This window comes from Leucobacter sp. 1207-22 (genome assembly GCF_052850455.1).
Genome location: NZ_VXCR01000005.1, coordinates 1 through 115,343 on the forward strand (window position 1 = coordinate 1; position 115,343 = coordinate 115,343).

General features: G+C 59.9%; 90 protein-coding genes and 4 tRNA genes. 40 read left to right on the plus strand and 54 right to left on the minus strand.

The window, feature by feature from the left end; genetic code table 11:
• Positions 1-213: 213 nt before the first annotated feature.
• The 4 genes from FW756_RS10165 to FW756_RS10180 all read right to left on the minus strand — a co-directional run bounded on the left by FW756_RS10165 (position 214) and on the right by FW756_RS10180 (position 3,907).
• Positions 214-286 (minus strand) — tRNA-Thr (locus FW756_RS10165).
• 155 nt (positions 287-441) lie between these two features.
• Positions 442-2,046, minus strand: coding sequence for an alpha/beta hydrolase (locus FW756_RS10170; RefSeq protein ID WP_446430042.1), 1,605 nt, complete (start codon positions 2,044-2,046; stop codon positions 442-444).
• Positions 2,043-3,227: a DNA polymerase III subunit delta' gene (locus FW756_RS10175; protein WP_446430043.1), complete on the minus strand. Its 1,185-nt coding sequence runs from the start codon at positions 3,225-3,227 to the stop codon at positions 2,043-2,045. The genes FW756_RS10170 and FW756_RS10175 overlap by 4 nt, the downstream gene beginning before the upstream one ends.
• Positions 3,228-3,277: 50 nt before the next feature.
• Positions 3,278-3,907, minus strand: a complete 630-nt coding sequence (locus FW756_RS10180) for a YigZ family protein (RefSeq protein WP_446430044.1) — start codon at positions 3,905-3,907, stop codon at positions 3,278-3,280.
• A gap of 31 nt (positions 3,908-3,938) precedes the next feature.
• On the opposite strand from FW756_RS10180, the gene FW756_RS10185 reads away from it, so the two are divergent.
• Both FW756_RS10185 and FW756_RS10190 read left to right on the plus strand, forming a co-directional pair.
• Entirely contained in the window at positions 3,939-4,370 is a 432-nt protein-coding gene (locus FW756_RS10185; RefSeq protein ID WP_446430045.1) for an RNA-binding S4 domain-containing protein, read from the plus strand.
• Between the two features lie 46 nt (positions 4,371-4,416).
• Positions 4,417-5,409, plus strand: a complete 993-nt coding sequence (locus FW756_RS10190; RefSeq protein ID WP_446430046.1) for a 3-methyladenine DNA glycosylase — start codon at positions 4,417-4,419, stop codon at positions 5,407-5,409.
• Positions 5,410-5,411: 2 nt separating this feature from the next.
• Here the strand turns inward: FW756_RS10190 and FW756_RS10195 are convergent, their stop codons facing one another.
• The 4 genes from FW756_RS10195 to ubiE form a co-directional block, all read right to left on the minus strand.
• Positions 5,412-8,744, minus strand: coding sequence for a hypothetical protein (locus FW756_RS10195; RefSeq protein ID WP_446430047.1), 3,333 nt, complete (start codon positions 8,742-8,744; stop codon positions 5,412-5,414).
• Positions 8,745-9,593: 849 nt separating this feature from the next.
• A complete protein-coding gene (locus FW756_RS10200) occupies positions 9,594-10,970 on the minus strand; it encodes an FAD-dependent oxidoreductase (RefSeq protein WP_446430048.1) in 1,377 nt (458 codons plus the stop codon).
• Between the two features lie 6 nt (positions 10,971-10,976).
• The gene (locus tag FW756_RS10205) at positions 10,977-11,990 is read right to left on the minus strand and encodes a polyprenyl synthetase family protein (protein WP_446430143.1); all 1,014 of its coding nucleotides are present in this window, start codon (positions 11,988-11,990) and stop codon (positions 10,977-10,979) included.
• A 41-nt stretch (positions 11,991-12,031) separates the two neighbouring features.
• Positions 12,032-12,850: a bifunctional demethylmenaquinone methyltransferase/2-methoxy-6-polyprenyl-1,4-benzoquinol methylase UbiE gene (ubiE, locus tag FW756_RS10210; protein ID WP_446430049.1), complete on the minus strand. Its 819-nt coding sequence runs from the start codon at positions 12,848-12,850 to the stop codon at positions 12,032-12,034.
• Positions 12,851-12,949: 99 nt separating this feature from the next.
• Here ubiE and FW756_RS10215 point away from each other — a divergent pair, with 99 nt between their 5' ends.
• Positions 12,950-14,287, plus strand: a complete 1,338-nt coding sequence (locus FW756_RS10215; RefSeq protein ID WP_446430050.1) for an isochorismate synthase — start codon at positions 12,950-12,952, stop codon at positions 14,285-14,287.
• Here the strand turns inward: FW756_RS10215 and menD are convergent.
• Positions 14,284-16,062, minus strand: coding sequence for a 2-succinyl-5-enolpyruvyl-6-hydroxy-3-cyclohexene-1-carboxylic-acid synthase (gene menD, locus FW756_RS10220; RefSeq protein ID WP_446430051.1), 1,779 nt, complete (start codon positions 16,060-16,062; stop codon positions 14,284-14,286). The genes FW756_RS10215 and menD overlap by 4 nt on opposite strands.
• Positions 16,059-16,532, minus strand: a complete 474-nt coding sequence (locus FW756_RS10225) for a PLD nuclease N-terminal domain-containing protein (protein ID WP_446430052.1) — start codon at positions 16,530-16,532, stop codon at positions 16,059-16,061. Before FW756_RS10225 ends, menD begins: the two co-directional genes overlap by 4 nt.
• Positions 16,533-16,661: 129 nt before the next feature.
• On the opposite strand from FW756_RS10225, the gene FW756_RS10230 reads away from it, so the two are divergent.
• Positions 16,662-17,045, plus strand: coding sequence for a DUF4229 domain-containing protein (locus FW756_RS10230; RefSeq protein ID WP_446430053.1), 384 nt, complete (start codon positions 16,662-16,664; stop codon positions 17,043-17,045).
• Positions 17,046-17,200: 155 nt separating this feature from the next.
• Here the strand turns inward: FW756_RS10230 and FW756_RS10235 are convergent, their stop codons facing one another.
• The 3 genes from FW756_RS10235 to FW756_RS10245 all read right to left on the minus strand — a co-directional run bounded on the left by FW756_RS10235 (position 17,201) and on the right by FW756_RS10245 (position 20,618).
• Positions 17,201-18,178 carry a 1,4-dihydroxy-2-naphthoate polyprenyltransferase gene (locus tag FW756_RS10235; protein ID WP_446430054.1) on the minus strand — a complete coding sequence of 326 codons (978 nt, stop codon included), beginning with the start codon at positions 18,176-18,178 and terminating at the stop codon, positions 17,201-17,203.
• Positions 18,175-19,392, minus strand: coding sequence for an AMP-binding protein (locus tag FW756_RS10240; RefSeq protein WP_446430055.1), 1,218 nt, complete (start codon positions 19,390-19,392; stop codon positions 18,175-18,177). The genes FW756_RS10235 and FW756_RS10240 overlap by 4 nt, the downstream gene beginning before the upstream one ends.
• Before the next feature lie 284 nt (positions 19,393-19,676).
• Positions 19,677-20,618 carry a 1,4-dihydroxy-2-naphthoyl-CoA synthase gene (locus FW756_RS10245; protein ID WP_446430056.1) on the minus strand — a complete coding sequence of 314 codons (942 nt, stop codon included), beginning with the start codon at positions 20,616-20,618 and terminating at the stop codon, positions 19,677-19,679.
• A gap of 110 nt (positions 20,619-20,728) precedes the next feature.
• Between FW756_RS10245 and FW756_RS10250 the strand changes: the two genes are divergently transcribed.
• A complete protein-coding gene (locus tag FW756_RS10250; protein ID WP_446430057.1) occupies positions 20,729-21,709 on the plus strand; it encodes an o-succinylbenzoate synthase in 981 nt (326 codons plus the stop codon).
• Between the two features lie 646 nt (positions 21,710-22,355).
• Here FW756_RS10250 and FW756_RS10255 read toward each other — a convergent pair.
• Together FW756_RS10255 and FW756_RS10260 are read right to left on the minus strand one after the other, a co-directional pair.
• Positions 22,356-24,131, minus strand: a complete 1,776-nt coding sequence (locus tag FW756_RS10255; protein WP_446430058.1) for an AMP-binding protein — start codon at positions 24,129-24,131, stop codon at positions 22,356-22,358.
• Between the two features lie 93 nt (positions 24,132-24,224).
• The gene (locus FW756_RS10260) at positions 24,225-24,797 is read right to left on the minus strand and encodes an adenine phosphoribosyltransferase (protein WP_446430144.1); all 573 of its coding nucleotides are present in this window, start codon (positions 24,795-24,797) and stop codon (positions 24,225-24,227) included.
• Positions 24,798-24,991: 194 nt separating this feature from the next.
• Here FW756_RS10260 and FW756_RS10265 point away from each other — a divergent pair.
• A tRNA-Arg gene (locus FW756_RS10265) sits at positions 24,992-25,065 on the plus strand.
• An 81-nt stretch (positions 25,066-25,146) separates the two neighbouring features.
• Positions 25,147-25,223 (plus strand) — tRNA-Arg (locus FW756_RS10270).
• A 53-nt stretch (positions 25,224-25,276) separates the two neighbouring features.
• Here the strand turns inward: FW756_RS10270 and FW756_RS10275 are convergent.
• The 3 genes from FW756_RS10275 to FW756_RS10285 are packed head-to-tail and all read right to left on the minus strand — an operon-like array spanning position 25,277 to position 27,203.
• Entirely contained in the window at positions 25,277-26,011 is a 735-nt protein-coding gene (locus tag FW756_RS10275; RefSeq protein ID WP_446430059.1) for a hypothetical protein, read from the minus strand.
• Positions 26,008-26,577, minus strand: coding sequence for an RNA polymerase sigma factor (locus tag FW756_RS10280; protein WP_446430145.1), 570 nt, complete (start codon positions 26,575-26,577; stop codon positions 26,008-26,010). The genes FW756_RS10275 and FW756_RS10280 overlap by 4 nt, the downstream gene beginning before the upstream one ends.
• A 38-nt stretch (positions 26,578-26,615) precedes the next feature.
• Positions 26,616-27,203 carry a hypothetical protein gene (locus FW756_RS10285; RefSeq protein ID WP_446430060.1) on the minus strand — a complete coding sequence of 196 codons (588 nt, stop codon included), beginning with the start codon at positions 27,201-27,203 and terminating at the stop codon, positions 26,616-26,618.
• A 226-nt stretch (positions 27,204-27,429) separates the two neighbouring features.
• Here FW756_RS10285 and FW756_RS10290 point away from each other — a divergent pair, with 226 nt between their 5' ends.
• Positions 27,430-28,056 (plus strand): trimeric intracellular cation channel family protein, encoded by a 627-nt coding sequence (locus tag FW756_RS10290; protein ID WP_446430061.1) that lies wholly within the window; start codon positions 27,430-27,432, stop codon positions 28,054-28,056.
• On the opposite strand, the gene FW756_RS10295 is transcribed toward FW756_RS10290, so the two are convergent.
• The gene (locus FW756_RS10295; RefSeq protein WP_446430062.1) at positions 28,053-28,493 is read right to left on the minus strand and encodes a hypothetical protein; all 441 of its coding nucleotides are present in this window, start codon (positions 28,491-28,493) and stop codon (positions 28,053-28,055) included. The genes FW756_RS10290 and FW756_RS10295 overlap by 4 nt on opposite strands.
• A 268-nt stretch (positions 28,494-28,761) precedes the next feature.
• Between FW756_RS10295 and FW756_RS10300 the strand changes: the two genes are divergently transcribed.
• Positions 28,762-30,483: a long-chain-fatty-acid--CoA ligase gene (locus FW756_RS10300; protein WP_446430063.1), complete on the plus strand. Its 1,722-nt coding sequence runs from the start codon at positions 28,762-28,764 to the stop codon at positions 30,481-30,483.
• A gap of 50 nt (positions 30,484-30,533) precedes the next feature.
• On the opposite strand, the gene FW756_RS10305 is transcribed toward FW756_RS10300, so the two are convergent.
• Positions 30,534-32,309, minus strand: coding sequence for an alkaline phosphatase family protein (locus FW756_RS10305; protein WP_446430064.1), 1,776 nt, complete (start codon positions 32,307-32,309; stop codon positions 30,534-30,536).
• Between the two features lie 60 nt (positions 32,310-32,369).
• Positions 32,370-33,038 carry a YoaK family protein gene (locus FW756_RS10310; protein ID WP_446430065.1) on the minus strand — a complete coding sequence of 223 codons (669 nt, stop codon included), beginning with the start codon at positions 33,036-33,038 and terminating at the stop codon, positions 32,370-32,372.
• A 94-nt stretch (positions 33,039-33,132) separates the two neighbouring features.
• Here FW756_RS10310 and FW756_RS10315 point away from each other — a divergent pair, with 94 nt between their 5' ends.
• The gene (locus FW756_RS10315; RefSeq protein ID WP_446430066.1) at positions 33,133-33,666 is read left to right on the plus strand and encodes a ClbS/DfsB family four-helix bundle protein; all 534 of its coding nucleotides are present in this window, start codon (positions 33,133-33,135) and stop codon (positions 33,664-33,666) included.
• A 41-nt stretch (positions 33,667-33,707) separates the two neighbouring features.
• The gene (locus FW756_RS10320) at positions 33,708-34,136 is read left to right on the plus strand and encodes an MmcQ/YjbR family DNA-binding protein (protein WP_446430067.1); all 429 of its coding nucleotides are present in this window, start codon (positions 33,708-33,710) and stop codon (positions 34,134-34,136) included.
• A gap of 12 nt (positions 34,137-34,148) precedes the next feature.
• Here the strand turns inward: FW756_RS10320 and FW756_RS10325 are convergent, their stop codons facing one another.
• The 3 genes from FW756_RS10325 to FW756_RS10335 all read right to left on the minus strand — a co-directional run bounded on the left by FW756_RS10325 (position 34,149) and on the right by FW756_RS10335 (position 38,128).
• Complete coding sequence (locus FW756_RS10325) at positions 34,149-35,117, minus strand: LysR family transcriptional regulator (protein WP_446430068.1); 969 nt, start codon at positions 35,115-35,117, stop codon at positions 34,149-34,151.
• 40 nt (positions 35,118-35,157) lie between these two features.
• On the minus strand, positions 35,158-36,495 hold the full coding sequence (locus tag FW756_RS10330; RefSeq protein WP_446430069.1) for an MFS transporter: 1,338 nt from the start codon (positions 36,493-36,495) through the stop codon (positions 35,158-35,160).
• Between the two features lie 94 nt (positions 36,496-36,589).
• Positions 36,590-38,128: an amidohydrolase gene (locus FW756_RS10335; protein WP_446430070.1), complete on the minus strand. Its 1,539-nt coding sequence runs from the start codon at positions 38,126-38,128 to the stop codon at positions 36,590-36,592.
• Positions 38,129-38,472: 344 nt separating this feature from the next.
• On the opposite strand from FW756_RS10335, the gene FW756_RS10340 reads away from it, so the two are divergent.
• The 3 genes from FW756_RS10340 to FW756_RS10350 are packed head-to-tail and all read left to right on the plus strand — an operon-like array spanning position 38,473 to position 40,371.
• On the plus strand, positions 38,473-39,204 hold the full coding sequence (locus tag FW756_RS10340; protein WP_446430071.1) for a GNAT family N-acetyltransferase: 732 nt from the start codon (positions 38,473-38,475) through the stop codon (positions 39,202-39,204).
• A 9-nt stretch (positions 39,205-39,213) separates the two neighbouring features.
• The gene (locus FW756_RS10345) at positions 39,214-39,981 is read left to right on the plus strand and encodes a class I SAM-dependent methyltransferase (RefSeq protein WP_446430072.1); all 768 of its coding nucleotides are present in this window, start codon (positions 39,214-39,216) and stop codon (positions 39,979-39,981) included.
• 3 nt (positions 39,982-39,984) lie between these two features.
• A complete protein-coding gene (locus tag FW756_RS10350) occupies positions 39,985-40,371 on the plus strand; it encodes a hypothetical protein (protein ID WP_446430073.1) in 387 nt (128 codons plus the stop codon).
• A 3-nt stretch (positions 40,372-40,374) separates the two neighbouring features.
• Here FW756_RS10350 and FW756_RS10355 read toward each other — a convergent pair whose 3' ends face one another.
• Together FW756_RS10355 and FW756_RS10360 are read right to left on the minus strand one after the other, a co-directional pair.
• Positions 40,375-43,794 carry a pyruvate carboxylase gene (locus tag FW756_RS10355; RefSeq protein WP_446430146.1) on the minus strand — a complete coding sequence of 1,140 codons (3,420 nt, stop codon included), beginning with the start codon at positions 43,792-43,794 and terminating at the stop codon, positions 40,375-40,377.
• A 110-nt stretch (positions 43,795-43,904) separates the two neighbouring features.
• On the minus strand, positions 43,905-44,444 hold the full coding sequence (locus FW756_RS10360; RefSeq protein WP_446430074.1) for an N-acetyltransferase family protein: 540 nt from the start codon (positions 44,442-44,444) through the stop codon (positions 43,905-43,907).
• A 198-nt stretch (positions 44,445-44,642) separates the two neighbouring features.
• Between FW756_RS10360 and FW756_RS10365 the strand changes: the two genes are divergently transcribed.
• The 6 genes from FW756_RS10365 to FW756_RS10390 all read left to right on the plus strand — a co-directional run bounded on the left by FW756_RS10365 (position 44,643) and on the right by FW756_RS10390 (position 49,675).
• Entirely contained in the window at positions 44,643-45,521 is an 879-nt protein-coding gene (locus tag FW756_RS10365) for an exodeoxyribonuclease III (protein WP_446430075.1), read from the plus strand.
• 5 nt (positions 45,522-45,526) lie between these two features.
• On the plus strand, positions 45,527-46,063 hold the full coding sequence (locus FW756_RS10370) for a hypothetical protein (protein ID WP_446430076.1): 537 nt from the start codon (positions 45,527-45,529) through the stop codon (positions 46,061-46,063).
• 88 nt (positions 46,064-46,151) lie between these two features.
• Positions 46,152-46,787: a DUF4190 domain-containing protein gene (locus tag FW756_RS10375; protein ID WP_446430077.1), complete on the plus strand. Its 636-nt coding sequence runs from the start codon at positions 46,152-46,154 to the stop codon at positions 46,785-46,787.
• A 440-nt stretch (positions 46,788-47,227) separates the two neighbouring features.
• Positions 47,228-48,418, plus strand: a complete 1,191-nt coding sequence (locus FW756_RS10380; protein ID WP_446430078.1) for a CE1758 family FMN-dependent luciferase-like monooxygenase — start codon at positions 47,228-47,230, stop codon at positions 48,416-48,418.
• A gap of 10 nt (positions 48,419-48,428) precedes the next feature.
• Positions 48,429-48,887, plus strand: a complete 459-nt coding sequence (locus tag FW756_RS10385) for a MarR family winged helix-turn-helix transcriptional regulator (RefSeq protein ID WP_446430079.1) — start codon at positions 48,429-48,431, stop codon at positions 48,885-48,887.
• Between the two features lie 35 nt (positions 48,888-48,922).
• On the plus strand, positions 48,923-49,675 hold the full coding sequence (locus tag FW756_RS10390; protein ID WP_446430080.1) for a CE1759 family FMN reductase: 753 nt from the start codon (positions 48,923-48,925) through the stop codon (positions 49,673-49,675).
• A gap of 483 nt (positions 49,676-50,158) precedes the next feature.
• Here FW756_RS10390 and FW756_RS10395 read toward each other — a convergent pair whose 3' ends face one another.
• From FW756_RS10395 to FW756_RS10405, 3 genes are all read right to left on the minus strand, one after another.
• Positions 50,159-51,535 (minus strand): NAD-dependent succinate-semialdehyde dehydrogenase, encoded by a 1,377-nt coding sequence (locus FW756_RS10395; protein ID WP_446430081.1) that lies wholly within the window; start codon positions 51,533-51,535, stop codon positions 50,159-50,161.
• 158 nt (positions 51,536-51,693) lie between these two features.
• A complete protein-coding gene (locus tag FW756_RS10400; protein WP_446430082.1) occupies positions 51,694-53,061 on the minus strand; it encodes an aminotransferase class III-fold pyridoxal phosphate-dependent enzyme in 1,368 nt (455 codons plus the stop codon).
• Between the two features lie 132 nt (positions 53,062-53,193).
• On the minus strand, positions 53,194-54,681 hold the full coding sequence (locus FW756_RS10405; protein ID WP_446430083.1) for a CoA-acylating methylmalonate-semialdehyde dehydrogenase: 1,488 nt from the start codon (positions 54,679-54,681) through the stop codon (positions 53,194-53,196).
• Between the two features lie 198 nt (positions 54,682-54,879).
• Here FW756_RS10405 and FW756_RS10410 point away from each other — a divergent pair, with 198 nt between their 5' ends.
• Positions 54,880-56,631, plus strand: a complete 1,752-nt coding sequence (locus FW756_RS10410; protein ID WP_446430084.1) for a PucR family transcriptional regulator — start codon at positions 54,880-54,882, stop codon at positions 56,629-56,631.
• Positions 56,632-56,738: 107 nt separating this feature from the next.
• Here FW756_RS10410 and FW756_RS10415 read toward each other — a convergent pair whose 3' ends face one another.
• Complete coding sequence (locus FW756_RS10415) at positions 56,739-57,395, minus strand: Maf family protein (protein WP_446430085.1); 657 nt, start codon at positions 57,393-57,395, stop codon at positions 56,739-56,741.
• A gap of 103 nt (positions 57,396-57,498) precedes the next feature.
• On the opposite strand from FW756_RS10415, the gene FW756_RS10420 reads away from it, so the two are divergent.
• Positions 57,499-58,533, plus strand: a complete 1,035-nt coding sequence (locus FW756_RS10420) for an SPFH domain-containing protein (RefSeq protein WP_446430086.1) — start codon at positions 57,499-57,501, stop codon at positions 58,531-58,533.
• A gap of 822 nt (positions 58,534-59,355) precedes the next feature.
• Here FW756_RS10420 and FW756_RS10425 read toward each other — a convergent pair.
• A complete protein-coding gene (locus FW756_RS10425; RefSeq protein ID WP_446430087.1) occupies positions 59,356-61,074 on the minus strand; it encodes a long-chain-fatty-acid--CoA ligase in 1,719 nt (572 codons plus the stop codon).
• Positions 61,075-61,168: 94 nt separating this feature from the next.
• On the opposite strand from FW756_RS10425, the gene FW756_RS10430 reads away from it, so the two are divergent.
• Positions 61,169-62,533 carry a class I SAM-dependent RNA methyltransferase gene (locus tag FW756_RS10430; RefSeq protein WP_446430088.1) on the plus strand — a complete coding sequence of 455 codons (1,365 nt, stop codon included), beginning with the start codon at positions 61,169-61,171 and terminating at the stop codon, positions 62,531-62,533.
• A 121-nt stretch (positions 62,534-62,654) separates the two neighbouring features.
• Here FW756_RS10430 and FW756_RS10435 read toward each other — a convergent pair whose 3' ends face one another.
• Entirely contained in the window at positions 62,655-63,368 is a 714-nt protein-coding gene (locus FW756_RS10435; RefSeq protein WP_446430089.1) for a DUF1361 domain-containing protein, read from the minus strand.
• Between the two features lie 71 nt (positions 63,369-63,439).
• On the opposite strand from FW756_RS10435, the gene FW756_RS10440 reads away from it, so the two are divergent.
• The gene (locus FW756_RS10440) at positions 63,440-63,907 is read left to right on the plus strand and encodes an SRPBCC family protein (RefSeq protein WP_446430090.1); all 468 of its coding nucleotides are present in this window, start codon (positions 63,440-63,442) and stop codon (positions 63,905-63,907) included.
• A gap of 89 nt (positions 63,908-63,996) precedes the next feature.
• On the opposite strand, the gene FW756_RS10445 is transcribed toward FW756_RS10440, so the two are convergent.
• Positions 63,997-65,043, minus strand: coding sequence for an LAETG motif-containing sortase-dependent surface protein (locus FW756_RS10445; protein ID WP_446430091.1), 1,047 nt, complete (start codon positions 65,041-65,043; stop codon positions 63,997-63,999).
• A gap of 325 nt (positions 65,044-65,368) precedes the next feature.
• Here FW756_RS10445 and FW756_RS10450 point away from each other — a divergent pair, with 325 nt between their 5' ends.
• Positions 65,369-66,577 (plus strand): multidrug effflux MFS transporter, encoded by a 1,209-nt coding sequence (locus tag FW756_RS10450; protein WP_446430092.1) that lies wholly within the window; start codon positions 65,369-65,371, stop codon positions 66,575-66,577.
• A 157-nt stretch (positions 66,578-66,734) separates the two neighbouring features.
• Complete coding sequence (locus FW756_RS10455) at positions 66,735-67,301, plus strand: TetR/AcrR family transcriptional regulator (protein ID WP_446430093.1); 567 nt, start codon at positions 66,735-66,737, stop codon at positions 67,299-67,301.
• Between the two features lie 62 nt (positions 67,302-67,363).
• Here the strand turns inward: FW756_RS10455 and FW756_RS10460 are convergent, their stop codons facing one another.
• Positions 67,364-69,532: an RCC1 domain-containing protein gene (locus FW756_RS10460; RefSeq protein ID WP_446430094.1), complete on the minus strand. Its 2,169-nt coding sequence runs from the start codon at positions 69,530-69,532 to the stop codon at positions 67,364-67,366.
• Positions 69,533-69,626: 94 nt separating this feature from the next.
• Positions 69,627-69,974 carry a winged helix-turn-helix transcriptional regulator gene (locus tag FW756_RS10465; RefSeq protein ID WP_446430095.1) on the minus strand — a complete coding sequence of 116 codons (348 nt, stop codon included), beginning with the start codon at positions 69,972-69,974 and terminating at the stop codon, positions 69,627-69,629.
• Positions 69,975-70,051: 77 nt separating this feature from the next.
• Between FW756_RS10465 and FW756_RS10470 the strand changes: the two genes are divergently transcribed.
• Entirely contained in the window at positions 70,052-70,852 is an 801-nt protein-coding gene (locus FW756_RS10470; protein ID WP_446430096.1) for an NAD(P)H-dependent oxidoreductase, read from the plus strand.
• Between the two features lie 57 nt (positions 70,853-70,909).
• Here FW756_RS10470 and FW756_RS10475 read toward each other — a convergent pair whose 3' ends face one another.
• Genes FW756_RS10475 through FW756_RS10500 form a run of 6 tightly spaced genes read right to left on the minus strand, consistent with a single transcriptional unit; the run spans position 70,910 to position 78,779 of the window.
• On the minus strand, positions 70,910-71,728 hold the full coding sequence (locus tag FW756_RS10475; RefSeq protein ID WP_446430097.1) for a lytic transglycosylase domain-containing protein: 819 nt from the start codon (positions 71,726-71,728) through the stop codon (positions 70,910-70,912).
• Positions 71,725-74,721 (minus strand): hypothetical protein, encoded by a 2,997-nt coding sequence (locus tag FW756_RS10480; protein ID WP_446430098.1) that lies wholly within the window; start codon positions 74,719-74,721, stop codon positions 71,725-71,727. The genes FW756_RS10475 and FW756_RS10480 overlap by 4 nt, the downstream gene beginning before the upstream one ends.
• Positions 74,718-75,701 (minus strand): hypothetical protein, encoded by a 984-nt coding sequence (locus FW756_RS10485; RefSeq protein ID WP_446430099.1) that lies wholly within the window; start codon positions 75,699-75,701, stop codon positions 74,718-74,720. Before FW756_RS10485 ends, FW756_RS10480 begins: the two co-directional genes overlap by 4 nt.
• Positions 75,698-76,552: a heme ABC transporter ATP-binding protein gene (locus tag FW756_RS10490; protein WP_446430100.1), complete on the minus strand. Its 855-nt coding sequence runs from the start codon at positions 76,550-76,552 to the stop codon at positions 75,698-75,700. Before FW756_RS10490 ends, FW756_RS10485 begins: the two co-directional genes overlap by 4 nt.
• Positions 76,552-77,634, minus strand: coding sequence for a FecCD family ABC transporter permease (locus FW756_RS10495; protein WP_446430101.1), 1,083 nt, complete (start codon positions 77,632-77,634; stop codon positions 76,552-76,554). The genes FW756_RS10490 and FW756_RS10495 overlap by 1 nt, the downstream gene beginning before the upstream one ends.
• On the minus strand, positions 77,631-78,779 hold the full coding sequence (locus FW756_RS10500; protein ID WP_446430102.1) for a heme/hemin ABC transporter substrate-binding protein: 1,149 nt from the start codon (positions 78,777-78,779) through the stop codon (positions 77,631-77,633). Before FW756_RS10500 ends, FW756_RS10495 begins: the two co-directional genes overlap by 4 nt.
• A 270-nt stretch (positions 78,780-79,049) precedes the next feature.
• Here FW756_RS10500 and FW756_RS10505 point away from each other — a divergent pair, with 270 nt between their 5' ends.
• Positions 79,050-82,580: a fibronectin type III domain-containing protein gene (locus FW756_RS10505; protein WP_446430103.1), complete on the plus strand. Its 3,531-nt coding sequence runs from the start codon at positions 79,050-79,052 to the stop codon at positions 82,578-82,580.
• 415 nt (positions 82,581-82,995) lie between these two features.
• Here the strand turns inward: FW756_RS10505 and FW756_RS10510 are convergent, their stop codons facing one another.
• The gene (locus FW756_RS10510; RefSeq protein WP_446430104.1) at positions 82,996-85,425 is read right to left on the minus strand and encodes an LPXTG cell wall anchor domain-containing protein; all 2,430 of its coding nucleotides are present in this window, start codon (positions 85,423-85,425) and stop codon (positions 82,996-82,998) included.
• 216 nt (positions 85,426-85,641) lie between these two features.
• On the opposite strand from FW756_RS10510, the gene FW756_RS10515 reads away from it, so the two are divergent.
• Together FW756_RS10515 and FW756_RS10520 are read left to right on the plus strand one after the other, a co-directional pair.
• Positions 85,642-86,277 (plus strand): NAD(P)-dependent oxidoreductase, encoded by a 636-nt coding sequence (locus FW756_RS10515; protein WP_446430105.1) that lies wholly within the window; start codon positions 85,642-85,644, stop codon positions 86,275-86,277.
• Between the two features lie 85 nt (positions 86,278-86,362).
• Positions 86,363-86,734: a winged helix-turn-helix transcriptional regulator gene (locus FW756_RS10520; RefSeq protein WP_446430106.1), complete on the plus strand. Its 372-nt coding sequence runs from the start codon at positions 86,363-86,365 to the stop codon at positions 86,732-86,734.
• Between the two features lie 6 nt (positions 86,735-86,740).
• On the opposite strand, the gene ctaF is transcribed toward FW756_RS10520, so the two are convergent.
• Positions 86,741-87,157 carry an aa3-type cytochrome oxidase subunit IV gene (gene ctaF / locus FW756_RS10525; protein WP_446430107.1) on the minus strand — a complete coding sequence of 139 codons (417 nt, stop codon included), beginning with the start codon at positions 87,155-87,157 and terminating at the stop codon, positions 86,741-86,743.
• 154 nt (positions 87,158-87,311) lie between these two features.
• On the opposite strand from ctaF, the gene FW756_RS10530 reads away from it, so the two are divergent.
• Positions 87,312-87,773, plus strand: a complete 462-nt coding sequence (locus FW756_RS10530; protein ID WP_446430108.1) for a MarR family winged helix-turn-helix transcriptional regulator — start codon at positions 87,312-87,314, stop codon at positions 87,771-87,773.
• A gap of 142 nt (positions 87,774-87,915) precedes the next feature.
• On the opposite strand, the gene FW756_RS10535 is transcribed toward FW756_RS10530, so the two are convergent.
• Complete coding sequence (locus FW756_RS10535) at positions 87,916-91,035, minus strand: hypothetical protein (protein ID WP_446430109.1); 3,120 nt, start codon at positions 91,033-91,035, stop codon at positions 87,916-87,918.
• Between the two features lie 387 nt (positions 91,036-91,422).
• Here FW756_RS10535 and FW756_RS10540 point away from each other — a divergent pair, with 387 nt between their 5' ends.
• The gene (locus FW756_RS10540) at positions 91,423-93,429 is read left to right on the plus strand and encodes a sigma-70 family RNA polymerase sigma factor (protein WP_446430110.1); all 2,007 of its coding nucleotides are present in this window, start codon (positions 91,423-91,425) and stop codon (positions 93,427-93,429) included.
• A gap of 99 nt (positions 93,430-93,528) precedes the next feature.
• Here FW756_RS10540 and FW756_RS10545 read toward each other — a convergent pair whose 3' ends face one another.
• From FW756_RS10545 to FW756_RS10555, 3 genes are all read right to left on the minus strand, one after another.
• Entirely contained in the window at positions 93,529-93,972 is a 444-nt protein-coding gene (locus FW756_RS10545) for a DUF2871 domain-containing protein (protein ID WP_446430111.1), read from the minus strand.
• Between the two features lie 285 nt (positions 93,973-94,257).
• On the minus strand, positions 94,258-96,483 hold the full coding sequence (locus FW756_RS10550; protein ID WP_446430112.1) for a BspA family leucine-rich repeat surface protein: 2,226 nt from the start codon (positions 96,481-96,483) through the stop codon (positions 94,258-94,260).
• 107 nt (positions 96,484-96,590) lie between these two features.
• Positions 96,591-97,571: an EamA family transporter gene (locus tag FW756_RS10555; RefSeq protein ID WP_446430113.1), complete on the minus strand. Its 981-nt coding sequence runs from the start codon at positions 97,569-97,571 to the stop codon at positions 96,591-96,593.
• A 166-nt stretch (positions 97,572-97,737) separates the two neighbouring features.
• Here FW756_RS10555 and FW756_RS10560 point away from each other — a divergent pair, with 166 nt between their 5' ends.
• The 3 genes from FW756_RS10560 (at position 97,738) to FW756_RS10570 (ending at position 100,019) form a co-directional block, all read left to right on the plus strand.
• Complete coding sequence (locus tag FW756_RS10560) at positions 97,738-98,166, plus strand: Lrp/AsnC family transcriptional regulator (RefSeq protein WP_446430114.1); 429 nt, start codon at positions 97,738-97,740, stop codon at positions 98,164-98,166.
• A 149-nt stretch (positions 98,167-98,315) separates the two neighbouring features.
• Positions 98,316-99,260, plus strand: coding sequence for an alpha/beta fold hydrolase (locus tag FW756_RS10565; RefSeq protein ID WP_446430115.1), 945 nt, complete (start codon positions 98,316-98,318; stop codon positions 99,258-99,260).
• A 213-nt stretch (positions 99,261-99,473) separates the two neighbouring features.
• Complete coding sequence (locus FW756_RS10570; protein ID WP_446430116.1) at positions 99,474-100,019, plus strand: GNAT family N-acetyltransferase; 546 nt, start codon at positions 99,474-99,476, stop codon at positions 100,017-100,019.
• 83 nt (positions 100,020-100,102) lie between these two features.
• Here FW756_RS10570 and FW756_RS10575 read toward each other — a convergent pair whose 3' ends face one another.
• Positions 100,103-100,549, minus strand: a complete 447-nt coding sequence (locus tag FW756_RS10575) for a MarR family winged helix-turn-helix transcriptional regulator (protein WP_446430117.1) — start codon at positions 100,547-100,549, stop codon at positions 100,103-100,105.
• Between the two features lie 123 nt (positions 100,550-100,672).
• Here FW756_RS10575 and FW756_RS10580 point away from each other — a divergent pair, with 123 nt between their 5' ends.
• The 4 genes from FW756_RS10580 to FW756_RS10595 all read left to right on the plus strand — a co-directional run bounded on the left by FW756_RS10580 (position 100,673) and on the right by FW756_RS10595 (position 104,491).
• Positions 100,673-101,851: an MFS transporter gene (locus tag FW756_RS10580; RefSeq protein WP_446430118.1), complete on the plus strand. Its 1,179-nt coding sequence runs from the start codon at positions 100,673-100,675 to the stop codon at positions 101,849-101,851.
• Positions 101,852-101,895: 44 nt separating this feature from the next.
• On the plus strand, positions 101,896-102,729 hold the full coding sequence (locus FW756_RS10585) for an aldo/keto reductase (RefSeq protein WP_446430119.1): 834 nt from the start codon (positions 101,896-101,898) through the stop codon (positions 102,727-102,729).
• Positions 102,730-102,933: 204 nt separating this feature from the next.
• Entirely contained in the window at positions 102,934-103,572 is a 639-nt protein-coding gene (locus FW756_RS10590; protein WP_446430120.1) for a YbhB/YbcL family Raf kinase inhibitor-like protein, read from the plus strand.
• 55 nt (positions 103,573-103,627) lie between these two features.
• Positions 103,628-104,491, plus strand: coding sequence for a helix-turn-helix transcriptional regulator (locus FW756_RS10595; RefSeq protein ID WP_446430121.1), 864 nt, complete (start codon positions 103,628-103,630; stop codon positions 104,489-104,491).
• Between the two features lie 24 nt (positions 104,492-104,515).
• Here the strand turns inward: FW756_RS10595 and FW756_RS10600 are convergent, their stop codons facing one another.
• Complete coding sequence (locus tag FW756_RS10600) at positions 104,516-105,109, minus strand: TetR/AcrR family transcriptional regulator (RefSeq protein WP_446430122.1); 594 nt, start codon at positions 105,107-105,109, stop codon at positions 104,516-104,518.
• Between the two features lie 36 nt (positions 105,110-105,145).
• On the opposite strand from FW756_RS10600, the gene FW756_RS10605 reads away from it, so the two are divergent.
• Entirely contained in the window at positions 105,146-105,544 is a 399-nt protein-coding gene (locus FW756_RS10605) for a hypothetical protein (protein ID WP_446430123.1), read from the plus strand.
• A gap of 56 nt (positions 105,545-105,600) precedes the next feature.
• Here FW756_RS10605 and FW756_RS10610 read toward each other — a convergent pair whose 3' ends face one another.
• From FW756_RS10610 to FW756_RS10630, 5 genes are all read right to left on the minus strand, one after another.
• Positions 105,601-107,619 carry a putative Ig domain-containing protein gene (locus FW756_RS10610; RefSeq protein ID WP_446430124.1) on the minus strand — a complete coding sequence of 673 codons (2,019 nt, stop codon included), beginning with the start codon at positions 107,617-107,619 and terminating at the stop codon, positions 105,601-105,603.
• A 177-nt stretch (positions 107,620-107,796) separates the two neighbouring features.
• On the minus strand, positions 107,797-109,965 hold the full coding sequence (locus FW756_RS10615) for a Calx-beta domain-containing protein (RefSeq protein WP_446430125.1): 2,169 nt from the start codon (positions 109,963-109,965) through the stop codon (positions 107,797-107,799).
• 173 nt (positions 109,966-110,138) lie between these two features.
• Positions 110,139-111,356: an LCP family protein gene (locus tag FW756_RS10620; protein ID WP_446430126.1), complete on the minus strand. Its 1,218-nt coding sequence runs from the start codon at positions 111,354-111,356 to the stop codon at positions 110,139-110,141.
• 689 nt (positions 111,357-112,045) lie between these two features.
• Positions 112,046-112,119, minus strand: a tRNA-Met gene (locus FW756_RS10625).
• A 922-nt stretch (positions 112,120-113,041) separates the two neighbouring features.
• Complete coding sequence (locus FW756_RS10630; RefSeq protein WP_446430127.1) at positions 113,042-114,865, minus strand: DUF7507 domain-containing protein; 1,824 nt, start codon at positions 114,863-114,865, stop codon at positions 113,042-113,044.
• Positions 114,866-115,343: the final 478 nt, after the last annotated feature.

Consider the following 115,343-nt stretch of genomic DNA (forward strand, 5'->3'; position numbering starts at 1 on the left):
CTGCTGCCCGGCTACGTTGCGGCGACAAGGGAATACATTACGCCGAACCCCGACCGAACGCAAACCCAAACAGAAACGCGGGAGTGTCGTGTGGCCAGGTTCACACATCGACGTAAACCACAGTTGAATCACGCTGGAGCACCTACTACTCACCGCTTGTGGTGTGACGTAGAAACGAAAAGGGCCTCGACGTTAACGTCGAGGCCCTCACGGAGCCGCCTACCAGAATCGAACTGGTGACCTATTCTTTACGAGGGAATCGCTCTACCGACTGAGCTAAGGCGGCTTGGTACGAATTGCTCCGTACACAAGCGATAACTATAGCAGGTATCGCACTCCTCCTAAGACAGGGCCCACAACCTCACAACCTGATTTCAAACGATCAGGCGCGACACGCCATGATGCATTCTTTACCGAGCTGATGGCATCGGGCAAGTCAATTCACTGCGTACACTGTGGGTCTTCGTTTGGCACCGTTCCATCGACGAGGAAGGAATCAATTACCTTCGAAGCGCATGAGCTTGTTCCGTAGGCGGTGTGTCCCTCTCCCTTATAGGTGACGAGCACGCCGCTCTCGAGCTGGTCTGCCAAAGCTTCTGCCCAGAGGTACGGTGTCGCAGGGTCACCAGTGGTTCCGATTACGAGAATCGGATTTGCACCCTCTGCTTTGACCGCGCCACGATTCTCAACAGCATCGCCCGGCCACTCCGCGCAGAATGTGCCGCCATAGGTTTGGAAACGACCGATCGTCGGCGCGAGCTTTTCGAGTTCGGCTGCTTCAGCTCGCATTTCCTCGACGTTCGCATCAGATGGGTAGTCAAGGCAGTTGATCGCCCATGATGCCTCGGTGGAGTTGTCAGAGTAGCTGCCGTCGGTATCGCGGCTGTAATACGAATCAGAGAGCGCCAGGGCGATGTCGGCGTCGCCCGCGGGGATGCTCTCGAAGAGCATGTTGAGGTACTCCCAGTTGTCTTCGTTGTACAGCGGCGTGATGATCGCCGTCAACAGTGTTCCAGACGAGACATATCGTCCATCGCTTCCACGGAGCGGCTTGGCATCGACCTGATCGAGCATGTCGCTGATCTGCTTCATCGCTTCATCAACGGTGCCGGTAAGCGGGCAATCATTGCTCGCCAAGCAGTCCGTCACGTAAGCACGCAGCGCAAGCTCGAATCCAATGGTTTGTTCACGGACCATTTCGCGCTCTGTGACGCGTGGATCGATGGCTCCGTCAAGAACAAGCCGGCCAGCGTTCTCAGGGAATCGGTCAGCATAACGCGCACCAATGTAGGTCCCGTATGAGAACCCCAAGTAGTTCAGCTGTTTGTCTCCCACGATTGCGCGCATCATATCGAGGTCTTGCACGGTTGACTCCGTGTCTACATGCGAGACCAAGGCACCTGAGTTCTCGGCGCACGCATCTCCGATTTCACGCGCGTTGTCGGTTGAGGCTTCAAGCCACTCGGCTGATCCGCGTGTGAGATCGAGTGAGTCGTCGAGTCCGTATAGCTGTTCATCAAGTTCAGCGTCTGTAAAGCACTCGATTGGACTGGAATTACCCACGCCACGTGGGTCCCAACCAAGGATGTCGTAGTTCTTCAGCAGGACTGCATCCAAACCATCAGTTCCCGCGTAGCGTGCATACTCGATCCCGGATGCACCCGGTCCACCTGGGTTAATGAATAGGCTGCCAAGCGGCTGAGCCCCTGTTGCAGGCTTGCGAATCATGGCAAGCCCAATCTGTTCGCTCGTCAGATCTGACCAGTCAAGCGGCGCCAACACTGTCGCACACTCAAACCCGTCACCGCAGTCTTTCCAGTCCGGCACCTGCGTTTGATAGCCCTCGAGTGTCTTCTCAACCTTTGCGGAGGGTGCAGGGAAGTCATCGCTCGAACTCTTGGGCTGCGCAACTGGTCCTCCGAAGCCACCACTAATCAGCAGGGCAATCAGCCCGATAATTACCAGCCCAACGACCGCCGTAACGATCGTGCGAAAGCGTCGACTCTTCTGCCGTACAATTTCTTCGGCGTTGTTGAGTTCACTCACATCTGCACCTTTCGATGGGCGTCAATGACGCGGTTGTGGATCATGACGACTCGAGCAAACAAGGCCTCCATGACGAGCCCCGGCGTGATCTGACGCATAAGTCGCCCGCGAGCATCGCTGATCGCGTCTAGCGCTTGCAACGCCTGCTCAGGCACCCATCGCTCTGCGAGGTCAGCGATTGCACGGCTAAATTCGATGTTGATCAGATCTTGCTCTTCTGCTGTCGAAAGCGCCGCCATCAACACGTCGCGATACACCGAAGAAACGTCCGTCAGTACGCGATCGAGTCCGTCCCGCAGGCTTCGCTTTCGTCGTCGTTCTTGCTCTTCTTCCAACGCTTTTACTTGTGAGCGCAGTCGTGGCGGTATGGCTGCACCAGGAGCCAGGCCGAGCCCGCGCATAGCTTCCTCACGTTCACGGGCGTCGAGTCTGTCCATCAAAGCGTCGGCATCAGTCTGGGCAATCTTTGCGAGTGACGCTGCAACGGCCATCGCATCTCCGAGCGTGTGTACGCTCAGCGCGGCTTTGATCGAGTCTTGTCGTCGAGCGAGCGCCTCATCATCTGTTGCGAGCCGTCTGGCCATGCCTACGTGGCTTTGTGCAAGTCGCGCAGCTTGAATAGCCCGTTCGGGGGAAATACCGTCCCGATTTTGCAACAACTGGGCCACATCTTCAATGCTCGGCGTCACTAGCCGCAAGAGCCTCGTGCGTGAGCGGATCGTGGGGAGTAAGTCTGCCTCGCTTGGTGCGCACAAGACCCAAATGGTTCGCTCGGGGGGTTCTTCAATGGCCTTCAGCAGCACATTTGATGTGTGCTCAGGCATACGATCCGCGTCTTCAATAACGATCACGCGGTATCGCCCATCGCTCGGCGCATAGTGTGCAGTGGTGACCACTTCGCGCGCGGCGTCAATCTTAATAATTGCCGCTTGTGTGGTGAGTACGCCTAGATCTGGGTGTGTTTGCGCCTTCACTTGAGCAAAGACCCGGTCTCGATCAGATTCAGAACGCGCAATCAGTGCGGCGGCGAAGCGATATGCGAGATTCGAGCGACCAGATCCTGCTGGTCCCGTAATGAGCCATGCGTGTGCAGGTGCTGCGGCCCCTGGCTCATACGATGCTGCGCGGTCAAGCATTTCAACGGCCACGGGCTGACCGACGATTTCAGACCAGAATCCCATGTCCGCAAGGCTACCGGTCGCCTCTGACATTGTGCGCCTCTCTGAACTAATTAGTGAAGATCGACGTATCCTGACTCACCACGCTCACAGCGGGCTGCGCCCGCGCTGACCTCTGCTGCCAGTGTCTCAAGTGCATCGATTTCGTGCGCTGCTACGGCAAACTGCTGTGCAACTTCCGCGCCATAGGTGGCTTCTCCAACGGTGAACCCACGGCGCCGGGCTTCTGACTCGATTTGTGCGGCCACGTCGTATCCTGAGGTCACTGTTATTTGATGCCGTAGTCCCCGGCGAACGCGTTTCGCCTCCAGCACTGCGTCTGCGACAGAGGCTCGGTATGCCCGGGTAAGACCTCCCGCCCCAAGCAAGATACCGCCAAAGTATCTGGTAACGACAGCAACAACATCACTCAGCCCGGCGGATGTGAGTGCATCGAGCATAGGTGCGCCTGCCGTGCCACTCGGTTCTCCGTCATCATTTGACCGTTGTACTCTGCCGTCATGCCCGAGCACGAATGCGGAGCAATGGTGTCGAGCCCGAGGATGCTCTGCACGCACTGCAGCAATGACATCACGGGCGGCGGTCTCATTTTCTACACGTTCGAGTCTGGTGAGGAATCGGGATCGAGAAATCTCGATCTCCGTGTCGACGCGTCCTGAGATCGTCTCGTATTCCTCTGCCATATGACTATTCTGCCCGCTACGATCAGGAGTCATGGAACCACAGCATCAAGACTCCATTCGCGGAGTTCTCTCAGGACCGTCCTCGGTACGTACTGATGCGTGGATCTGGGCAGCCCGCCTAGCCAAGACCAGAAGCCAGGCCACATCTGCCTGCAAAGCAGGGCATGTGCGTGTGAACGGTGTCTCAGCTAAGCCTGCGCAGGCCATCAAGATTGGTGATACCGTCCGCGTCAGGCTTCACGGCTTTGAGAAGGTGTACCTTGTGCGTGGTTTGGGCGTTCGTCGCGGCAGCGTGAGTGATGCGGCTGCACTTTTTGAGGACCAGTCACCGCCACCGCCTCCCCGCACCGAACGTCCAGCAACGGTGGTCCGTGATCGTGGCGCAGGTCGTCCAACGAAGCGTGACCGACGTGAGATTGACCGTTTACGCGGCCGTGACGTTGACCCATTCTCGCTTTCCTGAAGTATGAGATCGTAGTCGCTCTCAACGATCCAGGTACCCTTAGTGCGTGAGTATTCCGGCGTTTGATGGTCCAGAGGTGACGAGGTCGAACTTGTTGACACATGACGAGTGGTCTGCTCTAGAACATGACCATGAAACGCGTGCGGATACGCTGTCGTCGGCACATCGTGAACGTCGACGAGCTGGGGTCAAGCACCCCATTGAAGATTTTCTTTGGACCTATTACTCCTTTAAGCCAGCGGATCTTCGTCGCTGGCATCCCGGAGCTGGCGTCACACTTGCAGATGCGGCCCTTGTCTCAGATGAAGAACCAAGGGCAGCGTTGAAGCCGTCGAGTGGGCAAGCTTCTCCGGATTCAACGGTGCCCCGTTCTCAGTGGCGCTATTACCGCAGCCAGGGTGGGAACACTTTGGAGGTCGACACAACCGGGTTCTTTGCGAAGCGTGAGGAAACTGTGAATTTTGTGGCGAACCTCCTCGAGCAGACGATCGTTAGACCACCACACTTTGCGTGCTTTGGCTTGCACGAGTGGGCGATGGTCTACCGATCGACTCCGGAGGAGATCCGTCACACGGGACTTCCATTGAGGATTGGTCATGAAGCAACCAACAGTGTTGTGGAAAGTCATCCGATTTCTTGTACTCACTTCGACGCGTTTCGCTTCTTCACTCCCGAAGCGCGCCCGCTCAACCGGCAGGTTCTCTCACGAGATAGTCAGCTTGCCGACGAACAAGCTGGCTGTTTACACGCTGGCATGGACATTTACAAATGGGCAACCAAGCTTGGGCCAATCATTCCGGGTGACCTGCTGCTTGATGCATTTGAACTCGCCCGCGACATTCGCACTGTAGATATGCAGGCTTCACCGTACGACGTCAGTCAATTTGATCTACCTGCGATTGCGATTGAGTCATCTTCGGGCAAGCGGGAATATGCTCAGCGCCAACGTGGGTTCACGGATCGTGGCAATGCACTCCGCGTTCGCGTGCTCGAAGCAATAGCCGTTGCTCGGGAAGTGCGGGAACGCAACCTTCGCTAGCCCTACTCATTCTCTTGTTTTTCTGCCGATGAGGAGAATCTGCGTCGGAGACGTGTAGTTCTTGTCATAACTGCTCCTGCTGACAGAGCAATCAAGGTAAGGATCATTCCCCACGGCGTAAAGGTCGAGGCGGTGTTCGCCTCAGACTTATCAAGTTCAATGTTTCGAAGCGTCGCGACCTTTTTGTCATCTGGTTGCTTGACGTCGGCTGTCTTCGGCAAGTCCATTTTGCTCTCAAGGTGAACTTGGTTGTTTTCAGTTCGCCCAATTTGCTGAATGGCTTCTTGCACCTGAGGCCTAGTAACCCTTCTTTGAACTGCGTTCCGTTGAGTTAGGTTACCCAGATCCACGGTTGGTTCGACAATTAACTGGTTCTCTAGATGTTCTCCGTTTTCGTGGGGTAGGTTCGCCTCAGGCACGGTAGGAGGTTTAGGTCCGGTCTCAGGCTCACCAGGAACCTCGGGCCCAGTCGGGACCTCTGGTTCGGTCGGCACTTCCGGCTCGGTCGGCACCTGCGGAACTACAGGAACCTCGGGCTCTGTCGGCACCTCAGGCTCAGCCGGAATTTCTGGCTCAGCTGGCACCTCAGGAACGACAGGAACCTCAGGCTCTGTCGGTACCTCAGGCTCAGCCGGCAGCTCAGGCTCAACCGGAACCTCCGGCTCAGTCGGGACTTCCGGCTCGGTCGGCACCTGCGGAACTACAGGCACCTCAGGCTCAATCGGCACCTCAGGCTCAGCCGCAATATCCGGCTCAACCGGCACCTCAGGATCTACAGGAACCTCGGGCTCAGCCGGAACCTCAGGAACTACAGGAATCTCCGGCTCGGTCGGCACTTCCGGTTCGGTCGGCACCTCAGGAACTACAGGAACCTCAGGCTCAATCGGAACCTCAGGCTCAGCCGGAACCTCCGGCTCGGTCGGCACCTGCGGAACTACAGGAACCTCAGGCTCAACCGGCACCTCAGGATCTACAGGAACCTCGGGTTCAGCCGGAACCTCAGGAACTACAGGAATCTCCGGCTCGGTCGGCATTTCCGGTTCGGTCGACACCTCAGGAACTACAGGAACCTCAGGCTCAATCGGAACCTCAGGCTCAGCCGGAATTTCCGGCTCAGCTGGCACCTCAGGAACGACAGGAACCTCAGGCTCAGCCGGCACCTCCGGCTCGGTCGGCGCTTCCGGCTCGGTCGGCACCTCAGGAACTACAGGAACCTCGGGCTCAGTCGGTACCTCAGGCTCAGCCGGAATTTCCGGCTCAGCTGGCTCCTCCGGACCTACAGGAACCTCCGGCTCGGTCGGCACCTCCGGCTCGGTCGGCACCTGCGGAACTACAGGAACCTCAGGCTCTGTCGGTACCTCAGGCTCAGCCGGAACCTCAGGCCCAGTCGGAACCTCCAGTTCGGTCGGCACCTCAGGCTCAGCCGGAACCTCCGGACCTACAGGAATATCCGGCTCGGTCGGCATTTCCGGTTCGGTCGGCACCTGCGGAACTACAGGAACCTCGGGCTCTGTCGGCACCTCAGGCTCAGCCGGAATTTCCGGCTCAGCTGGCACCTCAGGAACGACAGGAACCTCAGGCTCAGTCGGGACCTCAGGCTCAACCGGAACCTCCGGATCTACAGGAACCTCAGGCTCAGCCGGAATATCCGGCTCAACCGGCACCTCAGGAGCTACAGGAACCTCAGGCTCAGTCGGAATTTCCGGCTCAGTCGGCACCTCCGGCTCGGCCGGCACCTCAGGAACGACAGGTGCTTCAGGCTCCGCGGGTATCTGGGGATCTAGAGGATCTTCTGGGGGATTTGAATCGCCAGGTGCCGAAGTTCCTTCTTCACCTGCTTGATTCTGTTCTTCCTCGCGTCCCGCTGAGCCTGTTCCGAACCCAGTACCAAATCCAGTTCCGAAGCCAACTCCTCCTGCAAGACCACCGGCGAGACCTGCTCCTGTTCCGCCTCCAGCAATGGAGCCACCACCGCCTGCGGCACTGCCAGCACCCGCCCCGTCAATTATTTCTGTAGGGGGAGGCCCCGGCTCGATTTCTCCCGCGCCAGATGAGGTTTCATTGCCCGTTTCAGCAGGCGGCGCAGTGCCTTCGTTTGACTTATCGACGATTCCTACAGCCGGCCAAGGATACCCACCGTCCTCGCCTTTCTCTGAAGTTTCAGCCTCAGGCGATTGTTTCTCGTCTCTACCGCATTGTTCCTCTGTGATGGATTGAGTCTCTTCACCGTTGTCCTCATGTGTTAGAGATGATTCCTTGTTTCCATCAGTCCCCTCCCCGCGAGTGCCCTGAGAGTACTCTTCAGACTCACGTTTCGCTTGCTCGGCTAGGCGAATCTCTTCAGCTTTGCGAGCGTCTTCAGCAATGCGGGCTTCCTCAACGAGTTGCGCCTCTCTTGCTTTTCGCTGGGCCTCTGCTTCTGCTTCCAAACGTGCTTCTTCTTCTAGACGAGCAAGTTCGGCTTCAGCTTCTAACCGTGCTTTTTCTGCTTCACGAGCGACCTCAAGGACACGTTCAGCTTCGGCTTCCTCCTCAGCCTTGACGCGAGCTTCTTCTTTGACCCGGGCTTCTTCAAGTAGCCGTGCCTGTTCAGCCTGTCGTGCTGCCTCGGCCTCGCCCCGCACGCGTTCCTCCTCAGCAAGACGCGCTTTCTCTGCCTCAACACGCAAGCGTTCCGCTTCTGCAAGACGTGCGCGTTCTGCTTCTGCTTCTGCCGCAAGGCGAGCCTCCTCAGCAAGTCGAGCCTCCTCAGCAATTCGTACTCGCTCGGCCTCAGCAAGACGCGCCTTCTCAGCTTCTGCCGCAACACGCACTCGTTCGGCTTCCGCAGCGATACGCGCCTTCTCGGCTACCTCTCGCTGTCGCGCTTCCTCAGCCTTTTGAGCAGCTTCTTGTTCTGCTTTGCGTTTTGCTTCGAGCACCGCGGGATCGGGGACTTCAAACTGAACCTTTGCTGGCCCATCAGGGTTCACGACTTCTTCAGCATCAATGTGCTGCTCAATGAAGAATTCTTGCGAGCCATAGTTCAAGTTCTTCAGCTCTATTGGCTTCCAGTTGCCATTTTCATCAACGATACGTCGCGCAATGAAAGATCGATTTGCGTCGTAGATGCCGATCAGCGCGCCCGGTGTGGCTCGGCCACTCACCATCGCACTGCGGGATTTTGGGTCGACAGAGTCGACGCTAATAGTTGCAAGATCGGCGATCTTAAAGCGGTAGCTCGCGACTGACCTATCGCCGGGAATAGCTTGCACTGCAACGACATCAACTGTCTCACCCCAAGCGAACGGCTTCTCTGGTCGGAAAAACCAATACCCATCGCGCTCGACCCACACCGAACCGATCGGCTGTCGGGTAGTGGCATTGGTGAGGTGTAACCTTTTTTGGCCAACACCTCGCCCAGCGAGGAGTGGTGTCCTGGTGACACTAATCCCCTGCGGAGCCAGAATCGATACTGCCGTCACTGGAAATGGGGTTTGAATTCTGTGGTAGCTGCGTCGTTGCCACGCAATGTCACCTGTCTCGGGGTTTGGCCCCAAGTAGCGACCACGAAATGGACCGTCCTTTGCGACAAAGCCGAATTGTGTCCAGCCTCCTCCTGCTCGCACAGTAGTTACTTGCTGGCAGTTTCCTTCTTCAACCGGTGCCCAATACAAGGCCTTCTCTGGATGCGGTTGGTTCGTTGACAAACACCTTTGTGCGCCTTGAGTCGCCTGAAAGAGAATCTCACCCGTGTTCCCAAGATTAGGAATTCGAAAGAGGGCCAACGCATTTCTCATGTTTGCGTTGACAATCAGTCCAGGGACATAGCCTTCAGTGACAGCCCAACCGTCAATCGTCGTATAGAGATAACCATCCCAAGCATGCGCTGGAGAGGCCTCTTGAACACTCACAGAGGCAGCCAGCACGGTGGCACTCAACAGCAGTGCGGACAGTCTGGGAAGCGAACAGCGTCTCGACCCGTCGTGAGAGGTTGTATCGGATTTTTTCAAGGCGTTCACCGTTTCTCAATCGATGTGAATGCCCCCCTGCGGTAAACCCTAAAACCACAGGGAAAAGAAGTCTAGTTTTCTGTGACCGATGACTAGATTCGAACTATTGTTGCCCCTCAAATGTTGATGGAGAGAAAACAAAAGTGCTCAGCTTCGCCGAAGCAAAGCTGAGCACTTGTGAAAGACGAGTTGCTACTCGGCGCGCGAGATGTCAGTCATCTCGTCACGGGGCACAACCTTGATTCGTGTACGTCCAGCAGCTTCACCGAGTGCGAGCTCGTGAGCATCGAGACGGTGCCAGCCATCAATTGTCGTGTAGGGAACGTTGCGCGACTCAAGCAAGGCCGGAATCGCTTCTGCAGCAGTTTCCTCGGGTGACCACAGCTTGTCCTGATCCGCGATCAGGCACTCAAGGGTCTCCATCGCGTCAGACTTCGTGTGTCCGATAAGCCCGATCGGGCCACGCTTGATCCAACCGGTCGCGTAAACACCAGGGATCTGCTCGCCAGTGATATCCAGCACACGACCCTTGTCGTTCGGAATTACACCGCGCTCTTCGCTGAAAGGGATCTCTTCAAGCGGTGAGCCGAAGTAGCCGATGGCACGGTACAACGACTGCATGGGGATCGTTTCGAACTCACCAGTGTCGATGACCCCGCCGTTTCCATCAGGGGCAGTGCGCTCGATCTTCAGACCGGTGACGCGGCCTTCCTCAGTCACGACCGCAACAGGCTTTGACCAGAAGTGCATGTGCAGACGACGCGATGCGGGAGCAATTTCCCCTGCCTCGCGCTCTTTCTGCTCCGCGCGCCACTTGTCCATGATGCGGGTCATGACAACGACCTGCTTATTCTTCATGAGCGTCTCATCAGCGTAGGCATCGTCACGATCGAAGTCTGCCTCGTTAATCACCATGTCAACGTCACGAACCTCGCCGAGCTCGCGAAGCTCAAGCGGTGTGAACTTGACATACTTCGGCCCACGGCGGCCGAACAGGTGCAGCTCCTGAATGGGGTTCGCTTTGAGGCCCTCGTAGACGTTCTCAGGGATCTCAGTCGGAAGCAAGTCATCAGCGTGCTTAATGAGCATGCGCGAGATGTCGAGTGCAACGTTGCCATTACCAATAACGCCAACGCTCCGTGCTTCAAGCGGCCAGGTACGGGGAACATCAGGGTGACCGTCGAACCAGCTGACGAAGTCAGCCGCGCCATACGAGCCTTCCGCGTCAACGCCGGGGATGCTGAGGTTTGCATCGCGGATCGCACCGGTCGAGAAGATCACCGCGTTGTAGTGCTTCTTCAGGTCATCAAGCGTGACGTCTACGCCATATCGAACGTTACCGAAGTAGCGGATCGCACCAGAATCGAGCACGTCACGCAACGCCGTGATGATGCCCTTGATACGAGGATGATCAGGCGAGACACCGTAGCGCACAAGTCCATAGGGAGCTGGGAGCTGTTCAAACAGATCCACCTCAACGTCGAAGTCACGTTCGGCTTTCAGCAACAGATCGGCCGCGTAGATTCCCGCGGGACCGGCGCCGACAATAGCAACACGCATCTTTTCCATAGGTACTTATCCTTCTCGGGTCACGATCGAATCGGCAAGCTCAACGAGGGCCTGCTTCACAGCAGACTTCGGGAGCACGTCGAGCGCTGTGACGGCATCGTTCGCCCATTTGCGGGCGGTAGCTTCGGTTTCCAGCGTGACCTCGTGGTTGCGGAGTGCGTCAACCTCGGGGTCCAGAACTGCGGGATCCGCGCCACCAGCGATTGCTTCGACACCTGCGTCGATGCGCTGCAAGAGAGCCGCGTCAGCTTCGTTCCCCTTGGCTGCACGCTCGCGAAGGAGCAGCACCGGCAGGGTCACCACGCCCGCACGGAGGTCAGTGCCGGCGCGCTTGCCGGTCTGTTCCTTCTTCGGGGAGAGATCAATAACGTCGTCGATTAGCTGGAAAGCGACACCGATCCGCTCACCATATTCAGTGACTGCCTCGACGATCTCGTCGCTAGCTCCACCGAACATTGCGCCCATGCGTGCAGCAGTCGAGATGAGGGCACCCGTCTTATCGGCAAGTACCTGAATGTAGTGTGCGATCTCGTCGTCTTCGGGCTGCGGGCCAACAGTTTCATGCAACTGGCCAAGGCAGAGACGCTCAAAGGTACGAGCCTGCAGCAAGATTGCAGCTTCACCCATGCCAGACACCAAGGTTGAAGCGCGGGCAAACAACAAGTCACCCGCGAGAATCGCAACCGAGTTCGACCAGACAATTTGAGCAGCAGGGACGCCGCGGCGAAGCTTCGCGTCATCCATGACATCGTCATGGTAGAGCGAGGCAAGGTGCGTCATCTCAACGGCCTGTGCTGCGCGGCGAACGAGCTCGTTTGGTCCGTCGCCCAGCTGGCTCGCGAGCACGGTGAGCACAGGGCGGATCCGCTTGCCCCCGGCTTCGGAAAGGTAGCGTGCTGGTGCATCAGCAACCGGTGACGCGAAGGTGAGGTGCTCGTTCAGGCCGTCCTCGATGAGGTCGAGCTGCTCGCGCATCTTCTTCTCAAAGCGGCGCTCGTGCGCGCTGCGGAACATGCGCATCGGCAACGCCTGCGTAGTCGTATCAGCGACGATCGGATCGTTCACTCTGCATCTCCAGATTCGGGGCGCTCAGCGGGCGCCGATGCTGTCGTGTCTGCTTCGGTTTTCGCGGTGTCTGAGGTGACCGGTGTCTCAGTAACCGAGGGGACGTCGTTGGGCACGAACCCACGGTGCAATGCAACGATGCCGAACGTGAGGTTTCGATACCCGACGCGTTCAAGGCCCGCTTCACGAAGCCACTTCGCAAGGTCTTCCTGTGCAGGCCACTGCTCGATTGACTCGTTGAGGTACTCGTACGCAGCTGCTGCGCTGCGGTTAATGAGCCCGGCAACGCGTGGCAACACCTGGCGGCCATAGAAACCGTAGCCGAGACGAACGAGGCCGTTGGTCGGACGCGAGAACTCCGCAATCACGATGCGGCCACCCGGCTTCACTACGCGAGTCATCTCAGCAATAGCTTTCTTCGGGTTCTGTACGTTGCGGAGTCCGTATGAAATCGTTGCCGCGTCGAACGAATTGTCTTCAAACGGAAGATCAGTCGCATCTGCCCACTGGAACTCAATGCGTTCGTTTCCAGCCTGACGACGACGCCCCTCAGCGAGCATGCCCTCAGAGAAGTCAGCCGCAACAACGTGTGCGCCACGGGCAGCAAACGAAGCAGATGAGGTACCGGTACCAGCAGCAAGATCAAGCAATCGCATACCCGTATGCGGCGCAACAGCTTCAGTCGTCATATGGCGCCAATAACGGTCACTACCAAAAGTCAACACATCATTGATGAGGTCATACTTTGGCGAAACGTCATCGAACATGGCAGAGACGTCTGCAGCGGCCTTGGTCGCGGTATCTGGGCGAGTCACCCCACCATGCTAGCCCGTTCGACTGACTTGAACTCCCATATACGTGCGCACTTCGCGCGCGCCACATGCATTCCCAGTCGACCGCGCTAGATTAGTTACGTGTTTGAGTCGTCTGTTCCGCAGCTTCGCTCGGTGACGCGACTGTTACCAACAGGCGATCAGCTGCCTGATTTGTTGGCGTTTGCTGATCCGCAGCAACCGCTGTACTGGAACCGCGATGATCGCGGGGCAACGGGAATTGGCGAGGTGCTCCGCCTCGAATTCACTGGTGCGCACAGATTCTCCGATGCGTCTCGCATGTGGCGGCGGATCGCAGCCGCTGCTGCTGTGGAAAATGCTGTTGGCTTGCCCGGCACCGGTCTCGTCGCGTTTGGTGCGTTCACATTCGATGCCCGAAGTGAGCATGTCAGCGTACTCATTGTGCCGCGCACGATCATCGGGCGATCCGGCAACACCGTTTGGATCACCGAGATCACCGAGATGGACGAGACTCGCACGTCAGATTCAGCGAACCTCGCGGTGCACAACGCTGCACTTCCCACCAGCACGCCCTTCGCAGCATGGGAGGCAATCAGCCTCGACTCCCCCGAGGTCTTTGCGGCGGAGAGTGGTTCGAGCGCTGTGTCTCCCGGGACTGTCGCGGCGTACACGGCTGGCGTCATCGAGTCAGTCCGTCGTATCGACGCTGGCGAGCTCGAGAAGGTGGTTCTGTCACGGCAGTTGGAGGGGCGGATCGCTGCAGACGCCGATATCCGCACGCCATTGGCGCGGCTGAGCGCAGAGTACTTGGACTGCTGGACATTCGCGATAGACGGCATGGTTGGCGCAAGCCCCGAAACCCTGGCGCGCGTGATTGACGGACAGTTTGCGGCTCGAGTGCTCGCTGGCACTCGTCCGCGAACCGGCCTGCAAGGATGTGCCGACGATGCAGTTCGGGAAGAACTGCTCGCAAGTGACAAGGATCACCACGAACACGCATTCGCGGTGCAGAGTGTTGAGTCAGCGCTGAGCCCACACCTCACCAACCTCACCAAGAGCGAGCACCCGTTTGCATTACAACTTCCGAACGTATGGCACCTCGCTACTGATGTGCACGCTCAGCTTGCTGAAGATGTCACGACGCTCGAGCTCGTGTCGGCGATGCACCCGACCGCGGCGATTGGCGGGACCCCTACGGCTGAGGCCGTCGAGGTGATACACGAGCTCGAACCCTTCGACCGTGGCCGCTACTCCGGCGCAGTTGGCTGGATCGACGGCGACGGCGACGGCGAGTGGGTCATCGCTCTGCGTTGCGCACAGCTCGGTAAGCCAAGCGACGGGCTACGCTCAGTCGTCGCAAGTGCAGGCGGAGGACTCGTGACCGGGTCAGACCCCGAGCACGAGCTCATTGAGACGGTCTCAAAGTTCCGCCCGATCGCTACTGCTTTCGGGGGTTAGCGGGCAAGCACGACTTCAAGCAGCACACTCTCGGCGACGGGCGCAGAAAGTTCTGTTTCGAGTTGCTGCTGCGTCTCAACTCGCACGTGCTTCCACCCCGCTGCGAGAGCGAGAGCACCGAAATCGACGGTTTGCGGCGTGAACATCACGCGTTCGTAGGCCTCACGGTCTGCTGTGCCCGCGACTTCAAGGCCGTCAAAGATTGTGCCACCGCCGTCATTGCCCAGTACAACCTGCATGCGCGGTGCCATTTCACCCGCCGGGGCGAACATCGATGTCGCATCGTGAAGCAAGGTCACATCGCCAATCAACACACGCGTCACGCTCTCGGGGACGGCAGCCTGGCTCGCAACCGCAATGCCCGAGGCTGTTGCAATGGTGCCATCGATGCCGCCGAGGCCACGATTCGAGCGCACATCGACAACGCGAGCCTCTGCGGTCCCATCGAGCACACGCACCAGCCGGGAGGCAGCAACCATGAGACGGTCAGTTGGTGCAGTTGCCTGCCAGAGCGCAGCGACGAGTGAGCTGCGAGATGGCTCAGCTTCAGGCTCAACTACCTGATGGGTAGCGGACTGCTCCTGATCGGCTGCCTGCCAGTCCGCAAGCCAATCTGCGTTCGCTCCCCGGTCATAGCCAGCGGCGACTCTTGCGTAGCGTACGACTCGCGCGTCAGGCGATGGCATGAAGTGATCGGTGTCAATATGCGGATCAACGATGATCGCTTCAACTCCCGCGCGGCTTAGCAACGCTGGAATCTGGCGCGTCAGCGTAGGGTGTCCGAAAACGATGGCGCGATCCACCTCCCCGCCAAGTGCAGGCATGCCGAGCAGCGTCGCGTAGGCAGTAATCGCCTCAGTGCTTTCGCGAGATCCACTCACGACCTCAGCAAGCAGGGGCAGCCCAGCAGCACGTGCAAAATCTGTGGCTTCGTGCCCAGCGCCCGCGCCTGCAATGACCACTGTGCGCAGTTCGGGTTCGTTGTCAGAGCCGTGTTCAAGCACGAATGTATTCAGCGTTTCAGCGCCAAAAGCCGTCACCGCACTGTTGCTCACATCAATTGCATGTCGCGTACGAGCTCCAGCGCCTTCTTCGGCAGCGGCCGCAAAGCCTTCGGCGATCATGGCTTCGAAGCCACGAGTGCCCGAAAGCGGCTCCCTGAACTGCAGGTTGAGCTGCACCGGGCCCGCGGGCTTCCCTCCTGCGCGGCCGAGCGCTGCCGCAACCGCATCGTGTGCGAGCGCGTCTGAATCTTCACTGCCAGACGCGTCGGGCGCTGAGACGTCACGTGAGAGGCGCGCTGCAGGGCCAAACATGTCGTATTGCAGCGTTGTCTGAGTCGCACGGGTGCCACGCTTGTCTGCAGGACGATCCGCGCTCAGTGCGATGAATGGAACCCGACCTTCGTGTGCCTCAAACGCGGCAGGTACGAGGTTCGCCACGGCTGTGCCACTCGTGACGATGACGGGTGCGGGAAGGCCGGTTTCACGAGCGATACCAAGCGCGAAGAATGCTGCGGCTCGCTCATCGTGACGAACATGCAGGCGGATCGCGCCAGCCTGCTCAGCCGCGGCTGCCGCAAGCGCGAGCGCCTGCGACCGGGAGCCAGGGCACACAACAACGTCTTGCACCCCGCGGCGGATCATCCCAGCAAGCAGCTCAATCGCGAAGATCGAAGCAGGTGCTGGCGCAGTCGTTAGTGCTGGCGCTGGTGCAGGTGCTGGCGAGTGGTTGCGGCGACCAGAATTATCTGTTTGAGCGCCTTCTGCGCTCATGAACGACGGGTGCCGTTCTCTGGATCAGATGTACCTGTCGAATCTGTCGAATCTGTTGACTCGTCGGCCTGCGAGTCTGGTTTCGACTGCACCTCTGGACCCGAGCTTGTACGCGCATCTTGCGAGTGATCGCCTGCTGCTACAGACCCTTCACCAGGGAAGACTTCGTCATCGAGCGCGCGAAGCTGAGCTTCGAGATCGTTCAGCACGCTCTTCTCTTGCTCAGACAACGTGGGCCCGGTAAAACGTGGATCGTCGTCAGGCGCGACAACCTGAGCAGGAGCAGTCTTGGCTTTACCCACCATGAACCACAGCGCTGCGCCAATCACGGGAAGCAGCACAATCAGCACGATCCAGATGGGCTTTGCCACACCACGTGAACGATTGGCATCGGTCATCGCCGCATCGACCAACGCGAAGAGAGTGAAAGCAACGGCGACAACGATGCCGACGATCAAAAACCGAACCATGACCCCATGCTACTCGTGAGCGCTGAGCGATGTCCGTGCGAACCACGTCCCCTGTGGAAAGCGTCACAACGAGGTTCATCACGGCCTCCTCACAGCGGCACTCAGCGTCCCCCGGTACACTTGCCGTTCGTGACCGAAAACCGTAGCAATCGCAAAGCCTGGCTGACGTACTCACTCCTGCGTCTGGCGTTCTTCTTCGTACCGCTGGTTGTGCTGTACCTCATTGGTCTTGGCCCCTGGTGGTCTGCCGGATTCGCGACGCTTATCGGCATCTCGTTGTCGGTGCTCCTCTTGTCAAAGCCGCGTGAGCAGGCCTCTGAGAGCATCTATGACTGGCGCAACCGGGATCGCACCGCAGACGACATTGTCGAAGACGAAATCCTCGACGAACCTGCAGATCAGGTTTCTGATGTTCCTGAGGCACCTGCAGCAGCTGACGCTTCCGCACCAGCCAGCGATGCCGACCCCGCCGAGTCACCCAAGGATTCTGAAGCTCCCGAAGCACGCGCATAAGCGCTTCAACGTGAGGGGCGGTCGGTAGGAGTTCACTACCGACCGCCCCTCACGTTTATCGGCAGCGGATCAGCTCACGCTCCCCGACACCACACAGCACTCACAAACAGGAAGAGGGGTGGCGCTTGGCGCCACCCCTCTTCCTGTTTGTGAGGTTAGAAACCGAACGCGTACCCGAGCGCGACGCCATAGAACAGCGCAGCGAAGCTTGTCAGCTGCAGCACAAGAATGAGCTCCTTTGGCGTCTTCGCGGTCAGCACGATGAGGATCGCAGGACCAACCAAGACGAACACGAAAAGCACAAAGACCATGCCGGGGTAGAACAGCAAGAAAATCAGCGGCACAGCAAGGGGCAGCACAACGCACGTGATGAAGAGTGCCTTTGACCAGCCTGCGCCGATCCGCACCGAGAGCGTGTTCTTGCCGGCAAGACGGTCAGTCGGAATGTCGCGAAGGTTGTTCACAATCAACACAGCCACCGCAAAGAGGCCAATGCCGACACCCGCGAACCAGGCCTCCTGCGGAATGATGTCGCTCTGGAGCCACACCGTTCCCACCGTTGCTACCAGGCCAAAGAAGATAAAGACCATGATTTCGCCGAGGCCCATGTAGCCATAAGGCTTCTTACCACCGGTGTAGAACCAGGCGGCAATGATCGCAACGACTCCGACCGCGAGAAACCACCAGCGTCCGCTCAACACAACCGCAGCAAAACCGGCGGCAGCCGCAAGTCCGAAGAACACGAGCGCCGTAACGAGCACATGCTTGGGGTTTACGAGTCCCGAGCCGGTAAGTCGAGCAGGACCAACTCGGAACTCATCTGTCCCACGCACGCCATCGGAGTAGTCGTTTGCGTAATTCACGCCAATCTGCAGGAAGACAGCAACCGCGAGCGCCAAGATCGAAAGCGGCCAGGAGAAGGACTGCAGCATCTGTGCGATTCCGGCACCTGCAACCACCGGGGCAACAGCGAGTGGCAAGGTGCGTAGGCGCGCGCCGCCTACCCAGTTGCGCCACGTGATGCGGGGCGGAGCACCCGCAGCGACCTGCCGTTCCGCTGCTGCACGGGTTGCCGGGTTACCGGACTTGAGCTTGTTTGGCGCGTGGTGCTGCGCTTCGCGAGCCTGGTTCATCGAGCGTCTCCTGGGTTCGATTCGAGATGTTGAGCAGCAAGCCACTCGGTGATGGCGCGCAAGTTCGGCTTGCCACCAGAAAGTCGAGGCATGGCCTCAATGCCGACTGCCCATTCCGGCACCGCTGCCGGTCCGAGCGCGCTGTGCACAGTGGCGCGGATCACCTCAAAGTCTTCGCGGTCAGTGCCTGCAGGTGCCTCCACAACGAGCACTGGACGGTCACCCCACTCATTCGAGGGAACCCCGATCGAGCCTGTGGACAACGCAACCGCGCTCCCCCAGCCTGCGTGTTCTCGGACCACTCGCTCGACTTCGTCAAGCGACACATTAATGCCCCCAGAAATGAGGACGCGGTCGATGCGGCCTGTGACCGTCAACATGCCGCCCAGCAATTCACCAGCATCACCGGTGCGATACCAACGTACGAGCTCACCATCGCGATTGAGTTCTTCGATGAAGCGGTCGGCAGTGAGATCGAGGTCTCCGACGTAACCGAGAGCGAGGCACGAACCAGAGATCTGTACTTCGCCTTGACGGATCCGCACCCCGGTGTCACCAATCTCGACGCCGTCGTAGACGCATCCGCCGCTGGTTTCGGTCATGCCGTAACTGCGGCGGATCTTCACTCCGAGGTTGTAGGCCCGCGTGCGTAGATCGAGCGAAAGCGCTTGGCCGCCCACCAAGACGGTGTCGAAGCGGCGAAGGGTGTCAGCCGCGTCTTCGTCGTTCTCGGCGAGGTCGAGCAGACGTTCAAGCTGGACTGGCACGACCGAGACATATCGTCGATCGTGCTCCATGCTCTCGGCCGCGGCGAGGAGCGCGGCAGGGTCGCCAGGTTCGTCGCAGAACACCGGATCGATCCCAGCGGCAGCGCTGCGGACCAGCATCTGCAGACCAGAAATGAGGTGGCCCGGAAGCGTGATGAGCCACTGGCCCGGTCCACCGAAGACGGCGTGGGTAGCTTTGGCGCTCGCGAGCAACGAAGCGGCGGAGAGCGCGACAGCCTTCGGCACACCGCTTGATCCAGAGGTACGCACGACCACTGCGGTTCCCTCGGGAAGGTCGGCTGCGCGAAGCTGTTCGACAGCCTGTTCGTCAACGCCCGGGCCGACGGGGAGCACGGGGGCTCCACCGTGTAGGGCGTCACCGAGCGCGGCGATCAGCCAAGCTCGGTCATCTACGGGAATCGCGCGAAGCGTCTGCGAAGAAGTCACCCATTCATCGTACCCGCGGTCGCTTATTGCTGGTTTCAGGTCTGGTGGCCGGGTCCCATGCCGATGAGCGGCTGCGGCTCAGGGGGGCAGCGGGTCAGCAGGTCAGCAGGTCAGCTTGGCAGCTCAGCCTCGATAGCTCGGCAGCTGAGCTCGGCAGCCCAGCCCCGCGAAACTGGGGGTTTCTGCCCAAACGAGGCCTTTCCTGCGCATGAAAGGGCCCCGCTCGCATGAACGGGGCCCTTTCGACGAGTTAGGTGAAGGCCTCGGCCTCGGCGCGGCCTAACTCAGTAGTGGTACGGGAACGCCGACCAATCTGGGTCGCGCTTTTCGAGGAACGAGTCGCGACCCTCAACTGCCTCATCAGTGCCGTACGCAAGGCGCGTGGTTTCGCCTGCGAAGAGCTGCTGGCCCACGATGCCATCATCAACGGCATTCATCGCGTACTTGAGCATGCGGATCGCGGTCGGAGACTTCCCCAGAATGGTGCGCGCCCATTCGATGCCCTTGGTTTCAAGCTCTGCATGCGGCACGACCTCATTGACCGCACCGATTTCCCGGGCGCGCTCTGCGTCGTAAGTCTCGGCAAGGAAGAAAATCTCGCGCGCGAACTTCTGACCCACCTGACGTGCGAAGTACGCACTGCCGTAGCCCGCGTCAAACGACCCGACGTCAGCGTCAGTCTGCTTAAACTTTGCGTGCTCACGGCTCGCAATCGTGAGGTCGCACACAACGTTGAGTGAGTGACCGCCGCCGGCTGCCCAACCTGGAACCAGCGCAATGACCACCTTCGGCATAAAGCGGATCAGGCGCTGCACTTCAAGAATGTGCAACCGCCCCGCACGAGCCGATGCCTCTGGGCCGACAGCTGTCTCGTCTTCCGAGTACTTGTAGCCGTCGCGACCGCGGATCCGCTGATCGCCGCCTGAGCAGAATGACCAGCCGCCGTCTTTCGCGCTCGGGCCGTTGCCTGTGAGCAACACCACTCCGACGCGCGGGTTCACACGCACACGATCCAATGCGTCGTACAGCTCATCTACTGTGCGCGGACGAAACGCATTACGCACTTCAGGGCGGTCAAACGCAATACGCGCAATTCGACCGTCAAGGCTCAGGTGGGCGGTGATATCGGTGTAGCGCTCGGCACCGGGCGCGACCTCCCACACCTCGGGGTCGAAGATGTCAGAAACCTTGCGCGCCTGGGTGGGCTGTGAATCCTGCGTCGTCATGTGCCCAGCCTACTTCGCCGGGTCACCCCCGAGCCGGTTCTCCACAGCATCCGATGTTTTCCCACCACGAGAGATCCTCCTTCGGCGTCCAGGCGTGGGAAGATCGCAGTATGGCCAATCCGTCACTCGAAACGTTGCTCACATCTGCGCACGTGGTTGCGATTCCGACGCGCACACGGTTCCGCGGGATCACCGTTCGCGAGGCCGTCATCTTCGATGCTCCCAATGGTGCGAGTGAGTTTTCACCGTTCCCCGAGTATGCAGACGCCGAGGCTTCACGCTGGCTCGCGGCCGCAGTCGAGTACGGCTGGGATCAAATTCCCGCAGCGTTGCGCACATCAATACCCGTGAATGCGACGGTGCCAGCGGTCCCCGCCGACAGCGTTGCTCACATTCTTGACCGTTTCCCCGGCTGCACAACGGCAAAGGTCAAAGTTGCCGAGCGCGGTCAGACCCTTGCCGACGACGTTGCTCGCGTTGCCGCAGTGCGAGCGATTATGGGCGATGAGGCGCGGATCCGCATCGATGCAAACTGCGGCTGGTCCGTGAGCGAGGCGTTCGAGGCAATCACTCAGCTTGCGCCCTACGGCCTTGAATATGCGGAACAACCGTGTGCGAGTGTGCCCGAGTTAGTGCAGCTGCGCAAGATGTTGGACGGAGCAGTGCGCATCGCGGCAGATGAGAGCGTGCGCAAGGCGGAGGATCCGCTCGCGGTAGCCCGAGCGGGAGCCGCGGATCTTCTCATCGTCAAGGCTCAGCCACTCGGCGGCATCGCGTCGGCGCTTGACATCGTCGGTGAAGCCGGGCTTCCGGTGGTGATTTCAAGCGCGCTCGATACGTCGGTCGGTATTTCGATGGGCTTGCATCTTGCCGCGGCGCTCCCCGAGAAACTCCTTGCTGGCGCCTGTGGCCTTGCCACCGTCGCGCTGCTTGAGGGTGATGTGGCGGCGGATCCGCTGCTACCCGTAAGTGGTGAGCTTCCGGTGCGCCGCCCCGAGATCGACCCAGAGGCGCTTGAGCGGTTCAGGGCTACGCCCGATCGGGAAGCCTGGTGGCTCGAACGCGTGCAGCGTTGCTTCGCGATGCTCTAGCCTCCCGCGGACGCTGCAGAGTTCCAACATCTCCAACGCCTTCACCACATTCAACGCGGTGCATCAATTGGTGGTCCCGTAATTGGTGGCACCTCAATTAATGAGGCCGCAATGCGCTTGCTACAACCCGCAACGCACAGCTCGGCCACACCAAGCAAACGGCTAAGCCGTGAAGCTTATCCCCACACGCCCGGGACGTCGGTGCACAACCTGTGCATAACTGTGCATAACTGGGCAAAAGTCTCCCAGGTTTCTCACATCTATCACGAAAAGTCTCCGCGCAACAGTGCGTAAAATCCTTACGTGACCAGGCGTAACGGAACTATTGGAATTACACACATGTGGTTATCCACATGTGGATAATTACATGTGTGTAATTCAGTCATAGGTCTGTTTTACTCCCGACTTTTGGGCCATAATTCCGCTTTACACTCGGCGCGCATCGAGACTCGGTGAGCGCCGAGCGCAACTGAACGGGACCTGGTACAAAGCGCCAGGCACGCGAAAAGGGCCCGTTCTCACAAAAACCAGGGTTTCATGCGCATGAAACTGCCGATTTCGGGAGAACGGACCCTTTTCGCGAGGTCGAGCGCTCACGGGGTCCAGCCTTCGCAGGGCCGAGCACTCGCGGATCCAGCGAGGGCGATTACCGCTTCAGGTCTGGGAAATTCTCCTCGCGCCACTCGGTCTCGATACGCGTGCCAGCCTCGAACGCCTCAACCTCGCGCTTGCGCAGCTCAACGCGGCGAATCTTGCCCGAAATCGTCTTCGGCAGCTCAAAGAACTCAACTCGACGAACGCGCATGTACGGCGGCAACGCCACGCGTGCGTGCGCCAGGATCGCACGCGCGGCTTCAGGTCCAGCTTCAACCCCTGGCGCCAGCCCGACGTATGCCTTGGTCACGTTGAGTCGGGTGTCATCTGGTGCGCCAACAACTGCCGCCTCAGTGACGTATTCGTGCTCGATCAACGCGCTTTCGACTTCGAATGGCGAGACCTTGAAGTCGCTGGACTTAAAGATGTCGTCGGTGCGGCCGATGAACGTGAGCACGCCGGACTCGTCTGCCTCAGCAACATCGCCGGTGTGGAAGTATCCGCCAGCCGTTGCTTTGGCGGTTGCCTCTGGGTTGCCGAAGTATCCGGGCATAAGGTTCACGGGTCGACGGGTCGCCGATCCGCCCTCTTCTGCGCCGAGCCGCAAGCACACTTCGCCCTCGGATGCAGGTTCACCGGTCATCGGGTCAACGAGCACCACGTCGACACCGGGTAGCGGACGACCCATCGCGCCAGCCACAACGCTGTCGCCTGGCATCGTCGCAATGAGGGCGGTAGTTTCGGTCTGACCGTATCCGTCGCGGATCGTCAGCCCCCACCACTCTTCGATTCGCGCAATGACCTCAGGGTTCAGCGGTTCACCAGCTGACACGACCTCTCGCAGCGCAGCGGGCTTCGTCTTGAGCTTGTGCTGAATGAGCATGCGCCACACGGTCGGCGGGGCGCAGAACGTATTCACGCCAACGCGGTCAAGCTCTGAGGCAAGATGATCCGCGTCAAATCGCGCATAGTTCGCCACGAAGATCGTCGCGCCGACGTGCCAGGGACCGTAGAAGCTCGACCATGCGTGCTTGCCCCAACCGGGCGCGCTGATGACCGAGTGGATGTCGCCTGGGCGCACACCAATCCACGACATCGTCGAGAGGTGCCCGAGTGGATAGCTCGTGTGCGAGTGCACGACGATCTTGGGCAGACTCGTCGTTCCCGAGGTGAAGTAGATCAGTGCGGGATCTTCGCTCACGGTCGTTCGCGAGATAGGAGCGAGTGACGCGGATCGCGACTCGTCATATGGCGACCACTCCCAGAGCGCTGCCCGCTGGTTCTTGTCTGCTGCTTCGAAGCCAACGCAGACGCCACGGTACGAACCGGGAACGGTGCTGAACTTCACTGCATCCTCGGGTGCAGCGAAGACCCACTTGACCTGGCCGCGGGCAACACGATCTTCGAGTTCGTGTGACCCGAGCACGACTGAGGTCGGCAGAATGACCGCGCCGATCTTCATCGAGGCAAGCATGATTTCCCACAACTCAAGGCGGTTGCCGAGCATAAGCATTGCAACATCGCCCTTGCGTACGCCGAGTCCACGCATCCAGTTCGCGACCTGGTCGGAGCGGCGCTTCATCTCAGCGAAGGAGATCTTCTGTTCGGTGCCATCCTCTTCAGCGATCCACAGCGCGATCGCGTCGCCACCGACAGATGCCGGGTCATCACCCGCAGCGATCACATCGAAGACATCGAGTGCCCAGTTGAAGTCCGACCCGACATCGGGCCATACGAACTCCTCACGAGCGCGCGCGGGTTCGCCCGCGAGAGAGAGCAGCTGGTCGCGTCCCGCGAAGAACGCAGCGGAGGCAGGAGTATGTGACATGGAGTTCATTCTCTACTAGAGGGGATCACACGGGAAGCATGACGCCCGCGACCGGTCGGGCGCGGGCGTCATGACACGTCGGGTGCGAAAGTGTTACTGCGCTTCGTGCGCGTTATGGAAGACCGTGTGCAGATCGGGATCGCCGATCACGTCACGGCCGCCAAGCCCGTCAATTTCAAACAGCACGGTGGTGCCTGCGACGACGTAACCAAGCTCAGTCATGAGCTCGCGAGCTGCGGCAAGGGTTCCGCCGGTTGCAAGCACGTCGTCAAGAAGCAGCACACGGGTGCCGCGCGGGAAGTCGCTGTGTGCCTCGATCGTTGCGGTGCCGTATTCGAGGGCGTAATCGGCCTTTGCCGCCGGGCGCGGGAGCTTGCCAGCTTTGCGGATCGGCATCACGCCGACCCCTGCAGCGTACGCGGCGGCCGACGCAAGCAAGAAACCACGAGCTTCAAGTCCTGCGATGACGTCGTACTTGCCCGCAAAGGGAGCAATCATGGCGTCGACAGTCGCACGCAGTGCGTCACCGTCTGCCAGCAGCGGCATGATGTCACGGAAGAGAATGCCCGGAGCCGGGTAATCAGGCAGCTCAGCAATGAGCCCCTCAGCACGGACGAGTGCTGCGGTGGGCTCAGAAGTGGACAATTGTTCGCTCGCAGTGTTCATAGGCACAACGTCCAGGGTACCCGCAGTTTCTGAGGAAAATTGCGCTTCAACGGGACAACTATGCGGAATTCCTGGCATTCGACACTCGCGGGATGCGAAATCTGAGTGGCCGGATTTTTGTTTCATCGACTCCCGGTGTAAAGTTTTCTTTTGTTGAGAGATCAACGGTATAGCGACTGAGAAATCAGTAGCATGCGCCCCTAGCTCAGCTGGATAGAGCATCTGACTACGGATCAGAAGGTCAGGGGTTCGAATCCCTTGGGGCGCACCGCTAAAAATACCCGGTCACGAAAGTGGCCGGGTATTTTGTTGAGAGATCAACAGCTAGCGGCCGAGAATTCGGCAGCATGCGCCCCTAGCTCAGCTGGATAGAGCATCTGACTACGGATCAGAAGGTCAGGGGTTCGAATCCCTTGGGGCGCACCAGAACAAAGACCCGGTCACGGAATGTGACCGGGTCTTTTGGTTTATGTTGGGGGCTAGTCCCCCAACTGCCTTACTGCTTCATATGGAGTCTCTGCACTCGAACCGTCAGCAAAGTGCACAATGTATCGCTGACCGAAGTCTTCACGGGAGTTAAAGTCCGACCCGTCCCAGGCGGCAATGAACCAACCGTTCAGTACGGTTCCCTTCACCGTCCTCCCATCTTTGGTGACAACGTCGATTCCGGTCACACTGCTGCCAGCTTGACCGTATGTAGATGCGATCCCCGAACGTCCCGCATCGGGAGAGTTGCCAGCTGCAACCGTAAAATCATCAGGCGCTATGTCGGCATCCACCGTGAGAAGTGACCAGCCGGAGAGGACTCCATTCACTGCTTCGCCGACGGCAGTCGCACCATCTGGATTCTCGGCGATCACCAACGTGGTGTCGCCCGCTTGGAAGCGCACCTTAATCAGGCTGCCATCCTTCGTCGTGCTTCCCACCGTCAAGGTTTCTCGCTCATTGCTGAGCGTTCCAATCCTTGGGACCGGCGCATCAGACAACATCGGTGGCAGCAGTATTCCGGCTGAGAGCAGGCCGGCCCCAACAAGCACAGCTTGAATCACGTAGCGCCGTCTGCGTGTCGGAACTCGCGACCCCTGCTCAGCATCAATACGTTCGAGAACGCTGTTGAGATGCCGTATCTGCTGGTGGGAGGGCACACGATCAGCCGCCGGGTCGATCTGTATCAGGAGTTCCCGCTCCGGAAATTCATCATTCTCTTGATTCATGAGGCTTCCAATGGCTCGACTCTAGTTCCGGTAAGGGGTGTTCCATCTACGTTCTCGAGTAAAGAACGAAGATGTTTCCGCGCTCTGAGCAGTCGCATCGCTGCGCCCGAGCGGCTGATGTTCAACACAGCTGCTGCTTCCTCTGACGAAAGACCTTCCCACCCTGTGAGAGCCAGAATCTCTTGATCGCGGTAACCGAGCTTGTTCCATGCGCGCTGGAGATCCACCCGAATTGCGATCTCTGCGCTGTGAGAAGAAAGTCCCGGGACTGGTGGAGTTGTTTTGCTGGGATGATCGTTCGGGCCTGCTATTGGAACGTCAAGACTTTGCATTCGCGCGTGCTTTCGTCGCGCGTTACTCAGTACCTTCTTGGCAACTCCGAATAGCCATGGGCGAGGGTTCTCAAGTGCGTGAGGAAGCTTCTTCCAAGCGATGATGAACACCTCAGATGTCAGGTCATCAGCAAGATCCTGTGCACCGCGGCGCTGAAAGAATCGATAGAGATCTGCATAGTGGGCGTGATGCAGCTCCGTCACTGCCTGTTCTGTGAGTACGGGCGAACTCATTCCCACAGCGCTACTCCTTGCCGGGATCGACGTTCGACTTAACTGACAAGTTCGTCCATCTCTTCACTGGTGAGCTTCCGCTGGTTCCCATCTGCGAGGTGCAAGATGTATTCCTGGTCAAGATACGCGCGATCGACATAGTCTTTTCCATCCCATGCCGCAACAAACCATCCTTCACCAATTTCTGCGACGTGTTTGTGGCCTGCGTGGTCAACGATGGTAACTCCCGTCACGTCTGACCCAAGCTGACCATATGCCGAAGCAATACCGTTCCTTCCGCTGTCGGGTGAATTACCTGCAGAGAAGGTGATCTCATCAGCTGCCAATGCGGGGTCGGCATCGAACGCCATCCACCCAGCCAGCTCTTGTCCGACAAATTCACCAATCTTGGCCTCGCCAGCTTTCTCAGAGCCAATCACCAGCGTGGTATCACCCACAGTGGTTGTCGCGAGAATCTTGGCCCCATCGTTCGTCACCGTTCCCACCTGAATTGTCGATGGGCTTTCATCGGCGTTACTTGGTTGTGCTGATGACACAGATCGTTCAGCGACTCCACACGCAGCAACCCCCAGCAGCAGAGTCCCGCTCAGTGCAAACGTTGCAAACACAGCAGCAGTTTTCTTCATGATCGAGTTCCTTCTTTCACGTCATATGGGCGACGCGGAAACGTCGCACCTACTTACGACATGTCGGCAAAACCGCGAACTGTCACACAGTGAGCAATTATTTTTCGAAGTGGCGCACAACACCTGAAGTGAGAGGCGTTACAGCGAACATGGACGGGAAGTGCAACTCCGCCAAACAGCTCTCCACCAGTCACTCATTTTCACCGCTCGATATAGAATTTTTTGCATGGTTGAAATTGGGGCGTGGGTCATCGAGGGCCTATGGATTACTGGCATCGTTGCCTTTGCTATCTCCGGCGCGCTCGTCGGCGTTCGCCACAATCTCGACCTCCTCGGCGTCCTCGTTGTCGGACTGGCTACCGGTATCGGTGGCGGCGTGATCCGCGACATGATCTTGGGCGTTCACCCGCCAGTCTCGTTCACGCATTGGCCGTATTGGAGCGCTGCCCTCATCGGCTCACTTGCGGTGTTTTTCTTTCACCCGAGTCTGTCGAAGATCCGCACCTTCGAGATCGTATTTGACGCATTGGGTCTCGGTATTTTCTCCGCCTACGGCGCAGCCATTTCGGCTGAGCGAGACTTCGGGTTCATCACTGCGGTGTTCGTAGGCACCGTTGTCGCGGTCGGCGGTGGTGTGATTCGCGATGTGCTGGTGAATGAAGTGCCAGGTGTCTTGACCCGAGAGCTCTACGCTGTCTCGGCAATAGTTGGCGCCACGGTCGCGACACTCATTACTCAGCTGACCGGGCATCTGCTCATCGCCACGGCAGTCGGCGGGGTGCTTGCAACCGCGCTCAGGCTGACGTCATACGCTCGCGGGTGGCACTTACCAAAACCTCGCAGCGCAAGTTAGCGTTTTGTCTCGCGAGGGGTTCTGCGACCCTGCTTTTTCACGTAGGCAAAGACTCCTACGCAAAGCATGAACGGCAGCACAATCAATGCTGCAGCACACAATATGTAAAAGCGGATCTCAAGACTCAGCACCTGCCCGATAGAGCCAGCTGTCCAAACAATCAGCAAAGACCAGCCGAATACTGCGAGCTGCTTACCTACGCCATCAAGTGTGATGAGCTGAGGTGAGTTGTGCGCCATCGCCATGCACATGAGCCCCAAGCCGCTAAACGCTACGCCACTCAGCGCAACGATGCCTTGGGCTACAAGCAGGTGCTCACCAACTCCCATCACGAGGTAGGTCAGAATCAATGCCAAGGCTGAAGCCACAATTCCAGCGAAATAGGCGATGCACGTGCCCAAGATCCATCGGTTTTTGATCGAAGGGGTAACACTCATGATGGGACCGTTCTCTTCGCAGTATCAGGCGTCGGCTGCGAGCTAAGCTGCATCCAGCTGTTCTTCCACAAAGTGTGGTGGTTCGGTGCCTCTGTTGTCCAGTCAGTACCCCGGCTTGCGTTGTGTTGACGGGGCGGGATAACCGCCTGCCGCTCTTTCCTAGCCCGACATCTCGCTGTACACCTGCTCAACGGTTGAGATAGATACTCGTCAACGAATACAACACTCAATAGGCTGGCCTCACACCAAGTGGCAGGGAGGCCAGCACATGACTGCAGCAATCGAACAGGCTCAGCCAGACCAGGCACGACCGTGGGTCGCTTCCTACGCCGAAGGCGTGCGACCTGAGATTGACGAGGTCACGCAGACTCTCCCAGAAGCTCTCAAAGCAAGTTCCAAGCGCTTCGCGCACCACGTCGCTCTTGAATTCTTTGGTCGTACCACGACCTACAAGGATCTCTACGAACAGGTCGAACGTGCGGCCGCAGGACTGCGGAAGCTTGGCGTGCGCGCGGGCGATCGGGTTGCCCTCGTGCTTCCAAGCTGCCCCCAGCATGTTGTTGCGTTCTACGCGGTACTGCGTCTCGGCGCTGTCGTTGTCGAGCACAACCCGCTGTACACCGAGCGCGAGCTGCGTCACCAGTTCGAAGATCATGAAGCAACCGTCGCGATCGTCTGGGACGTTGCAAGCGGAAAGGTCGACCGCCTCCCAGCTGATGTGCGGCCAGCACACATCATCACGGTCAACATGACGAAGGCAATGCCAGGACTCCAGCAGTTCGCGCTTCGTCTGCCGATCGCACAGGCACGAGCGGCTCGCACGAAGCTCACAGCGAAGCCAGCATCAAAGGACATGCGTCCCTGGGAGTCACTGTTCGGGAGCCGACTTTCGAAGCGAGTTGCTGGCCCAAAGCTCGACGATATTGCAGTGCTTCAGTACACGAGTGGCACGACCGGTCGACCGAAGGGCGCGATTCTCACCCACGCAAACCTGCGCGCGAATGCGATGCAAGGACGGGAGTGGCTGCCCGGGCTGCACGAGGGCGATGAGGTCTTTTATGGAGTCCTCCCTCTCTTCCACGCCTACGGGCTCACACTCTGCCTCACCTTCGCGATGAGCATCGGCGCAAAGCTGGTGCTCTTCCCGACCTTCGATGTTGACCTCGTGAAGAAGGCCGCGAAGAAGTCTCCCCCGACTTTCCTGCCAGGGGTGCCACCGATGTACGACCGGCTCGCGCGCGCAGCGATCCACGGCGAAATCGACCTTTCGACGATTCGGTTCGCCATCTCGGGAGCAATGCCGCTCCCTGTTTCGACCGTGCAGCGCTGGGAAGAGGTCACCGGCGGCTTGCTCGTCGAAGGCTACGGCATGACTGAGGCCTCGCCGGTGGCGCTCGGCAACCCGGCAGGTCCTGCACGACGTCCCGGTTCGGTTGGCGTTCCATTCCCCAGCACCGAGATTCGCGTGATCAACCCGGATGACCCAGCCGTCGATGTCGAGCCTGGCCAGCCCGGCGAACTCTTGCTTCGCGGACCGCAGGTATTTCAGGGGTATTGGAAGCGCCCTGAAGAGACCGCTGAGACGCTCTTGCAGAACGGTTGGTTGCGCACAGGCGATATCGTGACCGTGTCTGCAGATGGGTTCGTGACGGTCGTTGACCGTAAGAAGGAACTCATCATCACCGGCGGCTTCAACGTCTCACCTTCTGAGGTCGAAGAGGTGCTGCTGTCACATCCCGACATCGAAGACGCTGCGGTTGTCGCGATGCCGCGCGGTGACGGAGCAGAGATGGTGGCGGCGGCAATCGTCGTGCGCGAAGGTGCCGATGTTGAGCCAGAGGCCGTTCGGAGTTTTTGCCGCAGCCGACTTGCCGCATACAAGGTACCGAAGCGCGTTGACGTGTTGAACGAGCTCCCTCGGTCACTCATCGGCAAGGTGTTGCGACGCGAGGTACGGGAGCTGCTGCTCGCCTCGGGCAAGAAGCAGTAAGCTCCCCAGGCCGACCGACTGGTTCACCAACTGATGTTGTCTCGCGCGGATCACACACCGAAGAGACCCTGGCCATACTTTTGCAGCACCGCATACGCCTCAGCAAACGTCTGGGGTGGGTGAGCTTTTTCTGCTGCATCACCATACTTTGCGAGCAGCAGTCCAAGCAGGCCTTTCGCTGGTGGGCTCAACGGACGATCAGGGTCAGCATCAGCGGGGTGAGCGGTGTCCTCAGGGTTTGGCGGTACAAACGCGGGAACGGGTTGCGGCCAGTCCGAAACGTGACGCGGCACCTTTCGGTTGAAGCTGTCTGCGAGTGAGCGAGCATTTTTGTCACGTACCGTCAGCGGTTCAAACGAGAATCGTTCGCTGAGCGTTGCCGCAAGCGAACCGTGATGCATCACCTCTGAAAACACGCTGCCGCGTTCCACGTGTGCGGACACCAAAATCGACGGAACCCTGGCTCCAAGCCTGTCAAACGTGAACCCCATTTCGCCTGACTCCGAATCTGGAGACTCAGCTGCTGGTGGAACCACGTGATCGTAGGTGCCTCCGTGCTCGTCAAAAGTGAACAGCATGGCCGTATTGAGATAATTTGAGCCGTGTTCTGACATTGAAGTACGGATCGCGTTGTACACCCGGTGCACAAGCGCATCGCCCGCACGAACGTCAGAAAGCGCACCGTTGTACACGTCGATCTTGTCGGCTTCGCTCTCGCGCAGCACACCCACGGGAGGGTGAAAGTCGTTATGGTTAAAAGTCATCCGCGGTTCAACGAACGCGTAAGCAGGCAATGTGCCGTTCTTTGCGTCTTCTTCGAACTGTTCCATCGTGGCGAACCGGTCAGTCTTCCAGTACTTTTCAAGCACCGGAGCGTGAATGACACCGGTGAACGAGACAAGCTGCAACTTGTCAAAGTAGATCCGCCAGCTTTCCCCTGCTTCTTCAAGCCGGTTAAACACCGTCGGTGTTGCGGCAGCGTTCAGCCACTTTTCGTAACCGCCACCGTGCTGGTTAGTGACGTACCCGTGTGATGTCGAGGCGTGAAAGAAACTTCGATTGCAGAACGTCTGGCTGGGCACCGCACAGAACCAGTGGTCAAATACCCCAAACTCTCGAGCGAGCGTCGAAACGACTGGCAACATGGTTGGGTCAAACGAACCCATGATCTGGTTTCGTTCCGCAACCGACGGTGCACGCCCAGCAATGCGAAGAAATTCTGACTCGTAGTCACGCACGAAACCGCTCATCGATCCGCGCGCTCCATGTGCGGGTGCGTTATACGGTGGAGTCATCTCGCCGACATCGCGCCCTCGATTGCCGGCGTTCTGTTCGCCAAAGATCTGAGTATTCACATGCGGATACTCTTCGCCAGGGTCCGGGTCTGGCTGTCGCATGATTTTGTCTGTCGGTCCGGAATATCGATGCGCTGGCACTGCGGTGCCGTCCTCTGCCAAGTTCGCGTATGTGCCAAACGCCAACCCCTCGAACTTGCCACCCGGAGGAGGGTTGTCTGGGGTGTAGAGGTAGCCAAGCACGTTGTCGAACGAGCGGTTTTCGCCCATCAGAACAACGAGGTGGTCGAACCCTGGATTTTTGCGTGGCCGCGGCACCGAGAACTCGTGCGGAATATACGGGTCTCCCGGATGCGCACGGGATTCTGCTGAGCGCCAAGCCGCAAAACCTGCGGCCCCGACTGCTGCACCAGCAGCGATCAGTCCCCCGCTACGCAGTACCGAGCGCCGGGTAAAACCGGACGATGTTGTCCCGTCAGGATCTGCGCTGGGGAGTTCCGATGCGTCCTGTGGTTCGCTCGCTGCTTCCATGGGGTCAGATTACTCTGGCGCACACACGAAACATAGAGCGATATTTCAAACGGTTCCTGGCTAAAGGCTGCCCCCACGAGCTCGCGACGGCGCTCGCGAACGCACCGCATGGGTGACCCCCACAACACCAAGCACGCCAGCCGCAATCATGAGCGACCACACGTCGAGCGCACGCCAACACAGGGTTCCCACGATTGCCCCGAGTGTGATCGATGCCCAGAGCAGGAACGGGCGGATCCACGTGTTGCGGTTGATGCCTGCGACCTGATCCGCCACCCCGATACCGACGCTCACCAGTGTGCCGGTGGCATAGGTGATCGCTACCTGCGCACGGCCGTCTGCAATGAACAGCGTGTTCATTGCGCCCATCACCGCGGCAAGAGCGGCAAGCGCATATCCCGGCTCAGGCCAGAGTGCGACCGTGAGGGCGGCTGCGGCGAGCGCGATGCCGAGTCCGATAACGCGGATCCCGGTTTGTACGCGCGGAGTTCGCAAGCCTGCGATGCGGCCTGCGACGACGCCAACGACGAATGCGCCGACGAGTGACATTGCGACGAGCGCGGTCGGGGCCGATCCCGTGCTCACTTCTACGCCTGCCTGTGTGGAGTTTCCGCTCATGAACGAGACGAAGAGGCCACCAGACAAGATAAAACCGACGGCATCGACGAAGCCAGCTACCCCGGCAAGCGCGAGTGAACCGGCGAATGAGGACCTGGAGATGCTCTTCATTGCGGTTCCTTTCGCCTCATGATGTGCTCGCTCATGCGTGTCAGTGCGGTGAGACCCACTTACGGTGATCGGATGATCAGCTGTAGCGGGAAACATGGCCAGACCACAGTCGCGAGCGGAACTGCTGACCGCCGCAGAGGCGCAGTACCTCAAGCTTATGACGCTCGTTTCTGAAATGAGCGAAGCCGATCGCACCGGGTCGCTGTACTACGGAGCCGATTTCGCCAAGCCAGAGGCGCACTGGGCTCGTGACAAGAACCTCCGGGACGTCATCGTTCATCTCACCGAGTGGCATCAGCTTCTCTTAGTGTGGGTTGCATCCAATCAAGAAGGTGTCGCTCGCCCGTTTCTTCCCGAGCCATACAACTGGAAGACCTACGGCGAGTTGAATGAGGCGATCTGGCGCAAACACCAGGACACATCGCTCGACACCGCACTCGCGCTTCTCGAAACAAGTCACCGTGAGGTCATCGCCCTCATCTCACAGTTCACCAACGAGGAGCTTTTCACCAAGGCGTTCTTCACCTGGACTGGCACGACAAGTCTCGGCTCGTACGGCGTCTCTGCCACGTCAAGTCACTATGCCTGGGCGACACAGAAGATCCGGGCGCATCTCAGAGCAAGTTAAGGTCGAACCTGAGCACTAACTTCAGTACGTCAGGAGCGCGCATGGAACCCACCCAGATCCAGCAGTGGGCACGTGAGCGGATCGAGGAACTTCCAGGCGCAGTGCTCACTCGACCCTTTGGTGATGAGCATGAAGTGTACCGCGTCTCCGACAAGATCTTCATGATGCTCACGGAGAAGCCTGGGCGTCCAATCGTCACGCTCAAGGCTCGGGTGGCAGACTCAGCACTGTTGCGGGAGGCCTTCACCCAGATCATTCCGGGCTGGCATATGAACAAGCGGCACTGGATCACCCTCGACCCTGGCCCCGAACTCGATCGCGGAATGGTGCGGGATCTCGTCACCGAGTCGTACCTGTTGATCGTCGAGAATCTGCCTGCTCGACTCCGGCCTGTTGATCCAGAGCGGTTTGGGCAGGCGGCATCTGGCGAGTCGCGCCAGCGTCCACCACAGAGTGACGGCACGGAGTAGACCGACGGCCAGCTATTCTGGGCGCGGTGCTTGCCACGCAGCCTCTGGCGGATCGAGATTCACACTCGTGCTGATCTGTGTCACGACATGTCGAATTTGTGGCGCCAGCGCAGAATCCGGTGACCACACCGCGTGCAGGGGAAGGCGCAACACCCGCCCACCCCAGCTCACGGGCATGCTGCGCAGCTCAAAAAGTGCTGGCTCCCCACTCATGAGGCAGAGTCCTCCGTGCTGCGATGTGAACGCTTGTGCTACTTCGGGGAGGGTGAATGCTCGAGCGCGCTTGATCACAGTCCCGGCAGCAGTGCAGGCATCATCGACGGTTCGCCGTACGCCACGATAATGGGCGACTTCGATGACATCGACGTCAGCGAGCGATTTCACATCAAGGGTGACGCCCGCAGTTGCTCCGGGTAACGCCATCTCTGCGTTCTCACCAGCCAAATTCGAGCGGGCCTTTGCTTCGACCCAAGCGGCGTCCTCAGCACGGTACTGCACGGTGATCGGAATCGTGCCGACCACCTCGTGTGCGAGTGTGTGCGGCGGCACCCCAGTACCAATCGCGATGTCACACTCGCCCGAATGAAGAAGTCGCAGCACTTCGTCGGCTGGAGCCGTCACAATGCGAGCAGTCGCAATCTGTCCGGCTGCGATCAACGGCGCGATAATGTGTCGTGCAGTCTCTGACGGGCAAGCGATCACCAGCTGCGACTCAGGGCTTGCACCCTGCGTACGTACGATCTCATCGAGTTGCGCTGCTGCGAGCAATACCTTGCGCGAGTGCGGAAGAAAGTCTCGGCCGGCTCGAGTCAACGTGAGACGGTAACCCCCGCGATCAAACAGCGCAAAACCTGTTGTGCGTTCAAGATCTTTAAGCTGTCGCGACAGTGCTGGCTGAGTCACATGCAGCTCGGCCGAGGCAGCAGCGAGCGACCCCAGCCGAGCAACAGCTTCGAAGCACCGGAGCAATCTGATCTGCACCTGTCCTCCTACAGCCTCACTTGCGTATGTCTGCGCGAGTTTACTCGACCAGCTCACCCACCACCGCGATGCCAGCGGTTTCAGCACCGGTTCGCAGGTTGCGCGAACGTGAAGCGATCCACACACTGAGCACAGTGAGCGCTGTCAGTAGCATGAAGAAAGCCGTCAGCGGCCAGTACGATCCGCCGCTTGCGTTCCACAGGGCAAAACCAATCGTTGGCACAAAACCAGCGATAACACTGGTGAGATTCGTTGAGAGCGCGAGCCCGCTGTATTGCAGGCGAGTGGGGAACAGGTCGCTCAGGAGCGCACCTGCCGGTGCGTATAGCGTCGCAACAAACATCGGTGCGAGCGCCAACCCCAGCAGGATGAGCGCGGGCACACCGGTATCCACCAGCGCGAAGAGCACAGGCGCGTAAGCAAGCGTCGCAAACCCACCGACAATCATGACGCGAGCTGACCCAAACCGGTCAGCCAGTTTGCCGTACAAGGGTGTCACGACCAGCTGGATAAGCGCACCAATAATCGAGCTTCCGATCACTGGGGCAGGGTCTTGCCCCTTGGAAGTCACCCAAGCAATCATGAATGTGGTGAGGAAGAAGTAACCAGCCATGCCAATGAGGTAGACCCCTGCGCCCAGCAGCACACGGCCGGGAACCTCACGGAAGATCTTCAGCGCCGGATAGCTTTCAACCTCAGCCTCTGAGACGAGCTCTCGGAATTCAGGAGTCTCCTCAATACGCAACCTGATCCAGATGCCGATCGCGACGAGTACGAATGCCGCGAGGAACGGGATACGCCAGCCCCAAGCAAGGAACTGCTCGTGTGGGAGCAACATGACCAGCATGAACGCGCCAGAGGAGGCGATCGTTCCGGCAGGCGAGCCGAGCTGCACAATCGACGCATAGAAGCTGCGACGGTGCGGTGGGGCATACTCAATCGCAAGCAGGGTTGCCCCGGTCCACTCTCCCGACGCCGAGAGTCCTTGCCCGACGCGGAAGAGCAACAGCATGATGGGAGCAGCGATGCCAATCGCTGCGTAGCCTGGCAGGAGCCCGATACCACCGGTGCAGATGCCCATGAGGATGAGGGTGATGAGCAGTGCAGTGCGTCGCCCATACCGGTCTCCAACGTGCGAAAACACGATTGCGCCAAGCGGACGCGACAAGAAGCCCGCCGCAAACGTCAGCAGTGACAACACGGTGGCTTGTGCCATGTCGTCAGAGGAGAAGAAGACCTGCTGGAACACTGCCGCCGCAGCGGTACCGTACAAGAAGAAGTCGTACCATTCAAGTGCGTTGCCTACGAAGGCCGCCCACGCAATGCGTCTGATACTCGCCTCAGCAACGGGTGCTGAGGTGGTGGGTGAGGATGACATCGTTGTCCCTTTCAATGGATGAGTTGTGTGCGCTTGTGTGGCGCGCATGTGAAGTAAGCAGTGTGGTGTGTTGCGGTGTTGTTGTACGAGGTGGCTACACAGCGCGCTCGTATACCACTGATCCGCCCACCACGGTGGCAAGCACTCGGGTGTCGCGGATCGCGGGGGCAGGCACCTGCAGCACATCTTGATCAAGCACAGTGAAATCAGCTACGTGGCCAGGGATCAGGCGTCCCTTCCAAGCCTCTGTGCCCTCGGCGTACGCACTCCCGCGCGTGTAAGCGAGGAGTGCCTGCTCAACTGTGACCCGTTCATTTGGCGCAACAACGGATCCATCGGGCGCAATGCGCTGCACCATGTCAGCAATTCCTTGCACCGGATCGCCATCGCTAATTGGTGCGTCCGAACTCCCGGCGACGACCATGCCAAGGTCAAGCAGAGAGCGAATCGGAAAGACCTTGTCAATGCGATGCTCGCCTAAGCACCTGCGGTAACCGTGCCCAAACTGACCGATGAACCGGCTCTGTGGCACAGGCACGACACCCAACGCCGCAGCACGCCGAACCAGGTTTGGATCCACCAACGAAAAATGCTCGATTCGTGGCCGAAACACTGCGTCTTGCCGCTGTTCCGCGATCTCTTCGAGCATCTCAATGACGAGTTCAGAGGTTGCATCGCCCATCGCATGAATGGCAAGCTGCCAGCCGCCTCGGTCAGCCTCGACCAGAAGACTACGTAACGCCTCAGGATTGTGCTGCAGCAGCCCCCGGTTTCCCGGCTCATGCATGTAATCAGCATGCAAGAACGCTGATCGCCCGGACAACGAACCGTCTGCAATGACTTTGACTGGGCCGAATCGAAGAAATTCATCGCCAAACCCGGTCGCTGCACCCAGCGCCGCACTGCGTACCCATTCGCCTGACCCGCGCTCGGTGCGATCGAGACCGTCACCGAGGGGCATGATGGTTGCGCGGATCCGCAAAAGGTCACGCTGCCGAGCAACCTGGAACGCACGCGCATCGTCATATCGTGACCCGGGCAGAATTCCAGGTGCACAAATGCCGGGTTCTGTCACGCTTGTGAGCCCCATCTCAGCCGCGGCGTTGCTTGCCGCGCCGATCGCGTTCACCTGTTCTTCGAAGGTGACCTCAGGCAGCACATGGGAAATGAGTTCGCGTGCAGTCTCAATAAGGAGCCCCGAAGCAGTGCCGTCAGCTGCTCGCGCGATTTCTCCGCCGGTTGGTGCCATTGGTAGTCGCTCAGGATCCACTCCCGCCGCGACAAACGCAGCCGTATTGGCAACAGCGAGATGTCCACACTGGTGAGAGAGATATACGGGCCGCCCACCAGCACGACGATCAAGCTCATGACGGTCAGGGTGCGCACCCAAATCAAGTGAGTAGTAGCCGTGGCCCAAGACCCACGCGTCAGTAGGCAGCGTCTGCGCTCGCGCCTCAACTGCTTGATACAGTTCCTCAAGTGTCGCAACGCGGGCGGGACTCAGATCAAGCGAGGCAAGCTGGCGACCGTAGTAGCTCAGGTGGAAGTGCGCATCGTTGAGCCCGGGGACGACAGTCGCACCGGCAAGATCCACTCGCTCGCGAGGTTGCAATTCAGCTGCTGCTTCCCCCACCGCCACGATCCGTCCGTCGGTGACGGCTATTTGGGCGGCAGATGGGTCACCACCTAACCCCACAAAACGGGCGTTCTCCCAACGGACATCGCAGCGCATTTCAGCCTCAGTTTCTACTTTGGAACAAGACGGTTTTACGCTACTGAGCCGTCACGAAAATTGACATTGCCAAGGTCGAGAGAACTCCTTGCCGATTCGGCCATGAGTTTCTGAAGCCCCTTACGTACACCGCAACATCAACGTGACTCATCCCTCTCACGCGCAGAAACGTGTCTGGGCTGACGGATTCCACCTACACTGAGCCATTGACCCCACCGCCTTTACCCTCGAAGTAGGAACCCACCATGACTTCCACGTCCGCTCTCGATCTGTTCGTGCGCACCCATGTCGTTCGTGCTCCTGAGTCAGTGCACGAACGTGATCTTGCGTGGTACCTGACGAGTGCCCCACATGACGAGCTCAATGGTGTGCTCGCGGTCGCTCCATCCCGCGTCGCTGCGGCGAGCGCTGCCATCGGGGCGGTTCCTGCGCTCTGGCATTCGTGGCCTGAGCATCCAGCACTAGATGTAGAAGCTGCGCTGACTTCGCGGGGATTCGTGTTCGTCGAAGAAGAACCGGTGATGGTGCGCAGCGAGTTAGAAGGCTCTCCGACAGCGGAGTCAGTTTCTGGCATCAATATTCGTGAGGCTGAGTCGCTGATTGATCTCGCATCCTGGGTTGAGGTGTGGACAGGAGGCGAGCAGGCCGATCCGCGCATCATCGACGCGCTCCGCTCGGTGCCGAACCGATCAGACGCTGTCTACCTGCTTGCCGAGAGCGAGGGTCGACCGGTGGGGTGTGCTGCGGCAATCATCGCTGGAGACGCAGTGGCCGTCGAACACGTGGTGACGCACGCCGACTATCGACGGCGAGGAATCGGTACCCTGCTCACCGCGCGCACCGTGCAGATTGGCTGGGAACGAGGCGCGCATACCGCTGTGCTCACCGCATCACCTGATGGTGCAGCGCTCTACGAACGGCTCGGCTTCGTCGTCCGTGACCGCGTCAGACGCTTTCTCGCTCCCGACGTTTGCTAACCTCACGATGTGCACCTTTCTCACGCAGATACCAACGCCTACCGCAGCCTCGCTGCACGTGTCTACGAGGCCGACAAGCCCGTAGGACGCTCGTTTGGTGATGTCGAGTTCTATGCTGACCTGCTTTCAGGCACGACCGGCACCATCTTTGAACCGGCGGCGGGAAACGGGCGCGTGTTGATTCCGCTCGCTTTGCGCGGACTCTCTGTCGCAGGTGACGAGCCCTCCTCCGATATGCGGGCACTGTGTGCGCAGGCCGCAGCAGCAGCCGGTGTTGAGATTCCCCTCGGCAGCGGGCGCTTCACCGACATCAACGTGCAAGACGCTTACGCCGCGATCATCATCCCAGCGGGATCGCTGCAACTGGTGACTTCACCGAGTGAGGTGCGTGCGGCGATCTCAGGTATGTACCGGGCGCTCCGCCCTGGCGGGCGGCTCATCCTCGATCTCGATTCACTTGCTGGGCTCTATGAGACCGCGGCGAGTGCTCGCTCGTGGCAGGACGGCGACGAGCTCCTCACCCTCACTGAAATCGTCGAGCAGGTAGACCCGATGGCGCTCACTCGTACCTCGCAGCTGCGTTACGAGTTGTGGCAGAATGGCGCACTCGTCGCATCAGAACTTGAGCGCTTCGCACTTCGTTTCTGGGGTCCGCACGAGATGGCGACGCTGCTTGAACTCTGCGGGTTCAGCGATGTCAGTGTGCACGCAGACTACACGCTCGATGTCTCACCCACGGCGGCTACCGAGGTCGTCACTCTCGTGGCGACGAAGTAACGCATGCTCAGTGTGCTTGGCCCGGTCATGCTCGCGGTTCTGGGGGTATGTGTCATAGTCGCGGGCTGGCGCGTGCGCTCACTCATACCGGCACATTTTGCACAGTGTTCTGGGGTGTGGATCGATCCGCGCCTGCAGTTTTCTGCTGAGCGCTACACCTACGAGGTCGACAAGGTTTCGTATGTGGGCGCGACGCGGGTGAAGGTATCATTTCGTCGTTCGCTTGGTCGCGCGGTCGAGGTTGCGTTTGACCCCGCGGATCCAGCTACTTCGTATCCCGCGCAGCTGCGCATCCAAGGTACGGTGCTGATCGTCACAGGTGGGTGCTCGCTGCTTGCAGCGGCAGCACTTCCGGTGTTCGTGTCGGTCGTGCTGCCGCTGTTCGGCTAGTCGTCAGTGCTCGTCAATCACCACGATGAGGTCGCCTGACTCGACAGAGCGGGCTCCCGCGAAGACCGCGCGGGCGACGCGACCAGCAACAGGAGAAGTGATCGCCGCTTCCATCTTCATCGCCTCGATGGTGGCGACTGGCTGGCCTGCCTCAATTTCTTCTCCGATACCGACGTGGAGCGTCACTGTTCCTGAGAAGGGCGCAGCGATTTGGCCCGCAACCGTTCGGTCTGCCTTTTCTGCGACCGGAGCAGTCACCGCGACATTTTCGTCTTTCACGAAGACCTGACGCAGCTGTCCGTTCACCTTCAGCATCACGGTCCGGACACCCTTGTCATCTGGCTCGCCAATGGCTTCAAGCACGACATACAGTCGCACACCCTTCGCGAGGTCGATTGCGTGTTCAGTACCGGGTTCGAGCCCATAGAGGTAATCCCCCGTGCTCAACACAGACAGGTCGCCAAACTGTTCACGAGTCGCGGCAAACTGCTTGGTCGGCCCGGCAAACAGGAGCCGGTTGAGAGTAGAACGACGATCCGCGCCTGACTGGGTGAGCGCGGTCTGGTCAGCAGGATCAATGGTTCCCAGCGCCCCTGCTCCCGTGCCAGCCCCAGTGCGTCGACCGGCAAGCACCTTTGAGCGGAATGGCTCTGGCCAACCACCAGGAATCTCACCGAGTTCACCAGCGAGGAACCCGACAACCGAATCAGGGATGTCATAGTTTGCAGGATGCTGCTCGAAATCGACCGGATCGGCGTCTACCGCTGCGAGGTGCAGTGCAAGATCACCAACAACCTTTGATGACGGCGTGACCTTTGGAATGCGACCGAGGATGCGATCCGCTGCCGCATACATGTCTTCGATCTTCTCGAAGTTTTCGGCAAGGCCGAGTGCAATCGCCTGCTGCCGCAGGTTCGACAGCTGGCCGCCAGGGATCTCGTGCGCGTAGACGCGGCCTGTCGGTGAGGGAAGTCCTGACTCAAAGGGGCGGTACAGCGTGCGCACCGCATCCCAATAAGGTTCGAGCGCATACACCGACTGCTCGTCGATGCCAGTATCGCGTTCGGTGTCAGCAAGACTTGCAACGAGGGCCGACAACGAGGGCTGCGAGGTCGTACCTGACATCGGCGCAGAGGCTGCGTCTACAGCGTCGACTCCAGCATTAGCCGCCGCGAGCAAGGTTGCGAGCTGACCGCCCGGGGTATCGTGCGTGTGCAGGTGCACCGGCAGATCGAAGCGCTCGCGCAACGCGCGCACAAGCTTCGCTGCGGCTGCTGGGCGCAAGAGTCCGGCCATGTCTTTGATCGCGAGCACGTGAGCACCGGCGTCAACGATCGACTCTGCGAGGTTGAGGTAGTAGTCGAGCGTGTACTTGTCTTCCGCTGGCGAAAGGAGATTACCCGTGTACGCCATTGCCACTTCTGCGACGGCGGATCCGGTTTCGCGAACCGCATCGATCGCAACACGCATCTGGTTGACGTCGTTGAGCGCATCGAAGATTCGGAATACGTCAACGCCGGTCGAAGCCGCCTCACCCACAAACGCCTTCGCTACCGCTGCTGGGTAGGGCGTGTAACCAACGGTGTTCTGCCCCCGGAGCAGCATCTGAATCGGCACATTCGGCAGGGCTTCTCGCAGTGCCGCAAGTCGCTCCCACGGGTCTTCACCGAGGAACCGGAGCGCAACGTCGTACGTCGCACCTCCCCAGGCTTCAACTGACCACAGTTCGGGGGTGAGCCGGGCAACGTATGGCGCAACCAACGCGAGGTCTTTCGTGCGAACACGAGTCGCAAGCAGCGACTGGTGCGCATCGCGGAACGTCGTGTCGGTGACGGCGAGCGCGGTCTGCGTTCGGAGCGCCTGCGCGTATCGCTCTGGCCCGAGTTCGAGCAGCCGCTTACGTGCGCCGTCTGGTGCGGCCTGTGACAGGTCGAGCGCGGGCAATTTGTCAGCAGGATCAAGAACAACGGGCTTTGCGCCGTTGGGCTGGTTCACCGTCACATTTGCGACGTACTGCAGCAAACGCGTTGCGCGGTCTCTCGGCTTATTCATGTTCAGCAGGTGCGGGCGCTCTTCAATAAATGAAGTAGCCACATCGCCAGCCTGGAAGTCAGGGTCTGCCAATACGGCCTGCAGGAAGGGGATGTTTGTCGCAACGCCACGAATTCGGAATTCAGCCAACGCCCGGAGCGCACGAACCACGGCGTCGTCGAATGACCGACCGCGGCAAGTGAGCTTTGCGAGCATCGAATCAAAGTGCGGGCTGATCTGCGCACCGGCGTCGATGGTGCCGCCGTCGAGGCGCACACCACCCCCGCCCGGTGAACGGTACGCCGTGATACGACCGAGGTCGGGGCGGAACCCATTGGCGGGATCTTCAGTCGTGATGCGGCACTGAAGCGCAGCTCCCTTGAGTTCGATCTTGTCTTGTGTAAGACCAAGCTCAGCGAGGGTCGAACCGGCGGCAATGAGCATCTGTGCACGCACGAGGTCGACGTCTGTGACCTCCTCAGTCACGGTGTGCTCGACCTGGATACGCGGGTTCATCTCGATAAACACATGCTCACCGGCACGGTCACCCTCAGTGTCGAGCAGGAATTCGACGGTGCCCGCGTTCTCGTAACCAATCGACTCAGCGAAAGCGATCGCATCACGGGTGAGCGCATCACGTTTCTCTTGCGAGAGGTTGGGAGCTGGCGCGATCTCAACAACCTTCTGATGGCGGCGCTGCACCGAACAATCACGTTCAAAGAGGTGCACCGTGGCTCCAGTGCAATCAGCAAGCACCTGAACCTCAATATGCCGAGGGCGCAAGACCGCCTGTTCAATGAACATCGTTGAATCGCCGAAAGCTGACCCGGCTTCCCGCATGGCCGAGTTGAGTGCATCTCTGAGATCGGCCTCACGTTCGACCCGGCGCATGCCTCGACCGCCGCCTCCAGCAACCGCCTTTGCAAACACGGGGAAGCCGATTTCACGGGCGCCCGCAATCAGGTCGTCGACATCGGTCGATGGGGGCGTGGATCGCAGCACGGGAACGCCAGCCGCAATCGCGTGTTCTTTCGCCGCAACCTTGTTACCGGCCATTTCGAGCGCAAGTTTGCCCGGTCCGATGAAGCGGATTCCAGCTGCATCGGCAGCCGCAGCAAGTTCAGGATTCTCTGACAGAAAACCATAGCCCGGATAGATTGCGTCAGCGCCTGATTCAACCGCGACGCGCACAATCTCGGAAACGTCGAGATAAGCTCGCACCGGATGACCAACCTCACCAATGAGGTAGGCCTCGTCAGCCTTCAAACGGTGCAACGAATTGCGATCTTCGTAGGGGAACACCGCAACGGTCTTCGCGCCAAGCTCGTGCGCCGCGCGGAACGCACGAATCGCAATCTCACCACGGTTTGCAACCAGAATCTTCGTGAACATCGGCACCGACGGTCCTTTCAGGCGTTCAGCGGAGTGGGATCCGCTCTGTGCATCGTATCTGCGAATTTTTCAACACGTCACCCCCGGATGGAGGGAATCGCGTGTGAGTTTCAGTTGGCGCGGGCCATCTCAGGCCCCTCTCCAGGATCCGCGCTTGGCTCGAGTGTCAGTTGCATACAGGTGAGATCAAGCCACCGCCCAAATTTGGTACCTACCTCTGGAAACGTTCCAATGATCTCGAAGCCGAGCTTTTCATGGAGGCGGATCGAGCCGTAGTTGCTCGCTTCAATACTCGCGATCATCGCATGTTTTCCCGCTGCGCGAGCTCGGACAATGAGCTCGTGCATAAGTTGCATTCCGAGCCCACCACGTTGCTGATCTGTGTGTACGTAGATCGAGTGCTCAACGGTGTGCTTGTAGCCGTCCCAGGCACGCCAGTCACCAAAGGTGGCGTACGCAATCACTGCGTCAGACTCGTTGACCGCGACGATCACCGGGAAGTCAGCTGCCTTGCGCGCATCAAACCATGCGGACCGGTTTGCAGTGTCGACAGTTTCATCGTTCCAGATCGCGGTCGAGTGGATGACCGCATCGTTGTAAATATCGGTGATCGCCCCGATGTCTGAGTGAACCGCATCGCGAATGTGCATGCCGCGCCTTCCTGCCGTGTGTGCACCATTTTTTCACGGCACGTATGCCTGGGCTTGGCTCTCCACAAGAATGGGATTGATTCTCGTGGAATGTGTGTGACGGGGAATTGATCCGCGCCCTGTGAGCAACACTGCAGAAACAAACCACCATCGCCACGACCACCCCCGATGTCAGTGGTCGCCGGTAGTGTGGAACGCATGAAGATCGCCACTTGGAACGTCAACTCGATCCGCACTCGCGTCGGCCGCGTCGTCGACTGGCTCGTGCGCGAAGACATTGATGTGCTCGCTATGCAAGAGATCAAGTGCAAGCCAGAGCAGTTTCCGCTCGAAGCGTTCGAACAGGCTGGCTATCAGGTAGAGGTTTTTGGCCTGAACCAGTGGAACGGTGTTGCAATCGCGAGCCGTCACGAGATGACTGATGTCGCGCGTGAATTCCCGAACATCCCTGGTTTCGGCAATCCGATCAAGGGTCAAGAAGGTGTCCAGACGACCGGCGTGAATGGCCTGCCGGTCGAGGCGCGGGCACTTGGCGTCACCGTTGGCGATCTGCGGTTGTGGAGCTTGTACGTGCCGAATGGCCGTGGGCTCGATGATCCGCACTTTGAGTACAAGCTCAACTGGCTGCGCGCGTTGCGTGCCAATACCGAGGCCTGGCTCGGCGAAGATCCCGATTTGCCACTCGCGCTCATGGGTGATTGGAACATTGCTCCGCTCGACTCCGACATGGCAGACCCGAGCTTTACTGTAGGTCAGTCAACGCATGTTTCAGCTGACGAGCGTGAAGTGTTTAATTCCTTCCTGCCGCTCGTGAGTGATGTCGTACGCCCGATCGCCCCTGAGGGATACACGTTCTGGGATTACAAGGCTGGTCGTTTCCAGAAAGATGAAGGCATGCGGATCGACTTCATCATGGCGTCCGAGACGTTCGCCGATACCGTCATCGATGCTCACATCGCCCGCGACGAACGCAAGGGTGACGGCCCGAGTGATCATGTGCCCGTCGTCGTAGAAATCGATCCCTCACTTCTCGGTGGCACGTTCGAAGACGAATACGACCGCCCAATGGTGTTCTAAGACATATGGAAGCACCCTCCTCGAACTGGCGCTTCGGCCCGTTGCACCACGCTGCGGGCGAAGTGCTACTCGGCGACCCACTTGGAAACCATGCTGTGGTGTCGTCAAGCGGAATCTGCGGTGTTCAGGTTGATGAGTTCGACGAGTTTGTTCCGTGGGACTCAATCTCACAGATCGATTTCTCATGCGATACAACGGGCTCGCGGATCGTGTCGCGTGCGCGTGATGGACTCGCGTTCGTATTGGCCGCTGCGCTTGGTGACGGAACGCCGTTTGACCCGTACGATCCGGGCAGTCTTCACCTGACCACGATCACCGGGAATACAAGCACTTGGCAGATTGACTCGATGGAGAGCGGTAAATACTGGCGACCCCAAGTGGAAGCTGCCAAAGTGTTTTTGGAAATGATGCGAACGAAGCATAGTTTTCGTGCCATTGCCGAAGACTCTGCCGAACTACACCCATGGCTGAGTTCGGCTGTTTCACACGCCCAAAGAAACGCCCAGAATCCAGCTGACCCAACTGGCGATTCACAGTTTTAGACCCCCAAAGTGAACGGGCGACTACGCTCGAATAACACACATCATGCGTGTTCTGCAGTTCTAGGAGTGCGCGCGAGAAGGAGTAGCAATGTCAGATCCCACGCCCTCTTCAGAGCCCCAGGTACCTCAGACGCCTCAGGTACCCCAGTCACCCGAGACGCAGGCTGCACCGGTCGAAGCCGCTGCGCCCACGGCTCCCACCGTACCTGCGGCGCCAGCGGCCCCGGCGGCGCCATCAGCACCTGCGGCCCCGCAGTACTACGCGCCGGCACCTGGCCAGCCCGGCCAGCCCGGCCAGGCAGCACGGCCAGCACGGCCAGCACAGCCAGCACAGCCAGCACAGCCAGCACAGCCAGCACAGCCAGCTGCGCCGCAGTACTACGCACCGCAGCAGCCCGGCTACCAGCAGCAGCCCGGCTACACTCAGCAGCCAGGATACGTGCCCGGCCCCGGCATGATGCCTCAGGCAGCTCCTTCAACCGGCAAAGCCACCGCGAGTATGGTGCTTGGCATCTGCTCGATTGTTCTTGCCTGGGTGTTCGCGCTCCTTGGCTGGGCATCGAGTATCACCGCACTCGTGCTTGGCATCATCGCGCTGAAGCGCGGCAACGCAAACGGCAAGGCAATCACTGGCATTGTCACGGGCGGCGTCGGTCTGCTCTTCTCGATTATCAGTTCCGCCATCGGCGCGTACATGATGTCGAACATGTATTACTACTACTAAGCAGTAGTCACCTGCGGGCGGAGCACGCCTCGCGCGAAGCCCGCAACGCAGAAGGGGTGTTGGTTCAGTAACCCGCTGAACCAACACCCCTTCTGCGTAAATGGATATCGTGGCCCCTCTGCACCACCGCGAGAACGCCCCTTTCTCCCGAAACGAGGGGCTTCTTGCGCATGAAAGTGTCTGTTTCGCAGGCAAGGCCCGTTTTCGCGGGGTTCGCGGGGCCCGGGGTGCCCGGGGTGCGCGGGTCTCGCAACACTCGCAACGAAGACCCCTGCCAAAAACTTTCATCGATGCGGGAATACCCAGCAACCTTTCACGTTATATTTACATGCAAGCGCATATAATTTAACTATCAGCCCCTCGGGCGCAATCTCGGAGCAGTACCGGCCAACGATCTGGCCCGAGTCACCCAGCGGATCCGAGCAGAAACGGAGCACATCATGGAATTCGGCATCATGTCAGTCAGTGACATCACTCGCGACCCGATCTCGGGTGAGACCCCAAGTGAGGCGGAGCGCATTAAGGCGACCGTCCGCATCGCGAAGCATGCAGAAGACGCAGGACTCGATGTCTTCGCAGTCGGCGAGCACCACAACCCGCCGTTCTTCTCGTCGTCACCCACCACGCTGCTCTCGCACATCGCAGCACTGACCGAGCGCATCAAGCTTTCGACGAGCACCACGCTCATCACCACGAACGACCCCGTTCGCATCGCCGAAGAGTACGCGATGCTCCAGCACCTCGCAGACGGCCGCATGGATCTCATGCTTGGTCGCGGAAACACTGCTCCCGTGTACCCATGGTTCGGCAAGGACATTCGCAGCGGGCTCCCCCTCGCACTCGAGCACTACAACTTGCTCCACCGCCTGTGGCGTGAGGATGTCGTTGACTTCGAAGGCAAGTTCCGCACTTCACTGCAGGGCTTTACGTCAACGCCGCGTCCGCTCGATGACGTGCCTCCCTTTGTATGGCACGGCTCGATCCGCACCCCCGAGATCGCAGAGCAGGCCGCGTACTACGGTGACGGCTTCTTTGCGAACCACATCTTCTGGCCGTCCGAGCACTCGCTGCGCCTCATCAACTTCTACCGTCAGCGCTTCGAGCACTACGGTCACGGCAAGGCAGAGCAGGCAATCGTCGGCCTCGGCGGGCAGGCATTCATCTCGAAGAACTCGCAGGATGCGCACGATCGCTTCCGCCCGTACTTCGATGCAGCGCCCGTCTACGGCAACGGTCCTCGCATGGAAGACTTCGCGCAGCAGACCCCACTCTCGGTGGGTAGCCCGCAGGAGGTCATCGACAAGACGCTGACCTTCCGCGAGACTTTCGGCGACTACCAGCGTCAGCTCTTCTTGATCGACCATGCTGGCCTCCCCGAGAAGATGGTGCTCGAGCAGATCGACTTGCTCGGCGAGTACGTGGTGCCCGTGGTCCGCGCCGAACTCGAAGCAAAGCGCGTCGAGGGTGTACCCGCTACCGCACCGACCCACGCACAGCTGGTCAAGGCGAAGTACGGTGATGCAGAACCTCGCCAGCCGCGCCCCAACGCAAACCGTGGCGACAACGTCACCGGCGGATCCCCCTACCAGGACTCACCGGGCGCGCGCGGCTCAGCATTCGGCCTGAACTAAAATTAGTGCCATGACCCCCGACAATGTTGCTGGAAGCTCACGTGCCGATGTTCGTCTCGCCAATGAAACTTGGGAGTCGTTCATCACCGTGTACTCACGCTTCATGGGCGGGTTTGGTGCTGAGCCAATCTGGCAGAACGCCAGCATGCGAGAGTACGACGTGCTCTACACCCTCGCAAAGGCCTCGACGCCATTGCGCTTGAACGATCTGTGTGAGGGCGTGCTCCTGAGCCAGCCCGCCCTCTCACGGCTCGTCGACCGCCTCGTAGGTCGCGGCCTGGTGGCTCGCGAACCGGACCCTGAGGACGGCCGTGCGGTGCGGATCCGCCTCACAGAAACCGGCACCGAGGTACAGCGCGAGATCGGTCGTGCGCATGGACGCAGCGTCAACCGTGAACTCACCAGCCGACTGACGTCCGACGAGCTTGAAGAACTGCAGGCACTCTGCCGCAAGCTCCTCGATCAGTAGCAACACCCACACAGACTTCTTTGGAGAAACACCTCATGAACGTACCGTTCGATGGGGTTGGCAGCGCCGACCCTGAAAGCCCCACGACCGCCGAGTCCACTGCGCACGACGAGACTCCTGATCAGGCGCCTGCCGTGAAGAAAATCGTCGTCGTCAATGCCGGCACCGGCGAACCCTCATCGACCGGCATGCTCGCCGACCGCACGGTCGCCCGCGTGCTCACTCTCGCTGACAAGCGCGGCGTCGCGGTCGAAGCACGCACCATCAACCTGCGTAACATCGCAAGCGACATCATGGTCGCGATCACGACCCAGCACGTCTCTCCCGACCTGCAGCAGGCGAGCGATCTCATGCGCGACGCCGACGGCATCATCGCGGCGACCCCGATCTACAAGGCCGGAGCGAGCGGGCTCTTTACCGCGTTCTTCCAGGTGCTCGACAACGATCTGCTCATTGGCACGCCTGTCGTGCTCGGCGCGACCGCGGGAAGCGCGCGTCACTCACTCGTGGTCGACGACCAGCTGCGCGGACTCTTCTCGTACCTGCGCACGATCACCGTTCCGACCTCACTCGTGAGTTCGCCCGATGACTACAACACGGGCGACTTTGGCAAGCGCGTGGATCGCGCCGCGACCGAGCTGCTTGCGCTGATTGAAGCGGGCTTCCGGGAGACCGTGCGTGGAGATTCCTGGAACAGTTACCAGCACAGCTTTGGCAGCGCTGGCGGATCTGAGTTCGGCATCGACTTCGACTCGGATCTCATGCGAATGGCGACCGGCGGGAAGTAGCGCTTCGCAGCGTCTTCGTTCTTCTCGGCGGGCGGCGTGTGCTTGCCAAGCGGACGGCGTACGTTCACCGTGAGGATGATGTGTGCCCGGGAAGCGGGTGGTGTACATGCGGGATGCGCCAGATGTGCGGGCCGTACGCGGCGCCCAATCCTCAGCACCTCATATGCGCCGCCACGGCGTAAGAACGGGCCGGCCTGTGGCCGGGCGGCCATATTCACTCACCAGCGCGCCAGAATGGCTCAGCATAGCCGGTGTGCGTCTCCAAAAGGGGTCCCGTCAACAAGTCAACACCTCGAAACGAGGCGTTTCTCTCGAGATGGGGCCCTTCATGCGTATGGAGGGCCCCATCTCGGCGGAAAGTGCCTGTTTCGAGGGGTTGACGGGTTGGGGGGGTTGGGGCTTGGGGGCTTGGGGCTGGGGTCCCGGCGCCAAGCCCCCAGGCTAAGCCCAAAGACCTCAGCCCCAAGGACTCAGCCGCCGCGACTACGCAGCGACGAAGTACAACCGCTTATTCGCGAACTCACCAATGCCGAGCGGGCCCATCTCGCGGCCGTAGCCCGAGCGCTTGACGCCACCGAACGGGATCTCTGCAGCCTCAGCAGCGATCGTGTTCACGTGCGCCATGCCAACTTCGAGGCGCGATGCGACGCGTGCAGCGCGTGCTTCGTCGGTCGAGAAGACCGATCCACCAAGACCGAGGTCGCAGTCATTTGCGAGCTCAAGCGCCTCTTCGTCGCTCGAGACGCGGTAGACGGTCGCGACCGGGCCGAAGATCTCTTCGCGGTACGAGTCGGAGTCGCGGGGCACCCCAGTAAGGACGGTCGGCGAGTAGTACGCCGAGGGCCCCTCGGAGAGCACGCCGCCTGCTTCGATCGTTGCACCCGCCGCGACCGCACGCTGCACCTGCTCGTTCACGGTCTCTGCTGCTGCGCGGCTCGAGAGCGGAGCGTACTCGCCCTCACCCAAGTTGAGCTGGTCACCCGGCTTCAGACCAGCCGCGAGCTTCTTGAGTTCTGCGACGAACTCGTCGTAGATGTCGTCCATGACGATGAGGCGTTTGTTCGAGTTGCACACCTGGCCACCGTTGTAGACGCGGAAGTTCCACGCCTCAGCAGCGACCGCAGCAACGTCATCAGAGTCGAGCACCACCATGGGGTCGATGCCGCCGAGCTCAAGCACACACTTCTTCAGGTGGGTGCCAGCCTGCGCGCCAATGATCGCGCCTGCACGCTCGGAACCGGTGAGCGAGACGCCCTGTACGCGCTTGTCGGCGATGATCGTCGAGATCTGCGAGTGCGACGCGAAGATGTTCTGGTAGCCGCCGACGGGAACGCCAGCCTGCTCGAAGATCTCCTGCATCGTGAGCGCCGAGCGTGCGCAGATGTCTGCGTGCTTCAGCAGGATGGTGTTGCCAAGCAGCAGGTTCGGAGCTGCGAAGCGAGCCACCTGGTAGTACGGGAAGTTCCACGGCATGACGCCGAGCAGCACACCGAGCGACTTGTGCTCAACGTATGCCTTGCCAGGGACGGTGCTGGGAATCTCGTAGTCGGTGATGAGGCCGGGGCCGTACACCGCGTAGTACTCGATGATGTCGGTAGCGAACTGCACCTCGTCGAGGCTCTCCTCGTAGGTCTTGCCCATTTCGACTGCGATGATTCGGGCGAGCTCGTCCTTGCGCTCCCCAAAGATCTCAGCCACGCGCTTGATGACCCCTGCGCGCTCCTGCACGCTGCGTTCGCGCCACTCACGGTATACGTCGTCTGCTGCGGTAATCGCAGCGTCAATCTGTGCGTCGGTCGCTGCTTCGAACGTCTCGACGATCTCTCCGGTTGCAGGGTTCTGCACGCGGTACTTGGACATTGAAACTCCTTTGTCCTGGGTTGGGTGCTCCGGTCGCGCAACGAGTCGTGTCGCGCGCGGATGGATGCGGTTGGGGTTTCCCCGTAGCCAGTCTGTCGTGGCGGATCGGGAAAACCAAGAGCCGGGGATCAGGCTCACACCCAATCCCCGGCTAAGGGTTACTTACCTACGTAAGCTGCATCTGCAGTGTCGAGCGCTGCATCGATGATGTCGAGGCCCTGCACGAGATCCGCTTCGCTCGTGATGAGCGGCGGCGCAATCTGCAGGCGGTTGCCAGCTGCGAAGGGCCAGAGGCCCGCGCTCTTGCACGCTGCGACAACGTTGTTGTACGCCTCTGCGCCGAGCGGCTCGCGGGTCTCGCGGTCAGCGACGAGCTCGAGCGCCCAGAAGAAGCCCTTGCCGCGTACCTCACCGATTGACTTGTGCTTTGCAGCCATCTCGTTGAGGCGGGGCTCAATCACCCGTGCCGCGAGGTCGCGCACGCGCTCAAGAATCTGCTCTTCTTCGAAGATGTCGTACGTTGCGACGCCTGCCGCACATGCGAGCGGGTGACCCGAGTAGGTGAGGCCACCGGGGAACGAGGTCTCCTCGAACGCCTGGTGGATCTTCTCGCTGATGACCACGCCACCGAGGGGGACGTAGCCCGAGTTGACGCCCTTTGCAAAGGTGACAAGGTCGGGAGTGACGTCGAAGCCCTGGAACGCGAACCACTCACCGGTACGACCGAAGCCAGCCATGACCTCGTCACAGATGAGCAGGATGCCGTAGCGATCACAGATCTCGCGGACACCTGGCAGGTAGCCTGCGGGCGGCACGAAGATGCCGTTGGTGCCGGTCACGGTCTCAAGAATGATTGCCGCGATGGTATCGGGGCCTTCAAGTTGGATCGTGTGCTCGAGGTGACGGAGCGCGCGCTCCGACTCCTGCGCTTCGTTCTCTGCGTGGAATTCCGAGCGGTATGCGTACGGACCCATGAAGTGGACGACGCCAGCATCGGGGGTGCCGTTTGCCCAGCGACGCGATTCGCCGGTCAGCGTGATCGCCGTCGAGGTCGAGCCGTGGTACGAGCGGTAGCGTGCCATGATCTTCTGGCGACCGGTCGACTGACGAGCCATGCGTACTGCGTACTCGTTTGCGTCTGCGCCACCGTTGGTGAAGAAGACCGAGCGTGCGCCCTCGAACGAGTGCTCAACGATGCGCTTTGCGAGCTCGCCGCGCACGTCGTTTGCCATTGCGGGCTGGATGGTCGCGAGGCGACCAGCCTGCTCCTGGATCGCGCGTACGAGACCTGGGTGCTGGTGACCAAGGTTCAGGTTCACGAGCTGCGACGAGAAGTCAAGGTATTCCTTGCCGTCGTAGTCCCAGAAGCGTGCGCCCTCACCCTTGGCGATGGGAAGCGGGTTGATCTTGCCCTGCGCCGACCACGAGTGGAAGACGTAGTCGCGATCATTCGAACGAACCTCGCGCTGTGCGTCGGTATCGCCGAACGCCTGCTCGGTGCCGTTGAGGTCTACATAATCAGACATGTTGTGTGGGAGTTCCTTCTGCGCTGAAAGTACGAATTCCGAGGACCAAAGCCCCGGGACGGTTCGCGCGCTGCCACGCTGGGGACGCAGCCTTCACGAACCGCCCTCGGGGCGTTGGAAAAGTGGGGCTAATTAGCCGTTGCTCGGGAAGCCGAGGTCAATCTTCGACTGCTCAGGGTTCGGCCAGCGAGTGGTGACGACCTTCGAGCGGGTGTAGAAGTTGATCGACTCGGGGCCGTAGATGTGGGTGTCGCCGAAGAGCGAGTTCTTCCAGCCACCGAACGAGAACGAACCGACGGGTACGGGGATCGGCACGTTGATGCCAACCATGCCAGCTTCAACCTCGAACTCGAACTGGCGTGCGACGCCACCGTCACGGGTGAAGATCGCCGTGCCGTTGCCGTACTGGTGCTCGTTGATGATACGCAGACCCTCTTCGTAGCTGTCAACGCGGACAACAGCGAGGACGGGGCCGAAGATCTCGTCACGGTACACGGCGCTGTCAGTCTTGACGTTGTCAAGCAGGGTTGCGCCGGTGAAGAAGCCGTTGCCCTCGAACTTGAAGTCGCGGCCGTCAACCACGATGGTTGCGCCCTCTGCTTCTGCGCCTGCAACGTAGCCCTCGACGCGAGCCTTCGCCTCAGGGGTGATGAGCGGGCCCATGTCGGTGCCGGGAGCTGCGCCATCGCCGATCTTGAGGTCTGCAATGCGCTTTGCGATCTCGGGGATCAGGCGATCCGCGACCTCGTCACCAACAGCAACGACAACCGAAACTGCCATGCAACGCTCGCCAGCTGCGCCGTAGCCTGCCGAAACAGCTGCGTCAGCGGTGACCTTGATGTCTGCGTCGGGCATGACGAGCATGTGGTTCTTCGCGCCGCCGAGTGCCTGAACGCGCTTGCCGTTCTCTGCCGCACGCGAGTAGATGTACTTCGCGATGGGAGTCGAACCGACGAACGAGATCGCCTTAACCTCAGGAGCATCGAGCAGGGTGTCAACAGCGGTCTTGTCGCCGTGAACAACGTTGAGCACGCCGTCGGGCAGGCCAGCCTCGCGGAAGAGGTCAGCGATGAAGACCGAAGCCGAAGGGTCGCGCTCCGAAGGCTTGAGCACAACAGTGTTGCCGCAAGCGATTGCCGAAGCGATCATCCAGAGCGGAACCATGATGGGGAAGTTGAAGGGGGTGATTGCCGCGACAACGCCGACGGGCTGCTTCACCGAGTGAACGTCAACGCCGGTCGAAACCTGCTCGTCACGCTCACCCTTGAGGAGGTTCATGAGGCCGGCAGCGAACTCTACGTTCTCCAGACCACGCGCAACCTCGCCCGCTGCATCGTCGAGGACCTTGCCGTGCTCTGCAGTCACGATTGCCGAGATCTCGGGGGTACGTGCCTTGAGGAGCTGGCGGAGGCGGAAGAACACATCTGCGCGCTTGGTCAGGCTGGTCTTGCGCCATGCGGGCAGTGCGGCCTGTGCTGCAGCAATCGCCTGCTCGACAGTCTCAACGCCTGCGATGGGGACCTCGTGGATCTGCTCACCGGTTGCGGGGTTGTAGACAGCCTGCTTGCGTGCTGCTGCTTCGACCTTTTCGCCGCCGATAACGTGAGGAATGAGCGCCATGCGTGCTCGTCCTTTCTCGTGATTACTGGTGAAACCTGGGGTTTGCGAGGCCCTTCACTGGGATCCTCGGTGAACTTCAGGCAGAGTGTTCGGGGCAGTTTCCCCGTGCAGATCTAGCTTGTCACCAAGATTCGATGCCCGCGACCAGCAAAACATCCCCAATGCACGCATCTTTCGGACACTTTGTATGATCGAGGTATGGAGACCGCAATGCAGCAGGAGAACGCCCCGCTTCCCACCGTGCGCGATGTGCTGAGCCTCACCGAGATTTCGGCGGGTTCTCCCGAGCTCGTTACTGGTGATCTCGGCCTCGCGCGCCCGGTCCGCTGGGCACACGTTGTCGCTGGCGCAGGCGCTGCCGCACTCCTCGACGGTGGCGAGCTTGTACTCACTACCGGCGCGGGTTGGCCAAGTGACGATGCCTCGCTCGCCGCGCTCGCTGAGACGCTCACCGACGCAGACCCAGCTGCTGTCATCTTCGAGCTTGGTGCCGGATTCGAGACCGCACCTCCCCCACTCGTCGCACGCTGCATCGAGCGCGAGATTCCGCTCATCGCGCTGCACAACGAGGTGCGATTCGTACAGATTACGCAGCGCGTGCACCAGCGAGTGCTTGCCGCACAAAACGAGGCGCTTGAAGCACGCGAAGCCGTGCACCGCATGCTCACCGAACTCGGCCTCAATCGCAGCCCGGTCGACTATGTCGTGGCGCGGATCGCCGATGTGCTCGGCTCCCCCGTCGTGCTCGAAGATGCGGGGCACCGCGTCATCGCGTGGGCGCAGGCAGGTCCGCAGGTTGGCACCGACCCTGCAGCTGACGACGAGTTGCTCGCGGTGTGGGCTGCGGCGCAGCACAGTGGTGCGGATCCGCGCCCACCTGCGGGCTCTACCAGGGTCGCGGTCGAAGCCCGCGGGCAGCGCTGGGGATTCTTGACCGCGTTGCCGGGGGCGCCCCACCCTGCTGGCCGCGCAACCGTGCTCGAGCTTGGCGCGTTCGCCCTCGCGCTCGGTCGCCTCGCAGACGCCGACGGTGAGCAGTGGCTCGAACTCGGTTCGAAGCGGCTCTTCGACGCCGTACTTGAAGGCCGGTACCGCGGCGAGCGCGATCTCACCCTGCAATTGGAGTCTGCTGGTTTGCCGGTCGCTGGCCGCGTGCTCTTTGGCGCGACGCTCACCGGCACTGGCGACTTCGGCGGCCATGAGGGCCTTGAGCTTGCGACACTGCGCACCGCGTTGCACCGTGCCGTTGCGCCGGAGGGCAGGGTGCTGCTCGCGGCAAGCCCCCGATCAGCGCGCGGGCTGGTGGCGCTGCTGTCGTTCCCCGAGGGAGATCCGCGCACTGGCGACAGCCGCGCACTCACGGGTGCGGATCTGCGTCATGACGCCCCGCATCCACTCGCGGCTCGGCTCGCGAAGGAGCTCGAGATGATGCTCCCTGCGACGCTTCCCGCTTCGTGGCGGGCACGCCTGTCGCTCGGCGTGACCGCCCGCCGCCCCAAGGCACTGATCGCTTCGCTCGAGCGGATCGCTCACGAGGTCGTTGCTTCTGGTCGAACGCAGGATGGCTCCGACCCGGTTGCGCGCTCTGTTGCTCGCACGGTGCGCGGATCGGGGCGCGTCGAGGTGCTCCTCGCAGAGCGACAGCCCCTCGCCTATCTCGTGCGCGGCCTCGCGTCGACGCCGGAGGTGCAGGACTTTTCACGCACCATGCTTGAGCCACTCATCACGCACGATAGCGCTCGCGGCGCCGGGCACAGTGGCGATCTGATTGTCGTGCTCGCGGCGTACCTTGCGCACCCGACGAACCGCTCACTCGCGGCTCAGGAGGCGAGGCTCTCACGGTCGGTGTTCTACCAGCGGATCGCGCTCATCGAGGAACTGCTCGATGTTGACCTCGCCGAGGGCGCGACGATCGCCGCGCTGACCGTGGCGCTGCTGGCACGGGAGTGAGTTGGCGCGTTTGTGGGTTGGTCTCTGTAGGTGGGCGCCTGCGTCGCGGGGGTCTGCGTCGCGGGCGTGCTGACGAGCCTCGGGCACGGATGTCGTGATGGGCGGCGTTAGGCCGCTGGCAGGTTCCACAGCGCTGTGTAGTCGTGTCCGAGATCCCGAACCAGACGGCGAAGCGCAGGCAGCGAAAGCCCAATCACGCAGCTCGGCGCACCCTCGATCTTTTCGATGAAGGCACCCGCGAGGCCGTCGATCGCGAACCCGCCGGCGAGCTGCAGCGGCTCACCCGTTGCAACGTAAGCGGCAAGCTCATCGTCGGTGACATCGGCTGCGAGGGTGACGGTTGCGGTGTCGACGGATCCGCGCCCACCATGCACTTTGCCGCCAGTCACATCAACGAGCCAGTGACCCGAGTGCAGGACGCCGGTCTTTCCGCGGTGCTGCTTGGAACGATCGAGCGCGACGTCAGGCACGTGCGGCTTGCCGAGAATCTCGCCATCGAGCAAGAACATCGAGTCGCCACCGAGCACAACACCGTCGATCTCGTTGGTGCCCTCTGGCCCAAAGCGACGCACAACATCTTCGGCTTTCAGGCGGCCAAGGTACTCCGTGAGTTCTGGGGCCGTGAGCTTGCGACCGATCTCGGCCTCGCGCTTCAGCACCTCCGTGTCCTCGTCGACGTTGGGTGAGAAACAGATTGGCTCAATGCCGGCTCCGCGAAGAACAGCAAGCCGGGCGGGAGACGTTGAGGCGAGGTACAGGCGCATGTTCCAAGCCTAGGTGGCATCGACAAGTGTCGGTGGTACCTGGGAGAATTATCGGACTGAACGCGACGCGCACCGAAAGCGCGCGCAAGAGAGGCGAACTCAGATGTCCGACTCAGCAATTCTTGGAGTGGTGCTCGCCGTCGTGGCGCTCGTCATCATTGTCATCATCTTGGCGGCTTCGCTCTACATCGTGAAGACCAATCAGGTGGCGGTGATCGAGCGATTCGGCAAGTTCCATCGTATGGCGAAGGCTGGCATTAACGTCCGCATTCCCATTGTTGACACCATTGCGAACCGCATGAGCCTGCGTATCCAGCAGATGGATCGCGTGATCTCAACGATCACAAACGACAAGGTGACCGTCGATCTCGACGTTTCGGTGCAGTACCGCGTCGCTACTTCGGAACGCATCCCTTCTCGTTCTGACGGCAGCGCAGACAACCGTGAAGACAGCAACCTGTATCGCGCAAACTATGCGCTGACCGATGTCGATGAGCAGATCGCCAGCTACATCTTTGACGCCGTACGTTCGACCGTGCCAAGCAAAACGCTTGACGATGTCTTCGCAGAGAAGGATCGCATCGCTTCAGAGGTGAACGAGCAACTCAGCACCACCATGCAAGAGTACGGCTACGAGATCGTGCGTACCCTCGTCACGGGTGTTCGCCCCGACGGCGAGGTCGAAGCAGCGATGAACCGTATCAATGCGGCAGAGCGCATGCGTGATGCCGCGACTGCCGAGGCTGAGGCGTACAAGATCGGCGTCATCGGCAAGGCACAGGGCGACAGCGAGGCAAAGCGTCTCTCGGGTGAGGGCATCGCGATGCAGCGCCGCGCAATCGCCGAGGGCCTCGCTGAGCAGCGCCGTGTGCTGCAAGAGGCTGGCGTGGTCAACGCCGAAGAGGTCATGCTCGCGAACCAGTACTTCGACACCATGCTTGGTGTCGCTGGTGCAGGCAATACGACCACGGTCTTCCTGCCGGGTGGCGCCGACGGCGTCGGCCTCATTGGTGAGCAGATTCGCACGTCGATTCTCACCGCGAAGGCAGCTGATGGGTCGGTTGGTGTCGCTGGCGCTGCCGGCCCTGCTGGCTCGATCCGCACGGACTCCAGCGCTGGGATTACTCCGAAGCACTAGTGCTGGGCGCGAGGGGCTCAGCACTAGTGCTCAGCAATACCAGCGCAAGGGTCTGAGCGCGAAAAGTTCGGGCGCGCGAAAGTCTGGGCTGTCACTTGTTGGGTGGCAGCCCAGACTTTTGTCATTCGTGGGGTGGGTCGGTGCGGTCGCAACCTCGTGTGCAGGGCGCTCAACCCGGTGAGCAGGGTTCTCAATCCGGTGAGCGAGCGCTCAACCACTCGAAAACACCCGTTCCCTGCGAGAAGGGCCCTTACTGACGCAAATAACTGCCTGCTGTGTTGGAAAGGGGTGTTTTCGCGGGGTTGAGCGCTCGGCGGAGGGCGATCCGTGAAGATACTCGCCATGTTTTGAGGCTCCCGCGCCATCGCCTCGGAAAGACTCATGCCCTGCCAATCACATTTGCCAGGACGAGCTGGCCAAAGGCTTGGCACCTCTCCAAAAGGCTTCGCCTCATTGGAAAAGGCCGCCCGGCCATGGGCCGGCCCGTTCTTTATTCATTGGCGGCAGCGATACATGCGGAGCTTTGAACGCCAGTTCACCTCAGGCCGGGCTGCGAGACAAGCTCTGTGCCTGGTTCTGCACCGTTGACGGTTTTTACCCGCCACAAGCAGCGCTCAACCCCTCGAAACCACCCGTTCCCTGCGAGAAGGGGTGCTTCTTCCGGCAGAAGCGCCCTGTTTCGGCAGAAAGGGGTGGTTTCGAGGGGTTGAGCGACAAAAGCGCGGGGGCACGAGGGGCGCGACGGACGGGAAGGCAAGGCGCGGGGCCCGCCGAGCCCGCCGGGCGCGACGCGCGGGAGCCGAAGCCCCGCACGCGCGCTCGCTAGTCCTCGTCGAGGTTCGCCCGAACTGCCTTGCGGTCAGCGATCAGCGCATCACGCACGTGGCGGCGAATGACCTTGCCGATGAGCGTCTTCGGCAGTTCTTCCCAAATAAGGTAGCTGCTCGGACGCTTGTACTCGGCGAGATGCTCGCGGGCCGCAGCACGAGCTGCTTCCTCATCGAACTCTGCACCGGGCTCCATGATGATCGCTGCGGTGACCACCTCGGTGCCACTACCACGGGGAACACCAACAACGGCGCACTCTGCCACACCTGGCAGCGCGTTCACTACGGCTTCGACCTCACTCGGCGAAACGTTAAAGCCGCCAGTGATGATGAGTTCCTTCTTGCGGTCAACGACGGTGACAAATCCGTCTTCGTCCTGCATGACCAGGTCTCCAGTGCGCAGCCAGCGACCGTCAAAGATGGCAGCAGCCGATTCTTCTGGTCGGTTCCAGTAGCCCTGGAACACCTGCGGGCCAGCAATAAGCAGCTCGCCGACCTCACCCTGCTCAACCTCACGTGCTGGGTTCTCCGGATCAACCACGCGAATGTCGGTTGATGGGAACGGCAGGCCGATTGCGCCAATCTTTCGAGAGTCGTTGAACGGGTTCGCGAGCGCAATGGGGCTCGTCTCGGTCAGCCCGTAGCCCTCGTTGAGCATGCTTCCCGCGAGTTCTTCCCAGCGGTTCACAATCGCTGGGGTCAGCGTCATCGCACCAGAGATCGCGTACACCACGTTCTTCAGGTCGAGCGAGCCATCCCGCGCGACGCGCGACAAACGGTCGAACATCGGCGGCACCGCCGGAATGAAGGTCGGCGGGAACTTCTTCGACGCCTCCACGACAAGAGCCGGATCAAACGTCGGGAACAGCACCGCACACGAGCCGGTTTCCACCGAGTAGATGACTGAAAGCAGCAGACCAAACGAATGGAACATCGGCAAGAGGCCGTAAATGTTGCCGGTGCCATGCTCGAAGTCAGGCATCCATGCAGCGCCCATACGCGCGTTCGCCCACAGGTTCTCGTGCGAAATCATCGCACCCTTTGGGGCGCCAGTGGTGCCAGACGTGTACTGCAGGCAGGCGATGTCTGACTTCACGGGGCGAGGGTGATCCGCCGCAATGGGAGCCAACTGTGCCAGCTTCGCGAACGGAACGGTTCCCGTGGTGGATGCTGTGAGGTTGGCGCGTGACTCACGCGCCTTCGCGATCGGCAAGCGCAAGAGCGCACGCATCTTCAGTGGCATCGCGCGGGTGACATCGACGGCAATGATGGTCTGGATGCCGAGCTCAGCGGGCAGCTGCTGTAGCGTCTCGACCTTCTTGTCCCAAGAAATGACGATCTGAGCGCCGTGATCTCGGAACTGCGTCTCAAGCTCATCACGAGTGTAGAGCGGGTTGTGCTCAACGACAACTGCTCCGAGGCGCAGCACCGCATAGAACGCGACGACGTGCTGTGGGGCGTTCGGCATGATGAGCGCGACCCTGTCGCCAGCGCGAACGCCGAGGTCGTGCAGGCCCTGCGCCACACGAGCGACACTGTCACCAAGCTCGCGGTAAGTCGTGGTGGCTCCGAAGAAGGAGGCTGCCGGACGATCCGCGTACTGTGAGCAACGCTCATCAAGGAGGTCCACGAGCGAACCAGTCACCGGCTCAATGTCGATCGGGGTGCCCTTGGCGTAGAACTTGTTCCACGCACGAGTTTCATTCAGGTGCATACTAGTGAGTTTACGTACCGACTCAGTAATACTCCCAGCCCGGGGGCAGAATCGGGTTCTTCGCATCGACGCAGGTCATGGGAGAATAGAAGGTATGTCTGAGCGTAACGCTACTTCCCCGCAGGCCGGAGCTCTCTCCGTCGGCGATGAGATTGAACTTGAGATCACCGGCATCGCCCACGGCGGTGTCTGTGTTGCACGCCACGAAGGCCGCGTGGTGTTCGTCGCTGATGCGATTCCCGGCGAGCGCGTTGTCGCACGCGTCACCGATGCAAAGAAGAAGTCGTTCGCACGCGCAATCGTGCTCGAGGTTCTTGAAGCATCACCTGACCGCCGCCCCCACGTATGGGCAGAGGCATCGATCGACCGGGATCCCGAAGACCGCGCCGGTGGCGCAGAGTTCGGCCACATCGCGCTTGAGCGCCAGCGCCGCCTGAAGGCAGAAGTGCTGGTTGACTCGATGCAGCGTTTCGGCGGCATCGAGCTCGCAGCCGGCGAAGAAGACGATGAAGAGACCAAGGCAGAGTTCGACGCGCTCCTCGACGAGCTCGTCGAGGGCGTGCCAGGCGACGACGAGCGCAACGGCCTCGGCTACCGCACTCGTGTGCGTCTGCACGTCGATCCCGAGACCGGTGCAGTCGGCCCGTACGCTGCGCGTAGCCGCCGTGTGATCCCGGTCGAGTCGCTTCCGCTCGCGACCGATTCGCTGAACCAGCTCGCTCCGCTTGAAGAGTCGATGCTCGGTGTCGACGCGATTGACCTCGTTGACCCAGCTGGCGATGACTCGCGCATGCTGATCACTGCTGAGGGCAAGCGCAACGGCGAGGGCGACGCCATGCAGGAGCTCGTCGAAGACCGCGGTTTCACCGTGCGCGCTGGCGGTTTCTGGCAGGTGCACGATCTCGCTCCCGTTGTGCTGTTCAACGCAGTCCGCGACACGATCGCGGAGCTCGCAGAAGACGGCCTCGTCGACGCGACCGCAACCAACCTCGACCTCTACGGTGGCGCGGGCCTGCTCGCCGCTGCGATGGCAGAGGCAGTCGGACCGAACATCAAGGTCACGACCGTCGAGGCCGAGAGCGCTGCCACCGATGACGCAGCTGAGAACCTTTCTGAGCTCGTCGGTGCACTTGCAATTACGGCAAAGGTCGACAAGTACCTTGCTGAGCTGCTTGAGGCTGCTCCGACCGTTCGTGAGCGGATCACCCGCGGCACCGTCGTGCTCGATCCGCCCCGTTCGGGTGCTGGTGGACACGTCTCAGAGCAGCTCGTGAAGCTCTCACCACGCAACATCATTTACGTTGCGTGCGACCCTGTCGCACTCGCACGCGATACCCGTACGCTCACAGATTCGGGCTACGACCTGATCGAGCTGCGCGGCTTCGACATCTTCCCGCACACTCACCACTTCGAGACCATGGCAGTGTTTACGCGCCAGGAAGAAGAAGCTGGCGAGTAACTCGGCGGTGTCTGCGGCTGAGCCGCTACACAGAAGGGGGCTGGGAGAGCGTTGCTTTTCCAGCCCCCTTCTGTGTGTAAGACATTGTGCGGATCCGCGCCCAAATTTCAGCGCCCGACAGTCACCCGAAGTTGCGCATTTGCTCAACCATCATGAGTCCTTCGATCACCGCACCGACGACCATGTAGTAGATGAGGCCGAGAAACAGCGCATACGTCACCGTGAATCCCAGCGCTGTAAGCACATTACTGCGCTCGGAAAAGTGCCCGACAAGCTTGCGCACGAATCCGATGGGATGTTTGAGGTCCCAGCTATTAAACCGGGGATACCTGCCGAGGTACATGCCGAATGACACCAGCAGCATGATCACAATGACAAACGCGATTGATGCCCCGCGGGTGAGCGCTTGGGCCGCATCACCGAAGAGCGTGATGGCAAAGACCATATGCGCGATGAAGACATTTACCACGGCATTCGCAACCCCGGACATCGCAAGGCTGATGACCAGGATGATGTCATACCAGAGCGGTGTTCTGTCGTCATCACGACGGTGTGAAAAGTTGAGCTCGGTAATGAGGTAACTCGCGTTCGGGAGCAACAACAACCAAACCATCGCAGTGACCGCGAGTACGGCGATGGCAGCTGGCCGAGAGATCAAAAGCAAAACGAGTCCGCTCACACCGCCAACCGTGAGCACGATGACGGGCAGTACAGACAGCCAAATATTCCACAGCATCGGGCGGTACAACTTCGTATGAAACAGTGGCGCTCGCAACAGCACCAGTAGTGCCGCATAGACGTTCAGCAGAACTGCTGCAGTGAAGATGCTCGACATGGCTCTACGGTAGCGCGGGCGCACGACATCTTTTTGCCCACACTGCAGCAAGTCGTGTACATAATGACTGCATGCATACGACTCGCTCTTTCTCAGATTCGATCTTCATCGCTGCCTCCCCGGAAGAGGTGTACGCCGCAGTTTCAGACGTCACCCGCACGGGCGAGTGGTCGCCGGTCTGCCGCGAGTGTTGGTGGGAGTCAGGGGATGGTCCTGCCGTCGGTGCAGTCTTCACTGGCCGTAATGACGACGGAACCCGTGTCTGGGAGACCCAGAGCACGGTCATCACAGCTGCCCCGGGTGTCGAGTTCGGGTGGAGCGTCGGCCCCGGTCGCACGAATTGGATCTATCGAATGCAGCCAGTTGATGGTGGCACCGAACTCACCGAGGCATGGGAATGGTTGCCGGAAGGTCAGGAGTACGTCGTCAACCGCTTCCCCGATGATGTTGAGGAGCAGATTGCGAATCGCGAGTCGGCCGCGCGAACCGGTATCCCTGAAACGCTTGCAGCAATCAAGCGCGTCATCGAGGCCGCGTAAGTACTGACGCCCATCACCTCACGCTGAAACAGCAAGGAGCCCCTGGGAGATGCTTTTCCCAGGGGCTCGGTGCTGTCGCCGTAGGTCAGTTATGCGCGAGCGCTGTGCTGTCGCTTTCGCAGCACCAGCAGGCAGGCTGCGCCCGCTGCGACCAGCGCCGCAGCGATACTCATCCCGATGACGGGAGTGAGCGAGTCGCTACCAGTGGTCGCGAGCTGCGGGTTCGCAGCCTGCGAAGTTGGCTCGGCCGTCTCTGTTGGCGCATTCGGCTGTGCAGGATTCGGCCCCATCGGTTCAGAGGTGATGATGCAGCCTTCTTCCATAACCTCACCACGTCCGTCAGCGGCCTCGACCTTGGTGTAGTTCTCGCACACCGTGCCGGTGCCTGGCTCTGGCTCTGGCTTCGGTTCGGGCTTGGGCTCAGGTTTCGGTTCCGGCTTGGGTTCAGGATCAGGATCAGGCTCCGAGGTTTTCGGGAGCTCGTCTACGACCGCGGAAGCAAAGATCATCGAACCAGTCGAGTGACCTGCCCAACCGTTCGCATCTGCCAGGACTGTCGAGTAGCCATCGCCATAGCGGAATGGGTTCCACACGACTGAAATCATCTCATCGTGTTCATTGGTTTCTTCGAGCGTCAACGTCAGGGCATACTGACCACCCTCAAGTACCTCTGCAGGCTTGGCGAAGTGCAGGACGACCCATTCGTAATCTTCGCCTGCATCTTCGAAGCTGATTGTTGCTTCGGCGAGCACATTTCCAGGAAGCGTTGCTGCGCTAATGTCCCCGCCTGGTAGCTCAGAGAGCGTCCCAGCGACAACGTTTCGCGGCTTCGCCGTGTACGCCTTCACGCGCATCTCCGTGACGTAACCCGCTTCATCGGGAGCGACAGTGAATACCTGTCCCATGTTTGTTACGCCGGGACCGGGACTCCACGAATTCAGGCCGAATTGCCCCTCGCCCAAATAACTCGGGCCGGCCTTCGCAGTTGTCACCGCAGTGTCTGCCGCAGCAGGCTCCTCAGCATGTGCTGCAGTCGCCTGCAGTCCAAACAGAGAACACACACTCACCAGCAGCACGAACACGCCGAGTAGACGTGCCCACCTGCTCTTCGAAGCCCCACCCCGAGCTTCGGACATAGCAATAGTCACAAGAGCAAGAACTTACCTCACACGTGTAAAAGATTTCAAACACGCCCCGAATTCCTATGGATTACGTACGCATGGCACACGAATTTGCATCACCATTTGCAGATAGTCACAAATCTTGCATCTTGACGTCACGATCCTCACCACCCTCAAAGACCACTTGACCCGGGCAGCGAACGCGACGCGAATCCTCAAGGATCAACACGCGCACACCGCAGAGCCCCCTCCACCGCCAGCACGAATTTGCCCCCCTCGCAGCCCATGAAGTAATCTGCATGCTGACCTACCGGCCGGTAGGTAGATCGGAGAAATCTGTATGACTGCGCGCACCAATGCCCGCACCGTTGGCGTCTGGTTCGCCATTTCACTCGCACTCGTCACATTGCTCGGCCCCTCTGGAACCGACATGTACCTGGCCTCACTGCCAGATATTGTGCGCGACCTCGACAGCACTGCCACCCAGGGACAGCTCACGCTGAGTCTGTATCTGCTCGCCATGGGAGCAGGCCAACTCATCTTTGGGCCAATCACCGACGCCTACGGTCGCCGCGGCCCGCTCCTCATCGCACTCATCGCGTTCTTCGCGGCCTCACTCGGCGCAGCGTTTACCCCGACGATGGGAGTGCTTCTCGTCGCACGCGTGGTGCAAGGACTTGCTGCTTCCATGACACTCGTTGTCGCACTCAGTTCCGTTCGCGATAGAGCAGAGGGTGCACGAGCCGCTCAGCTGTTCGCACTCCTCATGACGATCGAGGGCCTCATTCCTGTGCTCGCACCCACACTTGGCGGCTTCATTGATTCCGCATTTGGTTGGCGTGCTGTACTCCTGACGCTGGCCGGCATCACAGCAATAGCACTCGCAAACACCACATTCTCACTTCCCGAGAGTTTGCCTGCAGCACGACGATCCTCGCTACATTTGCCCGACGTCGTTCGCGCATATGGGCGGATCGCAAAGGACCCCGCTTTCCTTCTGCCCACACTTGGCCTGTCAGCAGTCTTCTTCTTCCTGTTCGCTTACATCGGTGGCGCGACGTTTGTCTATCAAGAGTCGTTCGGCCTCAGCGCGAGCACCTTCGGTCTCGTTTTTGGCTGCACCGGACTCGCAGTGATGTTTGGGGCGATCATCGCGGGGCGCAGTGTCACGCGTTGGGGCGCCTACCCTCTCGCGTTGATGGGCAGCGCGCTCGTTGCAGCGGGCGCTGCGCTTGCCGTTGGCCTCACACTGGCAGGATGTGGCCTGTGGGGCATTGTGGCAGGCATGTTCATTTCGCTCCTCGGTCTCGGTCTCGCCGAGTCCACCCTGATGGCTCTCGCTATGGACTCACAGACCGCCGCGCTCGGTTCAACCGCCGCGCTACTCGGCGCATTCCAGCTCATCATTTCGTCAGCGGCTACGCCAATTGTTGGCACGCTTGTGGCACTTGATCCGCTGGTCTGGCTCCTTTTCCTCCTTGCAACCGGAGCGGTGAGCCTCGTGATTGTTTGGGTCGGCGCCCGCCGAGCAACACGTCACGCTCGATAGCCCTCAGTCCCCCTGAACCGACCACCTGCCGTGACGTCACGCGCTCAGCGCACTACAATCGGCAGGTGGCCGAAGACCAGTGGCGCTCAACATGTGACCGCTGAGCGCCACCCAAGAAACATCATCTGACATCCTGCTTCGCGAAATGGAGTGCACGTTGGAACTCTCACCATCTGCCCAGCGCATCCGCGCGATCGCGGTCGAGCATTTTGCCGAGCATGGGTACGAAGGCGCCTCGCTCAACCTCATTGCCACGGCAGCGGGGATGAAGAAGGCTTCCCTATATTTCCACTTCGCGAACAAGGACCAGCTGTTTCTCACTGCACTGGAACACGCGCTTGCCACCGAAACCGAGCACGCCACACACACATTCGAAGCTGAGGCAGCGACACTGCCCGGGCTTGATTACCTCACCGCAATCGGCGCCCGGTACGACGAGCACGCATCACTGCGTTTTCTCCTGCGGGCCGCATATGCACCGCCCGCTGCCTTGCGCGATACCGTCGCTCAGGGCCACGGGCAGTTTCTCGAGCACATTGGCGAGACATTGCGCGCACGACTTCCACAGCCGAATGCTTCACGCACGAACACGCTTGTTGAGGCCTATCTTGGGGCGGTAGACAGCCTGCACGTCGAAGTACTCTTCGGCAACGACGAACATCTCGACCGACGTAGAACGGCACTGTGGAGCGTGCTCACTGGCTTCTGGGAAGCCGGGAACTAGCTCGTTCACAGTGCCGTTCGTCACAACGGTGGTCGTGCCACCACACAGTCAGACAAGACGCGTTACCGCGATCCGCCGCTGCGCGTTCGCCTTCCCCACAACACGAGCCCACCAGCGGCACTGAGCGCGATGGCAACCGCGGCCAGCAACGGCGTGAGCACATCACCCGTCACAGATAGCCCTGCTGCGGCGTTGGACCCATGCCCGTTGCCAGGGGATGGCTTGCCCGTGCCTGGCACCAGCGGACCGGTGGGTGTTTCAGTACCACCGTCACCCGGACCAACATTTTTCTTCCAGTGCGCTTCGAGCTTCACGTCATGCAAAATGGGCGTTGTGAAGTCGAAAACGGTGCCGCTCGCGTCTTGCCAGCCCTGGAACGTATACCCCTTGCGAGATGGTGCAGTCGGCTCTTCCGCTAGTGCCCCTGCAAGCACAGCCTGCGTCGATGACTCACCGGCGCGTGAGTCAAATTCGACCCTATACTCGGCGATCTGAATGGCGGCAGGCTCACTCACTATCTCACCGTGTTCATTTGTCGCGATCACGCGGTACTGCGCATGTTGATGCAGAGCATTGACGAGCACCTGCACCTCGGCCCCACCCGCAGATACTGTTGCGTCAGCGTCGGCTGTCAGTGGTTGCCACTCGTCAGAATCTGCAAACTGCACCTCCCAACGCAGCGTCGGCGGTGGCCCGCCCGTCGTCTCAGTCGTGAACGTAGCGACGTCACCGAGCACTCCAGATACATTCACGAGCGGGGTCAGTGTCGGCGGATCGCCGTAGACGAAACCGTCCTCAATCGTCACTGGCGTCTGCGCTTCGTCGTAGGCGTTCCATGAGAGCACCAGGTCCACCGCACCATAGGTGTCAGCCGGTGGGGCAGTCACCGAGATGGTGCCATCACCGTTATCAACAAGGTTGGTCCCTGACACGCCACCAAACGTCACGTCAGTCACGGTCACCGGAACCACAGGCGGGAGCACTGGCGTGGGCACCGAGGTGCTCTCGTAGGTTCCATCCCCTAGCTGTCCATAAGTATTCTGACCCCAGCTGTAGGTCACGCCGTTGTCAGCGAGCGCGAACGATGTGCCAATACCAGCGGCGATACTGATAAATTTCGTTCCCTCGGGAGCCTCCACGCGAACCGGAGTCGATTCGCCATCTGGGTTTAGGCTGCCATTTCCAAGCTCGCCATAGGTATTGCCTCCCCAGCCCCAGATGTCACCATCAGTGGTCAGAGCGATCGTGTGTTTGCCACCAGAGATCACATCAGTGAACTGCACCCCAGCCGGGGTTTTCACAAGAGCTGGCGTACGGCGAGAAGACACTGTTGTGCCTTGCCCGAGTGCACCCAAGTAGTTGCCACCCCAGGAATACAGTTTCCCGTTATCACCGAGGCCAACAGAGAAGTCCCACCCACCAGCGACCTTGCGGTATTTCACACCGGACGGAAGTGTGACACGTTTTGGCGTACTCGATGAATTCGAGCCACTCGAGCTGCCGAGCAGGCCTGAGCTATTGTCGCCCCACGCGTAGGTGTTCCCATCGCTTCCTACCGCGAGCGTATGATCTCCAAGCGAGCTCAGCTCGGTAAACGTCACACCAACAGGCATCGTGACAGGCTTTGGCTCATTGACGATATAGGCATAGCCGCCGTTGCCTAACTGCCCGTAAATGTTGTAGCCCCACCCATACGCATTGCCGGCAGCGTCTAACCCAAATGCGTACTCAGTCGAAGCGACAATTCTTGAGAATTCAACTCCTTCGGGCACCTTGATCGGGCCAGGAATTGACCGTGAAGCGGAGGTACCGTCTCCCAATAGCCCCGTCGCCCCACTACCCCAGGAGTAGGACTTGCCGTCATCTCCCACTGCATATGAGGTGAAGGTTCCGACCGCGAGAGATGAGAATTTCACCCCTTCGGGAAGCAACGTGCGCTCTGGCACCAGAATGCGACCAGTTTCGCCAGTTCCGCCTTCACCGCTGCCATTCGCACCCCACGCGTACACATACCCATCAGCTCCAAGACCCAGCGAACTGAGATCTCCTGCGCCGATCTTCTCAAACGTCGTCCCGGTGGGAGCTTCGGGTTTCGGCAGCGTGATCGTGGTGCCACCGGCGACAGGGCCGACAGGCGCAGCCTCAGCCGTTGCAGGGGTCAAACTTGGCGCGAGCACGAGGGCCAGCGACATCGTCGCCACCCCAACGGATCGTCGCAGAGTGCGAGTCACGAGAGTTCCTTCATATTCACGGGATGGGAACACCTGCGTGCCTCCATCGGTATCTGTTCAGTGCGCATCAGTCTATTTCGAGACACGGAGTCTGCTAAACCCGTGATTCTTCTCCCTGTGCGCGAAGCCATTCTTCACCCCACCGGCCCATCGTTTCGGTCAGGCCACGAAGCGACGCACCGAGCGGCGTCAGTGAGTACTCAACTTTTGGCGGCACCTGCGGGTACACCTCACGGTGCACTATTCCGTCAGCCTCAAGCTCGCGAAGCTGACGAGTGAGCACTCGATCAGTGATATCGCCAACCGCGGTTCGCAGTTCACCAAAACGCAGCGTGCCCGTCAAAAGCTTTTCGACGATCGTGAGCTTCCAGCTGCCACCGATCACACTGACCGTCACTTCAACAGGACAAATGGACTGGGCATGACGGGTCGCATCGCGCATGACACTATCCTAACCGTCGGTATAGGACAGAATTGTGCCTACTTACCAAAACGGCAATTTACTGCTCTGATAAGTGCATGACTGATCCGCTCCCCAACGTGCTCTATGTATTCGCTCACCCTGACGCATACTCATTCAATGCTCAGCTCTTCGCCGCAGGCTACCGTGCACTTTCTACTCACTCCAACGTCGAAGTAAGCAACCTCTACGCCATGGGCTTTGATCCAGTGCTCAGTCTGCGCGATCTCGGGCGAGATGGCACCGACACCGAACCCGCAGGCAGCTCGACATTTCTCGAGCAGTGGAGAAAGCGCACCCTGGACGATGCGCTCCCAGCAGACGTCACACGTGAGCAAAAGAAGTTGCGGCGGGCGGATCTTGTCATCTTCCATTTCCCGCTCTGGTGGTATTCACTCCCCGCACTACTCAAGGGGTGGATCGACCGCGTGTTGAGCGCGGGATTCGGGTTTGATGTGATCGATCCGACCACCGGACGCACACGCAAATACGGCGACGGACTTCTGCGAGGCAAACGCGCGCTCATCACTGTCTCGTATGGCGAGACCGAGGCCGCACTCGGCCCCCGTGGCATCGCTGGCGATCTTGACACGCTCCTCTTTGGGTTCACCCACGGCACGCTGTTCTACACCGGCATGGAGGTGCTCCCAACACACGCAATTGCGTCAGCCGACGGCCTCGATGCCGACCGGGTTCACGCAGAGATTTCCCGCTACGAGGGCAGACTGCTCAATGTGCATGCTGAGGCACCGATCCGCTACCGTACGCAGCACAGTGGCGACTATCACCCCGGCCGCAGATTGCAAGATCAGTTTGCCCCTGGCCGAACAGACATGGGCATTCACCGCGCGGATCGTTAGTCGGCAATCAGCGCTTCGGCCACCGCCTGAGCGGAAGCTTACGCTGAATCGAAGCGCTCATCTCGTTGCAAGCGCATATTGCTGCGTTGCCGTTGAGACGCGCACTGCATAATCGTGGCTGTCGTTGTACCCAGCAATCGCCCGCTCCCAATTCGCTTGATTCGTGAGGGAGCCGCCTCCCATGCTGCACAAGTAGCGCCCTGCGGCGAGCGCAGCATCGTCAATTTGGTGTGGATCTTTCTTCCCGTCCCCGGTCCCATCGGCTCCCCAGAGCGCCCAGGTGCTCGGAATGAATTGCATCGGTCCGAGTGCGCGGTCCCACTGCGTGTCCCCGTCGAGGCGTCCCCCATCGGTATCTGGGATTGCCGCGACTCCGTTTCCGTCAAGGGCTACACCGATGATGTGTGGAAGGGTGTCGCCGTTTGCGCGCACCGATCCGCCGCCAAGGGTGCCGTGGTGCGATTCGACCTCGCCGACTCCTGCGAGGGTGTTCCACCCAATGCCGCAGGTCGGTTGTTCGGTTGCGAGGGTAATTGCGGCGCCAGCGTAGGCGGTGAGGGCTCGCTCGGGAATACCGGTTGCCTGTGCTGCACGGCTCACCCAGTCCGCATCTGCAAGTGCTGCAATGCCGCCGCTCTCAACGGTGGTGCCGGGAGCGGCCTGCGCCTCGGAGACAGTCTGAGGCCGCACGCCAGTCGCTGCTCGTGCGCCTTTCGGTTTCGCGGCCGCCGTTGCTTCGGCAGGAGCTGTGGGCCACGAAGTCTGTAACGCAGCAACGATATCGTTGCCCCATACGAGACCGACTCCGACGAGCAGCACCGCACCGAGCGCGCCAGCAGCTCGCAGTGTGACGCGTAGCTTCCCTGCATCGCTCATAGCGCGATCACACCGCGCATGATGAGCCCGCCACCCGTTGCGGTCACGACGGTGACCGTTCCCAGACCCGCCAAGAGTACGAGGAGGAGCAGCACTGTCGTGCGGGAATCGAGCGGCTCCTCTGGGTGCACTCGAGTGGTCACAATGATCCGCTTCGTGGCCTGCGCGCCCGCGAGGGGTGCCCCAACTTGGCTCACCGGAACAATTGATTGGCGTGGGGGTGCCACCGTTCGCTGTGGCGGAAGTAGTGCCCGCTGCGTGACATTGGGAACGTCAGGTTTCACAGGGGGTTTCTGACTTCCCGCGCAGTTCGCGCTGTCGGCGCACACCGAAATCTGTTTTGGCAGTTTCGCACGGTCGCGTGCTCCATCAGAGGTGTACCAGTACGACGACTGCCCCGTCAGAATCTGAAAGTCGATGAAGTTTCGTGGGAAGGAGCCCCAGAACGCACTGTTCTTGGCGGTCTTTGCTGGTTGTGCATTGCGGCCACCGGGCAGGTCACCCACTGAAACCCCGAGGTAGTCGGGTGCAATGGTGAAGTTGGCGGCATTCACATTGACGCCTGAGAAGGTCGCGAGTGTGATGCGCTGTGGGGTGAGTTCTTTCCACACGCTGGTGTCGTCCATCTCAGCCCCGAAGCCGCTCCCTGTCGCGGTAAGCGTGCCAACGCCGTTGCGTACGGTGAGCTCAGGGTTCGACGCCGTCCAGTAAGTCATTCCGCCGTAGAAGGCCACGGTGAATGACCCCTGCCAGCGCAACTTGGCCGAGTTTGTTGCGGGGTCGATGCTTCCCGATCCACCGGTCAACACAATCTCTGCACCTGAGCTGCTTTCAGTCGAGCTGCTCGTGACGGTCGAACCAAAGGGGTCGGTGCACTTGTTCTCCCAGGTCACCGGCTCCCACCGCCCCGCACTTGTCGGCTTTTCAATGCGCACATTCCCGCTTGACGTCGCACTCGAGAAGAACCCATCGCGCTTGGTCCACACTCGTGCCGAACCTGAGTCGCCCGCCGCTCCAGCGGACAGGAAGTTGCAGCCACCGAAGTAGGCACCGCCCGTTGACTCAGCGTTGATACCCCATCTCAGTCCAGCATTCGTCAGCTCGCTCGGTCCGGTCCCTGTGCTACCAGCAGCAGTGAATGACACGTGCGTGAGCGGATCATCGTGTGTGAAGAACAGCATCGAATACTGCTGACCTGCTTGCAACGTACCCAGTACGCTGGTGCCCTCAGTATCGTTGCCTGGGCGAAGCGTTATGGTCGCGGTACGCTGTTCGGGATCCGCCACCCACGTGCCGAGGTAACGCTGGCCTGGGTAGAGCCAGGCCTCTCCTGCGTCTGCGGTGCCCGTCCATGGCACGGTGATGCTGCGGGCCGTGCTTGCTCCGAGCGGAGTAGTGACGCCGGTGGTCTTTGCGGTCACGTCACGCACTGTGCCATCGGCAATACGCGCTTTGATGTCGGCAATCGTTCGCAGGCTCGTCGCGTCACTGATCTCGCGTCCGGTTCTTGGCACGATCGATCCCGGTTTCTTCGCGAGAACCTGCAGGCGTGTGGGCTCTGATGTCGCTGCGCCGAATGCCGTTGTCACGCGGACGCGGTACTCGGTGCCCTGCTCGGCAAGCGCAGGAATGACCGACAACGCGGCATCCTTTTGCGTCGCAACGGTCTGCCACTCCCCTGCAGGATCACGCGACTCCCAGACGAACTCACGTTCGGCCGCAGAGCCGCCGACCTCAGGAACAATCGCGGTCTCAGTCCACTCAACCGCCGAGGTTTCTGGTGCGAGGTCTACGGTGGGCGGCTGTTCGTCAACCGCAGCACGAGTGACTTCGATAGGAAGCGCGACCTTGCGTGGCTGAATACTATTTGCGCCGCCGTCAGTGGTGTACCAATACGACGACTGCCCGGTCAGCACGTGATAGTCGATGAAGTCTTTCGGGAACGAGCCCCACCACGCACGGTTCCCAGCGGTGAGGGCCGCCTGCGGGTTACGTCCGGCTGCACTGGCTTTCACGCCAAGGAAGTCTGGCGTCACGGTCAACCCGTCTGCAGACACCTTTACGCCTGAAAGCACGGCAAGCGTCACCGTGCGCTCTGGCAAGACGCTCCACGCCTCAGGGTCATCCATATCGGCGCCGAAGCCAGACAGTCGGGCAGTGAGGGTGCCGGCGCCTGTCGAATCGACGCGCAGCACGGGGTCAGTTGCGCTCCAGTACGTCATTCCGCCGTAGTACGCGACAGTGAAACTTCCCTTCCACTGGAGTTGCGCGGTGTTGGCCTCTGGATCAAGCGTTCCCGTACCGCCAGTGATGTACACCTCTGACCCGGTCGTACTCTGTGCGCCGTTATTCGTCTGGCCGTTGACCGATTTGCCGTCCGAGGTCTGGCACCGGTTCTCCCACGTCTGCATGACGCGGGCCGATCCGTCGGCGCTCGGTCGCTGCACGCTGACATTGCCGACCTCGCTGCTGTAGAACTGGTCGTCCTTTTTCCAAATCCGCGATCCGCCTGCATCACCGGCGATACCTGCGCTGAGGAAGTTACATCCTCCGTAGTAGGCGCCACCCGTGCTCTCACGGTTCAGCCCCCACGACAGGGCCGCATCATCAACCGTAACCGGGGCTGCCCGCACGCTCTCGGTTCCCGTTGGATTCCGGAGCTGTTCTGTTGCGTCCGTTGGGATGGTCGCGGTCTCGCCGGAGCCCTCCGGCTCAGCTGCCTCGCTGATCTCAGGGTCTTCGGTCACCTCGGTTTTTTCGTCGGCGGATCCGGCATCTGTGTCAGCTGAACTCCCCGACGGAAGTGCTGTCGTTTCACCGTCGGTCGTTGGCGTATCAGCGACACGACCCGCCCCACTCGCATCATCACTCTCGACGGTTGCTGCCCATTGCCCGGCCCGGGCAGTCTCGGCGGCTTCCGCTGCCGTCGAACCAAGACCTAGCAACGCGACGAGCACCGCCGCGCAGGCAGTGCGAGTGAGGCTCGAATTCATCGTTCTGACCCGAGGGAATGAGCTGCCGCTTCTGGCACTTCGGCTGGCGCCGGTGCTGCAGCTGCAGCTGCAGCGGCCTCGCGCGTTCGCTTACGCCCGGACAGCACTGCCCAGACCAAGAAGCCAACCGATCCCACCGCGATGACACCGATACCGACGACTGCCCACATCAAGATGGTCAGCAGGCGATCCTCATCGCTCGTATCTTTCGCTGCGGCAACAACCGTTTCGGTGCGCTCTTCGATGATTTCCTTTGGCGAGGTCTGCGCCGGAGCGGCAGCCGCCATCGTGCCAGTGCCACCCTCAGGCGCGGCCGCAGGGGCTGCCTCGGAAGTTCCAGCAGCACCCGCAAGGTCTGTAAACGTGATTGGCGTGAACGACTCGTTATTCGCGTTCACCACTCCGTGCGCACCAATGGTGATGATGCCGCACTGCACTTCAAGGCAATTCACTTCACTCGGGTTGCCCGCACGATCAATCGCAGTGAACTGCGCGCCAGGAATCGTTGCAACAGCTGACCATGTGCCATCCGCTGAGACCTCGCCACCGTTCGCAGCGTACGAGGTCGAGCTCCCAGGGAACGTCACAAAGTTCGCGTATCCAACGGGGTTCGCCTCGTCATCTGGCACGTACATGTAGTTTTCGCCGGTGACTCCGCCACTACTCGGTGCCCAGCCAGGCCCGTCAACCCACCCGAACAGCACATAAATGCCACCAAAGCCGTTTTGGATTGACTGGAAACCAGAACCGTTGAGCCGCAGCTGCGTTTGGTAGACCGGATCCGCCACGAATGTCAGCTCAGGCGAGCCCTCGACCGACACATTGACTCCGCCCGATGCGTACGCCGGAGCCGCACTCCCTGCCGCCACGCTAAGGGTCGAGCCGCAGAGTAACGCGGCTCCCAGCAGCGCAAGCGCACGAACGGATCGCCAAGCTCTGTTCGGCCGCGCATCCGCCACCGCACGAGACTTCACACTCACGGGGTTCCCTCTTCTCTCGAACTCATTCTGATTTCACGGACGGGCACGATCATCGGCGCCCCTGTTGTGGGGTGTTGGAAGACTTCGACCGGATGCTCGTACACGCGTCCGATCTGTTCTGCCGTCAACACCTCGGCAGGGGTGCCGCACGCGACGATGCGCCCCTGGCTGAGCATTGCGATGGTGTCGGCGTATGCTGCAGCAAGGTTGAGGTCATGCAGCACCACAATCACTGCATCTCCACGATCAGCACGCTCTGCAGCGAGTCGGAGGACAGCCTCCTGATGCTTCAGATCAAGTGCCGCAGTCGGTTCATCGAGCAGCAGAATGCCAGTGCGTTGCGCGAGCACACGCGCCAACGCGGTACGGGCACGTTCACCGCCAGAGAGCGTGGGAACCCTGCGCTCGACAAACCGCTCAATGTCAGTACTGCGTAGTGCATCTGCAACTGCCTCAGTATCTTCGTCTTCGCGTTCGGTGCGCTGCCAGGGCCTGCGGCCCATCTCAACCACCTGTTCGACAGTGAATGGGAAGAAGACACCGTTCTCTTGCGGAAGCACTGCGCGACGACGCGATAGCTCACGAAGCGTCCACTCGTGCAACCGCTTCCCTGCGATCCGTACCTCGCCAGAACGCAAGGCACGATCACCCGAAATTGCCGCGAGCAACGTCGATTTCCCCGCACCATTTGGGCCGATGAGCGCGAGCACTTCGCCAGCGCGCACACTGAGATCGACATCAGCAAGCAGCGTTCGGTCACCAATGACACAGGTCGCGCCGATGACTTCAATTGCGAGCGTTCCGCGCGCAAGCACCTCGGGGAGCACCTGCCCTCGTGTACTCAGACGCATTATGCCCACCCTCCCGCGCGCTTACGGGCGCGACGCAATAGCCAGAGGAAGAAGGGACCGCCAACGATAGAGGTCAGCATGCCAATTGGCAGATCAGCCATCGGTACCGCAGTCCGAGCAACAAGATCTGCGGTGAGGAGCAGCACGGATCCGCCCAGCACGCTGGCGATCAGCAGCGGGAAGTGCGCCGGCCCCAAGATCATGCGCATGAGGTGAGGCACCACGAGTCCAACGAACGCGATGATGCCTGCGAACGCGACCGCAGCACCCACGAGCAGAGCGGTCACCACGATCACGACCACACGCAAGAGCTCAACATTCACGCCCAGGTGACGTGCGCTCTTCTCACCGAGCGAAAGCAAGTCGAGTCGCTTCGCAAGTGCGAACGAGACGACAAGGCCAACGGCAACGAGTGGGAGCACAATGCTCACTTGTTCCCAACGCGAACCGTTCAAACTGCCCAACTGCCAGAACACGATCTGCTCACGCGCCTGCTGGTCGCCCAAGAAGGTCATGAAGGCGAGTCCCGCCCCGGTGAACGCGTTGATCGCGATGCCGGTGAGCACGAGCGTGACGACTTCGGTCTTGCCTCCCGCGCGACTCAACGCGTAGACCACCAGCACCGACATGAGGCCAGTGCTGAACGCGACAACAGCCGTAGTCCACTCCCCAAACATGGACAGGTTGAAAACGATCGTTGCTGCCGCACCGAGCGCGGCGCCCGATGAGACACCGACAACGCCAGGCTCGGCGAGCGGGTTGCCAAAGATCGCCTGCATGAGCAGACCAGCGGCTGAAAGCGCAGCGCCAATCAGCACCGCCATAGCAATGCGCGGGAACCTGATATTCCAGAGCGCGCTCTCGCCGTGCGTGTGACTTGGCGCTGGGAGCCAGTCGATGCCCATGCGGTGCAGCACCGAACCAAGCACTTCGACAGGAGCGACGGACAGCTGTCCCACCCCCGCAGAAACGAAGATGAGTATGACAAGCAACACGGCAAGGACCGTGAACAAGATCGCCTGTCGCAGTCGGCGCTTGGCTTTCGTAGCAGGCTCGGCCCGCGCGATGACTACTGCGCTCACTTCCAACCACTCGATTCTGGTGCGTAGATCGCACGGGCAAGCGACTCAACAACCGCAGCGCTACGCGGGCCGAAGCTCAAGATTTCGAAGTCACTCATGTCTACGATGCGCCGGTTCACGCCAGCGCTTGTCTCGGCAACCGCAGGAATACGCTCGAGCAGACCGTCAACACCGCCTACCGATTCGAGCCCCTTCGTCATCATGAGGATGAGATCAGGGTCGGCGTCGACAAGCGCTTCGGCGGTCATTGGGCGCATGCCCTTCCAACCAATTTCTGAAGCGACATCGACACCACCGAGGCTTTCGATCAACGAATCTGCGCCAGATCCCTCGCCAAAGATGTAGTAGATACCTGCGTTTCCACGGACATACAGGAACAACATGCGCGGCCGATCAGCGGGGTCCTTCGGCGCGATTTCCTGGATGTCTGCCATCACCTGATCGAGTTCGCCGCGCACTTGCTGCGCGAGCGCTGCGCCACGTTCGGGCACCCCGAGCGCTTCAGCCACCGACATGATGAGTTCTTCGGTGGTCTCGAGGCTACGTTCGGGAGTGACAACGACAACAGGAATTCCTGAGTCGCGCAGCTGCAGGACCACATCCCACGGACCAATCGAAGAGTCAGTGATGATGACAGTCGGGGCAAGGTCGAGGATTCCCTCACCGTTCAACTCATGACCGTTTTGGGTCACAATCGGCAGATCCGCAGCCTCGGCGAACCCCGTCGAGGTGTCACGGCCCACCACTTGATCGCCAAGACCCAGTCCAAACACCGTGGCCGCAAGCGTACCGTTCAGGTCGAGCGCAAGAATGCGGCTCGTGTCAGTGATCGTCACTTCGGTGCCCTGGTTGTCGGTGACCGTCACAGGCAGCTGCGATTCGCTCTGCTCAGAAACTGCCACGACACTGTCGGTGACGAGGCAGGCAGTTGACTCCCCCTGCCACTCGTTGGGGTGCTCGAGTGTCTGCAATTCGCTCAGGGGGATGTCGGAGTTCAAGCAAGCATCGTTCGCCGACGCAGTCTTCGCAGGGTCAGTGCAACCGGCGCTGAACAGCACGGCGGTAGCGACCGCGAGCGCAACAAGGCCGCGGCGAACAGAAACGGAGGGAGGCATAAGGGTCTTCTCAGAGGGGGTCTTCGACACAGCGTCGACAGTGGGTGAGGGCGCCTTCCCATGCTCATCTCACTCGCATGCCGGTCAGCAGGCGAGTGAAACTTGCGAACGATTCATACATGATTTCTCTCACATGAAGAAATAATCCGATGTTGGTTAGGGAAGCCTCACCTAAGCTAGCATAGACTTCGTCCCATCAAGATAAGGTTTACCTTACCTGGGATCTGTGGTGATCTTTTGTTCGCCGCCACTTCGGTGCCGATGCTCGACGTTCGGCCCCTCGATTCATCGGAGATATGCATGCTCAATACGCCACCCGTACCACCTCTCAGACGGAAGGGACGGCCGCTTTCACTCGCACTCGCCGCTGCGGTAGCCCTCAGCGGTTTCGCGCTGGCGCCGACAGCCGCGTTCGCAGCCTCGACAGGCGAACGCACCATTTCAGATGCCACCTTCCTCTGGGGCATCAATAACGAATCCAATGGCGGCGCATACTTTGGTGGCTGCAACTTCCTTTCGGCAGGCAAGGCAGGCAACACCGGCTCTGCACGTGTCTGGAAAGAGGCAGATGGCTTCTACTCAGCACATGCTGGCAACGTCACCATTGAGAAGCCCAACGCTGACGGAGCCTTCGCAGCGCCAAGCTGGAGCACGAAGTGCCAGAACAGTGCGGGCAAGCCCGTCAACGGCAAAACCAATAATCAGCCTGACTCAGTCACCGACACCCGTGTACGAATCGAGAACGGCACAGGCACCGTCGATCCGAGTGCTGGCACCGCAGAAATCACTTGGAATGGTGACTTCACCGTTGCCTACTACGGCGGCATGACCTACTGGTCGGCCTCTGATCCGAAGCTGACCGTCGCAGCCGACGGCACCGGTACGCTCACCGCATCACTCAGCGGCTATGGCACCGATATGGATAATCAAGAGCTATGGGAGCCCATCACGCCCCGCGACGTGACCATCGGCACACTCACCGGCGTCCAGGTCACCGATGCCGGTTTCACCGTCACCCCTGATTACCTTGGCGTCTCCTTCGATGACGGCGGCAAGGGCCGCAACGCACAGGCCGAACTCACTGACGACAATCGGTCATGGTGGGGCGCGTTCCCGCAGGAGTTCAACGACTTCCACATGCTGACGGGACAGTCCTCCTACTGGTACACCACTGACGGCACCGCGAACAGCATCCAGCCACGCAAGGCAACGTTGCCGCTCCAGGTGCAGTACAGCGAGCCAGCTGCACCTGAGGCTCCCGCAGCCCCCGCAGCACCGACAGTTCACGGCACGGCCACTGGCGCGCTGACTGCAACGTGGAAGGCACCGAAGGATGGCGGATCCGCCATCACCGGATACAAGGTCACAGCAACCGCTTCTTCAGGCACGGTCACCGAGGCAACCGCACCCGCAGACGCGACGGCATTCACCACCGGCGTACTCGCACCAGGCGAGGCCTACACCGTCACCGTCACCGCACAGAACGCGGTCGGCGAGACGACGTCGCAGCCCTCGGCAGCCGTCGTTGCGAACCCAAACCCGACCCCACAGGTGACCGTCACCCCAGCAGCTGGGCTCAATCCGAATGCCGAACAGAAAGTGACCGTCAAGGGCACCGGCTTCACCGGCCCCGCAGCGCAGTACGGCGCATACCTCAGCATCTTTGACGCGTCTGTCTGGCAGCCAGGCACGACGCCACCAGCTGCAGATACCTGGCTCGGTCGTCCCGCCTGGGTACGTGCCGACATGATTGTTGACGGTGCATTCACGAGCGAATTCACGATCCCCGCTGGCACCATGCAGCAGGGTGCCTCATACGGCATCACCACCATGGCAGCCCACGGCCTCGTGTTCTCAGACCGTCGTCTTGATACGTTCTCTGCGGTGAGCGCGGTGTACCCCATTGCGGTCCCAGCAGCCCCCGCACAGCCCACCGCGCAGGTTTCTGACGAGACCGGCGTGCGCGTCGCTTGGGATACACCGTCGAACGAAGGCGGCGCCCCCATCTCCGGGTACCGCGTCACGCTCACCGGTTCTGATGACACCACCGCAACACAGCAGGTCGGGGCGAACGACCGCGCAGTCGTGTTCGCCGATCTTGCACGCGGCGTTTCGTACACCGCGACCGTCGCAGCCCAGAACGCAGGCGGCTTCTCAGACGAATCTGCAGCTTCTGCAGCAGCAGAGATTGCCGCGACCGCACCAGAGACTCCCGCAGCTCCGGTCATTGCTGCGGCAGGCGTCACCGACGCCACGGTGACCTGGTCGGCGCCAGCGAATGGCGGATCAGCAATCACGGGCTACACCGTCACTCTCTTGGCCGGCGACTCTGAGATCGAGTCAAAGACCGTGTCGGCAGACACGTTCTCGACATCCTTCTCCGGGCTCACACGAGCAACTGACTATACCGTCATGGTTCAGGCAACCAATGCGATCGGCACCAGTGCAGCTTCAGCAGCGACCGAACTGCGCACCCTCGCGACAGCACCTGACGCACTCGCAGCGCCAACGGCGACCCCGGTTTCTGGCACTGATGTGCTCGTCGGCTGGGTTGCCCCGGTTTCCGATGGCGGATCCGCTGTCACCGGCTACATCGTCACCGTGCAGCACGCAGGCACCACGGTTGCTGAAGTTGCAGCAGACGCTGCTGCGCAGTCAGCGACGGTTACGGGACTCACCGCGGGCACCGAGTACTCGGTGACTGTTCGCGCATCGAACGCCACCGGCTCGTCAGCAGCTTCGCCTGCTACGACCGTTCGCACCTTCGCGACGCCAGAGAAGCCAGCTGTTCGCGCGTCTCTTGAGGGCACAGCCGGTGTCTCGGTCGCCTGGGATGCCCCGGCAAACGGCGGCACTGCACTCACCGGCTACCGCGTTGAGCTGCTCGTCGATGGCAAACTCGTCAGCACCCAGCAGTTGAGTGCGGATCGCACCCAGGCGGTCTTCCCGAATCTCACGCCGGGCACCACTTACACCGCACAGGTTCGGGCTTTGAACGCTGTCGGTTCCTCAGAATCTGGCGTAAGCGCTACGGTCACCGTCCCCGCAATCGCACCAGCCGCACCCGCTGCCCCAAGCATCACGGGCACAGGCGATGCAGCAACCGTGCGCTGGGTAGCACCCGGTTCAACCGGCGGCGCGACGATCTCTGGCTACACTGTGACCCTCCAGTCGCACGACGGCAAGGCCGTTGAGCAGAACGTTGCGGGCGATGTCACGCAGGCCACCTTCAAGGGCCTTGCAGAGGGCACGTACACCGCAAGTGTCACCGCACAGAATGCAGCGGGCACTTCGCCCGCATCGGCAGCATCCGACGCTGTTGCGCTCGCAGGCCCACAGCCTGAAGGCACACCTGACATGCTTGGCGAAGGCGACTTCACTGAGACCTCATCGGGAGTTGGTATGACGGTTTCAGCAGACGGCCGTGCGGTCACGATTCGTGCGGGCGCTGACCACGCGAACCGCTGGGTAGGCGTTTCTGTGCACTCTGAGGCTGAGTTCGTTGGCTGGTACCTTGCAGATGCAACGGGCACCGTCACCGCACAGCTGCCCAAGCGCGTTGGAGCTCACCATGTTGCCGCATACGCTCAAGATGGCACCGCGATTGGCTACCTTGCGTACTCGGTCACTGAAGATGGTGTCGCAGTTCCTGGCGACGGCAAGACTCCGGGCACTGGCACGGGTCAGACCGGCAAGACCGACGCCAAGGGCGCTGGTCTCGCACGCACCGGCGGTCAGGCACCGATTGCATTCGGCGTTCTGGCACTCAGCCTCGTCGCGCTCGGTGGCACACTGATCGTACGTCGCCGCCGCGAAACTGCTGCAGAGTAACTTCGCGTCCATCTCAAACGGCCGGTTCTCCTTCGGGAGGGCCGGCCGTTTGCGTCTGTACTGGACTGCCTGCTTGCGTCCGATCCGCTCCCACTCCCCTGTTGATCCTGTGTGCCTTGCGACCGGTGCGCTTCGTCAGGATCCGCGCCCGACCGATTCCCGTGACCCCTCATGACAGTCCCAGTTCGACCGACGGGCGCGACCGCGAACACAATCGCGCAGCGCGGACAGGCATACAGCGGGCACCGGCTACGCCCCGTGCGCATCCCGCTGACCATCATCGCTATACGCCCGAGTAGGTACACAACGCTTGCCCACGATGCGAACGCACAGACACATCGAGACGGCAGGCAAAACGGCACTGCCCCCGCGAATACACGCATGTGACTCGCGGGGGCAGTGCCGTTTTGGTGAGTTAGGCCTGCTTTCGACGGCGCAGTACCAATACGCCGGATCCGAGTACGAGCGCGGCGGCTCCGCCGATGAGCAGCCCCAGCGCAGGGTCGCTACCGGTGTTGGCGAGGCCTCGGTCAGGATCGGCACCACGAGCGGCACCCTCCTGAGCGGTTCCGTTCTCGGTCGGATTTGTCGGCTCGGTCGGTACAACGGGCTTCGTTGGCTCAGTCGGCTTCGTTGGGCCGGTCGGCTCTGTCGGCCCAGTGGGTTCGGTCGGCTTCGTCACCTCGGCAAGCTCGAACGGTGCCCAGCCCAGCAGCTCGCCTGACACACTCTGCACGGCAACCCGGTGCTTGCCGGGAGCAAAGCCGTCTGGCAGCTTCGTCGTGACCGCGAGGTCCGCGTTCAGTCGATGCCACCCGAGCGCCTGGGCCTCCGAGTAAGCAGTGAGGAAGACGTTTGAGTCGGCCAACTCACCTGGCACGGTTGCAGTAATGGTGCCATCTGCGTTCACCGTGACACTCACGTCGCCGCGGTTCTCCTCTGTCAGCTCTTCGGCCGATACTGCCGCAGGAGCGGTTGCGGGAGCATTCAGTGCGAGGCGAGTATAGCTGTCGCCGCGACGATCATCGTAGGTAGACATCCACCACAGGTTTGTGTGGCGCAAGAGCGTGGCAACGCCGTAGGACCGCTCAGGGTCAAGCGTGTCAGCGTCTACGTGCATGCGCACTGTGAACGCCCCTCCTGCAGACTTCACGGTGCCCTGACTGAGCTGGCCCCAGCTCGTGTCGGGCGAGGTGGTCACCCACGTTGGCGTTGCATCCCGGCCTGGCTGCCAGTCTTCGTCATCAAAGAGCGCAACGTCGAGCGCAAAGTAGCCATTGCGATCGTTGTCAGGCACTGAGAAGTTTGCACCGACGACTGTGACGTCGCCACCCGCTTCGGCATCGAGGCCGCCCGAAGGGCTTAGAGCAATCTGCGGCTTGCCTGTTGCCGCAACAATGCGATAGTCAGCAGCCTCAGTGACAATGCTCTGACCGAGACGATTCTTGACGACGACTCGCACCTTGCTCGTGCCTGCGGTGTCGGCAACGGGCAGCGTCAGTCGGTGTGTGTAACCGTTGTCGCCGCGTGCGGTCTTCACGCCAGCGAGGGCAGACCAGTCTCCGCCGTCGACCGAGCGTTCGACGATGAGCTCAGTTGGAGCAGGAGTACCAGCAACTGAGAGGTCAAGGACCGGCTGCATGCCTTCAATGGCGAGCACGGTTCCTGGCTGCCTGACGACCTGCAGGTCGCTTGGAGTTTCGGTGCCCAGCTGGATCTCGCCCGAGTAGCTCTTGCCGCCACGGTTTTCGGCGACCATGCGTACGTAAACGCCGTTCCAGTCTGCGGTGATGCGCTCGATGCGCAGTGTTGCATCGGTTGCTCCATCGATCTTCTGCCACTCACCACTGCGCGTGTTCTTACGCTCCCAGCTGTAGGCGGTCGCACCCGATGCTGCCGCAGTGATCTCAAGATCATTGCCTTCGAGCACTGGGAATTCGAGATTCGCCTTGGGGTTGTCGGTAATGAGGGGTCGTTCGACCGGCGCCTCGACCTGCGCAGTGACGCGCATGGGAAGCGGAGACTTATGCGGATCCGCGCTGCCACCACTCGTGTGCCAGTAGGAGGCGAGTCCGCTCTCGTAGTGGAAGTCGACGAGCGACTCAGGCCAGGCTCCCCAGCCGTCCTTTGACTTCAAGACGGCTGATTCTGCGCTGCGCCCTGCATCAGGATTTCCTGTCTCGTTCAGCGGGAAGTAGTCGCGCTCAAAGAAGTCAGGGGTGAATTCGACGGCCCCCGCTGCAACGTCAACAGACGAGAAGGTTGCAAGCGTGACTGAGCGTGACGTCAAGGGGAAGGTGCCCTCAGGGTTTTCCTCATTCGCACCGTACCCACCTGCGATTCCACGCAGTTCACCGGACCCGTCGGCCTCGATAGTCAAGACCGGGTCAGTGAAGGTCCACGGCACGAGCCCGCCGTATGCGTTTGCGGTGAACGCACCGCTCCAGTGCACTTCGCCCGCGCCAGTGACCGGATCAAGTGTGCCTTCACCATGTGAGAAGCGTGCACGCTGATTGATGCTCTGCCCTGACATCGGGAGACAGATGTTCGCTCGCGACGCACGCTGCGCGGACCCATCATCTGTGAGCTTGACGATCGAGACATCACCCACCTGCTCACGGAAGACTCCCCCTTCATCGCCGGTGCCCGCCGAGAAGAAGTTGCAGATCCCACCGCGCGAGTCAGGGTTTTGATACTCCTGGTTCAATGCAATGTCGAGTTGCAGGTTGGTGAGCTGTGCGGGGTCCGACACTGCGTGCGCCGGAATCACCCCCGTGGTCAGCAGAGCGGCAAGGGCCGCGCCTGCCGTGACAGAGACGCGTAGGCGCCCAGGCATAGATGACATGGTTCTCCTGAAGAATGTGTTTCTCACTGCGCAAGCCGGGTCGTCTCACCCAAACTATCGCGCCTTAGGTAAGGCTACCCTTATTAACAACATATGTATTGCTCGCAAAGGACAACTTCTCGTCAATTGGTAACGCAATATAGACATTCGCCTGATTTTGTGCTTAAGTACCTTTTGTATAGTAACTATAGAAAAGGTACTTTTAAGGAGCGCAACATGTCACAGGTCGTCGTCTTTGGATACACCGGCTACGCAGGCGGAGCAATCACCACCGAACTCATCGCGCGCGGCCACCAGGTCATCGGTGTCGCGCGCACCGCACACTCCGGCACCGAACAGATTGACGCACGGTCGGGTTCGATCTTTGATGCAGACTTCGTGCGCCAGACAGTCGCGGGTGCCGACCACATCGTCGTAGCACTACACGCAGCAACTGAACCGGCGCTGATCTCTGCGCTCCCAACCCTCACTTCCGCCGCCATTGCAGCTGGCGCGCGACTGAGCTTCGTTGGCGGAGCAGGCTCGCTCACGGTCGCCCCCGGCGGTCCCCAGCTCTTCAATACCCCAGATTTCCCCGCCGACTACCTGCCCGAAGCTCGCGCCCACGGCGCGATTCTTGACGCCCTTCGCGCAAGCTCACCCGAACTGGACTGGTTCTACGTCAGCCCCGCAGCAAGCTTCGGCGCCTGGAATGCTGGCGAACGCACCGGCACGTTCCGCATCGGCGGCGATGTTCTCATGACCGACGCCTCGGGCGAATCGGCAATCTCAGGTGCCGACTACGCTATTGCTTACGTCGATGAACTCGAGCAGAACGCACACAACCGTGAGCGCATGAGCGTCGCTTACTAATACGTGCGCGGATCGGCCCCACGCGTGCAACCACCCACCGGGCAGCCTGATCCACCAATACCGTCAACCACTCAGAGAGGGCGCCATGAACGAGGAACTTCCATTCGATCCGTACAATCCTGACTGCCCGAGCCGCAAGCTCATGGATCAGATTGGCGACCGTTGGACAGTGCTCATCATTGGCGCCCTCGCAGAGGGTCCAGCGCGCAATAGCGAGCTGGCAGAAACTGTCGGTGGCATTTCACCACGCATGCTGTCAAAAACACTCAAAGCGCTTGAGCGCGATGGGCTCATCATTCGACGCGCATACGCAGAGGTTCCACCGCGCGTCACCTACGAACTCAGCGAGAGTGGGCGAAACCTCCACCCAACACTGCTTGCTCTCGACAGCTGGGTTCGCACCCACATGCCGGAGGTCATTCAGGCACGTGCGCGGTTTGACTCAACTGCGAACTAGCGCGACCTACCGAGCAGCGCGTCCGTAATAACCCTCAAACACCCAGCCGACGACCGAGATGATGAGCAACGGCACGCTCACATAGGCAAACCAGAAGCCAATCGCGATCCCCAGCACGATCATGCTGATCGACAACGCCAAGGTAATCGGCCACCAGCTAAACGGATGAAAGTGCCCAAGCTCCGGGCCTCCATCATCGATATCAGCGTGGAGCTGATCTTCAACCAGCATCCCGCCCTGCTTCTTTTGCACGAGCTGCAAGTAGACCGCGAACCACGCCATAAAACCGGCGCCAAAGGTAAAGGCGATCGTGCCGAACCACTCGATGGTGCCAGTCGACGCAAGGTTCCAACCCGTGTACAGAGCCGCGAGGAAGATCTGGAAGACGCCCAGAATCCAGTAGATAACAATGTGCGTGCGCACTCAAGCTCTCCTTTCGTCACGTCCAGCGCAGAGACGGCCAAGCTCAGCCTGCGGCGCAACATCATTAAGTCATGCATAAATAGTTCATGCATTAAGTATTCATGTCGATGCTAGTTTTAAGTTGCCCCGAACGCAAATGTCGAAGGAGATGCGCATGAGTTCGCTCGATGACAACGAAGCTCTCAAGCTTGATAACCAGGTGTGCTTTGCGATGTCGGTGGCGAACCGCGCGATCATCGGGATCTATCGCCCACTGCTTGAGCCGCTCGGCCTGACCCACCCGCAGTACCTCGCCATGCTTGCGCTCTGGGAGCACAGCCCCTGCTCGGTCAATGAACTCTGTGAACTGCTCCTGCAGGACGCACCTACGATTTCACCGATCCTGAAGCGCCTTGAGTCCGCCGGGCTCGTCACCCGTACCCGCAATACGGTCGACGAGCGTCGTCTCGACGTCGAACTCACCGAGCAGGGCTGGGCGCTGCGTGAACTCGCTCCGCCGGTCCCTGCGGCAGTGACCGAGCAGCTCGACATGAGCATCGCAGAACTCACTCACCTGCGTGAGACGCTGTGGCGAGTCATTGATGCGGCTCAGCCAAAGGGAGAACCAACCAGTTAGGCGCACAGTGCGCTTGCCTCGCTGATCCGACGAGCGACGCGAGCACACCACTCTTACGGGCTCGTTCGAAAGATGCAAATGGTCCGGTGCCGCACCCCTCTGCGAGGGATGAAGCACCGGACCATTTGCGCGTCAGCCACGTTTAACGCATCAAGCTACCTGCATGAGCTGAACGACGGCGACGAACGAGCATCATCCCGCCCGCAGCAAGCAGCAGCGCAGCAGCACCAGCAACAACCCACGGCGTCGAGCCACCGGTCATCGCGAGGCCGCCACCCGTGCCCGGTGTGGGCTTCGTGCCAGTGCCGGGGCCCGGCTTCGGGCCGATTGGCTCCGAGGTCAACGGGGTGAATCCGTGCCAGTCGTCTGAATCATCGACCGACTTGCCAGTGTGCACGCCGACAGCAGTAACCGTTGCACGGTCACTATGCACTGCGTCGAGTCCCAGCTCAGGCAGGGTGCCGGTGCAGGAGAACTGCGTGCCGATCTTGAAGGGTCCGGCCCACTCGGTGCCGGTCGAGTCATCGGGGAACGTGCACACGAGATCAGTAATCTCGCCTGTGCCACTCACAAGTTCGTCGCTCACACGCACGTCGACGAGGTCTTCACGGCCATTATTTGAGACCGTAAAGTTGATCGCCTGCTTCTTGTCTGCCTCAAGTGAGAGCCCGGGCAGCTCGTCGTGGTCACCAGCGTATCCGTTATTCGTGAGCGCACCTGAGGCGTCGTACTCAGGCTGTTCGCCCTCGTCGTTCCACTTCTCGATGTCAATGCTTGGATCGCCGACAGGGGTAATCACCGCTTCTGAGCCAGCAATCGTGTTCACGATCGGCTGCGATGCGTCATTTGCACGAACCGCAAAGTACGTCACGATGCGACCCTCAGTGGGGTCAAGGTTCGTGCCGTCGGCCTGGCGGATCGTGACGATTCCGTCTGCATAGCTCGAGAGCACGTTGCCGTGCATATCGGTTTCTGCGTCGGTCACGCTATCGAGGTTCGGGACGCCATCAGCATCAAGCTCGACAAAGCCGAGGAACTCGAGTGACTCAGGCAACACATCTTCACGAGTGAAGACGCTCACAGGGAAGTCCCGGCCATAGCTGCCGCGAGGAATCAGCTCAATCGCATACACGAAACGGTCTTCAACAAACGCTCCGTTTTCAACTACAGCGTTCAGATCCGCGGTCCACTTGCCAGTCTCGCGGTCGAACACGCGCTTACGCATCTCGGCCTCGTCACCGAATGAGGTGGCCTCCGACTCATCGTCGCTCCAGTAGTCCCAGTCCGAGTCAACAGTGTGCAGGGTCGCACGGTTGTAGATCTCAAGCGTCTGCTTGCCGGTGAGCGGAACCGTGGTGAACACCACATCGACGATCCAGCGCTGGTTCTTGGGCTCTGCAGCAACGACCTTCTTGCCTGACTCACTCAGCTCGACCACAACGTGACCTGCCTTGTTCGTGCTCAATGCGAAATGCTCACGAGTGAGGTTCGCGTTGCCGTACGTGCCGGAAACCGGGATCGAATCGAGGTCTGAGACATCGAAGATGTCAGTGTTAATCTCGTCAATGATCTGACTCTTCAGCGGATCAACCTTCGGCTTCGCCGTGTCGATTTCGAAGCGGTACGGCACCTTCGCGCTTTCGCCAGGAACCACGCGCACCTCGTCTTCACCGACAGTCTTCGAGAATGCAGAAGAGTCGTTCACGCCACCTTCGAGATCCTTCGGCAATACGATGACCTGCGCGTTGTGTTCCTTCTTCACGGGCTTATCGCCGCCGTAGTAGAACTCAGCCTTGTTGTTCCAGGGGTACGAAGTACCGCCAACAACAGTGGTCTTGTCGTTGCCTGGCAGCCCAGCGACCGTGTTCAACTGCGCCTTGACCTTGACCTGAACGTTCGTGGTCTTGTCCTTGCCAATGTTGACGAGCAGTGTCTGTCCGACAACGGCGTACTGGCCGACGTACGTGTTGGCTGCGAAGTCTGCCGCGGATCCGCTGAAGCCAGTCGCTTCAGTCAGCGAATCGATCGGGCCCGCGCCTTCGATGGCGATGAAGCCCTCACCGGTCTTCCACGATGCTTGCTCAATCAGCGTGTCACTGATGACAACGTTCTGCTGCAGAGTGAAGTTCGCATTGCGCTCGTCCCAGGGGGTGAGATCTGCACTCAGCGTGTACGTCATCGGAGCCGCAGGCGTAAGCTTGCCCTGCTCATCGGTGATGACATCGCGCAAGTTCCAGTTACCGCTCTTGCCGAAGTAGTGGCCTGCGCCAACACCGGGAATGCTACCGCGCAGGTACACGTCAGTCTTGCGCTCGTGCTCACTTCCGAACACCGCAGTGTTCGTCAGCTTGATCTCGTAGACACCAGGGGTGCCCTTACGGTCGTCGTACTGTGCGCGAAGCGCTGATTCGAGCTGAGCGAGGTCGGTGACCTGTGCCTGGTACGTGATCTTCAGCGCAGACTGCGCTGGCACGTCAACCGTTCCTGCGAAGCTGTTTCCGGTGATTTCGGGAGCGAAGGAAACTGAGTTTTTCTCGCCTGCAGCGGTGAGCTCTGCGGTAAATGAATCGCTGACGTAGCTCATTCCCTCGGGGAGCGTGTCTACGATGGAGTAGGCAGTGCGCGCTTCTGCCGAGTTCATGGTGAGCGTGTAGGTCAGCTTCTTGTCGGCGAGCTCAGGCTTCAGTCCAACAAATGCGTACTCAGGGGCGTCACCGATGATGACGAACTCGTCGAGCAGGTTCGAATCTACGGACTTCTCGTATCCATCAGTAATCGTCTCGGGCGGCGTCACTGTCTCTTCGACAATGATTTTCACGCCACCTGAGTCGTCACCGATTTCCCAGCTGATGGGTGACTCAGTGTTGCCGTCGACTTTGCCCGCAACAAGCTGAATAGCGAAAGCACCCTCGGTAATGCCGCCGGGAATCGGGTCCTTAAAGACGACCGTGTAGGTGCCATCTGCGTTCTGCACGGCAGATTCAATGGCTTCATTCTTCGGCAGCCCACCTGAGACCGAAATGTGCTTCGGAAGCGTGAACTTGATCTGCTTGCCTGCGATCTGCTGTGCTGCGTCATATTGCACGCGCAGGGTCATCTGCTCGCCCTCAGGAATCACGGCATCGTCTGCAACGACCGCTCCCTTGTAGAGCACCGAAATGTTGATGCCGGGCACTGCTGCCTGAGCCGCGGTTCCCGCAACACTCACCAAACCGATGCCGACTGCGACTGCTGCAAGCCCCGCAACGATTCGTGACCACACACTGCGGCGCTCCCCACGCTGCAGTTGTGTGTTTTTGCTTCCCGGAAGCACTGCTTCCGAAGCCCTCCGCCGCGCTTCCGCGCGCGCCGAATTCTCCACCATGTTTCCCCCATCAATGCGTGTCCCTCACGCATTACGTTCATAGGCCCGACTCCCGCACTGAGAAAGGGGATTCCTGGAGACAGAAGCCGGACCCACATATAGACACCGGCAAAAGACTCAAATCGTGACGCGAACCACAAAAATTCATCTGAAGATTCACAACATGTGTGCATTATTTGAGTATTCAACGCATACTTGATGCTGGGGATTCACGGCGTTTAACGCCGTTTGGCCGGTACAGGGGGTACTTGAGCCAGCACTGGGTACGAGTTTGGGGAGGACTCAATGGCCCACATTCAGGTGCGCTCAGCACCCGATTCGGCGTTGCTTGATGCGACCCGAGCGGGTGACTTGAACGCCTATACGGAGCTTTGGAACAGGCATGCGAGAGCAGGCAATACTGCCGCGCGCAACATCGCTCCCTCGCTCGACCCACAAGATCTCACGTCAGAGGCATTTCTCAAGATCTTTCGAGCGCTGAAGGCTGGCAAAGGCCCCAAAAGCACCTTTCGCCCGTACTTGTACCAGGTCATCCGTTCGGTCGCGGCAGATTCGTTGCAGACCCGCGATCCGCTCAACCAAGCTGTGCGTGAACCGCTCGACGCACTCGTCGACATTGACACCTCGTTCCCATGGGACGAGGCAAGCCTGGACGGTGAGACTGCAGCTCGCGCGTTCGCCTCGCTCGATGAGCGATGGAAAACCGTGCTCTGGTACACCGAGGTCGAGCAACTACCGCCCCGCGAGGTTGCGACGCTCATGGGCACTTCAGCCAATAGCGTGTCAAAGCTCGCTGCTCGTGCGCGCGAGGGACTCAGGTTCGCCTGGGTCGATGCCCACCTCGCCGAAAAGACCTACGCGCCCGAGTGCGAACGCCCGCTGCAGCTCTTGCAGAAATTGCAACGAGGTCGGCTCTCGCGCAAGGCAACCGCAGAGTTAGAACAGCACCTCAGCACGTGCGAAACCTGCCCGAAAGCAGCAGTAGAACTCGAGTCCGCTCGCAGACGCGTCGTTCCTGCACTGCTCATTCTGGTCTTCGGCTCAAGTGCCTCTGCGGCCTGGCTCACGACTCTCACCGGCACGGCACCCGCTTCTGCGGCAGTGGTTGGCGGATCCGCGTTTGGCACTGGTGCGATGCCCGATTTCTCACACATCGCCACGGCATCTGGTGCGTCAGGCACGAGCGGAGTTGCAGCCGGAACTGCCGGAGCAACCGGTGCCTCGAACGTCGGCGGATCAGGTGTTCAGGGACTCCTCGCCTGGCTCAAGTCTCCGGTTGGCGGCGTTACCGCAGGCGCAACGACCATCGCAATCGCGGCTGGTGCGCTCGCAGCTGGCCTCGCGCTACAGGCCGCTGCGCCAGAAGAATCCATTGCGGCGCCCGACCCCGATTCATCGGTCGTTGCCGAGGAGACAACGTCGTCTGCTGAAGCATCCGAACGCACGGCGGCCACTCAACCGAGCGATGCAGAGGACGCCGAGGACCTCATCGATCCGCTCCCATCTGTGTTCACGAGCGCACCCGTGCAACGACCAGACTCGTCTGCCGCCGCGGACGCAGGAGGATCAGCCTCGGGTTCTGCATCTGCTGGCGTAGATGGTGGGGCCGCCGCTGACGGGCTCGCCAGTGCAAGTGGCAACGCGCACGCCAGTGGCAACGCGCACGCCAGTGGCAACGCGCACGCCAGTGGCAACGCGCACGCTGACGGCCACGCCTCTGCAAATGGCAGCAACGCGAATGGTGACAGCAACGCAGGTCAGCCTGGGAGCAATGCAACAGGAAACTCGACCGGAAATACCGCAGGAAATCACACCGCCAGCTCCAATGGCACGAGTGACGATGACGGCGAGCCGACGAATCCGGGTGACGGCTTCGACCACACCCTGCAGCCGAACTACCTCTGCTACTTCGAGCAGGAGGGCCCCGGCTCAATCAATATTGCGGGCGTCGCTTCCTCGCTCGGTTTCATCAAAGTGCGGATCACCCAACCGCCGTCGACCGAGCCTGTTGAGTTGGCTGTCGCATACGGAGTGACGACCGCTACCGATGCACAGGGCTGGTGGTTTACGGAATCACTGACACCCCTCGAAAAGTGGGATGGGCTTCACCCTGGCGAGATTCGCGATACGGATGTTGAAGTGCAGCTCATCACGTATGATCGCCGCAAGTCGCCTTGGCATCCCGTGATTCTGCCTGATTCGCCACCGCCAATTACGACCTGTGGCCTGGAGTCTGCCTCACTCCCCGATACGCCACCGGCAATTCCGGAGCCGCCGGTTCCCCTTCGATAACACACGGTCCTCGAGACCGCAGTGAGAAGGCCAGCGCAGCCGAAAGCAGGTTATTGCCATGCGGCGAGCGCGCGCATGGCAATAACCTGCTTGCAAGCTTTAGGCTGCGTGCACCTGCGCGCGGGTCGTGTCAGCCGACTTCACTGCGCGACCCAATGCGATGAAGAAGCACACCAAACCTGCGGTGAGCAAGATGTGTCCCAGGCCAGCGATGCCAGAGATCATGGCTGACGATTCTTTGCCGAGTACGGTCAGCGTGCCGTGCCACACCATCAGCCCGGAAGTCACCATGAGACCAGCGTTGTACAGCCAGAAGAATGCGCCGAACAGCTTGGTACTGCTGGAGACGACGAACGTCTTCTCAATGACCAGCGCGATGAGCAGCACAACGGTGCCCAGAGTCAGCAGGTGGGTGTGTACGAGGCCGAGCTGCGAGAACGCCCCCTCTGGGAATTCATTGGCCTTGGTGAACTCGCGGTAGAAAACGCCAGAAAGCAATCCGAGCAGCGTGTAAATCGCTGCGGCATTGAACAATCGCTTCATGTGTCTCTCGTCTCCCTCTCAGGTGCGCTGGCAGGCTCCAAGTCGTGTCTGCCACGGCACCTATGTGTGTGCGGATCACTCTCAGCAAGTGATTCACCTTCTACTCAACCAGGCATGCCAAGAATCCACATCGCAAGAGCGGGCGAGATCTGATCATCCTTTCGGATGATGCGCCGGTGGCTCTCTTACCTGCCCAATATGCGGTTCCCAAAGACACACGTGCCGGCCCTGAAGTATCCTCCAGAGCCGGCATGTGCCTTTGCTTGGCGAGTTCTGCGTCGTTGATTAGTGCTGTGACACGTTTCGTCGACGCTTCGCGAGCAACAATCCGCCAGCGCCGAGCACCACCGAGACCGCCGCAGCGATACCAATTCCGCGCATCTCGGCTGAGCCAGTATTGGCAAGGCCAGGGTTCTTCGGGGTCTCAGGCTTTGGGTCAACCGGCTTCACTGGATCAACGGGGTCAATTGGCTTGACCGGGTCAACGGGACCGTCTTTGGACTTCCACTGGGCATACAGGTGGTATGTCCCAGCTGCAAGATACTCCGCGTGTCCCGCCGTGTAGTCAGTCCCCGTGCCATCCGCTTTCGTATTCCAGCCAACGAACACATAGTCGTCACGCACAAACCCATTCTCGGCCACAGTGACCAGTCGACCGGTAGCCCCGAGGGTGTCGGTTGTCGTACCGGCCGCCTGTGCTGAGTTAGCGTCATACACCAGCGTGATCTTCTCTTGCCAGATATACGTACCTGCGTCGACACGGCCTTCGGTGTACTCGTACAACCGGTCATTCGCGCCGTCCCAGGGAGTGGCAATAGGTAGTTTGATGGTGCCAGTCCCAATCTCGACCCAGTTGCCATTGGCGAGGGGTTCAATCGCGGCACTCGGCCACCACAGGTCGACGCTGGCGGGGAAGACGGCTTCATTACTGATCGTGATGACCCGCAACGGCGTATCCGAGAAGAAGTAGTCCATATCTGGGCCGTGTTCGGTGTCCCACCCAGTGAGGTCAATCACCGTCAGGTGTTCCATGTTGGCAAACGCGGCAAAGAGAGTGCGCACCTGCGACACGTCCCACCCGGCAACATGCACCGCCGAGGCTCCTGAATTCATGAACAGGTAGTCCATCTCTGTCACCTGTGAGGTGTTCCAACCGATGGTGCGTGCTTGCTGCAGTGAGGTGGTGTTCTGGAACATTGCCGACATGTTCGTGACGTTGCCAGTATTCCAATTCGAGAGATCAAGCTGCGTCAGCGCAGAGGCATCACTGAACATGCCTTCCATGGTGATCGCGCTCGAGGTGTCAAACCCTGATGGGTCAAGTACCGTCAGCGCAGGGGTGTTATAGAACGTGCTCTTAAAGTTCCGTACTTTGCCGGTATCCCAAGACGTGACATCAATTTCTCCCAATACCGTCGCACTGTGGAACATGCCCTCCATATTGGTCACATTGCCGGTGTTCCACCCGCTGGTATTGAGCTGCGTCAGACTCGTCGTCGACTGGAACATCGCCTGCATGTCAGTGACCTGAGATACATCCCAACCAGAGAGGTCAAGCGCGGGAACCGAAGTGGCTCCCTGCAACATGAATGCCGTGTCTGTGACTTTGCCGGTGTCCCAGCCTGACGGGTCGAGAGTTCTCAACGCCGTAGTGCCCCAGAATGTGCGGTTGAGTGAGGTTACCTCCCCGGTGTCCCAGCCGGTGACATCAAGTTCGGTAACCTTCGCTACACCCGAAAATGTTGCGTACATGTTGGTCACCTTCGCGGTGTTCCACCCAGAAACATCGAGAGCGGTAACCGACGCAGCATTCTCAAATGCGCGGCTCATATCAGTGACACTACTCGTGTCCCAATGAGAAACATCGATTGTCGTCAGACTCCGAGCTTCGTGAAACATCTCCTTGAGGTTCTCCACTTTGCCGATCTCCCAGCCTGAGACATCCAGTGAGGCGAGGGCAGAGGCCCCGCCAAACATGGATCCCATGTCGGTGACGTTCGACGTGTCCCATCCAGATACGTCAAGGTTGGTCACCGCACTCGCGAGCTGGAACATCTTGTTCATGTTCGTCACGTTGCTGGTATCCCAACCTGAGACGTCAACCGAGACAAGAGCGGGGGTCTGAGTAAACATCCCGTACATGTTCGTGACCGCTGAAGTATCGAGTTGCCCGGCGCCCTCAATCTTCGTGAGCTTAGGGAGCATCCCGAACAGCACCGATGAATCTGCCGGCAGCTGGGTGGTAGCCGGATCAGTAAAGACGATACTCGTGATCGAGTTCCGCTGCGCCGACCAATCGTTGTAGCTGAGCGTTCCAGCGCCCACCGTCAACACACCGTTGTCAAGTGTCCATGGTGCGGTGCCCCAGGTCCCCGTACTTGCCGCGGCCGGAGCAGGAGCCTCTGTCCCCCACGTCTGGCCCGGCGGTGAAACAGCTTGAGCTGCGCTTGCGCCGCTGAGCACCACTGTTACAGCAACAGCAATCCCGAACGCTGTCTGTCTGATCCGCACGAACTACCTCCTGATGATGTGCCATCGGGGCCACCTCAGAAACACTTTCAGCAGTCCCGAGAAGCAAAGTTGATTCCAATTTGAACCATACTTGCCCCTCAAAGGATTCATTGCTTAGGCGGGCCGACTTTCCCTGTTCTGGTCGCTTCCTCTAACCGTTGACCAGCCGCAGGTTCAAGCATCTCGCTGCTCACCAACTGAACATCAGCTGATTTGCCGGGCGCTGGCCCACGGGACGACGTCCACACCAACAGCGCCCCAGACAGTATCACCACGCAAATGCCAGCCAATGCCGTGGGAGTCATTGTCTCCCCAAGCAGCAAGAATCCAATCAGCGTTCCCATTGCTGGATCAATCGAGAACAGCGTGCCAATGATGCGGGCCGAGGTGATCCGCCCAGCAATCGTGTCGACGGAATACGGGATCACCACACCAACAAGCGCAGCAACAGCGAGCAGACCCCAGTGCCCACCAGTCACCTGGCCGACATTCGCAATCGCAAACGGTGAGGTGGCAATCGCACTGACCGTGACCGAGAGCGCCAGCCCGTCGAGGCCACTTCCTCGCTTCCCCACCTTTGCGGCGAAGAGTGTGTAGAGTCCGAAGAACGCGGCCGCCGAGAGTGCGGCGACGTAGCCAATGAGGTCGAAGTACCCCGCTGGTCCAGCCGAAATGAGCGCAACACCACCGAGAGAGAGTAGGGCGCAGGCTCCTTCCTTCACCCGGCGTGACGCCATCAACGACACCGCGCACGGCCCGAGGAACTCCAGCGTTACCGCGACACCGAGCGGGATGTGCTGAATCGCGGTGTACAGGCTGATGTTCATTAGCGCCATTGCAACACCGTAAACAGCGATGCCGACCCACTCTGCCCTGCTTCGCCCACGCAGCTTTGGCCTGAAGATGACCAACAGAATGAGCGCAGCAATAGCGCTGCGAAGCGCACTCACCCCGATCGTGCCGTATGCCACAAACAGGGTGGAAGACAGCGCAGACGAGATCTGAATGCCTGCCGAACCAACGAGAATGAGCCCTGCGGCGGCAAGCACATTTCTTCGGTTCGGGACATGTTCAACAGCGCGCAACACAGGGGTACCTCTCGCAGCAGATGGTGTGCGTGCGTGACACCTCAGAGCGCAACGCCGCACGGACCAGTTCAACGTTAGAGATGAGCATTGTGGTGCCACAATCGGCATTTCATGCGTTTTTTGTTGAGTTCACAAACACATCGCTGGAAGAGATTAGGCTATTTGCATGATTGACGATCTCGACCGCCAGCTCATCTCATGGCTCCGCTTCAACAGTCGCACCCCGGCCGCCGTGCTCGCGCGCGAGCTGGGTGTCAACCGTTCAACCGTGAATGCGCGGATCGACCGCCTGGTCGACACCGGCGTGATTGAGGCGTTCACCATTCAGGTGAGCGATGAGATTGCACGTGACTCGATCCGCGGTGTCGTTTTCGTCGCTTGCGATCCTGCCCGCGGGCAAGATGTCATCCGTGCCGTGCGCGGCATCCCCGAGGCCGAGCAGATGCACTCTACCCTTGGCGGATGGGATCTCATCGTGCACTTGCGCGCGCGCTCGCTTGACGCCTTTGATGCAGCGCTCGAACTCATTCGCGCGGTGCCCGGCGTGCGAGATACGCAGACAAGCCTGCTCGTGAACTCACTCACACGGGCGTAGCTGACCGCGGGCATGCTTCAGGCCTCCTCACCGTATGACATCAGTCATACATGTCAGTGACATTTCGCACTTCACGAGCCCAAGCCCAACAGCTTTACTTGTTTCATAACGACTCCATTCCGCTTGGTGTCACACGAAATGAGGAGCTCATGCGCAAGTCTCTGGCGGTCACGCTCATCACGCTCGGCACCGTCACCCTGCTCCCTGTGGCACTCATCGCCACGACCGCAATTGTCAATTCGGTTTCCACCCGCTCAGAGCTCGATGCCATCGAAACCTACGGCGAGCGCATTCCCGTTGACGGCAAAGAAATGAACGTCGTCGACAGCGGCACCCCTGGCGAGGCGATCGTGCTCCTCCCAGGGCTCGGTACCGCCGCACCAGCACTCGATTTTCAACCGCTCATCACCGAGCTCTCGCGCACACATCGCGTTATCGCAGTCGAACCATTCGGTACCGGCCTCAGCGACCAGGCTGACACCCCTCGCACTGCCGCAAACATTGCACGCGAGGTACATGAGGCTGTTGACTCCCTTGGAGTTGATCGCTACGTCCTCATGGGCCATTCGATCGCCGGCATGTATGCGCTTGAATACAGCGCACAATACGGTGACAAGCTCATCGCTTTCGTCGGGATCGATTCGAGTGTTCCCGGCCAACCCGGTGCCGAAGACCCAACCCCAGCCGGCGGTCTCAGCACACTGAATGACCTCGGAATTCTGCGCGCGCTCTCGTGGATATCAGGGGACCAATTTGCGGGCCTCCCCTACGATGAAGACACTCGGCAGCAAATGCAGTACCTGAACACCAAGAACGGCACTGCCCCCAGCCTTCTCGACGAAATGGAGCGCGCTCCAGAAAACTTTGCCGCGCTTCGCGACGCAACGTTCCCTTCCGACCTTCCCATCTTGCTCTTCGTGGTAGAAAACGACCCTGAGTTTCCGAACTGGGTGGAACTGCATGAGCAACAGGCTGAATCAGTTACACACGGGCAGGTGGTCCCCCTGCAAGGTGAGCACTACCTGCACTACACACAGTCAGAGAAGATTGCCCGCGATACACAGGAGTTCTTGAGCACGCTACCCACGGGGTGAACCAGGTTCACTGAACCGCACGCACCTGCAGGTGTCACTGCGTCGTCTCTCCGTGCCTCCTGGAAAATGTTCGCAGATGCTCGGTGATTGCCTGTGATAGTTTCGCTACGCAGGCAGCACATCTCCTCGAGAAAGCTGCACAGCGACGGCGCTGACAACCGCTTCCCGGCGGGACCACAGGCCTCCAATGATCACCGCGGACCAGGAGCCACCATGACAAACTCGCAACCGCTACTCACCGGCCCTCGAGTTACCCTTCGCGATCCACACACGAGTGACGCTGCGGCACTTCTCGCGGTACTCAAGGAGCCAGAGGTTGCATTCTGGTGGGTTGGCTTTGATGAGCAACGCGTTCAGAATGAGCTCATCGCTGAACCAGGTACCACTCGCGTGATCGAGGTCGCGGGTCAGGTCGCAGGCGGCCTCATTGTGCTTCGCAGCTCAGATGCCGAGTACCCAACGACGGTCATGCATATTTTCTTGGCCACCGCCTTCAGGGGCCAGCGACTTGGTGAAGAAACGCTTGCACTCGCCATTCGGCATGAGTTCGCGAACGGCATCACACGAGTGACGCTCGATCCCAACATCAACAACAGCGGCGCGATCCGCAGCTACGAACGACTTGGATTCGTCAAGGTCGGCGTCCTCCGCGACTACCAGGTGCGCCCAAGCGGAGCACTCGAAGACGCACTGTTCATGGACATGACCCGATCAGACTTCCCGAACGGCCCTGCCTTCCCAGAGATCGCGAACGCGTAGGAACTCACACGAGAACCGAACTTCAAACGCGGCGACCAGACAAGGCCGACCGGCTGCGGTCGTATCGGTTGCCGCGAAACCATTCAGGGCGCGATCTGCTCCTGCAACGCATGCGCTAACGGCGCCAGTTCCTCATGCGTTTCTGCCTCTTTGAGCACCCGTTCCAGCGTGCGCTCATGCACAGGTCTGGCACGTAAGTAGAGCGCACTCCCCTCCTGAGTCAGCTCCGTGTAGATGCCTCGCCTATCGTCATGGCACAGGATTCGGGTCAGCAGCCCTCGCTCCTCCAAGCGATTCACGAGCCGAGTTGCTGCGCTCGGGCTGAGCGCTGTGGCGCGCGCGAGCTGCTGCATGCGCATGTGCCAGCCGTCCTGCCTGCTCAGCGCATCGAGCAAGGTGTACTCGACGACTGACAAGTCTGCCGCTTGCGCAAGCGCGGCTTCGAGCTCGGATTCAATCAACGCGTGCAACGCCGCAAGCGTCCGCCAACCCCGGGCGCGAATCTCAACTGCATCATCGGCGATACCCATGCGATGCCCCCTCAACCAGATTTAGTTGCTTGCGCGGGATAGTTGCGCATGCAATAATTTTAGCTCTTCGCGCAATATCCATCGCGTGCAACTAATTTATCAGACGGAAAAGGGACCACCCTCATGCCCTTAGGACTCATTGCTCTTGCGCTCGGAGCATTCGGCATCGGCCTCACGGAATTTGTCATTATGGGATTGCTCCCAGAAGTCGCCTCAGATTTCGGGGTATCGGAAGCAGCCGCAGGATGGCTCATTTCTGGCTACGCACTTGGGGTCGTTGTTGGAGCGCTTGGCCTGACCGCTGCAACCACGAAGCTCCCGCGAAAGCCCGTACTTCTCGGTCTCATCGTCCTCTTCATCATCGGAAATCTCCTCACTGCAGTCTCGCCGACATACGAGCTCGCCATGCTGGGGCGGATCCTCGCAGCACTCAGCCACGGCGCGTTCTTCGGAATCGGCTCAGTCGTCGCCGCAAGCCTGGTGTCCCCAGAGAAGCAGGCGGCGGCAATCGCGATCATGTTCACCGGCCTCACCGCGGCAAATGTGTTTGGCGTGCCATTTGGCACCTTCCTCGGGCAGCAATTTGGCTGGCGATCCACGTTCTGGGTCATCTCAGGTATCGGTGCCATCGCGTTTATCGGCATCATGGCCCTGGTCCGAGCGTCAGAACCCCATGACAACCAGGTGAGTCTGCGACAAGAACTCCGAGCTTTCCGCTCCGGACAAGTCTGGCTGTCACTTCTTGTGACCGTGCTTGCTTTTGGCGGCATGTTCGGCGCGTTCACCTACATCGCGTACACACTCACTGGTGTGACTGGTTTCGCAAGCGCTGCTGTGCCCTGGCTTCTCGTGCTCTTTGGTGTGGGACTCCTGCTCGGCAACTGGGTCGGCGGCAAGCTTGCAGACCGCACCATCGACGGAACACTGATCTGGTTCATCTCGGCACTTGCGATCGTGCTCGTAGCGTTCGGCACGCTTGCGGGTCACAAGCCAGCGGTGATTGTTGTTCTCCTACTCATGGGCGGATTCGGCTTCGGAACGGTACCTGCGCTGCAGAGTCGCGTCATGCAGTACGCAGGCGGCGCCCCCACACTCGCCTCTGGCGCCAACATCGGTGCGTTCAACGTGGGCAACGCACTCGGCGCCTGGGTCGGCGGTGTCGGCATTACTGCCGGCCTTGGCTACACCTCCCCCATTTGGATCGGTGCAGCCATCACCAGTGCGGGCCTCATCGTGATGTTGTTCGCTGCGTCAAGCGCCAAACGTGCGACCACCCAACGCTCCGTTGTCCCGTCTGCATAATCTCACACACCTTTTCACGACTTCCACTCACTACAGGAGAAATCATGCACACCCCCAAGATTCCCAACATCACCCTGAACAACGGACTCGAAATGCCTCAACTCGGCTTCGGAGTCTTCCAAGTTCCTGATCATGAAACGACCACGGCTGCCTCTACAGCAATCGAGGCTGGGTACCGCAGCATCGATACCGCTGCCATTTACGGCAACGAAGCCGGAGTGGGTCGCGCAATTGCAGAGTCCGGCGTCGCTCGCGAAGATCTCTTCATCACTTCGAAGTTGTGGATCGATGCGCTCGACTACGAATCCGCACTTCGTGGGTACGAGTCTTCGCTCGAAAAACTCGGTCTCGAGAAGCTCGACCTCTTCCTCATCCACTGGCCAGCGCCAGCGACAGACGCCTTCCTCGATGCTTGGCGTGCGCTCACCCAGCTTGCGACCGAAGGACGGGTCGGCGCCGTCGGTGTCTCCAACTTCCTTCCCGCCCACTTGGAGCGGCTCGCTGAGGTGAGTGACCTTGTTCCAGCGGTGAATCAAATTGAACTTCATCCAGCCTTGCAAAACCGCGAGACTCAGGCTGCAAATGCCGCGCGCGGCATCGTCACCGAGGCATGGAGCCCGCTCGCACAGGGAGCGGTGCTCAAGGATCCGGCGATCACAGCCATTGCCGAACAGCACGGCGTCTCCCCAGCGCAGGTTGTGCTGCGCTGGCACCTCCAGCAGGGACGCGTAGTTATTCCGAAGTCGGTGACCCCCGCGCGTATCACCGCGAATCTTGACGTCTTCGACTTTGAGCTGTCGACAGATGAACTCAACGCCGTCGACGCACTGGACCGTGATGGCCGCACCGGACCGCACCCAGCGGAGTTCAACGGCTAACCTCGCATTGATCACTACGCACGATGCCTCTCGTCTCAGTTGAAGTCCATTACGCACCTATGTACTCTAAATCGGTCGAAATGACCGGAATTGAGTTCACTTTGACTGGCTGAGTAGCAATGTTCCGAATGCATCCTCACTACGCTACGAGTCAGGCTGTCGCACTGTGCCCAGCATTTTCACCGCACAAGAATAGAGAACTTCATGCACCTCACCAGCACGAGCTTCGCCGAAGGCGCGTTCATTCCAGAGGATTTCGCGTTTGCTGCACAAGACGCAGTGAACCACATCACACTCGCACCAAATAGGAATCCGCATCTCGCTTGGAGCGATGTCCCTGAAGGCACTGCGTCATTCGTCCTTGTCTGCCATGATCCTGATGCGCCGAGCGACGCGAGCGATGTGAACATTGAAGGTCGTGTTGTACCGGCGGATCTCCCTCGCGTCGACTTCTTCCATTGGACACTGTTCGACATTCCTGCTGAGACTCGTGAGATTGCTGCCGGGAGCCATTCGAACGGGATCACGGCGCACGGAAAGTCAGGAGACATTCCCAACCGCCCAGAACAGCACGGCATCAACGACTACACGGGCTGGTTTGCTGCCGACCCCGACATGGCAGGCACCTACTTCGGGTACGACGGACCGTGCCCGCCGTGGAACGATGCACGCATGCACCACTATGTCTTTACGCTGTATGCACTTGCTACCCCAACGCTCGCCGTTACGCCGCCACCACACGGCGCAGCAGTGCGCGAAGCAATCGACCCAGCAAACGTGCTCGCTACGGCGACACTCACCGGCCTGTACAGCTTGAACCCAGAGGTCACCCCTCGCGCATAGCGGGCGAGTAACATCTCCACACCTGCCCGAGACACCAAATGAAAGCTGATTTCCTGTGAGCGCAGCTGCCTCTGCCCCAGCCTTGCCAGTGCGCGATGACTGGCAACTCCCAATCCTCGGCCCGGTGTCTCGGGCGGATGTGTGCAAACTTGCCCAACCACGCATCACCCGCACGCAGTTTGCGCCACGATTTCATTTTCATGGCGCAACGCTGCTGTATCTCGCGACGGGCATTCTGGAGTGTGATAACGGAGGCTCCCACCTGAGCGTCGACGCAGAGCGTTCGCCTCAGCTCCTGCTGATTGATCCACACACCGTAGCCAACCTCGTAAAGACCCCTGCAGCAGATAGTGGCGAATTTCGGTCGATCCTTCTTGAGATGCCAGACACCGCGCTAACGCAATTTCGCCAGTCACATACGAGGCTCCAACCCACCCAGACACCCGACATTGCGTTCAGAACGGTCGAGCTACACAACGACCTCTCCTCGATGCTCCTGCACGTGCTGGAAAGCGCCATAGACCAATCAATCAGCGACGCACGCATGCACTACCGCGTACAGGAGCTACTGCTGACGCTCGCAGAACACGGCCACACTTTTGCACCCGCAGGTCGGCCTCGTGTAACGACTCAGCTGAGAGAGTTCATCAGTGAGGCTCCCGAACGCCGCTGGACCGCACAAGATGCCGCTCAGTTGCTGCTCATGAGCGAGTCAACCCTTCGACGCAAGCTCGCACACGAGCAGACCCGCTTCGACGAACTCCTCGTAGACGTTCGCATGCACCACGCACTCATGCTGCTGCAAACCACCGATTGGACCGTACCTCATGTTGCAGCAGCGAGCGGCTATCGCTCACGAACTCGATTCTCAGACCGGTTTCGCGCACGCTTCGGGTATACCCCTTCGACCGTGCGCTAGTGGGCTCCTTGGCGGAACAGAGAACTAGCGATTAATTCGCAACATCTGCAGAGCCGCCACTGCGTGCCGCTTGACCCATTGGTCGCTTGGCTCGGTTTCGAGCCCTAATAGTCGACGTCGATGCGGTTCACCGAGCAGCAGGCTGAATAGCCAGACCGACAGCTCCCTACGCCGAGCCGCTGTCAAGCCCTCCGGCAGATGCTCGGCAAGAAATTCCATTGCCTGTTCTGGACCCCGCGAGTAAAACGAGGTTGCGATCTCAGGGAACCGATGTGCCTCCGCAAGCACCAGTCGATGCAACCCAATTGAGGCATCAGAGAACACTGACCCGACGACAACGATAGCGGCGGATTCCAGCGTTACCTGCTCACCACGAAACTCCTCGACATACGTGTGCTGCTGCTCCACTGCCGCTCCGTACAGTCCAGCCTTGTCACCGTAGTGTGTGTAAAGCGTTCGCTTGGTTGCACCAGCCGCAAGCGCAATCGCGTCCATGCTCGCTCCGCCGAAACCATTGTGTAGAAACTCTGAAATCGCAGCATCGAGAATCTCACGATGCCGCCTCGCACGCCCAGCCGTTGTCGGACGGCCACGGAGTGGGCCTGCAGGTGTTGCCATGGGTCAATCTTTGCGCACATTGAGCAAGAAACATTAATGACACGCTATCGTGTCATTATGGAATCTGTGGCTTCAACCCCAACTCTGCTCTTTCACGTTGCATTTGCCGACGACTGGGAAGCGTGCTCTCGCTTTGGCGAATACAGCGTGGCAACGCGTGGAGTGCCATTTGATGGAGTTGGCGCGATCTACGTCTGCGAGTACGCCGACATTCACAGCGTGCTCAAGAGCCGTTACTCGGACGTCAGTGAGCCACTCCTGCTTGTCTCGATCTCAACAGCTGCACTCGTCAGCGAAGGCATCGACTTCACACTCTCCCCCGCCCCGCGAATCCTCGAAGAGCTCCCCATGACCGACGGCGTCGTCGCAGCAACATTCCCAATTGGGGAAGGACACGAGTTTCCCAGCGAGACCGAGACCGCCGCGCTCGGTTAACGCAGAAGTGGGCAGTACGGTCGATGCCGCACTGCCCACTTTCTCACTTCCTGGAGTTACTGCCGAAGCGCCCGTCGCCGAGCAAACAGGAGGACCGCACCGGCGGCCAGTACCAACGCACCGATAGCGATGCCAACCGTCGCATCCAACGAGCCTGTTGCGGCAAGGCCGTTTCCGTTGCCGTTGTCTCCATTGGCGGATCCGCTCGCGCTTGCACCGCTGTTGCTGCCGCCGTTCACGCTGCCCTTCGCTCCGCTGTCGGAGCTGCCGCCACTGCTTCCGTCAGATCCGCCATCAGCGTTGCCATCGCTACTGCCATCAGCGGCGCTGTCGTCGCCACCGTCATCGCTGGTCACCGTGATGGTGCCCTGCTGCGTGGCTGTACCGAACATATCCGTCACGGTCAGGGTGATCGCAAACTTCCCAACCGCCGTTGGGGTACCGGTGATCTCACCGGTTTCAGCGTTGATGGAAAGTCCGCTCGGGAGGCCCTCGGCCGACCACACGTGGTCCGGTTGAGCCGTGACGGTCGGAAGGATCGGCGTCATCGCTTCGTCCACCTTGGTGGAATGCGAGATCGCTGCAGAGGTAATCACTGGTTGCACACCGAGGATCCGCACCGCATTCGTGAAACCAGTCTGGCCCCAGAATTCATCGGTGTAGCTCATTCGATACTGCAGCGCCGCGGCACTCGCGTCCGCGGTCAGCGTGAGGGTCGTGGTGTGCTCATCCAGATCGGTCCAGGTAGTTCCGTCCGGAGAAGACTGCCAGGTCACACCACTGTCAGCGTCGGCCTTTACGCCAACAAGCTGCGCAGTAAAGGTGACAGATTCCCCCAGCCCAGCGATCTGTGCATCAACCGGCTGTGTTGTCACGCGAGGGGCCAAAATGATGCCGATGCTGTTGTCCTTGTGGTCCTTATCGCCACCGGCATTACTCACCAACAGATCACCGTTTGACGACTGCACGAGCTCGTTCGGGCCGCCCGGGGTTTCACGGAAGCTCGTTGAGCGGACCTTATTTTCAAAGTCAGCCACGACAATGAGGTTCTCCCAGTAGGAGGCAGCCCAAGCCCGATCACGATCTGGTACGGGAAGAACGTCCGCAAGCCCGTCTCCCGCGGTGATTCGGGTAATGTTCTGGCCGTCTTCCTGGCTGATCTTTGCGATCGTACGTGAGAACGCAGTTGTATACAGCGCCGTTCCCGTGCTGTCGAACGTCATGCCCTCAAACTGCCACAGGTTTGTGTTGAGGTATGGCCCACCAATGATTTCCATGGAGTCCACGTCGATGAGCGTCAGGTTCGCATCTTTGTAGCCGCCGCCGAGCCCTACAGCGACCGTAGTCCCATCTGGGCTTACCGTCAGTTGACCATTGGGGTTGATCTCAAATCTTGGGCCATCGAAGATCTCTCCAGTTCGCAGATCCATCTTGTGAAATACTGTCTCGCCCCAGTCGCTCTCAAGCATGTAGAGCCAGTTGCCGTCATCACTGATCGCAACGCGGTGGCCGTAGTCATACTCGGCCGGGTAACGTGCAATTTCAGTGTGCGTTGTCGTATCAATGACCACCACGCCATTGTCTCCGTCAAAGAAGGTGAGCACGTTGGCGTCTTTTGCCGCACGCAGGCTCCCGCCCCACCAATCGCCAGGGTCTGTCTGCATCGTCTTGATATGCATGCGCTTCGCAAGATCAAAAACGTAGATCTCATGTACGTCACCCTTGGTCCAGCTTGCATAGGCAAACTTGCCGTCAGCACTCACCGCAAGTGAGGTCGGATAAGCATCTTTCAGCTCCCCACCATCAGGGTTACCTGGCTCAATGAGTATGGGGATACGAGCCAGAATCTCGTCACTCACAGGGGCCAAATGCGGATCCTGATTGCGAAGATCCTCGAGATCTTCAGTGCCAGGCTCGACGTGGCCGGGAACCGGGTCTACCTCGGGATCATTGTGAGTCGTCGCCTGAGCGGAATACACGCCGCCCAGGACGAGCGACCCCGTAAGGGCTAGGCCGATGCCAAGCAGTAACGGATTACGACGCTTCCCTTGAATCCGCCGGGTAGTTTCTGTCACTCAAGTCCCCTTCGATCTACTGGTGTCGATTGGCGCCGCCACTGACCCACAACAATGAAAGTCAGCAACGCTACCAAAATCCTAGTGATCCACGAAGTACTTTCAAAGGAAAAACTTAGGTATCAGGACGAAACACATCAACGAGTGTCTTTCTCGCCGCTCGCCACGCGAAGCGCGCTAGGCCTGCCTCCGCCGAATACACAGCACACATGCCGCGACTGCAAGCAACATCGCTCCCACGATGCCAGCCGTAGTGCCGAAGTCACTTCCCGTATTCGCAAGGTGACCCCCAGGTGCGTTCTTGCCTCCCTCTGGGACGACACCGGGCTTTGGCCCCGGTCCCGGGGTTACTGATCCGCCGCCTTGAACGGTGATCGTACCGGTGGCCTTCGCTCGGCTGCCAAGTTCTACATGGAGGGACGGATCTGTAAGCATCAACGCGAAGTGCTTCTTGGCCGCAACCGCCTCTTCCTCGGGCGTTTTCGTTGTCACCGCGACCTGCTTTGCGGCCGTTTCACCTGCCGCCCAGACGAGTTCTGTGGCGACAGGGTCATAATCGACCCCTGCAACTGCCGTACCGTCTTGGGTACGCACCTTCACCGCAGCCTCACCGGTCCACGGGTTCTCTGCCGCATTCTCACGAGTGATGGTGAACGTCAATTCTTCACCTGCGTTGACCGCTTGATCCGCGCCAACCGAGATCACACTGTTGCGAAGCGCAGGGGTAGCCTCCGTGGCCGTGATCGTGAGCGTCCCCGTAATCGTGTTTCCAAGGCGATCAGCTGCGAGCACCTCGACCTCGAACTCACCCTGAGTCGGTGGCGTACCCGACAGCAGCCCCGTTGCGGGATCAATAGCGAGCCAGTCGGGAGCATCAGCTCCCAGCGCGTATGTGGTGACGGGGAAGCCTTCGGTCACCGTCACTTGATGGGCCAGCCGTTCACCGGCGGCTACCGGAGCTGGAGATCCGCTCGTAATGCTGCTCCAAACGATCTTCATGTCGACGTTTCCTGCAAAGGAGTTAAACCCCGCACCTTCACGGAACTTATAGTCGAGGAAGGTGTCGTTGTTCTGAATCTTCGAGAACTTCAACAGCGGAAGTTCTGGGTCTGCAACAGGCCCCCGCGGAGGCACACTGGGGTCATAGAGCGGTGGGAATGTTGTACCGTCTCGCAGTGACACCTGTCCCGCCGCGTCGACTCGAAACTCAGTTGCACCGACCGGTACATACTGCTTCGGCTCTTCAATGTGAATGTTCTGGTTCAGGAGGTTGAACGTCGAGCCAGGTGACTGCTCTGGAATTCCTACCAGACTTGAAATTCGATTGTCTGAAGCATCCAACGTGGAAATGTTCGGGCTATCTGCGAGCACGGCGAGTGACGTCGTCTGCGTATTCCGAATGTCTACCCACTGCAGATTCGGCTTATGCGCGAGTGCTGCAATGTCACCCCCGAGTGGTGCTCCACTCGCGAAGATCTGAGTGAGATTCGCGTGCCCTTCCAAGCCGTCAAGCGAAGTCAGCTTCGTGTTCGCAACCCAGACGGCCCGCAGGCTCGACGCATCAGCCAATGGCGCCAGCGAGGCGATGTTTGTGCCCGTCGCCGAAAGCGTCATCAGCGTTCGGTTATCACTGAGCGGCGTCAAGTCACTCACCCCGGTGAACTGAATCGTGAGGTCTTTCAATTCACTCATCCCCGCAAGTGCACTCAGATCGGTGATCCCGGTGTTCTCAGTGAGATCGAGTCGAGTGACGGCAGCAAGACCCCGGAGTGGCTCGAGATCACTCAACGCTGGTAGCGGTGTCAGTATGAGGGTAGAAAGCGCAGCATTGTTGGAGATACCGGAAAGGTCGCTTACCTCCGGCAGGTCAGCAAGCGTCAGCGTCTCAAGGTGGGTGGTGCCACTCAAGCCAGCAAGCCCATCATTCGTAAGGCCTACACCGTTGAGGTAGAGCGTTCGGAGCTTCGGGAGCGCCCCGAGCGCCTCAAGGTCGGATGCCTCAGTGAACTGATGCGTTGGCCCCGAAAGCGTGATGCTGAGCACGTTTGTCGCGCCCTCAAAACCAGCGAACGATGTAATACCGGGCCCTGTGCTGCACCGGAACTGCATCTTCACCTGCTTGAGATCATCGGCGGTGATTTCTTGTTGCGGATCGCGGCCACCACCAATGCTCTCGTTCACACAAGCGGCGAGACCTTCATCTTCAATCACGCCAAACGCAGCATGGGCCGGAGAAGCACTGGGTAGGAGGCTCGCCGGGGCCAACATCGCTGCGGCCACACCGGCCAACAACACTGGGCGAACCCGCCGTTGCTTCTCGCTGCTGCGTCGCAATCCGTTTGCCATTTCGCAATCACCTCTCCACGCCAAACCGCTCTGTCTAGCAAGAATCTATCTAATTGCCATGGAGATGGCTAGGGTTCAGGCGTGAGAACCGCGGCACGGACCCATTCGGAACATGCACGGCCAGGCAACGCCTTCATCTGCCGAGTTACCCAACCGCATCAGCCGACTGATCTCTACTGCCGGGTTCGACCAGCCGAGCAAGTTTCTTGAGCAGCGTTCTGACCCGTCACGTTCTCTGGCAAGAGCGGCGCAGGCGCTTCAGCACCATTTGGTTCGACTGGCGCAGGATCGGTTACTTCCGGCGAATCACCCACTGGCCCGGACTCTTCCTCTGAAGTAGATGCCCCGCCGACAGCTCCTGAGCCAATCGCCGAAATCTCAAACGGCTGACCAGCGCCAATGAGTTCGAAAAGCATGTCGGCAGATTCCTGATCCGCGATCAACCGATTCACGTCATCTGGGCGTGTAAATGTCGGGTACTGAACAAAGTTGATGTTGCCGAGATCGATCTTCGCAGCCGTTGTCGCAACCGCCTGCAAGAAGGTGACCGATGCCATGCTGCTTGACATCGTGAGGTTCTGGAAACCCGCTCGTGCGAGGGAATACAAGCTGACCGGATCACTGAGCGTTTTCTCGCTTTGCAACTGGCGCAACAGCGCTGACATGAACACTTGCTGATTGCTAATTCGGCTGACGTCGCTGCCATCACCCACGCCATATCTTGTCCGCACGAAGTTGAGTGCTTCAACGCCAGATAGCGTGACTTCGCCAGCGGGCAAGTTCAGGTTTGCATTGGGGTCAACAATTGGCTGCGCAAGGCATAATGACACACCACCGATTGAATCAGAGATCGCTATCACACCGTCGAAGTCCACCTCTGCAACGTATGGAATCTCCATTCCAGTAAGTTCAGAAATCGTTGCAGCTACGCAGCCTGGGCCACCATATTCCACAGCTGTATTGATCTGCTGCGAACTCATCGCGTCATATGTTTCACCCGACTCAGGATCGGTACAGCTTGGAATTGACACCAGCAAATCACGTGGGAAACTCACCACAGTTGCCGACTCGTGAGAAGCGGGAATATGAAGCAAGAGGTTGACGTCGTTCCGGTCGCCCTCTTCGCCATCATCCACCACAGAGTTTGGATCACGCCGATCCGACCCGACTAAGAGAATCGTGAGCTCACCATCAATGCCGTTTGCCCCTGCGGTCACCGCGGCAGCACCGGCGCCTCCGTCAAGATCAAACACTCTCGCTTCACGAGCGATCTGCCACGCCGCAAAAGCGGCAACCGCAACCAGGCTCATGCCAACGGTCAGCACCGAAGCAATCACACCCTTGAACAGGTTCTTCCATGTAGACGATCTTCGGAGGTTTCCATGACGCATGCCGCCTGTCGATTTAGACGACCTGCTGTACCGCTGGGACATGGCTTCCCTTCCAGATTGCTACAAGATGTTCACTCGATCAACGCTTACGTAGTGGTGTCACTACTGAACGCAGGAGCCCCTCATACTGTGCGCCAAGCATACCCATATTACTCTCATAGACTGATCGTTTTAGCCGCAGTCGATTTGCTCCAAATAAGCAACCCCTCCGGCTTAGGTGGTAGCGAGAAGTCGATTCAACACGAGTCTTTGGATGCCTAACGTTAGTCGTGTTCACAGAGACTCATCACTCAGCTGATCCTGTGGGCTTGGGTTCTCAGAACGTGCGCCGCCGCAAGAACGGTGCTAATACCAGCTAACGTAACGATTCAAAGTGCGCATTCCCGCCTGCGCCCGGTGGAACGATGTATCCGGCAAGAGGGCATCATGCATACATTTAGATCACTTACCAGATAACGGAAACGTGTACATAAAATGTGCACACTCTGGGTTTTGGGCAGCATTTGTGACACACCGCACACCAGCGATAGGCAAAGCATGTTCGACCACGCTCACGCGAGCGAGACCCGTGCGAGGTCCCCAAAAAGTCCACCTCTTGTCAAGGCAGGTCGGTAGCACTCAGCGCACCAGGTGACTAGCAGATACAACAAAACCCCCGGCAAGACCGGGGGTTTTCGTTGCGACTCCAGTAGCTGAGGCGGGACTCGATCCCGCGACCTCACGATTATGAGTCGTGCGCTCTAACCAGCTGAGCTACTCAGCCATACTCGATCCGAAGATCAAAAGAGTCAGAGCCCCGAGCCAGGATTGAACTGGCGACCCCTTCCTTACCATGGAAGTTGTCTTATCTCTCATCAGGCGTTTTGCTTTACTGTGGTCTGCACATTTTGCACATGACTCATATGTAGTTTTAGCTGCTCCGCGTAGCCTGTGGGGCGCATCAACGAATCGATACCCAGGAGAGGTGTCCATGCCGTGTCCATCCGGCACAAAATAGGCCCCTGAACGCACGCCGCACACCACTGACACCGACGCCGGATTAACGCCATCAATCGCTTAGGTCGGATTTAAAAGAAGCCAGCCCAGGCCTCGCTTCGTTCTTGATTGCTGGCTACACGACCAACCACGCAAGTACGCTCAAAGAAGCAGACTGAAAGGTCGGATGCGCCTTCTAAGCTCTCCGTATGGCAATTAGGAAACAAGAGCCAGAGGGTTGAGGCGCGAGGCCGTTTCACCGAGGAAGCATCAAAGCTCGTGAGACCGTCGAGCAAACGGCCTACTTTGTCCTATTAGCCGAGGTCAAACCGTAATCCAAAAAGTGCGGTGCAGAGGTCTTCAGGAAGGGTAGTAGAAATACTCTGCACCGCACCAGACTGCCAGCTTTATTGTAAAGAAGATCTGGCAGTCAACCACCGATGTTCCTGCGGAATGTTAGACGCGGGGACGTAGTTTGCATTCTGGGACGAACATCGGAAGATATTTGTCTAAATAACGAGAGAATCGCTGTATATGAAAGTTTAGCTCCTTGTTCTGCCTCGGTGCGGCCGAACAAGGAGCTAAATCTCGTGAGTCGCGGTAAGAATCCTTCTGCGGCGGTCTCGTTGGACTTGGCATGAGGAAACCAAACCTAGGATCAGAGCTCGTTCATGTGAATGGTCTCCGATCCTACGTTTAGTCCCACCGCGTTACATACGCGATCGTGTCTTCCGACGAAGCATCACTATCGCGATACCGGCAACGATCAATACCCCACCTGCAGCTACCATGATGCCGATGTTCGCAGCACCAGTATTGGCAAGGTTGGACCCTGATGGGTTTGAAGGTTTGTCAGTCCCGACGCCAGAGCCCGGTTCTGGCGTCGGTTCCGGTTCAGGTGTCGGATCCACTTCGTTAGCAATCACCGTGACCTCAGCGGAAGCAGTCTGCGCATCGGGAATAGCCACGCCAGGAGCGGGGCTTGCAACGGCGTTTGCAACGTTCACTACGCGGCCAGTAGCTACATCTTTAGTGGTGGTGCGGTAGGAAACTGGCGCATCGCAAGTCACAGTTTCACCTGCCGGCAGACTGTCGACACAAAGCCAATCATCAAAGCCGAGCAGCTCATCCTCGATGACAATATTGGACAGCAGCGTATTGCCAGTGTTGTTGACCGTGAATGCCCATTCAACCTCATCTCCCTCGGTGAACTTGGTGCCATTCGTTGCGGTCTTCTTCAACGTGAAGGAAGCTGTACCGCCGTAGGTGATTTCTGCTGCTGCATTGACCAGGCCATATGTCCAGGTGTCGAGTGAACGATCGTTACCCCAGGTGCCATTGATCGAGCCTCCCCGGTCGTTACACGTCGCTACAGTTGAGGTCCATCCCCGCTGGGCAGCATCGGCAACCGGCACTCCCTCTGCCTTGGTATCCACTTCCGATGGCGCGGGACTACATTCCTGCCCCGTCTGGATAGGGGTATCGTTCCAGTAGATCCTGTCGCTCTCGATATTAGAACCGTTGAGGCGAGTGAACTTAACACCGCCTCCCATGGTTTCAACGTCAAACAGAACAACGTGCGCTTCGGGTGCCTGAGAAACTTCTACGCGGAAACCTATTTTTGTGCCGACAGCGATGGGATCACCGTTCGCATCAAGACCGTCAAACTCGTAGCTGTCCGGGTTAGAAACCGTGTTTACGAGAATTTCGCGGTCGAGCGCCCCATCAAACCGGCCATCACCGTCGGCGTCGAGCTTGACAGTGTAGACACCAGTGTGACCGTTGAGGCTGTATGACAGTTCACCAGCGAGATTATCAGTACCAGTTGGAGTGAACTCGAGGTTCGTAACTGTTGGCTCAGTGACAGCAGGAAGTAGCCAATGTTCACTTGCGCCACCCGCGAGAGGTGAGGCCGGGGAAATAGCTGCTGTAGCAGGGAGATCAGCAGCAGGCGTCTCGAAGAACATCAAGCTTTGGCCGCCGCATGCAGCGGCATCGTCCTGGATGTCCTGGCCGAGACGTAGATCTGAGGCGTAGGTCGGTTGGCATGTGTCGCGGTCGACATTGCCAAATGCGTTCACGGCGATAACCGAGTTCCAGCCGTTGTACTGCGGCAACTCGAGGTTGTATTGGATGCCGTACTCATTGACGGTATAAAACTCAATATTTTGGTCGAAAGCACGCGTTGGTTGAATCAAATTGTAAGAAGTCACGAACACACGGCCAGAGACCTCACCCTCACCATTTGATACGTTGATCTTCCAAGGACGTGATGAGGAAGCGTAACGGTCAGAGCTTGGACCGATAGTGACGGTGTGAATGCCGGTCGATTCAGCAGTTACCTCGAGCGGCCCGACGTCGCTTGAACGGCCAGCATCGTAGAGCCCAAGGCCGCTCTTGCTGGCCATCTGGACGCCCGAGGGATCCGTCACAGTAGCGGTCGCCTGACGTGTACCGATGGTGTAGCTATCGGAGCTACTTTCGCGACCGTCAAGACGACCGGCATCGATCGTGAGGCTTTCACCCTCATTCATGTATACATAGAATGTCTGGGTTCCAAAAACGCCGGTTCCGGCGTAGTCTTGCCCGAACGTGGTTGATTGAAAATGGTGGTTCTCTTCGGCCAACGCAGGGCTTGCTGCGGTTGCGACTCCTACAAGCGCTAGTGCAGTGACCAGAAAGCCAGCACGTGCCCGTTTGGCAAAAGTTTTATTAAGGGTTAACGAAGGCATTTCTCTCACTTCGACTTATGAAACTAATCTCAGGCAATTCAAAGTGCCCGCAATTCTAGCTTCTATAAGGATACTTATTAATGCCGGAATTCAAATAGAGATTTCCAAACGGTCTCATTAGCGATACACGTACCCCTCGTACGTGAGTCCGAAGTGCCCGCCAGTCTTCACCCGGTTCGAACTTCTCAATCACCCAGAGCTTGATGGAGAGTCCAGCGACGATGGAATGAGCAAGGAACAAGGGTCTCAGGTGAGTCTCCAACCTGGTTTACTGCACCTA

Excerpts from the sequence above, each read along its gene's own strand:
- FW756_RS10175 (WP_446430043.1), bottom strand. The coding sequence starts at position 3,227 with ATGGGATTCTGGTCTGAAATCGTCGGTCAGCCCGTGGCCGTTGAAATG.
- FW756_RS10180 (WP_446430044.1), bottom strand. The coding sequence starts at position 3,907 with ATGGCAGAGGAATACGAGACGATCTCAGGACGCGTCGACACGGAGATC.
- FW756_RS10185 (WP_446430045.1), top strand. The coding sequence starts at position 3,939 with ATGGAACCACAGCATCAAGACTCCATTCGCGGAGTTCTCTCAGGACCG.
- FW756_RS10200 (WP_446430048.1), bottom strand. The coding sequence starts at position 10,970 with ATGGAAAAGATGCGTGTTGCTATTGTCGGCGCCGGTCCCGCGGGAATC.
- FW756_RS10205 (WP_446430143.1), bottom strand. The coding sequence starts at position 11,990 with ATGCGCATGTTCCGCAGCGCGCACGAGCGCCGCTTTGAGAAGAAGATG.
- menD (WP_446430051.1), bottom strand. The coding sequence starts at position 16,062 with ATGAGCGCAGAAGGCGCTCAAACAGATAATTCTGGTCGCCGCAACCAC.
- FW756_RS10225 (WP_446430052.1), bottom strand. The coding sequence starts at position 16,532 with ATGGTTCGGTTTTTGATCGTCGGCATCGTTGTCGCCGTTGCTTTCACT.
- FW756_RS10235 (WP_446430054.1), bottom strand. The coding sequence starts at position 18,178 with ATGAACCAGGCTCGCGAAGCGCAGCACCACGCGCCAAACAAGCTCAAG.
- FW756_RS10245 (WP_446430056.1), bottom strand. The coding sequence starts at position 20,618 with ATGACGACGCAGGATTCACAGCCCACCCAGGCGCGCAAGGTTTCTGAC.
- FW756_RS10250 (WP_446430057.1), top strand. The coding sequence starts at position 20,729 with ATGGCCAATCCGTCACTCGAAACGTTGCTCACATCTGCGCACGTGGTT.
- FW756_RS10255 (WP_446430058.1), bottom strand. The coding sequence starts at position 24,131 with ATGTCACATACTCCTGCCTCCGCTGCGTTCTTCGCGGGACGCGACCAG.
- FW756_RS10260 (WP_446430144.1), bottom strand. The coding sequence starts at position 24,797 with ATGAACACTGCGAGCGAACAATTGTCCACTTCTGAGCCCACCGCAGCA.
- FW756_RS10275 (WP_446430059.1), bottom strand. The coding sequence starts at position 26,011 with ATGAATCAAGAGAATGATGAATTTCCGGAGCGGGAACTCCTGATACAG.
- FW756_RS10280 (WP_446430145.1), bottom strand. The coding sequence starts at position 26,577 with ATGAGTTCGCCCGTACTCACAGAACAGGCAGTGACGGAGCTGCATCAC.
- FW756_RS10285 (WP_446430060.1), bottom strand. The coding sequence starts at position 27,203 with ATGAAGAAAACTGCTGCTGTGTTTGCAACGTTTGCACTGAGCGGGACT.
- FW756_RS10290 (WP_446430061.1), top strand. The coding sequence starts at position 27,430 with ATGGTTGAAATTGGGGCGTGGGTCATCGAGGGCCTATGGATTACTGGC.
- FW756_RS10295 (WP_446430062.1), bottom strand. The coding sequence starts at position 28,493 with ATGAGTGTTACCCCTTCGATCAAAAACCGATGGATCTTGGGCACGTGC.
- FW756_RS10300 (WP_446430063.1), top strand. The coding sequence starts at position 28,762 with ATGACTGCAGCAATCGAACAGGCTCAGCCAGACCAGGCACGACCGTGG.
- FW756_RS10305 (WP_446430064.1), bottom strand. The coding sequence starts at position 32,309 with ATGGAAGCAGCGAGCGAACCACAGGACGCATCGGAACTCCCCAGCGCA.
- FW756_RS10310 (WP_446430065.1), bottom strand. The coding sequence starts at position 33,038 with ATGAAGAGCATCTCCAGGTCCTCATTCGCCGGTTCACTCGCGCTTGCC.
- FW756_RS10315 (WP_446430066.1), top strand. The coding sequence starts at position 33,133 with ATGGCCAGACCACAGTCGCGAGCGGAACTGCTGACCGCCGCAGAGGCG.
- FW756_RS10320 (WP_446430067.1), top strand. The coding sequence starts at position 33,708 with ATGGAACCCACCCAGATCCAGCAGTGGGCACGTGAGCGGATCGAGGAA.
- FW756_RS10330 (WP_446430069.1), bottom strand. The coding sequence starts at position 36,495 with ATGTCATCCTCACCCACCACCTCAGCACCCGTTGCTGAGGCGAGTATC.
- FW756_RS10340 (WP_446430071.1), top strand. The coding sequence starts at position 38,473 with ATGACTTCCACGTCCGCTCTCGATCTGTTCGTGCGCACCCATGTCGTT.
- FW756_RS10350 (WP_446430073.1), top strand. The coding sequence starts at position 39,985 with ATGCTCAGTGTGCTTGGCCCGGTCATGCTCGCGGTTCTGGGGGTATGT.
- FW756_RS10355 (WP_446430146.1), bottom strand. The coding sequence starts at position 43,794 with ATGTTCACGAAGATTCTGGTTGCAAACCGTGGTGAGATTGCGATTCGT.
- FW756_RS10360 (WP_446430074.1), bottom strand. The coding sequence starts at position 44,444 with ATGCACATTCGCGATGCGGTTCACTCAGACATCGGGGCGATCACCGAT.
- FW756_RS10365 (WP_446430075.1), top strand. The coding sequence starts at position 44,643 with ATGAAGATCGCCACTTGGAACGTCAACTCGATCCGCACTCGCGTCGGC.
- FW756_RS10370 (WP_446430076.1), top strand. The coding sequence starts at position 45,527 with ATGGAAGCACCCTCCTCGAACTGGCGCTTCGGCCCGTTGCACCACGCT.
- FW756_RS10375 (WP_446430077.1), top strand. The coding sequence starts at position 46,152 with ATGTCAGATCCCACGCCCTCTTCAGAGCCCCAGGTACCTCAGACGCCT.
- FW756_RS10380 (WP_446430078.1), top strand. The coding sequence starts at position 47,228 with ATGGAATTCGGCATCATGTCAGTCAGTGACATCACTCGCGACCCGATC.
- FW756_RS10385 (WP_446430079.1), top strand. The coding sequence starts at position 48,429 with ATGACCCCCGACAATGTTGCTGGAAGCTCACGTGCCGATGTTCGTCTC.
- FW756_RS10390 (WP_446430080.1), top strand. The coding sequence starts at position 48,923 with ATGAACGTACCGTTCGATGGGGTTGGCAGCGCCGACCCTGAAAGCCCC.
- FW756_RS10395 (WP_446430081.1), bottom strand. The coding sequence starts at position 51,535 with ATGTCCAAGTACCGCGTGCAGAACCCTGCAACCGGAGAGATCGTCGAG.
- FW756_RS10400 (WP_446430082.1), bottom strand. The coding sequence starts at position 53,061 with ATGTCTGATTATGTAGACCTCAACGGCACCGAGCAGGCGTTCGGCGAT.
- FW756_RS10405 (WP_446430083.1), bottom strand. The coding sequence starts at position 54,681 with ATGGCGCTCATTCCTCACGTTATCGGCGGCGAAAAGGTCGAAGCAGCA.
- FW756_RS10410 (WP_446430084.1), top strand. The coding sequence starts at position 54,880 with ATGGAGACCGCAATGCAGCAGGAGAACGCCCCGCTTCCCACCGTGCGC.
- FW756_RS10415 (WP_446430085.1), bottom strand. The coding sequence starts at position 57,395 with ATGCGCCTGTACCTCGCCTCAACGTCTCCCGCCCGGCTTGCTGTTCTT.
- FW756_RS10420 (WP_446430086.1), top strand. The coding sequence starts at position 57,499 with ATGTCCGACTCAGCAATTCTTGGAGTGGTGCTCGCCGTCGTGGCGCTC.
- FW756_RS10425 (WP_446430087.1), bottom strand. The coding sequence starts at position 61,074 with ATGCACCTGAATGAAACTCGTGCGTGGAACAAGTTCTACGCCAAGGGC.
- FW756_RS10430 (WP_446430088.1), top strand. The coding sequence starts at position 61,169 with ATGTCTGAGCGTAACGCTACTTCCCCGCAGGCCGGAGCTCTCTCCGTC.
- FW756_RS10435 (WP_446430089.1), bottom strand. The coding sequence starts at position 63,368 with ATGTCGAGCATCTTCACTGCAGCAGTTCTGCTGAACGTCTATGCGGCA.
- FW756_RS10440 (WP_446430090.1), top strand. The coding sequence starts at position 63,440 with ATGCATACGACTCGCTCTTTCTCAGATTCGATCTTCATCGCTGCCTCC.
- FW756_RS10445 (WP_446430091.1), bottom strand. The coding sequence starts at position 65,043 with ATGTCCGAAGCTCGGGGTGGGGCTTCGAAGAGCAGGTGGGCACGTCTA.
- FW756_RS10450 (WP_446430092.1), top strand. The coding sequence starts at position 65,369 with ATGACTGCGCGCACCAATGCCCGCACCGTTGGCGTCTGGTTCGCCATT.
- FW756_RS10465 (WP_446430095.1), bottom strand. The coding sequence starts at position 69,974 with ATGCGCGATGCGACCCGTCATGCCCAGTCCATTTGTCCTGTTGAAGTG.
- FW756_RS10470 (WP_446430096.1), top strand. The coding sequence starts at position 70,052 with ATGACTGATCCGCTCCCCAACGTGCTCTATGTATTCGCTCACCCTGAC.
- FW756_RS10475 (WP_446430097.1), bottom strand. The coding sequence starts at position 71,728 with ATGAGCGATGCAGGGAAGCTACGCGTCACACTGCGAGCTGCTGGCGCG.
- FW756_RS10480 (WP_446430098.1), bottom strand. The coding sequence starts at position 74,721 with ATGAATTCGAGCCTCACTCGCACTGCCTGCGCGGCGGTGCTCGTCGCG.
- FW756_RS10490 (WP_446430100.1), bottom strand. The coding sequence starts at position 76,552 with ATGCGTCTGAGTACACGAGGGCAGGTGCTCCCCGAGGTGCTTGCGCGC.
- FW756_RS10505 (WP_446430103.1), top strand. The coding sequence starts at position 79,050 with ATGCTCAATACGCCACCCGTACCACCTCTCAGACGGAAGGGACGGCCG.
- FW756_RS10510 (WP_446430104.1), bottom strand. The coding sequence starts at position 85,425 with ATGTCATCTATGCCTGGGCGCCTACGCGTCTCTGTCACGGCAGGCGCG.
- FW756_RS10515 (WP_446430105.1), top strand. The coding sequence starts at position 85,642 with ATGTCACAGGTCGTCGTCTTTGGATACACCGGCTACGCAGGCGGAGCA.
- FW756_RS10520 (WP_446430106.1), top strand. The coding sequence starts at position 86,363 with ATGAACGAGGAACTTCCATTCGATCCGTACAATCCTGACTGCCCGAGC.
- FW756_RS10530 (WP_446430108.1), top strand. The coding sequence starts at position 87,312 with ATGAGTTCGCTCGATGACAACGAAGCTCTCAAGCTTGATAACCAGGTG.
- FW756_RS10540 (WP_446430110.1), top strand. The coding sequence starts at position 91,423 with ATGGCCCACATTCAGGTGCGCTCAGCACCCGATTCGGCGTTGCTTGAT.
- FW756_RS10545 (WP_446430111.1), bottom strand. The coding sequence starts at position 93,972 with ATGAAGCGATTGTTCAATGCCGCAGCGATTTACACGCTGCTCGGATTG.
- FW756_RS10560 (WP_446430114.1), top strand. The coding sequence starts at position 97,738 with ATGATTGACGATCTCGACCGCCAGCTCATCTCATGGCTCCGCTTCAAC.
- FW756_RS10565 (WP_446430115.1), top strand. The coding sequence starts at position 98,316 with ATGCGCAAGTCTCTGGCGGTCACGCTCATCACGCTCGGCACCGTCACC.
- FW756_RS10570 (WP_446430116.1), top strand. The coding sequence starts at position 99,474 with ATGACAAACTCGCAACCGCTACTCACCGGCCCTCGAGTTACCCTTCGC.
- FW756_RS10575 (WP_446430117.1), bottom strand. The coding sequence starts at position 100,549 with ATGGGTATCGCCGATGATGCAGTTGAGATTCGCGCCCGGGGTTGGCGG.
- FW756_RS10580 (WP_446430118.1), top strand. The coding sequence starts at position 100,673 with ATGCCCTTAGGACTCATTGCTCTTGCGCTCGGAGCATTCGGCATCGGC.
- FW756_RS10585 (WP_446430119.1), top strand. The coding sequence starts at position 101,896 with ATGCACACCCCCAAGATTCCCAACATCACCCTGAACAACGGACTCGAA.
- FW756_RS10590 (WP_446430120.1), top strand. The coding sequence starts at position 102,934 with ATGCACCTCACCAGCACGAGCTTCGCCGAAGGCGCGTTCATTCCAGAG.
- FW756_RS10600 (WP_446430122.1), bottom strand. The coding sequence starts at position 105,109 with ATGGCAACACCTGCAGGCCCACTCCGTGGCCGTCCGACAACGGCTGGG.
- FW756_RS10605 (WP_446430123.1), top strand. The coding sequence starts at position 105,146 with ATGACACGCTATCGTGTCATTATGGAATCTGTGGCTTCAACCCCAACT.
- FW756_RS10615 (WP_446430125.1), bottom strand. The coding sequence starts at position 109,965 with ATGGCAAACGGATTGCGACGCAGCAGCGAGAAGCAACGGCGGGTTCGC.
- FW756_RS10620 (WP_446430126.1), bottom strand. The coding sequence starts at position 111,356 with ATGCGTCATGGAAACCTCCGAAGATCGTCTACATGGAAGAACCTGTTC.
- FW756_RS10630 (WP_446430127.1), bottom strand. The coding sequence starts at position 114,865 with ATGAATGAGGGTGAAAGCCTCACGATCGATGCCGGTCGTCTTGACGGT.